At 68.2% G+C, this 108,519-nt stretch carries 118 protein-coding genes, 2 tRNA genes and 2 pseudogenes (1 of these 122 only partly in view); 52 read left to right on the plus strand and 70 right to left on the minus strand.

The genetic code is table 11. The features are described 5' to 3' along the window. Nucleotides 1-213 precede the first annotated feature (213 nt). The 10 genes from ACFOM8_RS02985 (at nt 214) to ACFOM8_RS03030 (ending at nt 8,464) form a co-directional block, all read left to right on the plus strand. Nucleotides 214-669 carry a universal stress protein gene (locus ACFOM8_RS02985; protein WP_377759191.1) on the plus strand — a complete coding sequence of 152 codons (456 nt, stop codon included), beginning with the start codon at nt 214-216 and terminating at the stop codon, nt 667-669. A gap of 65 nt (nt 670-734) precedes the next feature. Further along, the gene (locus ACFOM8_RS02990) at nt 735-1,292 is read left to right on the plus strand and encodes a NifU family protein (RefSeq protein ID WP_377759193.1); all 558 of its coding nucleotides are present in this window, start codon (nt 735-737) and stop codon (nt 1,290-1,292) included. Beyond that, on the plus strand, nt 1,285-1,875 hold the full coding sequence (gene tsaB / locus ACFOM8_RS02995) for a tRNA (adenosine(37)-N6)-threonylcarbamoyltransferase complex dimerization subunit type 1 TsaB (protein WP_377759195.1): 591 nt from the start codon (nt 1,285-1,287) through the stop codon (nt 1,873-1,875). Before ACFOM8_RS02990 ends, tsaB begins: the two co-directional genes overlap by 8 nt. After that, nucleotides 1,872-2,291, plus strand: coding sequence for a GNAT family N-acetyltransferase (locus ACFOM8_RS03000; protein WP_377759197.1), 420 nt, complete (start codon nt 1,872-1,874; stop codon nt 2,289-2,291). Before tsaB ends, ACFOM8_RS03000 begins: the two co-directional genes overlap by 4 nt. An 80-nt stretch (nt 2,292-2,371) precedes the next feature. Continuing rightward, entirely contained in the window at nt 2,372-3,355 is a 984-nt protein-coding gene (locus ACFOM8_RS03005; protein WP_377759199.1) for a BMP family lipoprotein, read from the plus strand. Next, nucleotides 3,356-4,966, plus strand: coding sequence for an ABC transporter ATP-binding protein (locus ACFOM8_RS03010; protein ID WP_377759201.1), 1,611 nt, complete (start codon nt 3,356-3,358; stop codon nt 4,964-4,966). Continuing rightward, nucleotides 4,967-5,530, plus strand: a complete 564-nt coding sequence (locus ACFOM8_RS03015; protein WP_377759203.1) for a hypothetical protein — start codon at nt 4,967-4,969, stop codon at nt 5,528-5,530. It begins immediately after the preceding gene. Nucleotides 5,531-5,533: 3 nt separating this feature from the next. Then, nucleotides 5,534-6,628, plus strand: a complete 1,095-nt coding sequence (locus tag ACFOM8_RS03020; protein ID WP_377759205.1) for an ABC transporter permease — start codon at nt 5,534-5,536, stop codon at nt 6,626-6,628. Then, a complete protein-coding gene (locus tag ACFOM8_RS03025) occupies nt 6,628-7,680 on the plus strand; it encodes an ABC transporter permease (RefSeq protein WP_377759207.1) in 1,053 nt (350 codons plus the stop codon). The genes ACFOM8_RS03020 and ACFOM8_RS03025 overlap by 1 nt, the downstream gene beginning before the upstream one ends. Further along, entirely contained in the window at nt 7,664-8,464 is an 801-nt protein-coding gene (locus tag ACFOM8_RS03030; protein ID WP_377759208.1) for a purine-nucleoside phosphorylase, read from the plus strand. The genes ACFOM8_RS03025 and ACFOM8_RS03030 overlap by 17 nt, the downstream gene beginning before the upstream one ends. Before the next feature lie 63 nt (nt 8,465-8,527). On the opposite strand, the gene mnmH is transcribed toward ACFOM8_RS03030, so the two are convergent. Together mnmH and ACFOM8_RS03040 are read right to left on the minus strand one after the other, a co-directional pair. Then, nucleotides 8,528-9,577, minus strand: coding sequence for a tRNA 2-selenouridine(34) synthase MnmH (mnmH, locus tag ACFOM8_RS03035; RefSeq protein ID WP_377759210.1), 1,050 nt, complete (start codon nt 9,575-9,577; stop codon nt 8,528-8,530). Between the two features lies 1 nt (nt 9,578). Next, the gene (locus tag ACFOM8_RS03040; protein ID WP_377759212.1) at nt 9,579-10,151 is read right to left on the minus strand and encodes a L,D-transpeptidase; all 573 of its coding nucleotides are present in this window, start codon (nt 10,149-10,151) and stop codon (nt 9,579-9,581) included. Nucleotides 10,152-10,355: 204 nt separating this feature from the next. Between ACFOM8_RS03040 and ACFOM8_RS03045 the strand changes: the two are divergent. The 3 genes and pseudogenes from ACFOM8_RS03045 to ACFOM8_RS03055 form a co-directional block, all read left to right on the plus strand. After that, a pseudogene (locus ACFOM8_RS03045) lies at nt 10,356-10,457 on the plus strand (heavy-metal-associated domain-containing protein); the annotation flags it as partial. A gap of 49 nt (nt 10,458-10,506) precedes the next feature. Beyond that, nucleotides 10,507-10,710 carry a hypothetical protein gene (locus ACFOM8_RS03050; RefSeq protein ID WP_377759213.1) on the plus strand — a complete coding sequence of 68 codons (204 nt, stop codon included), beginning with the start codon at nt 10,507-10,509 and terminating at the stop codon, nt 10,708-10,710. 155 nt (nt 10,711-10,865) lie between these two features. Beyond that, a pseudogene (locus ACFOM8_RS03055) lies at nt 10,866-11,369 on the plus strand (P-type ATPase). Between the two features lie 109 nt (nt 11,370-11,478). On the opposite strand, the gene ACFOM8_RS03060 reads toward ACFOM8_RS03055, so the two are convergent. The 4 genes from ACFOM8_RS03060 to meaB form a co-directional block, all read right to left on the minus strand. Continuing rightward, on the minus strand, nt 11,479-11,952 hold the full coding sequence (locus ACFOM8_RS03060; protein ID WP_377759215.1) for a copper chaperone PCu(A)C: 474 nt from the start codon (nt 11,950-11,952) through the stop codon (nt 11,479-11,481). 133 nt (nt 11,953-12,085) lie between these two features. Next, nucleotides 12,086-12,376 (minus strand): 50S ribosomal protein L28, encoded by a 291-nt coding sequence (gene rpmB, locus ACFOM8_RS03065; protein WP_377759217.1) that lies wholly within the window; start codon nt 12,374-12,376, stop codon nt 12,086-12,088. A 243-nt stretch (nt 12,377-12,619) separates the two neighbouring features. Then, entirely contained in the window at nt 12,620-13,684 is a 1,065-nt protein-coding gene (locus tag ACFOM8_RS03070) for a bifunctional transcriptional activator/DNA repair enzyme AdaA (RefSeq protein ID WP_377759218.1), read from the minus strand. Between the two features lie 50 nt (nt 13,685-13,734). Then, nucleotides 13,735-14,703: a methylmalonyl Co-A mutase-associated GTPase MeaB gene (gene meaB / locus ACFOM8_RS03075; RefSeq protein WP_377759220.1), complete on the minus strand. Its 969-nt coding sequence runs from the start codon at nt 14,701-14,703 to the stop codon at nt 13,735-13,737. Nucleotides 14,704-14,766: 63 nt separating this feature from the next. On the opposite strand from meaB, the gene ACFOM8_RS03080 reads away from it, so the two are divergent. From ACFOM8_RS03080 to ACFOM8_RS03090, 3 genes are all read left to right on the plus strand, one after another. Beyond that, on the plus strand, nt 14,767-15,117 hold the full coding sequence (locus ACFOM8_RS03080; RefSeq protein ID WP_377759222.1) for a SoxS protein: 351 nt from the start codon (nt 14,767-14,769) through the stop codon (nt 15,115-15,117). Between the two features lie 66 nt (nt 15,118-15,183). Beyond that, complete coding sequence (gene serS / locus ACFOM8_RS03085; protein ID WP_377759224.1) at nt 15,184-16,476, plus strand: serine--tRNA ligase; 1,293 nt, start codon at nt 15,184-15,186, stop codon at nt 16,474-16,476. A gap of 72 nt (nt 16,477-16,548) precedes the next feature. Beyond that, on the plus strand, nt 16,549-17,295 hold the full coding sequence (locus ACFOM8_RS03090) for a hypothetical protein (protein ID WP_377759226.1): 747 nt from the start codon (nt 16,549-16,551) through the stop codon (nt 17,293-17,295). Between the two features lie 152 nt (nt 17,296-17,447). Here the strand turns inward: ACFOM8_RS03090 and der are convergent, their stop codons facing one another. The 9 genes from der to ACFOM8_RS03135 all read right to left on the minus strand — a co-directional run bounded on the left by der (nt 17,448) and on the right by ACFOM8_RS03135 (nt 27,380). Further along, complete coding sequence (der, locus tag ACFOM8_RS03095; protein ID WP_377759227.1) at nt 17,448-18,932, minus strand: ribosome biogenesis GTPase Der; 1,485 nt, start codon at nt 18,930-18,932, stop codon at nt 17,448-17,450. Beyond that, the gene (locus ACFOM8_RS03100; protein WP_377759229.1) at nt 18,929-20,254 is read right to left on the minus strand and encodes a PQQ-like beta-propeller repeat protein; all 1,326 of its coding nucleotides are present in this window, start codon (nt 20,252-20,254) and stop codon (nt 18,929-18,931) included. Before ACFOM8_RS03100 ends, der begins: the two co-directional genes overlap by 4 nt. Before the next feature lie 41 nt (nt 20,255-20,295). Continuing rightward, on the minus strand, nt 20,296-20,964 hold the full coding sequence (locus ACFOM8_RS03105; RefSeq protein WP_377759230.1) for a hypothetical protein: 669 nt from the start codon (nt 20,962-20,964) through the stop codon (nt 20,296-20,298). A gap of 128 nt (nt 20,965-21,092) precedes the next feature. Next, complete coding sequence (locus ACFOM8_RS03110; RefSeq protein WP_377759232.1) at nt 21,093-21,692, minus strand: superoxide dismutase; 600 nt, start codon at nt 21,690-21,692, stop codon at nt 21,093-21,095. A 158-nt stretch (nt 21,693-21,850) separates the two neighbouring features. Then, nucleotides 21,851-22,369, minus strand: a complete 519-nt coding sequence (locus ACFOM8_RS03115) for a sarcosine oxidase subunit gamma (protein ID WP_377759233.1) — start codon at nt 22,367-22,369, stop codon at nt 21,851-21,853. After that, complete coding sequence (locus tag ACFOM8_RS03120; protein ID WP_377759235.1) at nt 22,362-25,292, minus strand: sarcosine oxidase subunit alpha family protein; 2,931 nt, start codon at nt 25,290-25,292, stop codon at nt 22,362-22,364. Before ACFOM8_RS03120 ends, ACFOM8_RS03115 begins: the two co-directional genes overlap by 8 nt. After that, a complete protein-coding gene (locus ACFOM8_RS03125) occupies nt 25,289-25,639 on the minus strand; it encodes a sarcosine oxidase subunit delta (RefSeq protein WP_377760048.1) in 351 nt (116 codons plus the stop codon). The genes ACFOM8_RS03120 and ACFOM8_RS03125 overlap by 4 nt, the downstream gene beginning before the upstream one ends. A gap of 156 nt (nt 25,640-25,795) precedes the next feature. Beyond that, nucleotides 25,796-26,026 (minus strand): hypothetical protein, encoded by a 231-nt coding sequence (locus tag ACFOM8_RS03130; RefSeq protein WP_377759236.1) that lies wholly within the window; start codon nt 26,024-26,026, stop codon nt 25,796-25,798. Nucleotides 26,027-26,117: 91 nt separating this feature from the next. Next, nucleotides 26,118-27,380 (minus strand): sarcosine oxidase subunit beta family protein, encoded by a 1,263-nt coding sequence (locus ACFOM8_RS03135; protein ID WP_377759237.1) that lies wholly within the window; start codon nt 27,378-27,380, stop codon nt 26,118-26,120. A gap of 149 nt (nt 27,381-27,529) precedes the next feature. Here ACFOM8_RS03135 and ccmI point away from each other — a divergent pair, with 149 nt between their 5' ends. The 6 genes from ccmI (at nt 27,530) to plsY (ending at nt 32,244) form a co-directional block, all read left to right on the plus strand. Then, nucleotides 27,530-28,741: a c-type cytochrome biogenesis protein CcmI gene (ccmI, locus tag ACFOM8_RS03140; RefSeq protein ID WP_377759239.1), complete on the plus strand. Its 1,212-nt coding sequence runs from the start codon at nt 27,530-27,532 to the stop codon at nt 28,739-28,741. Further along, nucleotides 28,738-29,208: a Holliday junction resolvase RuvX gene (gene ruvX, locus ACFOM8_RS03145; RefSeq protein WP_377759241.1), complete on the plus strand. Its 471-nt coding sequence runs from the start codon at nt 28,738-28,740 to the stop codon at nt 29,206-29,208. The genes ccmI and ruvX overlap by 4 nt, the downstream gene beginning before the upstream one ends. Beyond that, on the plus strand, nt 29,205-29,372 hold the full coding sequence (locus tag ACFOM8_RS03150) for a DUF1289 domain-containing protein (RefSeq protein WP_377759243.1): 168 nt from the start codon (nt 29,205-29,207) through the stop codon (nt 29,370-29,372). The genes ruvX and ACFOM8_RS03150 overlap by 4 nt, the downstream gene beginning before the upstream one ends. A 63-nt stretch (nt 29,373-29,435) precedes the next feature. Beyond that, entirely contained in the window at nt 29,436-30,398 is a 963-nt protein-coding gene (locus tag ACFOM8_RS03155; protein WP_377759245.1) for an aspartate carbamoyltransferase catalytic subunit, read from the plus strand. Continuing rightward, nucleotides 30,395-31,669 carry a dihydroorotase gene (gene pyrC / locus ACFOM8_RS03160; RefSeq protein WP_377759247.1) on the plus strand — a complete coding sequence of 425 codons (1,275 nt, stop codon included), beginning with the start codon at nt 30,395-30,397 and terminating at the stop codon, nt 31,667-31,669. The genes ACFOM8_RS03155 and pyrC overlap by 4 nt, the downstream gene beginning before the upstream one ends. Continuing rightward, the gene (gene plsY / locus ACFOM8_RS03165) at nt 31,666-32,244 is read left to right on the plus strand and encodes a glycerol-3-phosphate 1-O-acyltransferase PlsY (protein ID WP_377759248.1); all 579 of its coding nucleotides are present in this window, start codon (nt 31,666-31,668) and stop codon (nt 32,242-32,244) included. Before pyrC ends, plsY begins: the two co-directional genes overlap by 4 nt. Here plsY and ACFOM8_RS03170 read toward each other — a convergent pair. Then, entirely contained in the window at nt 32,241-32,630 is a 390-nt protein-coding gene (locus ACFOM8_RS03170; protein WP_377759250.1) for a hypothetical protein, read from the minus strand. The genes plsY and ACFOM8_RS03170 overlap by 4 nt on opposite strands. 196 nt (nt 32,631-32,826) lie before the next feature. Between ACFOM8_RS03170 and ACFOM8_RS03175 the strand changes: the two genes are divergently transcribed. Both ACFOM8_RS03175 and ACFOM8_RS03180 read left to right on the plus strand, forming a co-directional pair. Next, nucleotides 32,827-34,290 carry a metal-dependent hydrolase family protein gene (locus tag ACFOM8_RS03175; RefSeq protein WP_377759252.1) on the plus strand — a complete coding sequence of 488 codons (1,464 nt, stop codon included), beginning with the start codon at nt 32,827-32,829 and terminating at the stop codon, nt 34,288-34,290. Beyond that, nucleotides 34,287-35,000 (plus strand): hypothetical protein, encoded by a 714-nt coding sequence (locus ACFOM8_RS03180; RefSeq protein ID WP_377759254.1) that lies wholly within the window; start codon nt 34,287-34,289, stop codon nt 34,998-35,000. The genes ACFOM8_RS03175 and ACFOM8_RS03180 overlap by 4 nt, the downstream gene beginning before the upstream one ends. A gap of 16 nt (nt 35,001-35,016) precedes the next feature. On the opposite strand, the gene ACFOM8_RS03185 is transcribed toward ACFOM8_RS03180, so the two are convergent. The 10 genes from ACFOM8_RS03185 to ACFOM8_RS03230 all read right to left on the minus strand — a co-directional run bounded on the left by ACFOM8_RS03185 (nt 35,017) and on the right by ACFOM8_RS03230 (nt 43,185). After that, nucleotides 35,017-36,387: a glutamate--cysteine ligase gene (locus ACFOM8_RS03185; RefSeq protein ID WP_377759256.1), complete on the minus strand. Its 1,371-nt coding sequence runs from the start codon at nt 36,385-36,387 to the stop codon at nt 35,017-35,019. A 64-nt stretch (nt 36,388-36,451) separates the two neighbouring features. Next, nucleotides 36,452-36,958: a hypothetical protein gene (locus ACFOM8_RS03190; protein ID WP_377759258.1), complete on the minus strand. Its 507-nt coding sequence runs from the start codon at nt 36,956-36,958 to the stop codon at nt 36,452-36,454. After that, complete coding sequence (locus tag ACFOM8_RS03195; RefSeq protein WP_377759260.1) at nt 36,945-37,433, minus strand: molybdenum cofactor biosynthesis protein MoaE; 489 nt, start codon at nt 37,431-37,433, stop codon at nt 36,945-36,947. Before ACFOM8_RS03195 ends, ACFOM8_RS03190 begins: the two co-directional genes overlap by 14 nt. Nucleotides 37,434-37,436: 3 nt before the next feature. Beyond that, nucleotides 37,437-37,688 carry a molybdopterin converting factor subunit 1 gene (moaD, locus tag ACFOM8_RS03200; RefSeq protein WP_377759262.1) on the minus strand — a complete coding sequence of 84 codons (252 nt, stop codon included), beginning with the start codon at nt 37,686-37,688 and terminating at the stop codon, nt 37,437-37,439. Next, nucleotides 37,678-38,313: a CDP-diacylglycerol--glycerol-3-phosphate 3-phosphatidyltransferase gene (gene pgsA / locus ACFOM8_RS03205; RefSeq protein WP_377759264.1), complete on the minus strand. Its 636-nt coding sequence runs from the start codon at nt 38,311-38,313 to the stop codon at nt 37,678-37,680. The genes moaD and pgsA overlap by 11 nt, the downstream gene beginning before the upstream one ends. Nucleotides 38,314-38,394: 81 nt before the next feature. After that, nucleotides 38,395-38,769, minus strand: a complete 375-nt coding sequence (locus tag ACFOM8_RS03210) for a hypothetical protein (RefSeq protein WP_377759265.1) — start codon at nt 38,767-38,769, stop codon at nt 38,395-38,397. Nucleotides 38,770-39,021: 252 nt separating this feature from the next. Continuing rightward, nucleotides 39,022-40,884 carry an excinuclease ABC subunit UvrC gene (uvrC, locus tag ACFOM8_RS03215; protein ID WP_377759267.1) on the minus strand — a complete coding sequence of 621 codons (1,863 nt, stop codon included), beginning with the start codon at nt 40,882-40,884 and terminating at the stop codon, nt 39,022-39,024. Nucleotides 40,885-41,183: 299 nt separating this feature from the next. Next, nucleotides 41,184-41,321 carry a hypothetical protein gene (locus ACFOM8_RS03220; RefSeq protein ID WP_377759269.1) on the minus strand — a complete coding sequence of 46 codons (138 nt, stop codon included), beginning with the start codon at nt 41,319-41,321 and terminating at the stop codon, nt 41,184-41,186. After that, nucleotides 41,318-42,145, minus strand: coding sequence for a S49 family peptidase (locus tag ACFOM8_RS03225; RefSeq protein ID WP_377759270.1), 828 nt, complete (start codon nt 42,143-42,145; stop codon nt 41,318-41,320). The genes ACFOM8_RS03220 and ACFOM8_RS03225 overlap by 4 nt, the downstream gene beginning before the upstream one ends. 20 nt (nt 42,146-42,165) lie before the next feature. Then, nucleotides 42,166-43,185 (minus strand): LacI family DNA-binding transcriptional regulator, encoded by a 1,020-nt coding sequence (locus tag ACFOM8_RS03230; RefSeq protein ID WP_377759271.1) that lies wholly within the window; start codon nt 43,183-43,185, stop codon nt 42,166-42,168. Between the two features lie 98 nt (nt 43,186-43,283). On the opposite strand from ACFOM8_RS03230, the gene ACFOM8_RS03235 reads away from it, so the two are divergent. From ACFOM8_RS03235 to ACFOM8_RS03265, 7 genes are all read left to right on the plus strand, one after another. Then, nucleotides 43,284-43,360 (plus strand) — tRNA-Arg (locus tag ACFOM8_RS03235). Nucleotides 43,361-43,443: 83 nt separating this feature from the next. After that, entirely contained in the window at nt 43,444-44,439 is a 996-nt protein-coding gene (locus ACFOM8_RS03240; RefSeq protein WP_377759273.1) for a hypothetical protein, read from the plus strand. Beyond that, on the plus strand, nt 44,421-45,005 hold the full coding sequence (locus ACFOM8_RS03245) for a hypothetical protein (protein WP_377759275.1): 585 nt from the start codon (nt 44,421-44,423) through the stop codon (nt 45,003-45,005). Before ACFOM8_RS03240 ends, ACFOM8_RS03245 begins: the two co-directional genes overlap by 19 nt. Before the next feature lie 247 nt (nt 45,006-45,252). Next, a complete protein-coding gene (locus ACFOM8_RS03250; RefSeq protein WP_377759277.1) occupies nt 45,253-45,534 on the plus strand; it encodes a hypothetical protein in 282 nt (93 codons plus the stop codon). A gap of 301 nt (nt 45,535-45,835) precedes the next feature. Continuing rightward, nucleotides 45,836-46,402 (plus strand): recombinase family protein, encoded by a 567-nt coding sequence (locus tag ACFOM8_RS03255; RefSeq protein WP_377759279.1) that lies wholly within the window; start codon nt 45,836-45,838, stop codon nt 46,400-46,402. Between the two features lie 1,558 nt (nt 46,403-47,960). Further along, nucleotides 47,961-48,101, plus strand: a complete 141-nt coding sequence (locus tag ACFOM8_RS03260; protein ID WP_377759280.1) for a hypothetical protein — start codon at nt 47,961-47,963, stop codon at nt 48,099-48,101. Between the two features lie 131 nt (nt 48,102-48,232). Further along, nucleotides 48,233-48,652 (plus strand): hypothetical protein, encoded by a 420-nt coding sequence (locus ACFOM8_RS03265; protein ID WP_377759282.1) that lies wholly within the window; start codon nt 48,233-48,235, stop codon nt 48,650-48,652. 18 nt (nt 48,653-48,670) lie between these two features. Here ACFOM8_RS03265 and ACFOM8_RS03270 read toward each other — a convergent pair whose 3' ends face one another. Together ACFOM8_RS03270 and ACFOM8_RS03275 are read right to left on the minus strand one after the other, a co-directional pair. Beyond that, nucleotides 48,671-50,299 carry a tyrosine-type recombinase/integrase gene (locus tag ACFOM8_RS03270; RefSeq protein WP_377759284.1) on the minus strand — a complete coding sequence of 543 codons (1,629 nt, stop codon included), beginning with the start codon at nt 50,297-50,299 and terminating at the stop codon, nt 48,671-48,673. Between the two features lie 65 nt (nt 50,300-50,364). Continuing rightward, nucleotides 50,365-50,448 (minus strand) — tRNA-Tyr (locus ACFOM8_RS03275). A 124-nt stretch (nt 50,449-50,572) separates the two neighbouring features. Between ACFOM8_RS03275 and ACFOM8_RS03280 the strand changes: the two genes are divergently transcribed. From ACFOM8_RS03280 to ACFOM8_RS03290, 3 genes are all read left to right on the plus strand, one after another. Continuing rightward, complete coding sequence (locus tag ACFOM8_RS03280; RefSeq protein ID WP_377759285.1) at nt 50,573-51,376, plus strand: TrmH family RNA methyltransferase; 804 nt, start codon at nt 50,573-50,575, stop codon at nt 51,374-51,376. Between the two features lie 92 nt (nt 51,377-51,468). Then, nucleotides 51,469-51,873, plus strand: a complete 405-nt coding sequence (locus tag ACFOM8_RS03285; RefSeq protein WP_377759287.1) for a YHS domain-containing (seleno)protein — start codon at nt 51,469-51,471, stop codon at nt 51,871-51,873. A 213-nt stretch (nt 51,874-52,086) separates the two neighbouring features. Further along, nucleotides 52,087-52,518, plus strand: a complete 432-nt coding sequence (locus ACFOM8_RS03290; RefSeq protein ID WP_377759289.1) for a CoA-binding protein — start codon at nt 52,087-52,089, stop codon at nt 52,516-52,518. Between the two features lie 64 nt (nt 52,519-52,582). On the opposite strand, the gene ACFOM8_RS03295 is transcribed toward ACFOM8_RS03290, so the two are convergent. From ACFOM8_RS03295 to ACFOM8_RS03320, 6 genes are all read right to left on the minus strand, one after another. Next, complete coding sequence (locus ACFOM8_RS03295; protein ID WP_377759290.1) at nt 52,583-54,625, minus strand: OmpA family protein; 2,043 nt, start codon at nt 54,623-54,625, stop codon at nt 52,583-52,585. A 168-nt stretch (nt 54,626-54,793) separates the two neighbouring features. Further along, on the minus strand, nt 54,794-55,648 hold the full coding sequence (locus tag ACFOM8_RS03300; protein ID WP_377759292.1) for a ferredoxin--NADP reductase: 855 nt from the start codon (nt 55,646-55,648) through the stop codon (nt 54,794-54,796). A gap of 48 nt (nt 55,649-55,696) precedes the next feature. Next, complete coding sequence (locus ACFOM8_RS03305; protein ID WP_377759294.1) at nt 55,697-56,083, minus strand: DUF934 domain-containing protein; 387 nt, start codon at nt 56,081-56,083, stop codon at nt 55,697-55,699. Then, complete coding sequence (locus tag ACFOM8_RS03310; RefSeq protein ID WP_377759296.1) at nt 56,080-56,811, minus strand: phosphoadenylyl-sulfate reductase; 732 nt, start codon at nt 56,809-56,811, stop codon at nt 56,080-56,082. Before ACFOM8_RS03310 ends, ACFOM8_RS03305 begins: the two co-directional genes overlap by 4 nt. Continuing rightward, nucleotides 56,804-58,462 carry a nitrite/sulfite reductase gene (locus ACFOM8_RS03315; RefSeq protein ID WP_377759298.1) on the minus strand — a complete coding sequence of 553 codons (1,659 nt, stop codon included), beginning with the start codon at nt 58,460-58,462 and terminating at the stop codon, nt 56,804-56,806. Before ACFOM8_RS03315 ends, ACFOM8_RS03310 begins: the two co-directional genes overlap by 8 nt. Then, nucleotides 58,455-58,802 (minus strand): DUF2849 domain-containing protein, encoded by a 348-nt coding sequence (locus tag ACFOM8_RS03320; RefSeq protein WP_377759299.1) that lies wholly within the window; start codon nt 58,800-58,802, stop codon nt 58,455-58,457. Before ACFOM8_RS03320 ends, ACFOM8_RS03315 begins: the two co-directional genes overlap by 8 nt. 100 nt (nt 58,803-58,902) lie before the next feature. On the opposite strand from ACFOM8_RS03320, the gene ACFOM8_RS03325 reads away from it, so the two are divergent. From ACFOM8_RS03325 to ACFOM8_RS03335, 3 genes are read left to right on the plus strand one after another with little or no spacing between them, the layout of a single operon-like run. Next, a complete protein-coding gene (locus tag ACFOM8_RS03325) occupies nt 58,903-59,418 on the plus strand; it encodes an Lrp/AsnC family transcriptional regulator (protein WP_377759301.1) in 516 nt (171 codons plus the stop codon). Nucleotides 59,419-59,428: 10 nt separating this feature from the next. Beyond that, the gene (arsC, locus tag ACFOM8_RS03330) at nt 59,429-59,785 is read left to right on the plus strand and encodes an arsenate reductase (glutaredoxin) (RefSeq protein WP_377759303.1); all 357 of its coding nucleotides are present in this window, start codon (nt 59,429-59,431) and stop codon (nt 59,783-59,785) included. 5 nt (nt 59,786-59,790) lie between these two features. Then, nucleotides 59,791-60,774 (plus strand): hypothetical protein, encoded by a 984-nt coding sequence (locus ACFOM8_RS03335; RefSeq protein WP_377759305.1) that lies wholly within the window; start codon nt 59,791-59,793, stop codon nt 60,772-60,774. Here the strand turns inward: ACFOM8_RS03335 and ACFOM8_RS03340 are convergent. Both ACFOM8_RS03340 and ileS read right to left on the minus strand, forming a co-directional pair. Continuing rightward, nucleotides 60,771-61,184, minus strand: a complete 414-nt coding sequence (locus ACFOM8_RS03340) for an OsmC family protein (protein WP_377759307.1) — start codon at nt 61,182-61,184, stop codon at nt 60,771-60,773. The genes ACFOM8_RS03335 and ACFOM8_RS03340 overlap by 4 nt on opposite strands. 508 nt (nt 61,185-61,692) lie before the next feature. Further along, nucleotides 61,693-64,629, minus strand: coding sequence for an isoleucine--tRNA ligase (ileS, locus tag ACFOM8_RS03345; RefSeq protein ID WP_377759309.1), 2,937 nt, complete (start codon nt 64,627-64,629; stop codon nt 61,693-61,695). Between the two features lie 130 nt (nt 64,630-64,759). On the opposite strand from ileS, the gene ACFOM8_RS03350 reads away from it, so the two are divergent. Further along, a complete protein-coding gene (locus tag ACFOM8_RS03350; RefSeq protein WP_377759311.1) occupies nt 64,760-65,584 on the plus strand; it encodes a DUF6635 family protein in 825 nt (274 codons plus the stop codon). A gap of 7 nt (nt 65,585-65,591) precedes the next feature. On the opposite strand, the gene queF is transcribed toward ACFOM8_RS03350, so the two are convergent. Next, nucleotides 65,592-66,053, minus strand: a complete 462-nt coding sequence (queF, locus tag ACFOM8_RS03355; protein ID WP_377759313.1) for a preQ(1) synthase — start codon at nt 66,051-66,053, stop codon at nt 65,592-65,594. Between the two features lie 97 nt (nt 66,054-66,150). Here queF and ACFOM8_RS03360 point away from each other — a divergent pair, with 97 nt between their 5' ends. Further along, nucleotides 66,151-66,552 carry a group III truncated hemoglobin gene (locus ACFOM8_RS03360; RefSeq protein WP_377759315.1) on the plus strand — a complete coding sequence of 134 codons (402 nt, stop codon included), beginning with the start codon at nt 66,151-66,153 and terminating at the stop codon, nt 66,550-66,552. 9 nt (nt 66,553-66,561) lie between these two features. Here ACFOM8_RS03360 and ACFOM8_RS03365 read toward each other — a convergent pair whose 3' ends face one another. The 5 genes from ACFOM8_RS03365 to ACFOM8_RS03385 form a co-directional block, all read right to left on the minus strand. Then, nucleotides 66,562-67,188: a trimeric intracellular cation channel family protein gene (locus ACFOM8_RS03365; protein ID WP_377760050.1), complete on the minus strand. Its 627-nt coding sequence runs from the start codon at nt 67,186-67,188 to the stop codon at nt 66,562-66,564. A gap of 2 nt (nt 67,189-67,190) precedes the next feature. Then, nucleotides 67,191-67,658 (minus strand): ribonuclease HI, encoded by a 468-nt coding sequence (gene rnhA, locus ACFOM8_RS03370; RefSeq protein WP_377759317.1) that lies wholly within the window; start codon nt 67,656-67,658, stop codon nt 67,191-67,193. Then, nucleotides 67,651-68,250 (minus strand): glutathione S-transferase family protein, encoded by a 600-nt coding sequence (locus ACFOM8_RS03375; RefSeq protein WP_377759318.1) that lies wholly within the window; start codon nt 68,248-68,250, stop codon nt 67,651-67,653. The genes rnhA and ACFOM8_RS03375 overlap by 8 nt, the downstream gene beginning before the upstream one ends. Before the next feature lie 63 nt (nt 68,251-68,313). Next, nucleotides 68,314-69,270, minus strand: a complete 957-nt coding sequence (gene ispH / locus ACFOM8_RS03380; RefSeq protein WP_377759320.1) for a 4-hydroxy-3-methylbut-2-enyl diphosphate reductase — start codon at nt 69,268-69,270, stop codon at nt 68,314-68,316. A gap of 47 nt (nt 69,271-69,317) precedes the next feature. Next, nucleotides 69,318-70,751: a cobyric acid synthase gene (locus ACFOM8_RS03385; protein WP_377759322.1), complete on the minus strand. Its 1,434-nt coding sequence runs from the start codon at nt 70,749-70,751 to the stop codon at nt 69,318-69,320. A gap of 72 nt (nt 70,752-70,823) precedes the next feature. Between ACFOM8_RS03385 and secG the strand changes: the two genes are divergently transcribed. From secG to ACFOM8_RS03400, 3 genes are all read left to right on the plus strand, one after another. Then, nucleotides 70,824-71,327 (plus strand): preprotein translocase subunit SecG, encoded by a 504-nt coding sequence (secG, locus tag ACFOM8_RS03390; protein ID WP_377759324.1) that lies wholly within the window; start codon nt 70,824-70,826, stop codon nt 71,325-71,327. A gap of 152 nt (nt 71,328-71,479) precedes the next feature. Next, a complete protein-coding gene (locus ACFOM8_RS03395; RefSeq protein ID WP_377759326.1) occupies nt 71,480-73,123 on the plus strand; it encodes a CTP synthase in 1,644 nt (547 codons plus the stop codon). Between the two features lie 72 nt (nt 73,124-73,195). Then, on the plus strand, nt 73,196-74,293 hold the full coding sequence (locus tag ACFOM8_RS03400; protein ID WP_377759327.1) for a Hint domain-containing protein: 1,098 nt from the start codon (nt 73,196-73,198) through the stop codon (nt 74,291-74,293). Between the two features lie 21 nt (nt 74,294-74,314). Here ACFOM8_RS03400 and ACFOM8_RS03405 read toward each other — a convergent pair whose 3' ends face one another. Next, nucleotides 74,315-74,866 (minus strand): LabA-like NYN domain-containing protein, encoded by a 552-nt coding sequence (locus tag ACFOM8_RS03405; protein ID WP_377759329.1) that lies wholly within the window; start codon nt 74,864-74,866, stop codon nt 74,315-74,317. 103 nt (nt 74,867-74,969) lie between these two features. Between ACFOM8_RS03405 and folK the strand changes: the two genes are divergently transcribed. The 5 genes from folK to ACFOM8_RS03430 all read left to right on the plus strand — a co-directional run bounded on the left by folK (nt 74,970) and on the right by ACFOM8_RS03430 (nt 80,243). Beyond that, nucleotides 74,970-75,569, plus strand: coding sequence for a 2-amino-4-hydroxy-6-hydroxymethyldihydropteridine diphosphokinase (folK, locus tag ACFOM8_RS03410; RefSeq protein ID WP_377759331.1), 600 nt, complete (start codon nt 74,970-74,972; stop codon nt 75,567-75,569). Between the two features lie 72 nt (nt 75,570-75,641). Beyond that, a complete protein-coding gene (rpoZ, locus tag ACFOM8_RS03415) occupies nt 75,642-75,995 on the plus strand; it encodes a DNA-directed RNA polymerase subunit omega (RefSeq protein ID WP_377759332.1) in 354 nt (117 codons plus the stop codon). A 30-nt stretch (nt 75,996-76,025) separates the two neighbouring features. Beyond that, the gene (locus ACFOM8_RS03420; protein WP_377759333.1) at nt 76,026-78,140 is read left to right on the plus strand and encodes a RelA/SpoT family protein; all 2,115 of its coding nucleotides are present in this window, start codon (nt 76,026-76,028) and stop codon (nt 78,138-78,140) included. A 38-nt stretch (nt 78,141-78,178) separates the two neighbouring features. Further along, nucleotides 78,179-78,811 (plus strand): DUF2062 domain-containing protein, encoded by a 633-nt coding sequence (locus ACFOM8_RS03425; protein WP_377759335.1) that lies wholly within the window; start codon nt 78,179-78,181, stop codon nt 78,809-78,811. Nucleotides 78,812-78,902: 91 nt separating this feature from the next. Beyond that, nucleotides 78,903-80,243 (plus strand): esterase-like activity of phytase family protein, encoded by a 1,341-nt coding sequence (locus tag ACFOM8_RS03430; protein WP_377759337.1) that lies wholly within the window; start codon nt 78,903-78,905, stop codon nt 80,241-80,243. A gap of 128 nt (nt 80,244-80,371) precedes the next feature. Here the strand turns inward: ACFOM8_RS03430 and ACFOM8_RS03435 are convergent, their stop codons facing one another. Beyond that, the gene (locus tag ACFOM8_RS03435) at nt 80,372-81,727 is read right to left on the minus strand and encodes an alpha,alpha-trehalose-phosphate synthase (UDP-forming) (protein WP_377759339.1); all 1,356 of its coding nucleotides are present in this window, start codon (nt 81,725-81,727) and stop codon (nt 80,372-80,374) included. Continuing rightward, nucleotides 81,727-82,473, minus strand: coding sequence for a trehalose-phosphatase (otsB, locus tag ACFOM8_RS03440; protein ID WP_377759340.1), 747 nt, complete (start codon nt 82,471-82,473; stop codon nt 81,727-81,729). Before otsB ends, ACFOM8_RS03435 begins: the two co-directional genes overlap by 1 nt. A gap of 144 nt (nt 82,474-82,617) precedes the next feature. Between otsB and ACFOM8_RS03445 the strand changes: the two genes are divergently transcribed. The 3 genes from ACFOM8_RS03445 to msrA all read left to right on the plus strand — a co-directional run bounded on the left by ACFOM8_RS03445 (nt 82,618) and on the right by msrA (nt 84,596). Then, nucleotides 82,618-83,583, plus strand: a complete 966-nt coding sequence (locus ACFOM8_RS03445) for an NAD(P)H-dependent flavin oxidoreductase (RefSeq protein WP_377759341.1) — start codon at nt 82,618-82,620, stop codon at nt 83,581-83,583. A gap of 63 nt (nt 83,584-83,646) precedes the next feature. Continuing rightward, a complete protein-coding gene (msrB, locus tag ACFOM8_RS03450; protein ID WP_377759343.1) occupies nt 83,647-84,093 on the plus strand; it encodes a peptide-methionine (R)-S-oxide reductase MsrB in 447 nt (148 codons plus the stop codon). Next, nucleotides 84,090-84,596: a peptide-methionine (S)-S-oxide reductase MsrA gene (msrA, locus tag ACFOM8_RS03455; RefSeq protein ID WP_377759345.1), complete on the plus strand. Its 507-nt coding sequence runs from the start codon at nt 84,090-84,092 to the stop codon at nt 84,594-84,596. Before msrB ends, msrA begins: the two co-directional genes overlap by 4 nt. 4 nt (nt 84,597-84,600) lie before the next feature. Here the strand turns inward: msrA and ACFOM8_RS03460 are convergent, their stop codons facing one another. Further along, entirely contained in the window at nt 84,601-85,131 is a 531-nt protein-coding gene (locus ACFOM8_RS03460; protein ID WP_377760052.1) for a YqgE/AlgH family protein, read from the minus strand. 198 nt (nt 85,132-85,329) lie between these two features. Here ACFOM8_RS03460 and ACFOM8_RS03465 point away from each other — a divergent pair, with 198 nt between their 5' ends. Next, on the plus strand, nt 85,330-86,100 hold the full coding sequence (locus ACFOM8_RS03465) for a protein-disulfide reductase DsbD domain-containing protein (RefSeq protein ID WP_377759347.1): 771 nt from the start codon (nt 85,330-85,332) through the stop codon (nt 86,098-86,100). A gap of 38 nt (nt 86,101-86,138) precedes the next feature. On the opposite strand, the gene ACFOM8_RS03470 is transcribed toward ACFOM8_RS03465, so the two are convergent. The 3 genes from ACFOM8_RS03470 to ACFOM8_RS03480 all read right to left on the minus strand — a co-directional run bounded on the left by ACFOM8_RS03470 (nt 86,139) and on the right by ACFOM8_RS03480 (nt 88,199). Then, nucleotides 86,139-86,891: a uracil-DNA glycosylase gene (locus tag ACFOM8_RS03470; protein WP_377760054.1), complete on the minus strand. Its 753-nt coding sequence runs from the start codon at nt 86,889-86,891 to the stop codon at nt 86,139-86,141. 78 nt (nt 86,892-86,969) lie between these two features. Continuing rightward, nucleotides 86,970-87,677 carry a response regulator gene (locus ACFOM8_RS03475; RefSeq protein ID WP_377759349.1) on the minus strand — a complete coding sequence of 236 codons (708 nt, stop codon included), beginning with the start codon at nt 87,675-87,677 and terminating at the stop codon, nt 86,970-86,972. A gap of 9 nt (nt 87,678-87,686) precedes the next feature. Continuing rightward, entirely contained in the window at nt 87,687-88,199 is a 513-nt protein-coding gene (locus tag ACFOM8_RS03480; RefSeq protein WP_377760056.1) for a MarR family winged helix-turn-helix transcriptional regulator, read from the minus strand. Between the two features lie 157 nt (nt 88,200-88,356). Between ACFOM8_RS03480 and ACFOM8_RS03485 the strand changes: the two genes are divergently transcribed. Next, a complete protein-coding gene (locus tag ACFOM8_RS03485; RefSeq protein WP_377759351.1) occupies nt 88,357-89,226 on the plus strand; it encodes a branched-chain amino acid aminotransferase in 870 nt (289 codons plus the stop codon). A 598-nt stretch (nt 89,227-89,824) separates the two neighbouring features. Here the strand turns inward: ACFOM8_RS03485 and ACFOM8_RS03490 are convergent. From ACFOM8_RS03490 to araD1, 21 genes are all read right to left on the minus strand, one after another. Further along, entirely contained in the window at nt 89,825-90,013 is a 189-nt protein-coding gene (locus tag ACFOM8_RS03490; RefSeq protein ID WP_377759353.1) for a hypothetical protein, read from the minus strand. Between the two features lie 63 nt (nt 90,014-90,076). Continuing rightward, complete coding sequence (locus tag ACFOM8_RS03495) at nt 90,077-90,541, minus strand: PTS sugar transporter subunit IIA (protein ID WP_377759355.1); 465 nt, start codon at nt 90,539-90,541, stop codon at nt 90,077-90,079. A gap of 88 nt (nt 90,542-90,629) precedes the next feature. Further along, nucleotides 90,630-91,205, minus strand: a complete 576-nt coding sequence (gene hpf, locus ACFOM8_RS03500; protein ID WP_377759357.1) for a ribosome hibernation-promoting factor, HPF/YfiA family — start codon at nt 91,203-91,205, stop codon at nt 90,630-90,632. Nucleotides 91,206-91,385: 180 nt separating this feature from the next. Next, nucleotides 91,386-92,135, minus strand: coding sequence for an LPS export ABC transporter ATP-binding protein (gene lptB, locus ACFOM8_RS03505; protein ID WP_377759359.1), 750 nt, complete (start codon nt 92,133-92,135; stop codon nt 91,386-91,388). Continuing rightward, the gene (gene lptA / locus ACFOM8_RS03510; RefSeq protein WP_377759360.1) at nt 92,135-92,611 is read right to left on the minus strand and encodes a lipopolysaccharide transport periplasmic protein LptA; all 477 of its coding nucleotides are present in this window, start codon (nt 92,609-92,611) and stop codon (nt 92,135-92,137) included. The genes lptB and lptA overlap by 1 nt, the downstream gene beginning before the upstream one ends. Before the next feature lie 18 nt (nt 92,612-92,629). Continuing rightward, nucleotides 92,630-93,199, minus strand: coding sequence for a hypothetical protein (locus ACFOM8_RS03515; RefSeq protein WP_377759362.1), 570 nt, complete (start codon nt 93,197-93,199; stop codon nt 92,630-92,632). Nucleotides 93,200-93,202: 3 nt separating this feature from the next. Next, on the minus strand, nt 93,203-94,147 hold the full coding sequence (locus ACFOM8_RS03520; RefSeq protein WP_377759363.1) for a KpsF/GutQ family sugar-phosphate isomerase: 945 nt from the start codon (nt 94,145-94,147) through the stop codon (nt 93,203-93,205). Between the two features lie 70 nt (nt 94,148-94,217). Further along, nucleotides 94,218-94,832: a ribonuclease D gene (locus ACFOM8_RS03525; RefSeq protein ID WP_377759365.1), complete on the minus strand. Its 615-nt coding sequence runs from the start codon at nt 94,830-94,832 to the stop codon at nt 94,218-94,220. A gap of 135 nt (nt 94,833-94,967) precedes the next feature. Beyond that, nucleotides 94,968-95,666, minus strand: a complete 699-nt coding sequence (locus ACFOM8_RS03530) for a hypothetical protein (protein WP_377759367.1) — start codon at nt 95,664-95,666, stop codon at nt 94,968-94,970. Between the two features lie 97 nt (nt 95,667-95,763). Further along, nucleotides 95,764-96,396 carry a 2-dehydro-3-deoxy-6-phosphogalactonate aldolase gene (locus ACFOM8_RS03535; RefSeq protein WP_377759369.1) on the minus strand — a complete coding sequence of 211 codons (633 nt, stop codon included), beginning with the start codon at nt 96,394-96,396 and terminating at the stop codon, nt 95,764-95,766. Further along, nucleotides 96,393-97,271 carry a 2-dehydro-3-deoxygalactonokinase gene (locus tag ACFOM8_RS03540; protein ID WP_377759371.1) on the minus strand — a complete coding sequence of 293 codons (879 nt, stop codon included), beginning with the start codon at nt 97,269-97,271 and terminating at the stop codon, nt 96,393-96,395. The genes ACFOM8_RS03535 and ACFOM8_RS03540 overlap by 4 nt, the downstream gene beginning before the upstream one ends. Next, the gene (locus tag ACFOM8_RS03545) at nt 97,268-98,236 is read right to left on the minus strand and encodes an aldose epimerase family protein (protein WP_377759372.1); all 969 of its coding nucleotides are present in this window, start codon (nt 98,234-98,236) and stop codon (nt 97,268-97,270) included. The genes ACFOM8_RS03540 and ACFOM8_RS03545 overlap by 4 nt, the downstream gene beginning before the upstream one ends. Then, nucleotides 98,233-99,072, minus strand: a complete 840-nt coding sequence (locus ACFOM8_RS03550) for an SMP-30/gluconolactonase/LRE family protein (protein ID WP_377759374.1) — start codon at nt 99,070-99,072, stop codon at nt 98,233-98,235. The genes ACFOM8_RS03545 and ACFOM8_RS03550 overlap by 4 nt, the downstream gene beginning before the upstream one ends. Next, nucleotides 99,069-100,043: a galactofuranose ABC transporter, permease protein YjfF gene (gene yjfF / locus ACFOM8_RS03555; RefSeq protein ID WP_377759376.1), complete on the minus strand. Its 975-nt coding sequence runs from the start codon at nt 100,041-100,043 to the stop codon at nt 99,069-99,071. Before yjfF ends, ACFOM8_RS03550 begins: the two co-directional genes overlap by 4 nt. Further along, nucleotides 100,040-101,056: an ABC transporter permease gene (locus ACFOM8_RS03560; protein WP_377759378.1), complete on the minus strand. Its 1,017-nt coding sequence runs from the start codon at nt 101,054-101,056 to the stop codon at nt 100,040-100,042. The genes yjfF and ACFOM8_RS03560 overlap by 4 nt, the downstream gene beginning before the upstream one ends. Next, a complete protein-coding gene (locus ACFOM8_RS03565) occupies nt 101,053-102,543 on the minus strand; it encodes a sugar ABC transporter ATP-binding protein (protein WP_377759380.1) in 1,491 nt (496 codons plus the stop codon). Before ACFOM8_RS03565 ends, ACFOM8_RS03560 begins: the two co-directional genes overlap by 4 nt. A gap of 50 nt (nt 102,544-102,593) precedes the next feature. After that, on the minus strand, nt 102,594-103,553 hold the full coding sequence (gene ytfQ, locus ACFOM8_RS03570) for a galactofuranose ABC transporter, galactofuranose-binding protein YtfQ (protein WP_377759382.1): 960 nt from the start codon (nt 103,551-103,553) through the stop codon (nt 102,594-102,596). 61 nt (nt 103,554-103,614) lie between these two features. After that, a complete protein-coding gene (locus ACFOM8_RS03575; protein ID WP_377759384.1) occupies nt 103,615-105,129 on the minus strand; it encodes an aldehyde dehydrogenase (NADP(+)) in 1,515 nt (504 codons plus the stop codon). Nucleotides 105,130-105,139: 10 nt separating this feature from the next. Next, nucleotides 105,140-106,051, minus strand: coding sequence for a Gfo/Idh/MocA family protein (locus tag ACFOM8_RS03580; RefSeq protein ID WP_377759386.1), 912 nt, complete (start codon nt 106,049-106,051; stop codon nt 105,140-105,142). Further along, nucleotides 106,051-107,793 (minus strand): L-arabinonate dehydratase, encoded by a 1,743-nt coding sequence (araD, locus tag ACFOM8_RS03585; RefSeq protein ID WP_377759387.1) that lies wholly within the window; start codon nt 107,791-107,793, stop codon nt 106,051-106,053. Before araD ends, ACFOM8_RS03580 begins: the two co-directional genes overlap by 1 nt. Nucleotides 107,794-107,801: 8 nt before the next feature. Beyond that, on the minus strand, nt 107,802-108,519 hold the 3' portion of the coding sequence (araD1, locus tag ACFOM8_RS03590; protein WP_377759389.1) for an AraD1 family protein. The gene runs 269 nt beyond the window's last position; 718 of the gene's 987 nt are visible here — the last part of the coding sequence; its start codon lies off the right edge, out of view — the gene reads right to left on this strand; the stop codon is at nt 107,802-107,804.

Consider the following 108,519-nt stretch of genomic DNA (forward strand, 5'->3'; position numbering starts at 1 on the left):
CCATCTCCGGCGCGGCCAGGCGTGCCGAAGCGGTCTTGTCCCAGTCGTGGTGGATCGTCACAATGCCTGCCCTGCAAACAATTCGTTCTTGCTGCGCGGTAGCATATCGGCGGAACCATGGGAACCTGCGGCGCGCCGATCCGCCGAATGACTTGCGCCACCATGGCAAAGCGGCCACTGTCTGCCCGGGAAAAGGCAATGCAAAGGCGGGCGATGCGAAAGTTTCTTGTGATGCTGGACGACAGCCGGGAATGCCTGAACGCGATGCGCTTCGCCGCCATGCGGGCGTCGAACTCCGGCGGGGCGGTGACGGTGCTGGCGGTCATTCCCCCCAACGAGATCCAGCACGGCTTCGGCGTGGCCGAGGTGATGCGCGCCGAGGCCTATGAACGGATCGAGGCCCATTTCGAGGTTTTCGCCAAATGGATGCGGATGCGTCCGAAGGTCGAGCCGGAACTGATCGTGCGCGAGGGCGATCCGGCCGAACAGCTGCTGGCCTATCTGAACGAAGACCCCGAGGTCGGCATTGTCGCCATCGGCCTCAATCCCGACAAGTCGGCGCAGAACCCGCTGCTGGCGCGTCTTCTGCGCGAGGCCGCGACCCTGCCCTGCCCGATCACCATCGTGCCCGCCGACATTTCGAAGGAACGGCTGGAAGCCATCACCTGACGCCCCGCGCCGCTTGACCCGAGGGCCTGCCGTCGCCATATCCCGTCCAAAGGAGCCCGGCCAAAATGTTCATCCAGACCGAAACCACACCGAACCCCGCGACGTTGAAGTTCCTTCCCGGCGAGATCGTGCTGGAAAACGGCACCGCCGACTTCCCCGCCGCCGAGACCGCAGCCAAGTCGCCCCTGGCGCGCCGCATCTTCGCCGTGGGCGGCGTGACCGGCGTCTTTCTGGGCCGCGACTTCGTGACCGTCACAAAAGCGGAAGACCAGCCCTGGGACCACCTCAAGCCGTCGATCCTGGGCGCCATCATGGAGCATTTCCAGTCGGGCGCGCCCTCGGTCGAGGGCGAGGCCGAGAACGCGGGCCATGCCAGCCATGACGGCCCCGATTCGGACATCGTGGTCCAGATCAAGGAGTTGCTGGACACCCGCGTCCGTCCGGCGGTGGCGCAGGACGGCGGCGACATTACCTTCCACGGCTTCGACCGGGGCGTCGTGTATCTGCACATGCAAGGGGCCTGCGCGGGCTGCCCGTCGTCCACCCTGACGCTGAAGATGGGCATCGAGAACCTGCTGCGCCATTACATCCCCGAGGTGGTCGAGGTTCGCCCGGTTGCCTGATCCCGTTGTTCTGGGCTTCGACACGTCGGCCGCGCATTGCGCGGCCGCTTTGCTGCGCGGGGGCGCGGTTCTGGCGCATCGCCACGAGGACATGGGCAAGGGCCAGGCCGAGCGGCTGTTTCCTTTGTTCGGGGATCTGCTGGCCGAAGCGGACCTGACCTGGGGCGATCTGGACGTGATCGGCGTCGGGGTCGGACCGGGCAACTTCACCGGCATCCGCATCGCGGTGGCCGCCGCGCGCGGGCTGGCGCTGTCCCTGGGCATCCCCGCCGTCGGCGTGACCGCGCCCGAGGCCGCGGCGCTTGATCTGCCCCGGCCCTGCCGCGTGGTGCTGCCCTTGCGCGCCGGCCAGGTCGTCTGGCAGGATTTCGGGACCGGCGCGGGGGACCGTCCGCAGCAGGCTGCGGCCGGTTCGCTGCCGCCCGGCCCCGCGCCGGCTGCGCCGGCGGTTCCGCCCGCCATCGCCATCGCCCGCATCGCCCTGGCGCGCCGCGCCGCGCCCGGGCCGCGCCCCGCGCCGCTTTACCTGCGCCCCGCCGATGCGGCCCCCGCGCGCGACGCCGCGCCGCTGATCCTGCCGTGACGCCCGGCCTTCTGGCCGCGCTGCACGGGCGTTGCTTCACCCTTCCCCGCCCCTGGAGCGCCGCCGAGTTCGCCGCCCTGCTGGACAGCCCGCATGTGTTCCTTTTGGCCCGCCCCCACGGCTTCGTGCTGGGCCGCGCTGCCGCGGACGAGGCCGAGTTGCTGACCCTTGCCGTATCCCCGGACGCCCGCCGCCGGGGCATCGCCCGCGGTCTGGTCGCGGAATTTGCCGCCACGTCACAGGCGCGCGGCGCGACCCGCGCCTTTCTGGAGGTCGCGGCGGACAACGGCCCCGCGCGCGCCCTTTATGCCGCCGCGGGCTGGCGGCAGGCGGGCCTCAGGCGGCGCTATTACGGGCCGGATCTGGACGCCATCGTTATGGAACTGCCGCTGGACGGCCGCCAAGAAGGCGGTTGACCGCCTGCGGCCGATGCGCCCTAATCGCCCCATCGCGCGGGCGGCTTGAATCGCCCGGCACAACAGGATGAGGTTTCCGTATGTCCCTGACGAAAACGCTTCTGGCGGGGGTGGCACTGACGGCCCTGACGGGCGCTGCCGCCCTGGCGGAACCGGCGCTGATCTTCGATCTTGGCGGCAAGTTCGACAAGTCCTTCAACGAGGCCGCCTTTATGGGCGCGCAACGCTGGGTCGAGGAAACCGGGGGCACCTACAAGGAACTGGAAATGCAGTCCGAGGCGCAGCGCGAACAGGCGCTCCGCCGCCTGGCCGAGACCGGCGCCAACCCCATCGTGATGACCGGCTTCGCCTTTGGCGACGTGCTGAACCAGGTGGCGCCCGATTACCCGGACACCCAGTTCGCCATCATCGACATGGTGGTGGAACAGCCCAACGTCCAGTCCGTCGTGTTCACCGAGGAACAGGGCAGCTATCTGGCCGGGATCATGGCAGCCATGGCATCCCAATCCGGCACGGTGGGCTTCATCGGCGGCATGGACATCCCGCTGATCCACAAGTTCGAATGCGGCTTTGCCCAAGGCTTCAAGGCGGCGAAACCCGACGGCACCCTTCTGATCAACTATACCGGCACCACCCCCGCCGCCTGGAACGACCCTGTAAAGGGGGGCGAGCTGGCCAAGGCCCAGATCAGCCAGGGCGCCGACGTGATCTATGCCGCGGCGGGCGGCACCGGCATCGGCGTGCTGCAAGCGGCGGCGGACGGCGGCATCCTGTCGATCGGCGTGGACAGCAACCAGAACCATCTCCATCCCGGCAAGGTGCTGACCTCGATGGTCAAGCGCGTGGACAACGCGGTTTACGACGCCTTCACGAACGGCGTGGAACCCGGCGTCAAGGTCATGGACCTGAAGGCCGGGGGCGTGGACGTGGCCATCGACGACAACAACAAGCCGCTGGTCACGCCCGAGATGCAGGCCGCCGTCGATGACGCCAAGGCCAAGATCGCCAGCGGAGAGATCGCGGTCCACGACTACATGACCGACAACGCCTGCCCGGTCCGGTAAATGGCGGCGATGACGCAAAGCGGGGGGCGGCCGGAGACGGCCGCCCCTGCGGCCATCGAGCTGCGGGGCATTTCCAAGGCCTTCGGTTCCGTGCAGGCCAACCGCGACATCGACCTGCGGGTCGAACGCGGCACGATCCACGGCATCATCGGAGAGAACGGCGCGGGCAAATCGACGCTGATGTCGATCCTCTACGGCTTCTACAAGCCCGACGCGGGCGAGATCCTGGTGGGCGGGCGCCCGCTGACCATCACCGACAGCCAGACCGCGATCCGCGCGGGCATCGGCATGGTGTTCCAGCATTTCAAGCTGGTGCAGAACTTCACCGTTCTGGAAAACATCGTCCTTGGGGCCGAGGACGGACGCCTGCTGCGGCCCTCGCTGTCCAAGGCGCGCGGCGTGCTGCGGCGGCTGGCACAGGACTATGAACTCAACGTCGATCCCGACGAGGTGGTCGAGAACCTGTCGGTCGGCCACCAGCAGCGGGTCGAGATCCTCAAGGCCCTTTATCGCCAGGCCGACATCCTGATCCTGGACGAACCGACCGGCGTGCTGACCCCGGCCGAGGCCGACCACCTGTTCCGCATCCTGGAAGGCCTGCGGGCCGAGGGCAAGACGATCATCCTGATCACCCACAAGCTGCGCGAGATCATGGAGATCACCGACACGGTGTCGGTGATGCGCCGGGGCGAGATGGTGGCGTCCGTCAGGACGGCCGACACCAGCCCCGAGCAACTGGCCGAGCTGATGGTTGGCCGCAAGGTGCTGCTGAACGTGCAAAAGGCGCCCGCCACGCCTGGCAAGCCGGTGCTTGAAATCCGCAACCTGCGCATGGTCGATGCCGCGGGCGTCGAACGGCTGCGCGGCATCGACCTGGACATCCGCGCGGGCGAGATCCTCGGGATCGCGGGGGTCAGCGGCAACGGCCAGACCCAACTTCTGGAAATCCTGGGCGGCTATCCTGAAAAGGGCAGCACCCTTTCCGGCGAGGTCCGCATGAACGGCGTGCCCCTGCCGCTGGCGGGCGCCGGCTGCAACGCCGCCGAACGGCGCCGCGAGGGCATCGGCCATATCCCCGAGGACCGGCAGGCCGAAGGCCTGATCATGGACTTCTCGGCCTGGGAAAACGTCGCCTTCGGCTATCACGACCGGCCGGAATACGGACGCGGCCCGCTGCTGGACCAGGCCGCGATCCGCGCCGACGCGGAAGGCAAGATCCGGCGCTTCGACGTGCGCCCGCCGAACCCCGGCCTTGCCGCGCGCAACTTTTCCGGCGGCAACCAGCAGAAGATCGTCGTCGCCCGCGAGATCGAGCGCAACCCCGACCTGCTGCTGATCGGCCAGCCCACGCGCGGGGTGGACATCGGCGCCATCGAGTTCATCCACAAGCGCATCGTGGAACTGCGCGACGCGGGCAAGGCGATCCTGCTGGTGTCCGTTGAACTTGATGAGATAATGTCGCTGGCCGACCGCATCGCCGTGATGTTCGACGGCCGCATCATGGGCGAACGCCTGCCCGGCGACACCACCACCGGCGAGCTGGGCCTGCTGATGGCGGGCGTGGACGCCAATGCCGCCCTTCAGACCCAAGACCTTCCCCGAGTATCCTGAATGACGCCTGCCCGCATTGCCTGCCTCGTTTCCCTTGTCCTCGCCGCCGGGTGCAGCACCGGCGCCATGCCCCGGATGCCCAAGATGGACATCTGGCCCGACGGAGAGGCCCCCGACCGCCTGGTCATGGCCGCCGAGGCCCGCGCCCAGACCCGCGCCCGCAACCCCGACGGCAGCTGGGCCGTGGCCGATCCGGTCCGGGACTCGGACTTCAAGAACGACTTCCCCGCGAACTGCGTGACCGACGCGCGCGGCACTGCCTGCGCCGACCATGCCCCGGTGGAAATGCCCGCCGGGGCCGCGGCCGCCCCCCAGGTCGCGGGCCGCGTCGCCATCGCCTTCGCGACCCTGTCCGACGGCAGCCGCTGCACGGGCGAGGCGCGCCAGGGCCAGACCCGGGCCGAGGAAAACCTGCTGGCCGTGCGCGGCTATCCCGGCGCGAACGGCGCGGTTCCCCGCGCCCGCAACCTGGCCCGCATGGCGGGCAACGGCGACGCGATCACCTGGAACGGGATCGCCGATGCGCGAAGCTTCCTGGCGCTGTGTCACGGCATGAAAGGCTGACGCATGAACAAGATGCCGAAATGGGCCGATGTGATCCTGACGCCGCTCATATCGCTGGTGCTGGCGATGGCGATTTCGGCGCTTGTGATCCTGGCCATCGGCGAAAGCCCGGTCGAGGCGCTGACCACGATGATCGACGGGGCGCTTGGCTCCAGCTATGGCTGGGGATTCACGCTTTACTATGCCACGAACTTCATCTTCACCGGGCTTGCGGTAATGGTCGCCTATCACGCCAGCCTGTTCAACATCGGCGGCGAGGGCCAGGCGGCCATGGGCGGCCTGGGCGTGGCCCTGGTGCTGCTCAGCCTGCCCTTGCCCCATTGGGCGCTGGCCTTGCCCGCCGCCATGATCGGCGCGGCGCTGTTCGGCGCGGCCTGGGCGCTGATCCCCGCGCTGCTTCAGGCGAAACGCGGCAGCCACATCGTGATCACCACGATCATGTTCAACTTCATCGCCGCCGCCGCCCTGAACTACATCCTGGTGAACCTGATGCGCCCGGTGGGCAGCATGGACCCGGCATCCGCCCGTTTCCCCAACGAGACCCACCTGCCCAAGCTGTCGGACATGGCGCTGTCGCTGGGCTTCGAATGGGGCAAGAACACGCCCGTCAACATCAGCTTCTTTGTGGCGGTTCTGGCCTGCGCGCTGGTTTGGCTGCTGATCTGGCGCGGCCGCCTGGGGTTCGAGATCCGCGCCTTCGGCAAGTCCGAACCCGCCGCGCTTTACGCGGGGATAAACCCGGTCCGCATCACCGTGACCGCCATGCTGATCTCGGGCGGGCTGGCCGGGCTGATGGCCATCAACAACGTGATGGGAGAGGCCGAGCGCCTGGTTCTGAACGCGGTCGAGGGCGCGGGCTTTATCGGCATTGCGGTGGCCCTGATGGGCCGCAACCATCCGCTGGGCGTGTTCCTGGCCGCCCTGCTGTTCGGCTTCCTGTATCAGGGGGGCGGTGAACTGGCGCTATGGACCTCGATCCCGCGAGAGCTGATCATCGTGATCCAGGCGCTTGTGATCCTGTTCACGGGGGCGCTGGACAACATGGTGCGGATGCCGCTGGAGCGGATGTTCCTGGCGATGCGGAAAAGGGGCGCGTGATGGATCTGAACACCGTCCTGCAAATTCTCGACAGCGCGGTGCGACTGATGACGCCTCTGCTGCTGGCCTGCCTGGCCGGGCTTTATTCCGAACGCGCGGGCGTCTTCGACATCGGGCTGGAAGGCAAGATGCTGATGGCGGCCTTCAGCGCCGCCACCGTCGCCGCGCTGACCGGCAACGTCTGGCTGGGCGCGGCGGCGGGCCTGCTGGGGGCGCTGATGCTTTCGGCGGTCCACGGCATCGCCTCGATCACCTTTCGGGGCAACCAGCTGATCTCGGGCGTGGCGATCAACTTCCTGGCCTCGGGGCTGACGGTGCTGCTGGGGCAGAAGATCTTCGGCCTGGGCGGGCGCACCCCCAGCCTGACCCCGGGGGCCGAGCTCGAAACGCAGCTCGCGCCCTTCCGCGCCTGGTTGACGGGCATCACCGGCCCGGACGGCGCGGCCGCCCTGACGGCCACTCCGCGCTTTGGCGAAATCACCCTGCCCTTGGCGGAAGCCGCGCGGGGGGTTCCGGTGATCGGTTCCCTTTATGCCGAGGTCGTGTCGGGCCATTCGATCCTGGTCTATGTGGCTTTCGCCATGGTGCCGCTGACCTGGTGGGTGCTGTATCGCACGCGCTTCGGACTGCGGCTGCGGGCGGTGGGCGAAAACCCGGCCTCGGTCGATACGGCGGGCGTGTCGGTCACGCGGCTGCGCTTTGCCGCCGTGGCGATCGCCGGGCTGCTTTGCGGGCTGGCGGGGGCTTATCTGGCGACCGGCCTGTCGGCGGGCTTTGTCAAGGAAATGACCGCCGGGCGCGGCTTCATCGCCCTGGCCGCGCTGATCTTCGCCAAGTGGCGGCCCTGGGGGGCGCTTGGCGCGACCTTTCTGTTCGGGCTGCTGGAAGCCGTCGCCAACCGCTATCCGAACCTGGATCTGGGCATCGTCACCGTGCCCTCGATGTTCATGAACGCCCTGCCCTATATCCTGACCGTGATCATTCTGGCGGGCTTCGTGGGCCGCGCCATTCCCCCCCGCGCCGGAGGAGAGCCCTATGTCAAGGAACGCTGAGCTCGCCCGCCTGATCCGCGCCCGCGCGGGCGCGGCGGCCCCCGAATACGGCCTGATCCTGGGATCCGGCCTCGGCCACCTGTCGGGCGCCGTGGACGGCGTGGCGATCCCCTATGACGATCTGCCGGGCTTTCCCCATGCGGGCGTGTCGGGCCATGTCCCGCAACTGGTGATCGGAAACCTGGAGGGCCGCCGCGTCGCGGTTTTCGGGGGCCGGTCGCATTACTACGAATCGGGCCGCGCCGACGCGATGCGGCTGCCCCTGGAAACGCTGGCGGCGCTTGGCTGCGGCCGGCTGATCCTGACCAATGCCGCCGGATCGCTGCGCCCCGACATCCCGCCCGGCGATCTGATGCTGCTGAACGACCACATCGCCTTTGCCGGCACCAACCCCCTGATCGGCGAGCGGACCGACGCCCGCTTCGTTCCCATGACCGACGCCCACGATGCGGACATGCGCGCGGCCCTTGCCGCCGCCGCCCAAGCGGAAGGCATCGACCTGCCCCAGGGCGTCTATTGCTGGTTTTCCGGCCCCAGTTTCGAAACCCCCGCCGAAATCCGCGCGGCCCGGATCCTCGGCGCCGATGCCGTCGGCATGTCCACCGTGCCCGAGATCATCCTGGCCCGCTTCCTGGGGCTGCGCTGCGCCGCCATATCGGTCGTCACCAACATGGGCGCGGGGCTGTCAGACGAATCCATCAGCCATGAACATACCAAGGCCATGGCCCCGCTGGGCGCCGCCAAGCTCGAACGCATCCTGCGCCGATTCCTGCGCCACGCCTGAGCTTCTTCTTTGCCCGAAAAACCCCCGCCGGAGGCACCTGCCCTCGCGGCCCGCGCCGGGGCTTCAGGTCAGGCGCGCCATGGCCGTCTCGACCCGGTCCGCCGCCGCGTCCAGGTTGCGCAGCTCGTCCAGGGCAATCACCGCCTTTTCGCGCCCGGCATAGCGCAGCCGGTGCTTCAGATAGCGCGGGTCGTAATGGTCGCGCAGCAACCCCTCGGCAAGGCCGCGCCAGTCGCCCGCCGCGACGGCCGCGCGCCAGGCGTCGATCCGCGCGGCGGGATGCAGCGGCGACAGCGCCGCCACGATCGCCTCGACCCGCGCCGGATCCGCCACCATGTCGTCATAGGTCGCGGCGGTATAGGCAGCGCGCTCGGCGACCGGCGCCTCCAGCCGCAGCCGGGGGGCGGCGCAGATCGCCCGCCACATCGCCTTCGGCACCGTCACCGCGCCGATGCGGCTGCTCTCGGCCTCGACCAGCACGGGACGCCCGGGATCAAGCGCCTCCAGCGCAAGCGCCAGACGCCCCTCGAACAGCTTCTGGCCGGGCTGGCCCTCGGGGCGCCCCCCGAACAGGCTGCCGCGGTGGTTGGCAAGCCCTTCCAGGTCGATGACCTGCCAGCCGCGCGCTGCCAGACGCCCCAGGATGGCCGTCTTGGCGCTGCCGGTGTTGCCGTCCAGCACGATCACGGGCGCGGACACGGGCCGGTTCTGCACCCGGTCCACGACAAGCGCGCGCCAGGCCTTGTAGCCGCCGCTGATGCGGTCCACCCGCCAGCCGATCTGCGACAGGATCGTGGCAAAGCTGCCCGACCGCTGCCCGCCGCGCCAGCAGTAAACCAGCCCGCGCCAGCTTCCATCGCGATCCGCCAGCGGCCCGGCGACATGGCGCGCGGCATTGGCGGCCACCAGGGCGCCGCCGATCCTGCGGGCGTCGAACGGGGACACCTGCTTGTAGATGGTGCCGACCCGCGCCCGTTCGGCATCGTCCAGCACGGGCAGGTTGATCGCGCCGGGCAGATGATCCTCGGCGTATTCGGACGGGGATCGCACGTCGATGATGTCGTCGAACCCCGCCAGCGCGGGATCCGACACGCGCGTCAGCGTCAGGGACACATCAGTAGACGTAGACAGGCGCGCCGATCGGCACCTGATCGTACAGCGCCATCACCGCCTCGTTGCGCATCCGCAGGCAGCCGTTCGACACGGCGCGCCCGATCGAGTTCGGTTCGGTGGTGCCATGGATGCGGATCGCGGTGTCCTGGCCCTTGTCGTTGTAAAGATACAGCGCCCGCGCCCCGAGGGGGTTCTGCGGGCCGCCGGGCATCCCGTTGGCCCATTTGGCGTATTGTTCGGGCTTGCGCTTGATCATGTCCTGGGTGGGCGTCCAGGACGGCCATTCGACCTTGCGGCCCACGGTCGCGCGGCCCTTCCAGACCAGTTCGGCGGTGCCCACCGCCACCCCGTAACGGACCGCCCGGCCCGGCGCGATCACGTGATACAGAAAGAAGTCCTTGCTGACCACGACGATGCTGCCGACCTCGAAATCCTCGCGGATCGCGACCTCGGTGGGCGCATAAGGGTCGCGCGCCGCGGTTTGCGCGGCTTCCTGCGAGAAGGCCAGCGAGGGGGCGAAATAGGCGGCGGCCATCAGCGGCACGGCCAGCGACATCAGCTCACGGCGGTTCATGGGTGATCCTGTCAATCTCGTGTTCTTCTGCTCTGACCCTGCCCATAACAAGGGACGGACCCTTCTTGCAACTCACGACGGCGTTTCGCGTTCGATTTGCCCTGACCTGGGGCGGTCCGACGCACATCTGCCGTTATAACCGTTCGATCCGCTGACCTGCCCGTCCCGGGCGATTCCCAGGATCTGATCGCCACACGCCTGTCCATCGAAGGGATGAGCTGCGCCGCCTGCTCGGGCCGCGTGACCCCGACCCTGTCCTCGCGCCTCGGGGTGACGGACGCGCAGGTGAACCTGCTGGCCGGATCGGCCAGCATCCGGCACCATCGGGCCTGTCCCCGCCGACCTGGCCGAGGCCGTGACAAGGCTGGGCTATCCCGCCACCCTCCAGCAGGACGCCGCGCGTCCACCCAAGGACAACGAGGCCGCCGCCCTCAAGCGCGCCTTTCTGACGGCCCTCGCCCTGACCCTGCCGGTCCTCGCGGTGGAAATGGGCGGCCACCTGGTTCCGGCCTTTCACCACTGGCTGCCCGGCCTGGTCGGCACGGGGCCGCTGAACTGAATGCAGATGATCCTGACCGCCGCCGTTCTGGCCAGGCCAGGGCGGCGCTTCTTCGCGGCCGGCATCCCGGCCCTGCTGCGCGGCGGTCCCGAGATGAACAGCCTCGTGGCCCTGGGTTCGGTTCGGGGGCGGCGTTCCTGTTTTCGGCGGTTGTGGTGCTGCTGCCCGGCAAGCCCGCGCCCGTTCCCATGGCCGACCTGCATCCGGGCGACTTGGTGCTGCCGGCGCCGGCCAAGCGGGAAGCCGCTGACGGCACCGTCACCAAGGGCCGGGGCCATGCCAACGAATCCATGCTGACGGGTGAGCCGGTTCCCGCCCCAAAGGAACCCGGCATCAACGACGCCCCGGCGCTGGCCGCTGCGGAAACCGGCATCGCCATCGGCACCGGCACCAGCATCGCCGTCGAATCGGCGGATCTGGTGCTGCTGTCGGGCGATCTGGGGCGTGGCGCGCGCCATTCGCCTGTCGCGCGCGGCGATGCGCAATATCCGGCAGAACCAGTTCTGGGTCTTCACCTACAACTCCGCGCTGAGCCCGGTCGCCATGGGCGTGCTGGTGCCCCCTGGCGGGCCGCAGTTGTCGCCCATGCTGGGGGGGCAATGGCGCTGTCCTCGGTCTGCGTGGTGGGCAACGCGTTGCAGCTGCGGGCGGTGCGATGATCGGGCGGCGCGGCCTTCCGGCAGGGACGATGGCGTCGGCCGGAGCCTCGCCGGACCGGCCCGGGTGCCGGCTTGCGCGCCCGGCCCGAAGCTTACGGCAGATGCCGGGCTAGTGACCCTGGTGGCCGCCGGACCCCGCCTGGGCGCCATGCGTTTCCTCGGTCCGGCCGTTGTCCAGCGCGGCCTCGACCTGGCGGGTGCCGCAATCACCGAAATCCAGCGTCAGGGCGACGGCATCGCCATCGGCCAGCGGCCTGGTCAGCCCCATCAGCATCACATGATCGCCGCCCCGTGCCAGGACATGTTCGCCGCCTGCGGGAATGGCGATGCCGCCCTCGATCTTCTGCATCTTCATCACGCCGTCCTGTTCGGCGTTGGTGTGCAGCTCGACCATTGCGGCGGCATCCGAGGACACGCCGGTCAGGCGGCATTCGCCCGTGCCGCGATTCTCGACCACCATGAAGGCCGCCGCCGACTTGGGATTGGCGCTGCGGACATAGGCGTCGCGGATCGCCAGCCCGTCCTGCGCCAGGGCCGTGGCGGGCGTCACGACCGCCATCGCGGCCAAGGTCATGCGGATCATCGTTCTTGTCCTCTTGATGCGGAAGCCGTCGCGTCGTGGCGCGACCATCACCGAAGGACGCGCGGAAGGCAACGGACATGCAAAAGCCCCGCCGCTTGAAGGACGGGGCATATTGCCGCAGTCACGGGCCGGATCAGGCCTGAGGGGCGTCGGCCTTGGCGATCTCGCGCTTGATCTTCAGCGCGCGGTCCGACAGCTCGCTGTCCTTGGCCTTCGCCAGAAAGGCGTCCAGGCCGCCGCGGTGATCGACCGAACGCAGCGCCGCGGCCGAGATGCGCAGCGAATAGCCGCGGTTCAGTTTTTCCGACAGCAGCGTGACCTCGTTCAGGTTCGGCAGGAACCGGCGGCGGGTCTTGTTGTTGGCATGGCTGACATTGTTACCGGTCATCGGGCCTTTGCCGGTCAGTTCGCAGACGCGCGACATGGTAGTGATCCTTCGTCTTTGCTATGCGGGCGGTCCCGGCAGAGGGTTCCGTCCCAAAGTGAAAAGGCGCCGCGAGGCAGCGCCCGGAATTCCGTTTGCGCGTCCCTAATGGAAGCTGGCCCTCCCGTCAAGCCGAGTCGGAGACAATCCGATCCGGCGAAGAACAGAATCTCATCCTGGCACAAACTCCTCCGGGGGGTTGGGGGGAGGGGGGCGAAGCGCCCCGGCTGCCGCGGGACGCGATCAGGCGTAACGCCGCTCGATTGCGATCAGCTTTTCCTTGCGCCACAGTCCGCCCGCATAGCCGGTCAAGGTGCCATCCGCGCCGATCACCCGGTGGCAGGGCACCACCAGGGCGATGCGGTTGGTGGCGTTGGCGCGGGCCACGGCGCGCGTGGCCGTGGGACGGCCGACGGCGGCGGCAAGCTGGACATAGCTGCGCGTCTGCCCTGCCGGAATCTCCTGCAAGGCGCGCCAGACCTGCTGCTGGAAAGGCGTGCCGTGCAGGACCACGGGAACATCCAGACGCGGCGCCCGGCCCGCGAAATAGGCGGCAAGCCGCGCCTCGGCCAGATCGTGGACGGGCGTGCGGCCCAGGCCGACGCGGCCCCCCACATGGGCGGACAGGCGGCGCAGCCCTTCGGGCAGGGCCTTGCGGTCGATGAATTCCAGCAGGTGCAGCGCCCGGTCGTCGGCGATGGCGATCATGCCCCCCAACGGCGTGTCGATCCAGTCGGCCAGCAGGTCCGACCCCTGCCGCATGCGATGCGGCGGATGCCCGAACAGCCGGGCAAAGGCCGCCCGGAAGCCCGAGGCCGAATCGAACCCGGCCTCCAGTTGCGCGTCGATCATCGGCGATCCTTTCGTCAGGCTGGCCATGCCGCCCCGCAGGCGGGCGGCGCGGGCCATCTCGAGGAAACTTTGCCCGAAATGGCGCTTGAAGGCGCGGCGCACGGTCGAGGGGTCGTGCCCGAGCGCCAGCAGATCCGCCTCGGACCAGCGGTGATCGGGGCGTTCCTCCAGCCGGGCCATCAGGCCGCGCACCACCGGATCGCCATCCGCCGTGGCGCCCAGCGGGTGGCAGCGGCGGCAAGGGCGAAAGCCCGCGGCCCGGGCGGCGCCGGCCGAGGCGAACCAGCGGCAGTTCCGCGCCAGGGGCTTGCGCGCCGGGCAGGTCAGGCGGCAGAAGATGCCGGTGGTCGTGACTCCCACCAGCGCGCGGCCTTCCCAGGCCGGGTCGCGCGCCAGCAGCGCGGCATAAAGCGTATCGGCGTCGGGCAGGTCCAGCATGTCGTTCACCATCTCCATGCCCCGACACTAACCGATTCGCGCAGGCTGCGGGCCGCGAAAACGGGCGTTTATTTCTGCCGCGCCAGCCAGTCGAGCATGTCGCGCGCGGCCTCGGCCGGGGCGGCTTCGCCGCGGGCCACCGCATCGCCCAGATGCGCCAGCCGGTCTCGCGCGGCGGGCGTGTCGAGCCGCGCCAGCAGGCCCGCGCGCACGTCGGCCAGGAACCAATGGCGCGCCTGTTCCGCCCGGTTGGCCGCGAAATGCCCGTGTTCCCGGCGCCAGGCGGTCAGCGCCTGCATTTCCTCCCACGCCTTTGCCAGACCCTCTCCGGTCGCGGCGGATACCGGCAGCGCCTTGGGAAAGCCCTGGGGATCCTGCGGTCGCTTTCTCAGCAGGCGCAGCGCGCCCGCGTAATCGGCCACCGTGCGGCGCGCCGGGCCCAGCAGCTCGCCATCGGCCTTGTTGACCAGGATCAGGTCGGCCATCTCCATGATGCCGCGCTTGACGCCCTGCAACTCGTCGCCGCCCGCCGGGGCCAGCAGCAGAACGAACAGGTCGCACATCTCGGCCACAAGGGTTTCGGACTGGCCCACGCCCACGGTCTCGATCAGCACCACGTCAAAGCCCGCGGCCTCGCACAGCCGGATCGCCTCGCGCGTGCGGCGCGCCACGCCGCCCAGTTGCGCGTTGGACGGCGTGGGACGGATAAAGGCCATGGGATTGCGCGACAGCGTTTCCATCCGTGTCTTGTCGCCCAGGATCGACCCGCCCGACCGCGCCGAGGAAGGATCGACAGCCAGCACCGCCACGCGCAGGCCCTGCCCGGTCAGCATGGTTCCGAAGGCCTCGATGAAGGTGGACTTGCCCACCCCCGGCGTGCCCGACAGCCCGATGCGCAGGGCCTGCCGGTCGGGCAGATCCGCCAACAGCGCGACGGCCCGGGCACGGTGGTCGGGACGCGTGGATTCGATCAGCGTGATCGCCCGCGACAAGGCGCGGCGGTTCTTGGCGATCAGGGGTTTCAGAAGCTCGTCCATGGGCAAAGGGATAGGGGCGCGCGCAACGATTGCCAAGCCGTCGCCTTGGGCCGATAAGGGGGCATGATCCGCATCCTTGCCGTTCTTGCCGTTCTTGCCCTGACCGCCCTGCCCGCCGCAGCCGATCCCTTGCGGCTGCTGATGGTGGAAAAGGAGGGCTGCGTTTATTGCGCCGCCTGGGATCGCAACATCGGGCCGGGCTATGCGGCCTCCGATGCGGGCCGCGCCGCGCCCTTGATGCGCGTGGACATTTACGGCCCCTACCCGGACGGCCTGGCGCTGGCGCGACGGCCCTTCGTCACGCCGACCTTTATCCTGCTGGACGGCGGGTCCGAGGTGGGGCGGCTGGAAGGCCACATGACGGCCCAGCAGTTCTATCCCGCGCTGTCCGCGCTGCTGGAGGGCGCGCGTTAAGCGGGCTTTCGCAGGCGCGCCGCATCGGCTAGTCACCGGCCAGAAAACCAAGCGACGGTGACGACCATGCATGACATCCGTGCCATCCGGGACAACCCCGCAGGCTTTGACGCGGCCCTGGCCCGCCGCGGACTTCAGCCGATGTCCGACCGCATCCTGTCGCTGGACGCCGACCGCCGCGCCCGGATCGCCGCGGCCGAGACCGCCCAGGCCGACCAGAACCGCGCCAGCAAGGAGGTCGGCGCCGCCAAGGCGCGCGGTGACGAGGCCGAGTTCGACCGCCTGCGCACGCTTGTGGCCGAAAAGAAGGCCGACGTGACCCGGATGCAGGCCGAGGCCTCGCTGCTGGACGGCCGGTTGCGCGACCTGCTGATGGAGATCCCGAACCTGCCCCTGGACAGCGTTCCCGAGGGCAAGGACGAAAACGACAACGTGGAACTGCGCCGCTGGGGCAACCCGCGCAATTTCGATTTCGATCCCGTCGAGCATTTCGACATTCCCGCCGTCAGGCCCGGCATGGATTTCGAGACCGCCGCAAAGCTTTCGGGCAGCCGCTTCGTGGTGCTGAAGGGCGGCGTGGCGCGCATCCATCGCGCGCTGGCGCAGTTCATGCTGGACCTCCATGTCGCCAGGCACGACCTGCAGGAAACCTGGACCCCGGTCCTGGTGCTGGAAAGCATGATGGTCGGCACCGGACAATTGCCGAAATTCGGCGAGGACAGCTATCTGACGCGCGAAGGCTATTGGCTGATCCCGACCTCGGAAGTGACGCTGACCAACACCGTCCACGGCGATCTGGTCGATCACGCCACCCTGCCCCGCCGCATGGTCGCCCATTCCCAGTGCTTCCGCTCGGAAGCCGGCAGCGCAGGCCGCGACACCACCGGAATGCTGCGCCAGCACCAGTTCGAGAAGGTCGAGATGGTCTCGATCACCGACGCCGACAGCGGCCTTGCCGAGCACGACCGCATGACCCGCTGCGCCGAGGCCGTGCTGGAGGCGCTGGACCTGCCCTATCGCACGATCGTTCTTTGCACCGGCGACATGGGTTTCGGCGCCCGCATCACCCATGACCTCGAAGTGTGGCTGCCCGGCCAGGACAAGTACCGCGAGATCAGCAGCGTCAGCTATTGCGGCGACTTCCAGGCGCGGCGGATGAACGCGCGCTATCGGTCCGACAGGACCGGCAAGCCGGAATTCGTGCATACGCTGAACGGATCGGGTCTGGCCGTGGGCCGCACGCTGATCGCGGTGCTGGAAAACGGCCAGCAGGCGGACGGATCGGTGCTGCTGCCCGCCGCCCTGCATCCCTATCTAGGCGGGGCGACCCGGCTGGGCGCGGACGGCAGGCTGGCCTGACCACAAGCGCGTGAAGCCGCGATTGCGGCAGGGCGGGCCGAAACTGGGCGCGCGATCCGGGCGTTTGCCCGCATGGCGCGCGCGGCAGAGATCCTTTATCTGGCTTCGGTGACGATCTTCGTCGCCAGCAGCGCCGTGCTGGCGACGCTGGGGCGTCCCGCGGTCCAGATCGCGGCGCCGATCCTGCCCCTGGCCCATTCCCATGACCCGCTGGAGCTTGCCGCGGTTCTGCCCGTGGCGACCCTGCCGCAGCTCTACCTCCAGCCGCAGAACCCGCTGATGTGGGCGCTGCTGATCGTGTTGTGGCTGACGCTGCTGGCGGACGGGATCGGGCAATATCTGGACCCGTCGGACCACGGCCCCCATCCGGCCTGGCTGCCGCTGAGCTTTGCCCTGGCCGTGGGGGCGCTGTGGCCATGGCTGGTGGGCCTTCACAAGCCGCTCGCCACGCTCGGGGCGTTGCTGATGCTGACCGCCACCCTATCGGGCGCCATGCGCGCCCGCGGCCAGCGGCGTCCCGCGCCCGGCTTCCTGGCGGGGTGGAGCCTGGCGCTTGGCACCGCGACGCTGGCGAGCCTGATCGGCGCGCCGCTGGATCTGACCACGCCGCAAACGGCGATCGTGGCGATCCTGCCGGGCGCGGTGATCGGGATGGCCGCGCAGGAACGGCTGGACGGAAGCCTGGGCTTTTCGGTGGCGATGATCTGGGCCTTCTGCGCGGTGGCCGTGACGACCATGGCCAGCAGCCCCGGCGTGGCCCTTGCCGCGATCATCGGCATCTCGGGCATGGGCGTCGTGTTCGTGCGCGCGGCGACCTGACGGCGGTTCGGGCAAACAACGACACGCGGCAGCGTTTTCCCACCCGCGCGATCCGGTTCCGCCAAGGATCCGGCCACCCCGGATCCATGCCCGGGCCCGGCAGGGTTCGTGGAAACGGCGCCGCGCGGCGAAGGCGACGGCCTTGGCCGCCCTTAGCCGTCCTTCGGCTTCTGCCGGTTCTTGTGCTTGGACAAGGCGCCCGACTGGTTGATCTTCTTTGCCTTGTCCTTGAAGGGATTGTCGCCGCCCTGGTCGCGGAAGAACAGCCGGATCGGCGTGCCGGGCATGTCGAAATCCTGCCGCAGCCCGTTGACCAGATACCGCTGATAGCTGTCGGGCAGCTTGTCGGTATGCGTGGCCTTGACGATGAACGCGGGCGGGCGGGTCTTCACCTGCGTCATGTAGCGCAGCCGGATCCGGCGGCCGCCCGGCGCGGGGGGCGGGTGGCTTTCGGTCATCGCGCCCAGCCACTGGTTCAGCCGCGCGGTCGAGATGCGGCGGTTCCAGACCTCGTGCGCCTTCAGGATCGCGGCGTGCAGCCGGTCCAGTCCCTTGCCGGTGCGCGCGGAAACCGTGACCAGGGGCGCGCCCTTCAATTGCGGCAGCAGCTTTTCGAAATTCGCGCGCAACTCGTTCAGCTTCTGGGGCTTGTCGTCCTCAAGATCCCACTTGTTCGCGGCGACAACGACCGCACGGCCCTCGGTTTCCGCGAAGTCGGCGATGCGCAGATCCTGCTGCTCGAAGGGAATGGCCACGTCCAGAAGGACCACCACCACCTCGGCAAAGCGGACCGCGCGCAACCCGTCGGCCACGGAAAGCTTTTCCACCTTGTCCGTGACCTTGGCGCGCTTGCGCATCCCCGCCGTGTCGAAGATGCGCATGGGCGTGCCCATGAAGGTGGTCGAAACGCTGATCGAATCGCGGGTGATCCCGGCCTCGGGTCCGGTCAGCAGGCGGTCCTCGCCGATGATCTTGTTGATCAGCGTGGACTTGCCCGCATTGGGCCGCCCGATCACCGCCAGTTGCAGGGGACGCGCGGCGGATGGACGCCAATCCTCGGCTCCTTCGCCGGTTTCGGCGTCCTCCTCGGACAGGTCGATGTCGGTTTCGGCGGCAACGGGCGTGGGGCGCTCGGCCTCGATCCGGTCGGCCAAGGGGGCAAGGGCGCGATAAAGGTCGTCCATCCCCTCGCCATGCTCGGCGCTGATGCGCAGCGGCTCGCCAAGGCCCAGGCCCCAGGCCTCCATCGCGCCGGATTCGCCGGCCCGGCCCTCGGCCTTGTTGGCGGCGACGATGACATGCTTGGCGCGGCGGCGCAGGATCTCGGCGAAGTACTCGTCGGCGGCCGTCACGCCCGCGCGGGCGTCGATCACGAACAGGCAGATGTCGGCCTCGTCGACCGCGCGTTCGGTCAGGCGGCGCATCCGGCCTTGCAGGCTGTCGTCCTCGGCCATTTCCAGGCCCGCGCTGTCGATCACGACAAAGCGCAGGTCGCCCAGGCGGGCCGCGCCTTCGCGCAGGTCGCGGGTGACGCCGGGCCGGTCGTCGACCAGGGCCAGCTTTTTCCCCACAAGGCGGTTGAACAGGGTCGATTTGCCGACATTCGGCCGACCCACGATGGCAAGGGTAAAGGTCATCGGAACGCGTGAAGTTGGCCTGCGCGCGAGACGACATAGATCGTCTGGCCCGCGACGGCGGGGGCGGCGGCGGCACCGCCGGGGATCTGCGCCTGGCCGACCAGGGCGCCAGAGTTCGGATCGAACACCCGCATCACCCCGTCGCTCGACACGACGAACAGCCGTCCCCCGGCCAGCACCGGGCCGAAATGGGCATGGATCCGGTCCTGCCTGCGGACGCGTTCGGTGGTGTAATAGGGCAAGGGCACGCGCCAGATCACCCCGCCGCTTGCCGCGTCCAGCCGGATCAGCTCGGCCTGGTCGTTGACCGCGAAGACCGATCCGCCGGCCACGACCACCGGGCTGTTGGCGCCGTCCCTGGCGGACCAGGCCTCGATCCCGCTGTCCAGTTCCACGGCGTTGATGCGGCCCGAGGAGGTGCCGCCATAGACCACGTTGCCCGAGATCACCGGATCGCCGGTCACGTCGCGGATGTTGGCGACGGCGCGCCCGATGCGCATTCCGCCGATCTGCGCGGTCCACAGCGTCGCGCCGGTGTCCCGGTCGGCGGCCAGAAGCTGCCCCGACGCGAAGGGAAAGATCACTGTGCCGCCCCCCACCGCCGGAACAGAAACACCCATCACCCCCGCCGTCGAAGGCGTGCCCGAGGTCTGCCACAGCACCTTGCCGTCGGCGGCGCGCACCGCCCAGCCGATATCGTTGCGGCCCAGGACGTAAACCACGCCGTTCTGCACCGCGGGTCCGCCGCCGATCGGCGCATCCACCCGCTGGCGCCACAAGACGCGGCCCGACGCGGCATCAAGCGCGACCAGCTCGCCAAAGCCGCTGGTGGCGTAAACGCGCCCGGCCTCGTAGGCGAGGCCGCCGCCCGACACGCTGTCGCGGGTTTCCAGCGCCGGGGCGATGTCGCTGGTCCAGGCGGTCGCGCCGCCGGTCGTGGTGGCCGTCACCCGCGTGCGGCTGTCCAGGGTGAAGACCAGCCCGCCGCCCACCACCGGATCGGCGCTGATGCGGTGGCGCTTGTCGCCGCCCTGCCCGATGTTCGCGGTCCAGATGCGCGCGGTGCCCGCGCCCAGGGCCGGATGCCCCGGCTGGTGCGCGGCATTGCCCGCGCGGTGCGTCCATTCGCCGTTGACCGCGGGCGCGGCCAGCCGCAGCGCGGTCGAGGTGACGGGCGCCGGACCCTCGATGGCCGGGCCGTCGGGCGAGGTCACGGCCAGCGGGTCCAGACGCTGCCCGGGCAGGATCGTGTCCCTTTCGCCGCAGGCCGTCATGCCAAGCATGGCCGCCAGGGCCAGGGTCAGTCGCAGCGTGGCGGTCATTCCTCGCCTCTCCCTCGTGTTCTTCATTGGCCCGCGGGCGATCAGCCGGCGGGCATGCTGTCGGTCGCCTCGGGTTCGACGCCAAGGGCGATCATCATCTCGGACAGGCGCAGGCGCAAGGCTTCCGTCAGGCCGTCCTTTTGCTGGATCTGGCGGATCAGGTTCACGGCGTCGTCCGTCCGGCCCGCACCGACCAGGGCGACGGCCTTCTGTTCCAGGGCCAGCAGCTCGAACGGCGCGCCGGCGCGCGACAAGCGCGACAGGATCTCGTCGCGCCGCGCGGGATCCATGGTCTCGCCTTGCAGCATGACCAGCTTCAGTTCCGCCAGGTCGTGCAGCACCGTGCCCGCCGCCTGATCGCCCGCGACATCGCGCAGCGCCTCGGCCGCGGCCTCGTTTCCGGCCTGCTCGGACCAGGCGCCCGCCGCCAAGAGCGCGGCCAGCACGCGGCGGCCATCGGCGCCCTGCGGATCGACCTGCATGATCGCCGCCGGATCGCCCGAGGCCTCGGCGGCCAGGATCGCGTCGCCCCAGGCCTGCGCCCTCGCCTGATCGCGGGACTGGCTGTATTCGCGCCAGATCACGCCCGCGACGATGGCCAGGATCACAAGGCCCGCCACCCATCCCCACCGGCGGAACAGCCGGAACAGGCGTTCGCGGCGCAGGTCGTCGAAAACCTCGTCGATGAAATTGTCGTTCCCGTTGGCCATGCCCGTCTTCCGCAGCGTTTCTCGCGCCTTGTCTTATACCGGGGCGGCAGGGAAAGCCAATGCCGCCTTGCGCAAGGCAAAAGGCCCGGCGGTTCTGCGCGCCGGGCCTGTCGGGAATGTGAAGGGGATCACAGGCGCGAGGCGACGTTTTCCCAGTTCACCAGGTTGTTGAGGAAGTTTTCCAGGTATTTCGGACGCGCGTTGCGGAAGTCGATGTAATAGCTGTGTTCCCACACGTCGCAGCCCAGCAGCGCGGTCTGGCCGTGGCAAAGCGGGTTCACGCCGTTTTCGGTCTTGGTGACCTCCAGGCCGCCGTCGGCGTTCTTGACCAGCCACACCCAGCCGGAGCCGAACTGGCCCACGCCGTTTTCGGTGAACTTCTTCTTGAAGTCATCGACCGAGCCGAAGGATTCGGTGATCGCCTTTTCCAGTTCGGACGGCATCGCGCCGGGCTTCGGCGCCATCATTTCCCAGAACTGGGCATGGTTCCAGTGCTGGCTGGCGTTGTTGAAGATGCCGTTTTGCGCGACCGCGCCCTTCTGGTAGGTTCCCTTGACGATGTCCTCCAGCGGCTTGCCGTCCCATTCGGTGCCCGCGACCAGTTCGTTCAGCTTGTCCACATAGGCCTTGTGGTGCTTGTCGTGGTGGTATTCCAGCGTTTCCCTGGACATGCCGCCTTCGGCCAGCGCGTCATGCGCATAGGGAAGATCGGGAAGCGTGAAAGCCATTTTCTGTCCTTTCGTAAAGGGGTTAACCTTGGGCCCGACGCACGGTCCCGCATTTGCGGGGTAAACGCAAGGGGTCGGAGGCGGGTTCCTGCCGGGGGCGGTGGCCGGGGGCGCTTCGCCCCCCGGACCCCCCGAGGATACTTGCGCAAAGGTGAAGATCAGCGCGGCGCGAGACGGGTGCCGGGGAGGGCCGCGTTTTCCAGGATCAGGCGCAGGTAATCCGCCGTGGAGCGGAAGCCGATCAGGCGGAAGCCGCCGGGGACGCGCCACACCGCCGCCGCCGTCTGGGCGGCGCGGCTGCGGCGCAGGCCGTCGGGCGCAAGGTCGTCCAGATCGACGGGCATCAGCTTGGCGATCACGTCGCCCGCATCGCGGCCGGTCACGTCGAAGACCGCGCGCGCATCCGACACGTCCGCGACCAGCGCATGTTCGCCGGACAGGGCGCCGGTCAGCGTCGTCAGGGCATCGGCCGATTCCGCGCCCGGCAGAACCAGCAGCAGTTCGTCCGGCGACATCCAGCCCAGGGCGCGGCTGCCGTCCGTCACGATCCGGGTCATGGCGGGAACGGCGAGGCCCGCCGCCTCGGCAATGGCGTCGCCGGCGCGCGACAGGTCGGCCCGGATCGCGATCATGCCCAGGCCCTGGACGCGGGTGATGGTTGCAAGCGCCTCAGCCATTCAGACGGGTTCCTTCCTTGTCGTAAAAGACCGGATCCACGATCCGCGCCGTCATCATCCCGCCCCCCGGCATGGGGAAGTCCAGCAGTTGCCCCATGCGCGCCGGGCCGTGGCGCACCAGTCCCATGGCGATCGGGCGGTTCAGCGTCGGAGAATGATACGAGGAGGTGACCCGCCCCTGGGTCCTGCGCTGGCCATTGGCGTTCACCCCGGCTTCCACCGCATAGGCGCCGTCGGGCAGCACCCGCCCGTCGAGGCTTTCCAGCCCCACCAGCTGCCAGCGGCCCCCGTCCCTCATGTGACTGCGGGCCTGCGCGCGCTTGCCGATGTAGTCGGGCTTTTTCTTCGAGATCACCCAGTGCAGCCCCAGATCCTGCGGGATCACCGTGCCGTCGGTTTCGTCGCCGATCATGATGAAGCCCTTTTCGGCGCGCATGACATGCATCGCCTCGGTCCCGTAGGGGGTGATGTCCAGGTCGCGGCCCGCTTCGTGCAGCGTTTTCCACAGCTCCAGCCCGCGGTTCGCGGGCACGGCGATCTCATAGCTGAGCTCGCCCGAGAAGCTGATGCGGTAGACGCGGGCGGGGATGCCCGCCAGCTCGCCCTCGGCCCATTGCATGAAGGGCAACGCTTCCTGGCTCAGGTCGATGGTGCCGGGCAGGCGTTGCAGCAACTCGCGCGCCTTGGGTCCGGCGACGGCGATCTGGGCGTATTGCTCGGTCAGATTGGCGGTGTAGACCTGCCAGTCCCACCATTCGCATTGCAGCCAGTCCTCCATGTGGCCGTGGATGCGGTCGGCTCCGCCGGTGGTGGTGTGGCAAAGCCAGGTGTCGGCGGACAGACGCGCCACGACCCCGTCGTCTATCAGAAAGCCGTTCTCGTTGCACATCAGGCCGTAGCGGCATTTGCCGACCGGCAGCGTGGACATCATGTTGGTGTACATCATGTCCAGGAACCGCCCGGCATCCGGCCCCTTCACGACGATCTTGCCCAGGGTCGAGGCGTCGAGCGTGCCCACCGACTTGCGCACCGCGAGGATCTCGCGATTGACCGCCCCGTGCCGGTCCTCGCCCGCGCGGGGATAGCTGTAGGGGCGCCGCCAATGGCCCACGGGTTCGAAGGACGCCCCGTGGCGGGCGTGCCAGTCGTGGATGGGCGTCTTGCGCAGGGGCTGGAAGGCATCGCCCCTGGCCTCGGCCGCGATGGTGCCAAGGGTCAGGGGGGCGTAGGGCGGGCGGAAGGTGGTGGTGCCAGTCGCTTCCAGCGGCTGGTTCAGGGCCTTCGACAGCACCGCCAGTCCGTTGATGTTGCTGTTCTTGCCCTGGTCGGTCGCCATGCCCAGGGTGGTGTATCGCTTGGCGTGCTCGACCGAGGCATAGCCTTCGCGCGCGGCCAGTTCCACGTCCGTGACCTTCACGTCGTTCTGGAAATCCAGCCACATCTTGGCGCGCAGCCTGTAGGGCGCGCCTTGCGGCATGACCCAGACCGGCATCGTCGCGCTCTCGGCCCGTTCCAGGCCGCCCGCGCAGCGCAGATCGCCATTGGCGGCGCCCAGAACGGTCGCCATGGGTTTGCCGTCCGCGCCCAGGGGCGGGCGCGACGGGTCGGGGCGGAACATCGCCTCGGGCTCGTCCCAGGTCAGCTTGCCGCCGCAATGGCTGTACAGGTGGACGACCGGGGACCAGCCGCCCGACATCGCCACCACGTCGCAGTCGAGCGTTCCCGTCACGCGGCCGTCGCCCGCCTGGTCGCAGAGCGCAACGCCCTCGACATGGGCGCCGCCCTTGACCTTGGACACGGCCTTGCCGACCATCACCGGGATGCCCGCCGCGCGCGCCGCCTGGGGCAGGTCGCCCGCGGCCCGCGGCCGGGCGTCGATCACGGCCACGACCTCCAGCCCCGCCCCGTGCGCGGTCAGCGCCGTGCGATAAGCGTCGTCGTTGTTGGTGACCACCACGATCCTCTGGCCCGGCGCCACGCCGTAATCGGCGATGAAGTCGCGCGCGGCGGACGCCAGCATCACCCCCGGCACGTCGTTGCAGGCGAAGGACAGCGGACGTTCAAGCGCGCCGGTCGCCGTGATCACATGGCCCGCGCGGATGCGCCACAGCCTCTGGCGGGGAATGCCCTGGTTGGGGTCGTGATCGGCCAGGGCCTCGCGCGCCAGCAGATAGCCGTGGTCGTAAAGCCCCACAGCCATCGTGTTGCGGCGCAAGGTCACGTTGTCGCGCCCGCGCAGGTCGGCCAGCAGCGCGTCGATGGTGGCCTGGCCGCCGTCGTGGTCGGCGGGCGTGCGCCCGCCCCAATGGGGGTTCTGTTCCAGCACGATCACCCGGCCGCCCTTGTCGGCGGCGTCGCGCGCCGCCGTCAGCCCGGCGATGCCGCCGCCGACGACCACCACTTCGGCGAAACCGTAGGCTTGTTCATAGCGGTCCGGATCGGGATCGACGGGCGCGCGGCCAAGCCCCGCGCTGCGGCGGATGACCGGCTCGAACACGTGCTTCCAGAAGGGGCGCGGATGGATAAAGGTCTTGTAATAGAAGCCCGCCGACAGCAGCGGAGACAGCCAGTTGTTGATCGCGCCGACATCGGCGTCCAGCGAAGGCCAGCAGTTCTGGCTGCGCAACACCATGCCCGCGACAAGAACCGTGGTGCTGGCGCGCTGGTTCGGCTCGAACCGGCCGCCCTGGCCCAGGCCCAGCAGCGCGTTCGGCTCTTCGGCGCCGGACGCAATGGGGCCGCGCGGGCGGTGATACTTGAAGGACCGGCCCATCAGCATCTGGCCGTTGGCAAGCAGCGCGGATGCCAGCGTGTCGCCCTGCACGCCGCGCAGGTGGCGACCGTCGAAGCGGAAGGGAAGCTGAAAGGCGCGGTCGACCAGGCGGCCGCCCTTGGGCAAACGGAAGGGGGGCGTATGGCTCATCCGACCACCGCCTCGGATGCCTGGGGCCAGTCGGGCACCCATTCGGGCCGGGCCTGCCGGGCGTTCGCCACGATCTCGTCCGTGGCATGGGCGGTCTGGGCCTTGTAGGTGCCGTAAACCTGCATTGTGTGGGTGTCGCGGGCGGCCAGGAACCACTTGCCGCAGCCATAGGCATGGCGCCAGCGTTCGAAATGCACGCCCTTGAGGTTCTTGCGGGCGAACAGATAGGCCTCGAAGTCCTCGGCCGTGCCGTCCGGGCCGACGCGCTTCAGATGCGCCTCGCCTCCGGGGGACAGTTCGGTTTCCTCGGCTTTGACGCCGCAATAAGGGCAGAACAGGATCAGCATCGCGCTCTCGGACGGGTGGGAGTGGTGAACGGCGAAAACCACCCGGGCGGAAGCGCCGCGGGTGGCTGACGGGCGAAGGCCGGAGGCTGGATGCCCCCGGACCCCCGCGGATAATTCGGCGAAGACGCCCGCCGGCCAGCGCCGGCGCGGCGCGGATCAGTTGGCCGGAGCCGGGGTGCCGGTCGTGGTTCCGGGCGCGGCAGGCTCGACATCGACGGCGTCGTCGACGGCCGGGTCAGCGGCCGGGGCGGTCGTGGCCGCGTCGCCGGTCGTGGTCGCGTCGGCCGCGGGATCGTCGCCGCCCGACATGAAGAAGAACAGCAGCGCCACCACGACGACGATGGCTCCGATGATGATATACATGCGATTGCTGTTGGGTTCGGCCATTCTCGTCCCTTTCGATCCAACTTCAGGTAACCGGACAATGAGACCGGCGCCCCTTGGGTTCCGCGTAAATCCTGAACGCATTCAACCATGACTAATGCGCCACGCCCGCCGCGACCGATTCGTCGATAAAGCGCCCCTCGCGGAAGCGGTTCAGCCCGAAGGCGGCGGCCAGCGGGCCGGGCCTGCCCTGCGCCACAAGGTCCGCCATGGCCCAGCCCGATCCCGGAATGGCCTTGAAGCCGCCCGTGCCCCAGCCGCAGTTGACGAAGATGCCGCCCACCGGCGTCGTGGACAGGATGGGCGAGCGGTCGCCCGTCATGTCCACGATCCCGCCCCATTGGCGCAGCATCTTCAGGCGGGAAATCATCGGAAAGGTCTCGATCAGGGCGCGCACGGTTTCCTCGATATGGTGCCAGGAGCCGCGCTGCGTGAAGGCGTTGTAGCTGTCGGTGCCGCCGCCGATCACCATCTCGCCCTTGTCGGACTGGCTCATGTAGCCGTGGACGGTGTTGGCCATCACCACCACGTCCATGCAGGGCTTGACGGGTTCGCTGACCATCGCTTGCAGGGGAACGCTTTCGATGGGCAGGCGGAAACCCGCCATGGCGGCCAGTTGCGACGAATGACCCGCGACGACCAGCGCCAGCTTGTCGCAGCCGATGCGGCCCTTGGCGGTGCTGACGGCGCGGACCTGCCCGTTCTCGGTCTCGATCCCCGTGACCTCGCAGTTCTGGATGATGTGCATGCCCATGTCGGAACAGGCCCGCGCATAGCCCCAGGCCACCGCGTCGTGCCGCGCCGTGCCGCCGCGCGCCTGGTAAAGCCCGCCCAGCACCGGATAGCGCGGCCCGTCGATGTTGATGATCGGCACCAGTTCCTTGAGCCGCTTCGGCTCGATCCATTCGGTCGAAACGCCCTGGAGGTTGTTGGCATAGACCGTGCGCTTGTAGCCCCGGACCTCGTGTTCGGTCTGAGCCAGCATGATCAGCCCGCGCGGGCTGAACATCACGTTGTAGTTCAGATCCTGCGACAGGGTTTCGTAAAGCTTCAGCGCCTTGTCATAGATCGCCGCCGACGGATCCTGGAGGTAGTTCGACCGGATGATGGTGGTGTTGCGGCCGGTGTTGCCGCCGCCCAGCCAGCCCTTCTCGATCACCGCGACATCGGTGATGCCGTGGTTCTTGCCCAGGTAATAGGCCGTCGCAAGCCCGTGCCCGCCCGCGCCGACGATCACGACCTTGTAGCGGTCGCGCGGTTCCGGGCTGGTCCAGGCGCGGGTCCAGCCCTGGTGCTGGCGCAGCGCCTCGCGCGCGATGGCAAAGACGGAATAGCGGCTGGCACGCGCTGACGGCATCAGGAACCCCCGTTGGACTTGGCCGCAGAATGGCGGGATGATGCCGCAGGCTCAAGACGGCTTGCGGCGCGATCACGGCAAAATGCGACAGCCTGCCGCTTTCCGCCGAAGGGAAAGCGCCCTAAAGGTGGCCCAACCGGAGGGCTGGAATGTTCTGGATCATCTGCGCCGCCACCACGATCGTTGTCGGCCTTGCCATCATGGCGCCCCTGCTGCGGGGCGGGCGCGCGGCCGCCGAGCCTGCGGCGGCCTTCGACCTGCGGGTTTACCGCGACCAGCTGAAGGAAGTCGAGCGCGACCTGGAACGCGGCGTGATCGCCCCCGCCGAGGCCGAGCGCCTGCGCACCGAGATCGGGCGCAAGGTTCTGGACGCCGACCGCCGCCTGGCGCAGGCGGAACGTGGCGGCGCGGGCGGGCGCGGCCTGCTGGCGCTTGGGCTGCTGGCGGCGCTGTTCGCGGGGGCGGCTGCGCTTTACCTGCGCGAAGGCCAGCCGGGGCGCGACGATCTGCCCATCGCCAGGCGGATCGCCGATGCCCGGCAGGTTTATGAAAACCGCCCCAGCCAGGCCGAGGCCGAGGCCAAGGCCCCCGCCCCCGCGGTTCCCGAAGTCCCCGCCGATTTCGCCGCCCTGATCGGCCAATTGCGCGAGGCGGTGGCCCGGAACCCCGACGACCCGCAGGGGCTGGCCCTGCTGGCCACGAACGAGATGCGGCTTGGCAACATGGCGGCCGCGCGCGAAGCGCAGCAACGGCTGGTCGATCTGCGCGGCGAGGATGCCTCGGCCGCCGAACTGGTGCGCCTGTCGGCCCTGATGATCGAGGCCGCGGGCGGCCTTGTCACCCCCGAGGCCGAGGCGGTGCTGGTCCGCGCCCTGCGCAAGGATCCCGCGCATCCGCAGGCCCGCTATCTTCTGGGCATCCTCCAGCTTCAGAACGACCGTCCCGACCGCGCCTTTCCGATCTGGCGCCGCCTGCTTGAGGAAGGCCCCGCCGACGCCCCCTGGATCGCGCCCATCCGCGCGGCCATCGCCGATCTGGCCTGGCTGGCGGGCCAGCCCGACTATGTGCCCCCCGCGCCCCTGCCCGGCCCCGATGCCGAGGCCATGGCCGCAGCCGGGGACATGTCGCCCGAAGAGCGTCGGCAGATGGTCGCGGGCATGGTCGCGCAGCTCGAAGCGCGGCTGGCAAGCCAGGGCGGCACCCCCGCCGAATGGGCGCGGCTGATCTCGTCCCTTGTGGTGATCGGCAACACGGACCAGGCCCGCGCAATCTGGACCGAGGCGCAGACCCGCTTTGCCGGTCGGCCCGAGGCGCTGGAAACCGTGCGGCAGGCCGCCGTCGAGGCGGGGCTGGTCCCATGATCCATCCCGAGATCGCGGATTTCGCGGCAAGCCTGCCCCCGGTCGGCGCCGTCGCCGGGCTGGATCTGGGCACCAAGACCATCGGCGTCGCGGTCAGCGACGGGCTGCGGCAGGTGGCCTCGCCCCTGACGGTGATCCGGCGGCAGAAGTTCACGCTGGACGCCGCCGAACTGCTGGCGATCGCGAAGGACCGCGCGCTGGTCGGGCTGGTGCTGGGCCTGCCGCGCAACATGGACGGCAGCGAAGGCCCCCGCGCGCAATCGACCCGCGCCTTCGCCCGCAATCTGGAGCGGCTGACGGATCTCTCCATCGGCTTCTGGGACGAACGCCTGTCCACGTTGGCCGCCGAGCGCGCGCTGCTGGAGGCCGACACGTCCCGCAAGCGGCGGGCCGAGGTCATCGACCAGGTGGCGGCGGGCTATATCCTGCAAGGCGCGCTGGACCGGTTGCGGTATCTGGACCGATGATCGAATCCCCCTGCATCCAGGTCTGCGTGATCGACCCCGCGTCCAGGCTTTGCACCGGCTGCCTGCGGACCCTGGACGAGATCGCCGCCTGGTCCGCCATGCCGCCGGAAACCCGCCGCCGGATCATGGCCGAGCTGCCCGCCCGCAAGCCGCGTCCCGGCTGACCCGCTTGCCGGGTGGCGGGCCATCTGCGATAGAGCGACCGACCCCGACCACGAGGCCGTTTCATGACCTTTCGCGCCCGCCACCTTCTGGGCATCGACCACCTGTCCCCGCCCGAGATCGTCGCCCTTCTGGATCTGGCCGAGGATTACGTGGCGCTCAACCGCCGCACGGTGAAGCACGCCGACGCGCTGGAGGGCATGACCCTCATCAACATGTTCTTCGAGAACTCGACCCGCACCCAGGCCAGTTTCGAACTGGCGGGCAAGCGGCTGGGCGCGGACGTGATGAACATGGCCGTGGCCCATTCGTCGGTGAAAAAAGGGGAAACCCTGATCGACACCGCGCTGACGCTGAACGCGATGCGGCCCGACCTGCTGGTGGTGCGCCACCCGAATTCGGGCGCGGTGAACCTGCTGGCCGAAAAGGTCAACTGCGCGGTCGTCAACGCGGGCGACGGGCGGCACGAGCATCCGACGCAGGCGCTGCTGGACGCGCTGACCATCCGCCGCGCCAAGGGCCGCCTGCACCGGCTGACGGTCGCCATCTGCGGCGACATCGCCAACAGCCGCGTGGCCCGCTCGAACCTGCTGCTTCTGGGCAAGATGGAAAACCGACTGCGCCTGATCGGCCCCGCCACGCTGATGCCCGCCGGGGCGGGTGAAATGGGCGTCGAACTCTACGAGGACATGCGCGAGGGTCTGAAAGGCGCCGACGTGGTGATGATGCTGCGGCTTCAGAAGGAACGCATGGACGGCGGCTTTATCCCGTCCGAGCGCGAATACTTCCACCGCTTCGGCCTGGACGCCGAAAAGCTGGCCGCTGCCGCCCCCGACGCCATCGTCATGCATCCGGGGCCGATGAACCGGGGCGTGGAAATCGACGGCACCATCGCCGACGACATCAACCGCAGCGTGATCCAGGACCAGGTGGAGATGGGCGTGGCGGTGCGCATGGCCGCGCTGGACCTGCTGGCGCGCAACCTGCGCGCCGAACGGGGCCGAGCGGCGGCGGGAGTTATGGTATGACCGCGACGCTGTTCGCCAACGCCCGCCTGATCGACCCCGAGGCGCAGACCGACGCGCCGGGCAGCCTGCTGGTCCGCGACGGCGTGATCGAGGGCATCGACGCGGATCCCCCCGAAAGCGCCGCCGTCATCGACTGCGGCGGCCGCGCCCTGGCGCCGGGGATCATCGACTGGGGCGTCAAGATCGGCGAGCCGGGCGAGCGGCACAAGGAATCCTTCCGCAGCGCGGGACTTGCGGCGGCGGCGGGGGGCGTGACCACCATTGTCGCCCGGCCCGACACCCTGCCGCCCATCGACACGCCCGAGTCGCTGGAATTCGTCACCCGCCGCGCCACGGACGCCGCCGTCAACATCCGCCACATGGCCGCCCTGACCAAGGCCCGCGAAGGGCGCGAGATGGTCGAGATCGGCTTTCTGACCGACGCGGGCGCTGTGGCCTTCACCGACGGCGTGCGGCAGGTGGCGGACACGCGGCTTTTGTCGCGTTGCATGACCTATGCGCGGGGCGTGGGCGCGCTGATCGTGGGGCATCCGCAGGATGCGGGCCTGTCGCGGGGGGCTGCGGCGACGGGCGGCAAGTTCGCCTCGATCTACGGCATTCCCGCCGTCTCGCCGGTGGCCGAGGTGATCGGGCTGGACCGCGACCTGGCCCTGGCCGCGATGACCGGCTGCCGCTGGCACGCGGACCAGATCACCACCGCCCGCGCCCTGCCCGCCCTGAAGCGGGCGCGCGACGCGGGCCTGGACGTGTCGGCGGGGATCTCGATCCACCACCTGACGCTGAACGAATACGACGTGGGCGATTACCGCACCTTTTTCCGCTTCACGCCGCCGCTGCGGTCCGAAGACGACCGGCTGGCGATGGTGCAGGCCGTGGCGGACGGGCTGATCGACGTGATCGCCAGCTTCCACACGCCCCAGGACGAGGAATCCAAGCGCCTGCCCTTTGAGGCCGCCGCCCCCGGCGCCGTCGGGCTGCAAACGCTGCTGCCCGCGGCGATGCGGCTGTATCACGGCGGCGGGCTGACGCTGCCGCAATTGTGGCGGGCGATGTCGCTGAACCCGGCCAAGCGCCTCGGCCTGCCCGGCGGGCGGCTGGCGGCCGGCGCGCCCGCCGACCTGGTGCTGTTCGACCCGGACGCCCCCTTTGTGCTGGACCGCTTCACGCTGCTGTCGAAATCGAAGAACACCCCCTTCGACGGCGCGCGGATGGAGGGCCGGGTCATCGGCACCTGGGTCGCAGGCCGCCGCGTGTTCGGGGGTGCGGCATGATCCTGTGGACGATCTTCGGCTATCTGCTGGGGTCCGTCCCCTTCGGGCTGGTCATTGCCCGCGCCCTGGGCCTGGGCGACCTGCGCAGCATCGGGTCGGGCAATATCGGCGCGACCAACGTCCTGCGGACCGGCAACAAGCCCGCCGCCCTGGCGACCCTGCTGCTGGACAGCGGCAAGGGCGCCATCGCCGTGCTGGTCGCGCGCCAGTTCGGCGGCGAGGGGGCGGCGGTGCTGGCGGGGGGCGCGGCCTTTCTGGGCCATTGCTTTCCGGTCTGGCTGGGGTTCAAGGGCGGCAAGGGGGTCGCGACCTTTCTGGGCACGCTGATCGCGCTGCACTGGCCGCTGGGGCTGATCGCCTGCGCGATCTGGCTGCTGACCGCCCTGATCAGCCGCATCAGCAGCCTGTCGGCGCTGCTGGCGGCGGCGCTGTCGCCCGTCTTCGCCTGGGGCCTGGGCCGGCCGGACCTGATCGCCGTCAGCCTGTTCATGGCGGTGCTGATCCTTGTCCGCCACCGCGCCAACATCGCCCGCCTGCTGGACGGGTCCGAGCCCCGGATCGGGAAAAAGGGTTAACGCTCGGCCACCAGGATCCGGCCGACGGGACGCGCCGGGCGGGTCGGAGCGGGTTCGGGCTGCGGCTCGGCCACGACCTCGCGCAGGGGCGGCTGGCTGAAGACGCGCGCCGGGGCCGCGACGGGCGCGGCCATGCCCTGCCCCGCAAGGCGGCGCAGCGCATCCGCCCCCCGCCGCGCCGAGATCGCCAGCGAGATCAGCGCCAGGCAGGCGCCCGACAGCAGGATCAGCGTCACAATCCCCAGCAGGCCCACGAAGATCGGCAAGGGCGGCAATCCCTCGGCCTGGCCGACCTGGCCGACGATCGCGCCGATCAAGGCCACGACGCCCACCGCGAAGACCGCGCCCACGGTCCGCTGCACCCACACCATCGCATCCGTCTTCATCGACTGCCCCTTTCCGCTTTTCCCTTGCCCTGCCACCGGCAGGAAATCCGCGCAAGGGGACGGGCGGTCATATTGTCGTGCGCCTATCGGCCCGATCAAGCGGCGCGGCCATTCGCCGCGCTTGCCAAACGCTCCGTTTCGACCATCATGCGATAAACAAATGTCTGTCGTTTTCCCTGTCCGCCGGTGAATCGCCATGTGCCAAGCCTGTTTCCAGCCAGACCCCGTTTCCGGCAGCCTGCGTTTCTGCCACTGCGGCAGCCCGGAAACCCTGGCGATCATGCGCCGGATCGAGGCAGACATTTCCCGCCGCCAGATGCTGGGCGGGATGGCGGCGGTGGTGGGCATGTTCGCGGGCTTCGGCCTTGCCCCGCGCGGGGCAAAGGCCCAGACCCCAGCAAGGCCCATCCTGCTGACCAACCTTCGCCTGTTCGACGGCGAAAACCTGTCCCTGCGCGACGGCGTGGGCATCCTGATCGACAATGGCCGGATCGCCGCCCTGCCCGCCCCCGGCCAAGGCCCCGGGGACGCGCAGGTGATCGACTGCGGCGGACGCGCCGTCGTTCCCGGCCTGATCGACACGCATTGGCACGCGACGCTGGCATCCGTCAGCCAGGTCGTGGCGATGACCCAGGACATCGGCTTCCTGCACCTGATGGCGGGGCAAGAGGCCGGGGCCACGCTGATGCGCGGCTTCACCACCGTGCGCGACGTGGGCGGCCCGGCCTTCGGGCTGAAGGCGGCGGTGGATCGCGGCGTGGTCACGGGGCCGCGCATCTTTCCGGCGGGGGCGATCATCTCGCAAACCTCGGGGCACGGGGATTTCCGGTTCGGGAACAGCCTGCCGATGATGCCCGGCGATCCGGCGGATTATGCCAGCCGGCAAGGCATGTCCGCGCTGGCCGATGGCGTTCCCGAGGTGCTGCGCCGCACCCGCGAGCAGCTGATGAAGGGCGCCAGCCAGATCAAGATCACGGCAGGGGGCGGCGTGGCGTCCCAATACGACCCGCTGGAATCGCTGCAATTCACGGAAGCCGAGATCCGCGCGGCGGTTGATGCGGCCTCCGACTGGGGCACCTATGTCTGCGCCCATGTCTATACCTCGCCCGGCATCCGGCGCTGCATCGCGGCCGGGGTGAAGTCCATCGAGCACGGGCAACTGGCCGACGAGGACACCGTGCGGCTGATGGCCGACAGCGACACCTGGTGGTCGATCCAGCCCTTTCTGGCGGACGAGGACGCGAACCAGTATGCCGACCCCAAGGCCGTGGCCGCGCAGCGCGCCGTGGCCGAGGGCACGGCGCGCGCCTTTGAATGGGCCGACAAGCACCGCGTCAACTGGGCCTTCGGCAGCGACATCCTGTATGGCGGCGGCGAAAGCCAGGGGCGGCAACTGGCCAAGCTTTCGCGCTTCATGTCGCCTTTGGCCGCGCTGCACCGCGCCACGGGGGCGGCGGGACGGCTGCTGGCGCTGTCGGGCGCGCGGGCACCTTACGACGGCAGGCTGGGGGTGATCGCGCAAGGCGCGCTTGCCGACCTGCTGGTGATCGACGGCGATCCCGAACAGGGGCTGGACTGGCTGGGGGACAAGGCCAACCTGCGGCTGATCATGAAGAACGGCCGCGTGTTCAAGGACGAACTTTCGGGGGATACGATATGATCAGGCTTGCCGCCCTCGCCATCCTGGGCGCGACCCCTGCCCTGGCGCAGGACTGGAACGCGCAGGTCACGCCCTATGTCTGGGCCTCGGGCCTGGGCGGGGATGTGACCCCCTTCACCGGCGCGCCCACGCTGTCCTTCGACAAGAGCTTTTCCGAGGTGCTGGAGGATCTGGACGCGGCCTTTTTCCTGTCCGGCTATGCCCGCAGGGATCGCTTCGTCGTTCTGGGCGATCTCAGCTATTCGGCCAGTTCCAAGTCGGGGCTGATCCCGCCCGGTCTTCCGGCTGAAGGCGAGGTGTCGCAGCGGTCCCTGACCCTGGCTGCGGGCTGGCGGGCCATCGACAACGGCGGGCTGGCTTTGGACGTGCTGGGAGGCGTGCGCGCCTGGAAGATCGAGGCCGAGATCCTGGTCGCGGGCGGGGCGATCAGCCGGTCGGGGGACAAGGATTTCGTGGATCCGATCATCGCCTTGCGGGCGAATTACACGCTGGCGCCCCGGTGGTCCGCCATCGCCTATATCGACCACGGCGTCACCGGGATGGGGTCTGAAAAGACCACGCAGGTGGTCGCCACGGTCAATTACCGGATGACCGAGCGGGCCTATGTCTCGGTGGGCTATCGGCGGCTGGACGTGGATTACCGCAGCGGCGGCACGCGGGTGGACGCCACCATGGCGGGTCCGCTGCTGGGCCTGACCTGGCGGTTCTGACCGGGGCCGCCCCCGGTCAATAGGAATATTCGCGATAGATCCGCGTCAGGTCGCCGTTCCATTCGCCGTGGTACTTGTCCAGCAGTTCGTCGGCGGGCACCTTGCCGCTGTCCAGGCTTTCCTTGATGGCGTTCAGGAAATGCGTCTCGTCGGGGACCATCCCGCCCGCCCCCGCACGGGCGCGGCTTTTCAGCCCCTGCTCGGCGATCCCGACCACCTGGCGCGCCAGGTCGCGCATCCGAACCCCGTTCACCTGCGCGTCGAGCGCGTGGATCCCCGCCTCGCGCCGCCAGGCTTCGCGCGTCTCGTGGTTCCAGCCCTTGACCAGATCCCAGGCGGCGTCCAGCGCGGTCTGGTCATAGATCAGCCCGACCCACAGCGCGGGCAGCGCGCAAAGGCGGCGCCAGGGGCCGCCGTCGGCGCCGCGCATCTCGATGTATTTCTTGACGCGGGCCTCGGGAAAGACCGTGGTCATGTGGTCGGCCCAATCGGACAGGGTGGGCACCTCGCCCGGAAGGGCGGGCAGGCGTCCGTCCAGGAAATCGCGGAACGACTGGCCCAGGGCGTCGATGTATCTGCCGTCGCGATACACGAAATACATCGGCACGTCCAGGACATAGTCCACCCAGGCGTCGTATCCGAAGCCGTCCTCGAACACGAAGGGCAGCATCCCCGTGCGCGCGGCGTCCAGGTTCTGCCAGATATGCGCGCGCCAGCTTTTCCAGCCGTTGGGCTTGCCGTCCAGAAAGGGCGAATTGGCGAACAGCGCGTTGGCGACGGGTTGCAGCGACAGGGCCACGCGCATCTTCTGGACCATGTCGGCTTCGCTGCCGAAGTCCAGGTTCACCTGCACGGTGCAGGTGCGGTACATCATCTGCTTGCCCAGGGTGCCGACCCGGTCCATGTAGTCGGTCATCAGCCGATACCGGCCCTTGGGCATCATCGGCATCTGGTCCTGGGACCAGATCGGCGCCGCGCCCAACCCGATGAAGCCCGCGCCGATGCGGTCGGCGACCTCCTTCACCTCGGCCAGGTGCTGGTTCACCTCGTCGCAGGTCTGGTGGATGGTTTCCAGCGGCGCACCCGACAGCTCCAGCTGCCCGCCGGGTTCCAGGCTGACGTTGGCGCCGTCGCGTTCCAGCCCGATCAGCTTGTCCCCTTCCGTCACCGGCGACCAGCCGAAGCGTTCCCGGAGGCCCGTCAGCATTGCATGGATGGAACAGGCGCCCTCATAGGGCAAGGGCATCAGGCTGGCCTTGTCATAGCCGAACTTCTCGTGCTCGGTCCCGATGCGCCAAGCCTCGCGCGGCTTTTCGCCCGACGCGATATAGGCGGCCAGCTGGTCGCGGCTTTCGATCGGGCCTCCGCCCTGTTGTGGTATCGACATGAGCAGGGCCTTTCTGGATTCGCGCGTCACAGGTGACGCGCGGCGGGGGCCAAGTCAACCCGCCTCAGCCCGGCCTCCGCCAAACGGTGCGCACCGCGTCCGGCTGGTCGGCGACATGGGCCAGGGCGGCGGACACGGTTCCCATGTCCAGCCCCGGCAGCGCCGTAAAGGCATGGGCCAGAGCCTCGGCCCCGGCGGCATCGACGGGAACCAGCAGGGCTTCGCCGCTGGCGCTGCGCAGCCGCCAATTGCCCCGGCCCTTGAGCCGCAGCAGACGGATTTCCACCAGATCGCGCAGGGCGATCTCGCCGCCCAGGACCGCCGCGCCGTAATAGCGGATGGCGCCTTCGTCCACCTCGACCACGCCGGGGGCGTCGATCCGGCGGCGGAACGGCAGGCGGCGGATCGCGCCCAGCAGCAGCGACAGGCCGACCAGCAGGACAAGGCCGCCAAGGGCGGCGAAGAACCAGCCGCCGCGCAGGGCCAGCCACAGGCCGGCCAGAAGGATCGCGGTGGCGGCCAGGGCCTCGGACCGTCTGGCGGCCCAGGCCCGCAGTTCAGGCCGGATCATCGGTGGCGGCCGGAGATGGGTATTTGGGCAAAGAAGAAGCCTGCCAGCGCGACAGGGCGTCTTCGTCGCTGGATTTCGCATCGACCCAGCGGGCGGCGCCGTTTCGGGCAATCTCGCGTTTCCAGAAGGGCGCGCGGGATTTCAGCCAGTCCATCAGGTAGTCCGCCGCCTGGAACGCCGCCTGGCGATGGCGGGCGGCGGTGGCGACCATCATGATGGGTTCCCCCACCGTCAGGCGCCCGTGGCGATGGACGATGCGCCAGTCGGTCAGGCCGAAGCGGGCGGCGGCGTTTGTCCCCAAGTCGGACAGCGCGCGTTCGGTCATGCCGGGGTAATGCTCGATCTCGAGCGCGGCCATCCGGCCGGTGTCGTCGCGCACCACGCCGGTGAAGGTGACAACGGCCCCCGCCCCCGCGCCGAAGCCCGCCAGTTCGCGGGCCAGATCGAAGGGGGCGGTCTGAACGCGGGCCGACATGGATCAGCCGCCGGTCATGGGGGGAAAGAAGGCGACCTCGCGCGCGCCCGCCAGGGGCGCGTCCAGGTCGGCAAGCTGCTGGTCCACCGCGCAGCGCACGGCGGCAAGGTCGGCAAAGGCCGCCGCGTGCCAGTCGTCGCGCGCGGCAAGGTCGGCGATCAGCTCGCGGACGGTGGCGGCGTTTGTGTCGATTCGCTCGCGCGGCTGGCCGATGCGTTCGCGCAGCCAGGCGAAATACAGCACGTCAAGCGTCATGGCCGGGTTCGCGCAGGTAGGGGCGCGCCTTGACGAAGTAGTCCCAGCCGGTCCAGGCCGTCAGGAGCGCCGCGATCCAGATCAGCAGCAGGCCGACCTGCGTCGCCAGATCCGCCCAGGAAGACGAGAACCACGGCAGATGCCCCTCGCCCACGCGCGGGGGGCGGCCGTATTCGACATAGGCCAGCCCGGTGCCCAGGAACAGGACCGAAATGGCGACCATCTGCGTGGTGGTCTTCCATTTGGCCAGCTTCGTGACCTTCAGGAGCCGCGCGTTCGATCCCAGAAACTCGCGCAGGCCGGACACGAAGACCTCGCGGAACAGGATCAGGGTGGCGGGCAGGATCAGCCAGGGGTTCATCCCGGAATAGCCGGTGATGACCACGATGGCGATCACCACCATGGCCTTGTCGGCGATGGGATCCATGGCCGCGCCGAAGCGGCTTTCCTGCTGCCAGCTGCGCGCCAGATAGCCGTCGATCCAGTCGGTGGCGGCGGCGACCAGAAACAGCGCCAGCGCCGCCCAATCCGCGAAGGGACGACTGAAATACAGAAACATCAGCGGCACGGCGGGAGCCGCGATCAGCCGAAGAAGGGTCAGGATATTGGGGACGGTCCAGCGCATGAGGGCAAGCTAGTCCGTGGCGCCAGACTTGGAAAGGGGCGGCGCACCGAAATGCGCCGCGCCCCCCGATCGGGCCACCGGTCAGCCGAGGGCGCCGGGATAAAGCTCGAACGGGCGTCCGGCGATGGTCAGGTGGACGGCCTTGATCCGCTGTTCGCCGAAATGACGCGTGCGCCGGCCGATGACGCGCACGGGATCGCCCGGCAGGGCGGCGGCCTGGGACAGGCCGATTTCGGCGTTGCGGGCGTGGCTGGCCAGTTCGATCGTCCAGTTGCGGCCGTCCCGGTCGCGGACGCAGAGAACCGGGTCGCTGCCGGCCGCATAGTTGTCGGTCAGTTCGGCGTCCAGTTGGGTCAGGTGGGGTTTGAATTCGTCCCAGCTGCCGTCCCGGACATCCGGCAGAGTGAAGGCGGGGGTCCGTCGGTCAGCGATGCCGGTCTGAGGCAAACGGGGCATGAGGGCCTCCTCGGGTTGAGCAAGTCACAACCATAACGCGACATACCCCAGGGGCAGAGGTATCTTGCCACCCCATACCCTGTGCGGCGCCGCGGCAGAAACGCGCGGAACCGGAGCGCCGATCACCAAGCCGCTGTTTTCCAAAGGTTTCTGAATTCCCCTGCGTCACGATGGCGCATTCTTGTTTTCCCTGTGCCGCGAAGTTCGGGAAAACATTCCCTGGCAGGCCGGTCGCCTGTCGGCGCTGCAGCGTCAGCCGCGGGCGTTGAAATGGTCATAAACCTTTTGCGCCATGGCTGCCGAGATCCCCTCGACGGCCTGCAAGTCGGCCAGGCCCGCGCGGCTGACGGCCTTGGCGCTGCCGAAATGGGCCAGCAGGGCGCGCTTGCGGGCGGCGCCGATGCCCGCGATCTCGTCCAAGGGGTTGGCCATGACGGCCTTGGCGCGCTTGGCGCGGTGGGTGCCGATGGCCCAGCGATGCGCCTCGTCGCGCAGGCGCTGGACGAAATACAGGACCGGGTCGTTCATGCGCAGCGCGAAGGGGGCGCGGCCGGGGCGGTGGAATTCCTCTTTCCCTTGGTCGCGGTCGATGCCCTTGGCGACGCCGACGACCGGGATGTCCTCGACGCCCAGTTCGGCCAGGATGCCGTCCACGGCCGACACCTGCCCCGCACCGCCGTCGATCAGCAGCAGGTCGGGCCAGGCTTCCGTGGTGCGGTCGGGGTCTTCCTTCAGCAGGCGCACGAAACGGCGGGACAAAACCTCCTTCATCATGCCGAAGTCGTCGCCCGGCGTGATCTCGGTCCCCTTGATGTTGAACTTGCGGTACTGGCTTTTGATGAAGCCTTCCGGTCCGGCCACGATCATGCCGCCCACGGCGTTGGTGCCCATGATGTGGCTGTTGTCGTAAACCTCGATCCGGCGCGGCGAGGCGGGGAGGTCGAAGGCCTCGCCCAGGCCTTCCAGCAGGCGCAGCTGGGTGGCGCTTTCGGACATGCGGCGGGCCAGGCTTTCACGGGCGTTGCGTCCGGCGTTTTCCACAAGCTCGAACTTCTCGCCCCGCTGCGGGACGCCGATGACGATGCGGCGGGCGGCGCGTTCGGACAGCACCTGCCGGGTCAGGTCGGGTTCGTCCGGGGCATGGGACAGCAGGATCATCCGGGGCGGCGGCTTGTCGTCGTAGAATTGCAGAAGAAAGGCCTGCATCACCTCGCCCGGAGACTCCGCGCCGCCAAGCCTGGGATAGAAGTCGCGGTTGCCCCAGCTCTGGTTGCCGCGGATGAAGAAGACCTGCACGCAGGCCTGGCCGCTTTCCATGTGCAGGGCCACGATGTCGGCTTCGGCCACGCGCTTGGGGTTGATGGCCTGGACCGACTGCACGGCGGTCAGCGCCTTGATGCGGTCGCGCAGCGCGGCGGCGCGTTCGTATTCCATGTTTTCCGCCGCTTGCGCCATGTCGCGGGCCAGGTTCGCCTGGATCACCGTGGTCTTGCCTTGCAGGAAGCGTTCGGCGTCCGACACAAGCGCGCCGTAATCATCGGCGCTGATCCGGCCCACGCAGGGCGCGCTGCACCGCTTGATCTGGAACAGCAGGCAGGGACGCGTGCGGGATTCAAAGGTCGCATCCGTGCAGTTGCGCAGCAGGAACACCCGCTGCAACTGCGTCAGCGTGCGGTTCACCGCCCCGGCGCTGGCGAAGGGGCCGTAATAGTCGCCCTTTTCCGACTTGGCCCCGCGATGCTTCTTGATCTGGGGATAGGCGTGGGACTTGGCGACCAGGATGTTCGGAAAGGACTTGTCGTCGCGCAGAAGCACGTTGTAGCGCGGCTTCAGCTGCTTGATAAGGTTCTGCTCCAGCAGCAGCGCCTCGGTTTCGGTGCGCGTGGTCAGAAACATCATCGAGCAGGTTTCGCGGATCATCCGCGCGATCCGCGCCGAATGGCCCGAAGGCCGGGCATAGTTCGACACCCGCGCCTTGAGGTCGCGGGCCTTGCCGACATACAGCACCCCGCCCTGCGCATCCAGCATCCGGTAGACGCCGGGGCTGCGGTCAAGCTGGCGCAGATAATCCTGGATCAGCGCATGGCCGGTCTTGGGTGCGGTCGTTTGGGTCATGTCAGACAAGAAAGTGATTCCCGTGGCGGGCTGCAAGTTCCCGAGGCCGATTGCAAGGCAGAAGCTGTCCACCGGCACTGTGGATAAAACTGTGGGTGTCCTGTGAGCCTGAGGGCTCCTGTCCAGCAATCGTTACATTGCCGTAACTTTGCCGCATTTTTAGGCATAGTATTAGAGCATTGATTTCCAAAGAAAATTTTTAGCTGCACCTGGCGATTGACGAAACTTGCGCAGTTTCAGTCCCTTGCTTCACGGATCTTACCCGAACCGGGGACAACTGCCGCAGGCTCGGACCCGTTTCAGTCGCGGCGCCGGGACCGGCGGTTGGCCGGTCGAATCCCCAGAATCCGCGCCAACCCGCGGCGAAAGGCCGGACCGCGCAGCAGCGCCACCGCCACCATCACCAGCAGGAACAGGACAACGACGCGGACGCTCATCCCCCGGCACCGAAGCGGGCAAAGGCCGCGCGTTCCTGGGCGGCGTCCAGAACGGTGCCCGCCGACAGGCCCAGTCTGCGGAACAGCGACTGGCGGGGCGCATGAACGACAAAGCGCGCCTTGTCGCCGTAAAGCGCCTTCATCTGCGGCACCAGATGGCCGATGCCGTCGGCCAGCCCCAGGGCGACCGATTGCCGTCCGGCCCAGAATTCGCCGGTGAACAGGTCGCGGTCGCTGGTCAGCCGATCCCCCCGCCGCGCCGCCACGTGGTCCTTGAAGGCCTGGTGGATCGGCTCCAGCACGTTGTGCAGACGCTCCACGTCCTCGGGGCGTTCGGGGCGGAACGGGTCCAACGTCGATTTCGACCGCCCAGCCGTATGCACCCGCCGCTCGATCCCCCAGCGGGCGATCAGATCCTGGAAGCCGAAGCCCGCCGAGATCACGCCGATCGACCCCAGGATCGAGCTTTCGTCCGCCCAGATCCGGTCCCCGGCGCAGGCCAGCCAATATCCGCCCGAGGCCGCGACATCCTCGACAAAGGCATGAACGGGGGTCTTCGTCTCGTCCGCCAGCCGCCGGATGCGCGCGGCGATCAGCGACGATTGCACCGGCGATCCGCCGGGCGAGTTGATGGACAACGCCACGGCCACCGGCCTGCCCTTGCGGAAGGCGCGCTCGATCACCGGGGCAAGCGCGGCGTCGGACAGCGCGCCGCCGCGCCCGGCCATGCCGATGGCGCCGTGCAGGCGGATCACCGAGACGCGGGGGCCCTTGTTCGTCAGACGGTCAAGAAAGGGAATACGCATGGCGGCAGACTTAATCATGCGCCCGGTCCCTCACAAGATTACCCATGACGGATCGTGTCGCCCGGCAGGAAGGTCGGGGTCAGCGCGACGATGCGATCCTCGGGCAGGCTGTCCTTGCCCGCAACCAGCCGCGCCGCGCGCCGCCCGATGTCGACGCGCCGCGCATCGGTCGTAGCCAGCCGCACCGGCAGCCCGTCCAGCAGATCGACGCCGTTGAAGCCCGCAAGCCCGATCCGGCCCGGAATGTCATAGCCCTTGTCCAGGCAATGAAGCAGCCCCCCGGCCCCGATCATGTCGTTCGAGAAATACAGGAAATCCAGTTCCGGCGCCCGGGTCAGAATCCGTTCGGTCAGTTCCCGCCCCTTCAGCAGCGAGGATCCGCCCTGGTAGTATTCGCGCGCTTCCAGCGAAACGTCCGCCTCGGCCAGGCCTTCCTCGAACCCGGCCAGGCGCTTTCGGGCGCGGTGATCCTCGGGCATGTGGGTGCCGACGAATCCGATGCGGCGGTATCCGGCCGCAAGGATCCGCGCGGCCATTTCGCGCCCCGCGCGGCGGTGGGAAATGCCCACAATCGTGTCGATCCCTTCGCCGTCCACGTCCATGATCTCGACCACGGGGATGCCGGAACTGGCCAGCATGGCGCGGGAGGCCTTGCTGTGTTCCAGCCCCGCCAGGATCACCCCGGACGGACGCCAGGACAGCATGTCGTAAAGCACCATCTCCTCGCGCGCGGGGGAATAGTTCGTGACGCCGATCACGGGTTGCAGGCCGGTGTCGTCCAGTTCCGCCGAGATTCCCCCCAGCACGTCGGGAAACACCAGGTTCGACAAGGACGGGATCACCACGGCGACCAGGTTCACCCGCTGGCTGGCCAGCCCGCCCGCGATCTTGTTGGGGACATAGCCCAGCATCTTCGCCGCCGTCAGCACCTTTTCGCGCGTGGCCGCCGACACGTCGCCCCGGTTGCGCAAAACGCGGCTGACGGTCATCTCCGAGACGCCGGATGCTTCGGAAACATCCCGCAAGGTCAGGGGGCGGCGGGGGCGGGAAGCGTTCATCAGGCACCGATCGGTCAGGTCTTTGCCCGATGTTAGCGCCCGCCAGCCCGCGCGACAACCTTGCCAAACCGCGTCGTAGCGGTCAAAAGGGCTATGGCGGCCCCGTGGCTCAACTGGATAGAGCAGCCCCCTCCTAAGGGGCAGGTTACAGGTTCAAGTCCTGTCGGGGTCACCATGTTTTTTCCCGGTCACAATGTTCTTGTTTTGTTCTATATTGCGGCGTGCGATACTTGCTTCGAATCAACCAGGAGCAGTGCCTTGCCGAAGAAGGCCACCATTCAGTACCGCGAGTTCAAGGCGAGCGGCGCCCTGCGGGGGATGGACCTCAAGGCGGTGCTGGTCGATGTGCTGCGCCGCCGGACCGACGCCCATCTGATCGGCGGGAACGCCCGCCTGCGCGCCATCGACCTGGACGGGGACGGCAGCCATGTCGTGCTGAACAAGGTCTCGTCGCCGGAAACCTGGGACGGGCCGGTCTTTTGCGGGCAGATCATCCACGTCAAGGCCGGGGCGGACATCCAGGCCGTGCTGCAATCCTTGGACCACGACACGGACGAGTTCCTTGTCCAGAACATCGACGTGGGCCGGGGCGCGCGGATCGTGAAGGGGGTGCTGTATTTCGCGGTCAACCGGAACCATGTCGGCCTGATCGAAAGCACGGCGGTCAGGGGGGCCGTGCTTGAACGCTATATCACCGCGCTGTTCCGGCAGGCGGGCGAGCTGGAGCCAGACGACCGCATCGTCCTGGCGGGCAAGTTCCTGGCGACCGGCGAAAAGGGCTTGACCGAATTCAGCGACCTGACGCTGAACGCGCGGCCCAGTTTTCGCGCCAGGGCCCTGGCGGGCGACCACCCGATCGACCGGCAGGCGGCCGAGGTCCGCGACAAGGGGGCCACGATCCTCGACGTGCTGCGCCTGATGGGCTGGCGCGACGACGCCCTGGCGCGCCTGGAAGCCGAGGTGCCGGAAGGCGGCCGGGTGGAAGGGCTGCTGAAGGTCTTCATCAAGGACCGGAGGCACAAGCTGCGCATCCCCAGGGCCGCCATCGACGAAGCCCTGCGCAATGTCGATCCCGCCGATCTCGGTCTGCAAGGCGACGGCCGGGAACAGGGGGGCATGGTGAAGCTGTCGGTCGTGAAGGACATCGCAACCGAAGGCTCCCTTCTTGATCCGGCCGATGCTATGGTGAAGATCATCGAGGCCCTGAAGGAATGGGCCGCCGCCGGGAAAATAGATTGTCGCTTCGATGGCTGAGACTTGCCGCCCTGACCGCGGGTTCCGCGGCCGGCGCGCTGTTGCCGCCAGCCCTGCTGACCGGCGATCCGTCGCGGCTGCTTGTGACCTTTCTGGGGCTGGTTTCGGCCAGCATCCTGCCCACCGTGTCGCTGGTCATCGGCAGCCTGTCCTCGACCGGACGTTCGGTCATGAAGATCGAGGAACTGGCGCGGGAACTGGCGCAGGCCATGCGCACCCTGTTTTCGATCCTTGGGCTGGTGGCAGGGGCCGTGGCGCTGCTGATGGCGATCGCCATCATGCCGGAGATCGGCTTTCGGATCCCCTCCTCGCCGTTCGAGGTTCCCGACGCGGCGCGGCGCGGCCTGCAATCGCTGGCATTCCTGCTGACCGTCGCCGCCACCGCCAAGGCCGCGGCCATTCCGCGGATCCTGGCCCGCGTCCTGGCGATCAAGAAGGACATCGCGATTCACGAGGCGCGCAGGGCCCTGGCCGACAAATCGCCGTCGGACGCGGACATCCGGCAGATGTTCGCGAAAAAGGACGGTTTCGGAAAGACCGTTCCCCTTGACGGCATCCGGCCCTGACGGAAACGGGCATCTGTCGGGAAAATGGTGGGCGACCCTGGAACGGCCACCAATCCCGTAAGAACCTAAATTAGCTGACAATCTGATGTGCGCGGGTTGTGTTGTGTCGCACCTGTGTGTCGCACCTGTGGCATTGCTGTGCAAGTTCCTCCAATTCTAATCACCTGCGCAATGGTGGCTTCTAGACGGACGAACTCCATTAAAGCTAGGCTGGCATTATTAATGTCAGAGACTTATGAGGCGCACCATGCTTGAACTTATCGTCCTAGCTGTGCTGGGCTATGCCGCATTTACTTGGCACACTACGTCACGCGGCAAGCGGTTCGTCCGTGCCTACGCATACTTGAAGCTGCTGGACAATGGGATGTCCTCTGCCGAGGCAAACGGCTTAGCGATGCGGTTTCTCTCTCGCTACTCTGATCCTGACATCGACCTTGATCTAATAAAAGATGCCACCGGCTACACCAAAGCGGGCGGGCAACAGTTGCCTGTCATCGCTGCCGCGCGCAAGCACGGCTTCATTGGATAGCTTATCGTAAAAAACTGACAAATTTTTGCGCAGGGGCATCTATCCCTTCTACGGCACAGTACTTCCCCCATAGCCCCCTTCCCACAGATCGGCCATGCCCTAGGCTAGGGGCAGTGGCATGTGCATCTGATCGCAGCCAGCGGGACAGGACGACAGGACGACCGCCAAGGCAGCCCCGTCCCACAGGGCAAGGTCATGTGAGACAGGCGGGGGCATGGCTGGTTGTGTCTCACATCAATCCTCTTGACGTTTTGAGACAATCGTATCATGATATTTAAGACTTCATTGAGAGGGCTTAGGTATGATCGTCGGGTATGCACGGACTTCCACCACGGACCAGAAGGCAGGACTTGCTGCACAGCTTCGCGACTTGGAACGGGCAGGCTGTGAGAAAGTCTTTCAAGAGGAAGTGTCATCAGTGGATACGGCAGGCCGGGAACAGCTTGCCCTAGCTCTAGAGTTCATCATGGACGGGGATGCCCTGGTCGTCACCAAGCTGGACCGGCTGGCCCGATCGGTCGCGCATCTCTTGGGGATCGTGGAACAGGTCAGCGCCAAGGGGGCAAGCCTGCGCATTCTCGACGCGGCGATTGACACCGGCACCCCGAACGGTCGGCTCATGCTGAACCTGCTAGGCAGCATCGCGCAGTTCGAGCGGGAGATCATGCTGGAGCGACAGCGCGAAGGCATCGCCAAGGCCAAGGCAGAGGGAAAGTACAAGGGCAGGAAGCCGACAGCCAAGGCCAAGGCGGACGATGTGCTGCGCCTGGTTAGACAGGAAGGCGTGTCGGCAGCAGAGGCCGCGAAGCAACTTGGGATCGGTCGGGCGAGCGTATATCGCATCCTTGATGCCCGGCCTGCCGGATGATGCATGCGCAGAGCCGCAGAGCGGGCCGTGGGGCGGCGGAAGGGCGGTTTCCGGTAACGCCCTAGCCAAATTGGTTAGAGCCTCTGCAATGCCCTCCTGCGCAGCCAGAGAGGTATAAGGATTTTTACGCTGATCTGTCTTCTTTCCCGGAAGCCTCCCGGCTGACCCTAGGCAGACGAGGCCGGGGAAGGGAATGCTAAATCCCTGCCCGGTATCTGTCGTCTTTGGAGCCAGTCAACAAATGCAGCCGCAAGATAAGGTAACATACTGATCTAACTGTATTAACCTAGGCAACCCGGCCTTAACCCCTCATCTCATAGACAGATAAACCCTTCATCTGTCGTACCGTGGAACGGATGGATTAGGCCGGGGATGAAAGCCGGAGGATGAACCGGGCCGATGATCTAGCCGGGGATGGAACCAATCAGATACACCGGAAATAGACACCGGCATAGCTTCCCAACGGCGGGACCAAGGTCAGCCATGCAGGATATTCAATCCGGTACAATCCCTAATACTATACCCTGATAGATACTAATGGTAATCTACTCAATAATCAATCAGTAGCACATCTAGATTATACTTGGATTATAACCAGATCATAGTATGGGGTAGGAAGCAATACCAGTATATCCTATGACTTGTGTGCCTGTGAGTGATGCAGGGCAGCATGGACCACTCTGCACCTAAGTGTAGTACTCCGGTCTAACTAGATAAAACATCTGGATTGGTTAGCCAGCATTTCATAAACAATTTATGCAGACAGAACAGCTACCTCTACTTTTTCTGGAGTGGCATCCTTTCTTGCCAAGCAGTGCCCCGGTATTCATCCAGCATCAGAAGCAAGGCGAAGATGATGCAAAGCCAGACAGCCCCTTAGATGCACCAGCGGGTTCTCACTGACGGCACTGTCAAATGGGATTTCCGGTTTAAGACTTCGCGAATGAAGCAGCCCCTGCGAGTTGCCTTCCCTGATAATGAAATTGAACCATGGTATTCCTCGGCGTATGCACTCGCGCTGACACGTACTAAACTACGACCGGGGAAAATCCGGGAAGTGCTGCAAAGCCTTCCTTTCAGCCTTGCCCGCTGCATTGGGCTATACAAGACCAGTGGCGAACTCGCCCGGCGTACTCCTACGTACCAGATGGTATTCGACAATGCGGCAGAGATGCTGTGCATGCGGTTCGGGTGGGTTGATGTGCGGCAGATGACACCGGGCGCGGCAGCCTTCCTGACATCCAGAAGCGACAGGCCGCAAGATGTTGGGGCAGTCTTGAGCGTAGTGCTGGCCCATGCAGCGCGGCAAGGCATTGGAGCATGGACCGGACAGCGGCGCATCTTGTCTGTCCCAGCCCGCACCACAGCCGGTCCTGCCTTGGATCACAGCCCCATTCCCGACAGTCAGAAGGTAATCAGCATGTCTGCCAGATCGCAGGGGCGCAGAAAGCCCCGTCCCATGAGCCGGGTTCACGTCCCAGAGCGGGCTGTCCAGTTCGCAGAGGTTGTAGGCCAAGGCGCGAATGCCGGGTGGCCGGAACTCACCGTGCCGCAGATCATGACCGCAGCTTGGCGCATGGGCATCGCCCTGCCTTCCGAACGGGTGACGCGGGACAGCTTGAACACCGCCGTAGAAATGGGGCTGATCGCCAGGACCGCCCGGGGTACCTACGCCGCGATCCAGCAGCAGGCGGCGTGAGGCCGCGCACCTTGCCGCAGGGCCGCCCTGCTGCGCGTCTGGCAGGCGCAAGGCACCTTTCCGCCATCCTACCTCTCCGAAGCCGTTAAGGCCGCTGTACGGCCCGCACAGGATCTACCAAAGGCATCCCGATGAAGCAGCGCCAGAGCAGCAAGCCCGGCAGCCCAGAAGCCGCCCTAGATGATCTGGCCGCAATGGGCCTGCCCCGAACGGCAGAGGATGCCGTTGCCACGCCCCAGGACATCAGTGCGGCACTGTCTGCGCTTCCTGATCCTACTGCCCAAGTACCCGACCCAGAGGGCGGCGCAGATGCACTTAGGGTGCTTATTCAGCATTTGCGCGCTGTTCCCGTGGCCTCGCCTGCCCCGGCCCGCCGCCGCATCCTTGCCAGCCCGAAGCGGATCACAGAAACCCTGCGGATCGTCCAAGCCTGCGGACTCACACCATCCGGGGTCGTGCATCGGCCCGATGGATCAACCGTGATCGAGATTGGCGCGGCGGCACAGCCGGAACCCCGCAAGCCACGTGGCTGGAAGATCATGGGTCGCTAACCCAAGCGGCAGGCAGCATCAGAAGTCGAACTTGTCGATTGCCGCCTTGAGTTGCGCAGGCCGGAAGCCGTGGAAGTACGAGCTGAACGTAACGCCCTGCTGTTCATGCCCTAAGATCGCCTTGACTTGTGTGTCGGGAACATCAGCCCGCGCCAGCTTCGTTGCCATGGTATGCCGCAGACTGTGGAACACCAACCCCGCATCCTGCATCCCAAGCGCAGGCAATAGGCTGTCGTTGAACCATCGCCCGGGGTTGCGGCCATAACCGTTCTGTGTGCTGTAAGACAACGCGGGGAACAGGCGCGCGCTGCCTCTCTTGCGGCGATCCTCCACAAACGCGGGCAGTCCAGCGGCAACCAAGCGGTCATGCAGCGGGACAAGGCGGCGGGAGGCGCTGTTCTTGAGGCGCTTGTTCGGGCTTCCCTCATCGGTCACGCGGATGAACCACAACCCGTCATCACCCTGCTGCGTGTCAACAAGGTCAAGCTGGGCTATCTCGTTCAACCGCATCCCGGTGAACATACCGATGAGACTGATCCACTTGTGATCCTGATTGCGCAGCAGTCTATCGGGGTTCTCGGTTAGATGCTTGAATAGCAGCTTCAATTGATCGTCGGTGAACGCCTGCCTGTTCTGTTCCTTGGCCTGCCTCGATAACTTCACTCTGGTGCCATCGAAGATGTTTTCGGCAGCGTGACCATGCGATACGGCCCAGCCAAAGAAAGTCTGCAAGGCGCTGATATACGCGTTAACGGTACGTGTGGCGATGGTTTCCACGCCAGGCAGGTCCAGCACGTCAGACAGCGGCTTGCCTTTGGTAGCGGCCATCTTGTTCCGGTTCTTGGGATAGCGCAGCAGTACGTCCTTCACCCGTCTGGCGTCGGCCTTGGTCATGGCGGCAACGGGCTTGCTGTCCGTAATCTCTCCCAACAAAGCTAGCGCCTCGCGCTTGCTGTCTGCTGTCTTTCCCCTGACTTGCCCTGTTCGCTGCAACTCCGTCAGATACTCCGCTAGCACATCCTGATAGCTGACATGGGCGCTGGGGTGGGCATCGCCAGGAGCAGCCGCAACGGCAGCACCAGCCGGGAGTGCGGCGTTCAAGTCGAACCGTTCCAAGCTGTCCAGAAACCCGGCAGCCTCCTGCCAGAACGCACCGACGCCATGCACCAGCGCCTCATTCAGCCCTTGCCGCACATTGGGAGCGAGGCTGTCGGGATCAATCCCGCGATGCTCACAGAACGCCCGCACCTGCTGCGCAGCCTGATCCGCCCCTATCTGATCTGCATGATCGGACCAGTTCTTGCCCAGCATGGCGCAGATGTTCCGCATCAGCACTTGGCGATCTGCGTCAGGCGGGCCGCTTTCCATCACGCCAGCCTTGAACCGGGCTAGCTGCTCTTGGAGGTGCTGGGCCACCTGCCCCCTAATTTCATCATACCGCATGCCCGAAGCAGATGCAGATGCAAGCTGCGATTGTCCAGACAGCACCAGCACACGGGATAATCGCTGCGCCATGGCGGGGCATCTTGTCCGCAGCGACAGGCGCACATGGCCGCGCTTCCGGTCGGGATGAAGCCGGGCCGGGATCGGCCAGCGGAAGTAAAAGACCCCGTGCCGGGAACGGCTCAAATAGGCTGCAAGGCGCATCCTGTGGCTCACTTATGGGGCGCACCAGAGGAAGCCAGCCGTCAAGCACTTGAGATCGGAGAAAATGGTGGGCGACCCTGGAATCGAACCAGGCATGGGTCTCCCCGGCGGAGTTACAGTCCGCTGCCGCACCTTGCAGCACGTCGCCCGCCGAACGCTTTCGGCGTGGGGGCGTCATTAGCGGGCGCGGCAGGGGGCGTCAAGCGGATTTCCGGGCCTTGCGCCGGATGCGCCCCGCGCGCATTGAAGGGGCCAGCGACAAGGATCATGCGCATGGCCGAACGACCGGGAAAGCCCAGGAAACCCGACTGGGTGATCGACAAGGAACGGGCGCGCCGCGCGGCGGCGGCGGAAACGGTGTGGCTGTTCGGCCTGCATGCCGTGCGTGACGCGCTGGCCAATCCCCGGCGCGAAAAGCTGCGGCTGGTGGCGACGCCCAACGCGCTGGACCGGCTGGGCGACCTGCACGGGATGGAGCCCGAGATCACCGACCCCCGCATTTTCGGCAAGGCCGTGCCGCTGGCGCCCGACAGCGTCCACCAGGGCGCCGCGCTGGAGGTGAAGCCCCTGAAATGGGGCGGGCTCAGCGATGTCGTCCTGCGCGAAGCCCCCGGCGAACGTCGCCCGCTGCTGGTGGCGCTGGACCGCGTGACCGATCCCCACAACATCGGCGCCATCCTGCGCTCGGCCGAGGTGTTCGGCGCCCGCGCGGTGATCGCCCCCGCCCGCCATTCCGCGCCCGAAACCGGCGCCCTGGCCAAGACCGCCTCGGGCGCGCTGGAACGCCAGCCCTATCTGCGCGTGCCGAACCTTGCCGAGGCGCTGGCGCAACTGAAGAACATGGGCTTTGTCCTGATCGGGCTGGACGGAACGGGCGAGGCCCCCTTGCCCGACCTGCTTGCCACCCTGCCCGGCCGGGCGGTCTGCCTGGTTCTGGGGGCCGAGGGGCCGGGGATGCGGGAACTGACCCTGAAAAGCTGCAACCATGTCGCGCGGATCCCCTTTGCGGCGGATTTCGGGTCGCTGAACGTGTCCAACGCGGCGGCGGTGGCGCTTTATGCCGCCAGCATGGCATAAGGGTCACATCAGCGCGACAATGCGCGCCGCGCGGTTGAGAATCGGGGCGGCGGCTGCCAATTAGGCGTCCTGCCGCCGCCATTGCCCGTTCCATGAAACCGCTGCTTCTTTCGCTGATCCTGTTGTCGGTCCCCGCCCTGCCCGTTCTTGCCGAGAACTGGGCCATGGACGGATTCGACGCGGTGGGCCTTTTGCAAAGCGGACGGCCCGTTCCGGGGCGCGGCGACATCGCGACCACCTGGAAAGGCAAGGTCTGGCACTTTGCCAGCGAGGAGAACCGCAGCCGCTTCGAATCCGATCCGCGCAGCTTCGCGCCCGCATTTGGCGGTCTGTGCCCCGTCGCCCTGGCCGAGGGGCGGCGCGTGCCGGGCGACCCGCGGCATTTCGTGATCATCGGAGACCGGCTTTATCTGCTGCGATCGGACCGGTCTGCGCAGAAGCTGCGCCGCATGCCGCAGGAAATCCTGTCGCGCGCCCGCCGCATCTGGGAACAGTGAAGCCCGGCGGACCGCCACACAATCACGACTTCGCGATTGCCCTGGAACTTTTCGCGCCTGTTGCACATTTACCGTTTGGAACATGACCTCGGAACCGTCATGTTCAGATCACTGTCCCTCGTTCCGCGACTTGCGCCCGGCCAGCAAACTGGACCGGGCGCCTTTTCTATGTAATTGTACGTACAACTTTTGGATGAGGAGGGGAGGCCCGTCATGGAAGTCGATTTCGAGGACGACGAGGACATCGCCCGCATCGCGCGCACCATGAAGGTGATCGCGGTCGTGGGATTGTCGCCGAACGAAGCCCGCCCCAGCTGGGGTGTGGCGCGCTATCTCCAGGCCAACGGTTTCCGAGTCATTCCCGTCAATCCCGGTCATGCCGGCAGCCGCATCCTGGGCGAGACGGTGTATGCCAGCCTGTCGGACATTCCCCGATCGGCCGGGGTGCAGATGGTGGACATCTTCCGCCGGGCCGAGGCCGTGGACTCCATCGTGGACGAGGCCCTTCGCCATCTTCCCGACCTCAGGTCGATCTGGCTGCAACTGGGGATCCGCAACGACGGGGCGGCGGCGCGGGCGCGGGCGCGGGGCATCACCGTGATCCAGGACCGCTGCCCGAAAATAGAGTTTCCCCGGCATTTGTGATTGACACCATCCGAGATCGACACCGCCGCGAAAAGGCCCCGGCGCTGCCGGGGCCTTTCCCGTGTCATTGCGCTTCCGCGGTTTGCAGCAGGTCGGTGATCCGCCTGACCGCGGCCCGGCGGTTTTCGCGCACGTCGCCGTCCTGGCGCACCTGTGGGAACTGCTCGCCATAGCCTTGCACCACCAGGTTTTCCGGCGGCACCTGGAAATATTCGGTCAGCGCCAGCGCGACCGATTCGGCACGGCGGTCGGACAGCGCCAGGTTGGCCGCGTCCGATCCGACAAGATCGGTATGACCTTCGATCAGGAACACCTCGCGCGGGTTTTCGGCGATGGCGTCCTGGATGACGCCGCCCAGCGTGGACAGCTGCCGCGCCTGGTCGGGCGAGATTGCGGCCGAACCGGAATCGAAGGTGATCGCGTCGATATTGACGGGCGCGACCAGAGAGCGGACCTCGGGGATGCTGCGGATCTGGCCCAGGGTGAAGCGGCGGTCGATGTCGACCTCGCGCCGCAGCGCCTCCCGCAGGGCGGCCTCGTCGTCGGCGACGCCCGAATCGTAGACCGGGGCCGGGGCGGGCAGCGTGGCGATGTCCACGGGTTCGACCTCGGCGGTGTCGTCGATCAGGCGCGTCTGCGTGCCGTCGGGCGAGATCAGCGTGCGGCGCAGGACGCGCAGGTCGGCGTCGCGGATGGTCACCACGCGGCTGCCATCGGCGCGCGTCACCACCGTCCGGGACGATCCGTCGTCGAAATTCTCGGTCGCAACGGTTGATCCCGGCTGGCGCAGCAGCGCCGTGTCGTCCTTGATCAGCTCCTGGCTGCCATCGGCGCGGGTCACGACCACCCGGTCGGGCGCGGACAGCGCGACTTGGCGGTTGTTGTTCAGATAGGTGCCGACCGCGACCGCCCCCAGGCCCAGCAGCAGCGCCTTGGCCAGGTCGTTGTCGCTGTCGTCGTCACCGTCCTGCGCCTGCTGCCGGTCCTGCTGCGGGCTGTCCGGTTGCAGGGCTTCGCGCAGGCTGGTCGCGAAGTCCTCGTCCGAGGAACGGCTGTTTTCCTCGGTGATCCGCTGTTCGACCACTTCGCCCTGGCTGTCCTCGTTCAGCGCGGCGGCGCGGGCGGCACGTCTTTCCCTGGCGGCCTGGCGCGCGGCCTCGCTCCGGGGGGCGTCCGCCTCGGGTGCGCGGGTCTGTTCCGAGGCGGGCCGGCCGGCGCGTTGCGGCCTGCCTTCGCCTTCGGCCGCCGTGTCGCGCTGCTGCTGGTCGCGCCGGAGTCTTTCCCGCACGGCCTGTTCGTCCGGCGCGTCGTCTGCCCGCGCGGGCGGCTGGTCCGCCTGCCGGCGCGGGGCATTGTCCCCGTCCCTGGGGGCCCCGGGCCGCTCTGCCTGCTGTTCCCGTTCCAGCGCCCGCTCCAGCGGATCGTCGCCCTCCGCGCGCTGCGGGCGCCTGTCTTCGTTGCGGTCCGGGTCAGGCTCGGCTTGCTGCCGACGCGGCGCGGGGCGGTCGGCCTGCTGTTCGCGCGCGGCCTCGGCTGGACGGTCCTGGTTTTGCTGACGCGCCGCCTGCTCGGGACGGTCGCGGTTCTGCCGGCGGGCGGGCTCCTCGGGGCGCTCGGCCTGGCCGCGTTGCGTGGCTTCCTCCTCGGCGGACTGGCGGGCCGCCCGTTCCCGGGCGCGCTGCGGCTTTTCCTCCTGCTGGGCGGCGCGGCCTTCGGCGCCGTCGGCGGGACGCTCGCGCTGCTGTTCCCTGGCCGCCTGTGCCGGGCGTTCCGCCTGGGGCGCGCGCTCGGTCCCCTGGCGTTCCGGCTGCCGCTGGCGTTCGGCCCGCTGCGGGGCGTCAGGTTCGTCAGGCTGGGCCGGTTCGGCGCGCTGGCGCCGCGGCTTCGGCTCGTCGGGCTGTTCTTCCGCGGCGTCGCGCTGCGCCTGGCCCGCACGGACCGGCTTCTGCTCCCGCTCGGCCTGCGCCAGAACCAGCGGCGCGGCGCCCGGAACGCCGTCGGCCGCGCGATCGCCGGGGGCGGCGGCGATCTGCGCCTGCGCAAGCTGGGGCACCAGCAGCGACAGGCAGGCCGCGATGGCGGTGGTGTTGTGGATGATCCGGCGCATGGAAACTCCTTTCGCTCGGACGGTTTTTGCGTTGTCACCTTAACAGGCGGACAAACAGCCTAGTTCCAAACACCTGCGTGACCCTGCCGTGATCGGCGGAAAGGCCCGGAACGGCAAAGAGCGCGGTTCCTGCCGCGCCCTTGCCAAGTGGCCCGTCGCCGCGAAGAATCAGACCCCGTCGCCGACGAAGGCCTTTTCCACCACGAATTCGCGCGGTTCGGAATTGGCCCCTTCGCGCAGGCCAAAGCCTTCCAGGACCGCCTTCACGTCCACGTTGAAGGCCAGGCTGCCGCAAACCATCGCGCGGTCGGCTGTCGGGCTGATCGGCGGCAGGCCGAGATCGGCAAACACCTTGCCCGAGGTCAGGTTGTCGGTGATCCGGCCCATCCGCGGCGAGTCCTCGCGCGTGGTGGTGGGGTAATAAACCAGGCGGTTGGCGAAATCCTCGCCGTAAATCTCGCCCAGCAGGGGATCGTGCTTCAGGTTCTCGACCAGGTCGCGGCCATAGGTCAGCTCGTCCGCCGTGCGGCAGGTGTGCATCATGATCACCTGCTCGTAACGCTCGTAGGTCTCGGGGTCGCGCATCAGGCTGGCGAAGGGCGCGATGCCGGTGCCGGTCGCCAGGAACCACAGCCGCTTGCCCGGCAGCAGCGCGTCCAGAACCAGCGTGCCCACCGGCTTGGGGCGCAGGATGATCTGGTCGCCCGGCTGGATGTGCTGCAATTTCGACGTCAAGGGCCCGTCCGGCACCTTGATGGAATAGAATTCCAGTTCCTCGTCCCAATTGGGCGAGGCGATGGAATAAGCCCGCAGCAACGGCTTGCCGTTGTCGCCCGGAAGGCCGATCATCACGAATTCGCCCGACCGGAAGCGCAGGGAGGCGGGGCGCGTCACGCGAAAGGAAAACAGGCTGTCGGTCCAGTGATTGACCGCCGTCACGGTTTGCGCGTCGGGAAGCGTCTTGGAAGCGGTCTGCGGGTCGGTCTGGGGGGCGGCGTCGGCCACGGGAATGTCCAGGGTCATGGGAAGTCCTGCGTGTTCTAGTCCATCGGGCGGCGGGGGGAAACCCCTTCAGCCGGCCAGCTTGGCGCGGTGGTCGAAGGCCTGCCAGTCGGCCCGCGCGATCCATTGTTCGGCGGGCTGGCGCGCGGCGATGTCGGGGGCGACCTCGACTTCGTCGAAGCCGACGCGGCGGGCCATGGCGTATTGGTCGGCGATCAGCCGCCCCGAGGCGCGAAGGCGGCCCTTGAAGCCCATCTCGCGCAGCCGCCGGGCCAGCGAAAAACCGCGGCCGTCGGTAAAGGACGGAAAGTCGATGGCGATCAGCGCGCGGTCCAGATGCTGCGCCAGATCGGCCAAAGGCGTGTCGGGGGCCAGCGTTTCCTCGGCTTCCTGGGTCAGAGGGTGGAATCCGTCGTCGCGCGCCAGAACGCGTTCGCTGTTCAGTCGTTCGGTCATGCCGGAACCTTTCCGCGGACGATCTTGCCGCCAATGAAGTGGATGCCGCATTCGGTCTTGTCGCTGCCCCGCCAGCGGCCCGCGCGCGGATCCTCGCCAGGGCGGACGGGGGACGTGCAGGGCGCGCAGCCGATGGAGGGATAGCCGCGCGCGACCAGCGGGTGTCGCGGCAGATTGTTCTCGACCATGTAGTCCTGCACGTCCTCGGCCCGCCAATGGGCCAGCGGGTTGATGCGCAGGCGCGACGGCGGCTCGGGCTCGAAGAACTCCAGCGCGGCGCGGTCGCTGTTCTGGAACCGCTTGCGGCCGGTGATCCAGGCGTCATAACCCGACAACGCCTGTTCCAGCGGCACGGTCTTGCGCAGGTCGCAGCAGGCATTGGCGTCGGACCGGTGCAGCGCCCCGTCGGGATCGTGGCGGGCGACCTGGGCCGGATCGGCGCGGATCACCTGGACGTTGGTCAGGCCCAGCTTTGCCGAAACCTCCTGCTGATAGGCCAGCGTTTCGGCAAACAGCATCTGCGTATCGATGAACAGAACCGGCAGGCCCGGCGCGGCGCGGCTGACCATGTGCAGCAGCACCACGGATTCCGCGCCGAAGGACGACACCAGCGCCACCCGCCCCAGGTCGGGATCGCCGACGGCGCGGCGCAGAACCTCGGTCGCGGCATGGTGGCGATAGCGGTCGTTCAGCCGCGCGGCGCGGCCGTCCAATGTGTCGTCAAGCATGGGCGGGCTCGGGGTAGAGCGCGGCCTTGAACGGCGCCGGACCAAGCCTGCGATAGGCGTCGATGAAGCGTTCCGAGGCGTCCGCCCGGACCTCCAGATAGGCGCGCAGCAGGCGGTCGATGGCGGGCACGACTTCCTCGGCCGGGAAACCCGCGCCGGCGCGCTCGCCGATGGCCGGAATGTCGTAGCCGTCGCCGCCCAGCGTGATCTGATAGTTCTCCACCCCCGCGCGGTCCAGGCCCAGGATGCCGATATGGCCCAGGTGGTGATGCCCGCAGGCGTTGATGCAGCCCGAGATGCGGATGTTCAGCTTGCCGATCTCGGCTTCCAGACCGTTGTTCTTGACATGCGTGGCGATGTCCTGCGCGATGGGGATCGACCGGGCGGTCGCCAGGGTGCAGTAATCCATTCCCGGGCAGGCGATGATGTCGCTGGTCAGCCCGGCATTGGCGGTTGCCAGCCCCGCCCCATGCAGGGCGGCGTAAACGGCGGGCAGATCCGACTTGTGGACATGGGGCAGCACGACGTTCTGGTCGTGGCTGATGCGCAGGTCGGCGTGTCCGTACCGGTCCGCCAAATCCGCCAACAGGCGCATCTGATCGGCGCTGGCATCGCCCGGCGTCGCGCCATGCGTCTTGAAGGTGACGATGACGCTGGCATAGCCGTCGATCTTGTGGGGATGCAGGATGGTGTCGGTCCAGCTGCGGAAGGCGCCGTTCTTGGCACGCTCTGCCTCATAGCCGTCGGTCGGGCCATTGCGGAAGGCCGGGGCAGCGAAGCGGTCGCGGAAGATCGCCAGCGCCTCGCGGTCGGCACCGTGGAAGTCGCGGCGACGGTTCAGGAACTCCTCCTCGACCTCGGCCTTGAAGACATCCAGGCCGCGCTCGGACACGGTGATCTTGATGCGCGCCTTGTACTTGTTGTCGCGGCGGCCCGACAGGTTGTAGGTCGAGATGATCGCCTCGATATAGGCCAGCAGATCGGCTTCCGGCAGGAAGTCGCGGATCACCTTGCCCAGCATGGGGGTGCGGCCCAGGCCGCCGCCGACCCAGACCTCGAAGCCGGTCTGGCCGTCCCTCTGGATCAGGCGCAGCCCGATGTCATGGGCGGCGACCAGCGCGCGGTCGTTTGCTGCGCCGGTGATGGCGATCTTGAACTTGCGCGGCAGGAACTGGAATTCCGCGTGGTCGGTGGACCAGCTGCGCAGCAGTTCCGCATAGGGACGCGGATCCATGTATTCGTCGGCCGCCGCGCCTGCGAAGGCGTCGGTCGTCACGTTGCGGATCGTGTTGCCCGAGGTCTGGATGGCGTGCATCCCGACCGAGGCCAGGTTGTCCAGCATGTCGGGGATGTCCACCAGCCTGGGCCAGTTGAACTGGATGTTCTGGCGGGTGGTCCAGTGGCCGTAGCCCTTGTCATAGGTCTCGGCCAGATGGGCCAGCATGCGCATCTGGTCGGGACTGATGGTGCCATAGGGAATGGCGATCCGCAGCATATAGGCGTGCAGCTGCAGGTAGACGCCGTTCATCAGGCGCAGGGGCCGGAATTCGTCTTCCGTCAGGCTGCCATCCAGACGGCGCTCCACCTGGGCGCGGAACTGGGCCGCACGGTGGCGCACATAGTCGGTATCGACGGGACGGACATCAAACATTGCTGGCCTCGGTCTGCTTTGCGGTGGCTTGCTTTGCGGCTTGGATGCCGTGGAAATAGTTGGACGGGCCGCGCTGGCGGAAAGCCTCGCGGAAATGGGTGGGCTCGGGGCCGTCGGGGCCGCGACGGGCTTCCACCAGATAGGGGCCGACAACGATGTTCGACTGGCCGACGGCCTTCAGCAGCGCCAGATCGGCGATGGCCTCGTCCTCGAAAATGGTCGCGCGCGCGGGATCGGCGGTCCAGCCGTCCTCGCACATCCAGACGTTATGGCCTTCGCGCAGGTCGTTTGCGGTGATGACGCCGGGTTTTGCGGCCGTCGGGACGAAGGCTTTGCTCATGGTCGGACCCTCTCGGATTGATACTGACAATATAGAATTTTGTTCTGGAATTTTGCGATAGGCTAAGGAAAATAAGGACATTCAGCCACAACGGACGATCATGTCGGAACAGCTTCCACAGAATGCAGGTGCAGCGAAAACAAATTTCCGGCTGGACGAGGTGGATCGCAAAATCCTGTCCTTGTTGCAAGAGGATGCGAGCCTGTCCCTGGACCAGATCGCCGACCGCGTGGGGGCATCGAAGACCCCCGTCTGGAACCGGATCCGCAAGTTGCGCGAGGCCGGCGTGATCCGCCGGCAGGTGGCGATTCTGGACCCCGAGGCGCTTGGGCTGGAGGCCTGCTTCTTCGTGCTGATCCGCACCAGCGAGCATGACAAGGACTGGGCCGCGCGCTTCCTCAAGGCGCTGCGCGACCGCCCCGAGGTGATCGAGGCGCACCGGCTGGCCGGCGACATCGACTATATCCTCAAGGTGCAGGTCCGCAACGCCCGGGCCTATGACCGCTTCTACCAGTCGCTGATCGGCGAGGTGAAGATCCACAACGTCACCGCCCTGCTGTCGATGGAGGAAATCAAGGCGACCAGCGCGCTTCCCATTCCCGACATCGCGCGCTAGGGCTGCGCCCATGGCTGTCTTTACCATCTGGCACAATCCCAAATGCGCGACCTCGCGATTTGTGCTGCACGCCTTGCGGGACGCGGGGGCGGACGTGACGGTGCGCGACTATCAGGCGCAGCCGCCGACGGCGGACGAGCTGCGGGCGGCCCTGGGCCGGCTGGGCATGACCCCGCGCGGCCTGCTGCGGCGCAGGAACACCCCCCACGACGCGCTTGGCCTGGGCGATCCGTCCCTGACCGACGACGCGCTGATCGCGGCCATGGCGGAACATCCCGCCCTGATCGAACGCCCGGTTGTCTTCGGCCCCTCGGGCGCGCGGCTGTGCCGCCCGAAGGAAACCGTTTTCGACATGCTGGCGGGCTGACCGGAATGGCCGCGCCAAGCCTGCTGATCCTGGCCCAGCAGGGACGGCTTGAATTCGAGGCGATCATCTTCGCCGCCAGCCTGCGCCATTGCGCGCCGGATTTCACGGGCCGCCTGATCATAGCCGAACCGCAGCCCGAGGGCGCCTGGTCGGGCCACGGCACGCGGATCGGCGACGACACCCGCGCCCTGCTGGACAGCCTGGGGGCGGCCATCGCGCCCTTCACCGCCCGCCATTTCGGCGCGGCCTATCCCTACGGCAACAAGATCGAGGCGCTGTCGGTCCTGCCCCCGGGACAGCCCTTCGTCTTTTTCGACACCGACACGCTGATCACCGGCCCGCTGGATCTTGTGCCCTTTGACAAGGCCCGCCCGGCGGCCTCGATGCGGCGCAAGGGGACATGGCCCGTTCCGCCGCTTTACGGCCCCGGCTACGCGGGGATCTGGAAGTCGCTTTACGACCGCTTCGGGCTGGATTTCCCGTCCTCCCTGGATCTGTCCCAGCCGGACGAGCATTGGGAGCGGTATCTGTATTTCAACGCGGGCTGGTTCCTCGGTCCCGACCCGGCGGTGTTCGGGCAGCGGTTCCTCGACTGGGCGCTGTCCGTGCGCCACGACCCGCCCGAGGAACTGGCCTGCCAAACCCTCGACCCCTGGCTGGACCAGGTGATCCTGCCCCTGGTCATCCACAGCCTGGGCGGCGGCCGTCCCGGTTCCGGCCTGGCGGGACTGGATGGCGACGTGACCTGCCATTACCGCAACCTGCCGCTGCTTTACGCCCGCGAATCCGACCGGGTGCTGGAGGTTCTGGAGGCCGCCGTCGCCCCCAACCGCATCAAAAGGCGCCTGCGCGAATGGGAACCGGCGAAAAGGCTGATCTACCAGGGCAAGGGCCGCAGCAAGGTCCGCCCGCTGTTCGCGGACGGGCTGCCGTCCAGGGAAAAGCCGATCCGCCAGGCGCTGAAGAAGAACGGCTGGTGGTGGGACTAGCCGCCCTGCCCCGCCGACACCCGCACCGGAATCCCGCGCGGCAGGGAACAGCCCACCATGGAGCTTTCCCTGGCCTCGTCGATCAGGGGCTGCGGGTCCGATCCGTCCTCCAGGTTGCATTGCACCGCCATCTCGGCCCCTGTGGCGATCAGCGGCTCGCCTTCCATCGTCAGATGCACCTTGACCGCGATCGAGGCGACCGCGACCCCGCGCCTGTGCGCGATATAGCGCAGGTCGTTGCAAAAGCAGCCGCCGATGGCCAGCGCCAGCAGCTGCGCCCCGTTGAAGCCCAGGCCCATGCCGCCGGCCTTGCCCTCGGGCCGGTCGGCGATCAGGCAATGGGCGCCCGCCCAGCCAAGCGCGGCCTCGGTTTCCGGCAGGTTCATCAGGCTGACGCTGACAACAGGCATGGCGGCCTCCGCTGACTGAGATCAGCCTAGCACGATCAAGGGGCGCTGTCTGTCACCCCTCGTCCGCGCCGTCGGGCCGTGCAGGATGCCCATCTCGCCGCCCGCCGCCAGCCCACCGATCGCGAGGGCCTGAAATCCGGCCCGTCCGGCGCGCGCAGTCCAACGCCCGACAAGGGCGCAGGGCGCCGGAGCATGTCGTCGGTCGGCCAATCCCGCGCCGGCGCCGTGAGGACGATACTTCCCCGCTTCCTCTGACGCGTCCGGAAGCCTGCCGCGTTCGATGCCGCGGCCGGCAAGTTGCACAAGGGCCGGCGGATCGGCAAGGCGCGCCGGGCGCCATGCCCTTATCGAAGGCCGTGCGGCAGATCTCCGCCTGGCGTCATGCGGCGCGGCATGGCCGTGACCGTAACCGTGCGCAGCCCGGGCTGCCCGCAGCGGCGGCAACCCCCTGCGGCCGCAACGCTGAGGGGGGGGGGGCGGGGCTGCGCGTCACGATCCTGCCGGTCGTTCAGGACAGAACGTCGTCGCAGCGACCGCAGACGCCGGGATGCTTGTGCGTGCCCACATCGGGCAGGATTTTCCAGCACCGCTGGCATTTCTCGCCCTCGGCCGCCTCGAAGACCACGCCGATGCCGGGGGTTTCTGCCATCCGGAAAGCCTCGGCCGGCGCGGGATCCAGGGTCAGCGACAGATCCGAGGTGATGCACACATCCGCGAAATCCACCGACTTCAGCGCGGCCAGCATGTCCCGGTCCTCGACATGGACGACCGGCGCGGCCTCCAGGCTGGCGCCGATGGTCTTGTCGCTGCGCTTGACCTCCAGGGCCGCCGTCACCACGCGGCGGGCGCGGCGGATATGGTCCCATTTCACGGCCAAGGGCTCGTTCAGCCAGTCGGCCGGGGTCGCGGGGAAGTCATGCAGATGCACGCTGTCGTCGTATGACGGAAAGCGCGACAGCCACACGTCCTCGGTCGTGAAGGGCAGGATCGGGGCCAGCCAGGTGACAAGCCGGTGGAACAGGATGTCCAGCACCGTCCGCGCGGCGCGCCTGCGCGGGCTGTCCGGGGCGTCGCAATAAAGCGCATCCTTGCGGATGTCGAAATAGAAGGCCGACAAATCCACCGTGCAGAACTGGAACAGCGTCTGGAACACGCCCTGGAAGTCGAACTGGTCGTAGCCCTTGCGCACCGCGTGATCCAGTTGCGCCAGACGGTGCAGCACCCACTGCTCCAGTTCCGGCATCCGGGCCGGATCCAGCTTCTCGGCATCCGTGAAACCGTCCAGCGCGCCCAGCAGGAAGCGCAGCGTGTTGCGCAACCGGCGATAGCTGTCGGCGGTGCCCTTCAGGATCTCGGGCCCGATCCGCTGGTCGGCGGTGTAATCCGCCTGCGCCACCCACAGCCGCAGGATGTCGGCACCGTATTGCTCGATCACCTTTGCCGGGACAACGGTGTTGCCCAGCGACTTGGACATCTTCATGCCCTTCTCGTCCAGGGTAAAGCCATGCGTGACCACGTTGCGGTAAGGCGCCCGCCCCTTGGTCGCGCAGCCTTGCAGCAAGGACGACTGGAACCAGCCGCGATGCTGGTCGGTGCCTTCCAGATAAACGTCGGCGATCCCGTCCGGCGCCCCGTCCGCCCGGTCGCGCAGCACGAAGGCATGGGTCGAGCCGCTGTCGAACCACACGTCCAGCACGTCCATCACCTGGTCGTAGTCTTCGGGGTTCACGATGCCGTCCAGCACCCGCGCCTTGAAGCCGTCGCGGTACCAGACATCGGCGCCCTCGGCTTCAAAGGCGGCGATGATTCGGTCGTTCACCCGCTGGTCGCGCAGCAGGAAGTCGCCGTCGGTCGGTTTCGCGCCGCGCCGCACGAAGCAGGTCAGCGGCACGCCCCAGGCCCGTTGGCGCGACAGCACCCAGTCGGGGCGGTTTTCCACCATCGCGTGGATGCGGTTGCGTCCGGTCTGCGGCCACCATTTCACCAGCTTGTCGATGCTGTTCAGCGCCCGCGTGCGGATCGTGTCGCCATGCGCGCCCATGCCGTCGGCCAAGGGCTTGTCGATGGCCGCGAACCATTGCGGCGTGTTGCGATAGATCAGCGGCGCCTTGGACCGCCAGCTGTGCGGGTAGGAGTGCTTGATCTTCCCCTTGGCCAGCAGCGCGCCCGCATAGGCCAGCTGCCTGATGACGCTGACATTGGCCGGGCCGTCCTTGCCGTCCGTCTGGATGATCGCCTCGCCGCCGAAGATCGGCAGATCCTTGCGGTAGCTGCCGTCGGGTTCGACATTGTAGGTCATCGGCAGCCTGTATTTCAGGCCAAGCTGATAGTCGTCGTCGCCGTGGCTGGGGGCGGTATGGACAAAGCCGGTGCCCGCGTCGTCCGTGACGTGATCGCCGGGCAGCAAAGGCACGTCATAGTCCCATTCGCCATTGCCGCCCTCGATGCCGCGAAGGGGGTGGCACAGCACGGCCCCCTCAAGCTCGGATGCGGGAACATCGGCCACGCGCTGCCAATCCTCGATCCTGGCGGCCTTCATCACGCCGTCCGACAGGGCATCGGCCAGCACCAGCAACTCGCCCCGCTGCGCGGTCGCGCCCTCGGCCACCGCGCCCACCTGATACAGGCCATAGGCGATGCCCGGATTGAACGCGACGGCCCGGTTCTGCGGAATGGTCCAGGGCGTCGTGGTCCAGATGACCACGCTTGCGGGCTTCTTCTTTGCCCAAATACCCTGCGACGATCCCACCCGGAACCGCACCCAGATGGTATGGCTGGTGTGGTCCTTGTATTCCACCTCGGCCTCGGCCAGGGCCGTCTTTTCCACCGGCGACCACATCACGGGCTTGCTGCCCTGATACAGCGATCCGTTCATCACCAGCTTCATGAACTCGGCCGCGATCACCGCCTCGGCGTGGAAATCCATCGTCAGGTAGGGATCGTCCCATTTCCCGGTGATGCCCAGACGCTTGAACTCGTCGCGCTGGATGCCGATCCAGTCGGCGGCGAAGCGGCGGCATTCCTGGCGGAATTCGACCACGTCCACGGCGTCCTTGTCGCGGCCCTCGGCGCGGTATTTCTCCTCGATCTTCCATTCGATCGGCAGGCCGTGGCAGTCCCAGCCGGGGACATAGCGCGCGTCGCGGCCCATCATCTGGTGGCTGCGCACCACGATGTCCTTGATCGTCTTGTTCAGCGCGTGGCCGATATGCAGGTGCCCGTTCGCATAAGGAGGGCCGTCGTGCAGGATAAAGGGCGCGCGGCCTTCCGCACGTTCGCGCAGGCGGTCGTAGATGCCGATGCGGTCCCAGCGGGCCAGCCATTCGGGCTCGCGCTGCGGAAGGCCCGCGCGCATCGGGAACTCGGTCTGCGGCAGGAAAACGGTGTCGCGGTAGTCGGGGGCGTCGGTCGCGAGGGTGGTATCGGCGGGCGTATCGGCGGCCATGGGGGCATCCTTCGGGGGACAGGTTCGGACATGCGGCGACCCGGCGGCGCGAAACCTCACGCCGCCGGGTTGCTAATTCGGGGTCCGAACGCCAGAAATTCCATGCCGCCCTCTATAGAAAGCCGCCCGCGTGCCCGCAACCCTGACCGACGATGCCCTGAGCCGCCGCCGCAGCGCCGTGTCGCGCTTCGTCCGCGACCGATACGGCCCGCGCGGCACCCTGCGCCTGCACCGCGCGGCGCTTGGGCTGGACCTGCTGCGCGCGCCGGTCAACGTGATGCTGTCGCCGGTCTTCCTGCTGACCCGGCTGGGGGCCTGGCTGCTGTCGCGGCTTGGGGCGAAACGCGCGGGCGGCTGGCTGGCAAGGCGACGGGTGTTCCTTCCCTCGGACATGGGCCGGGTGATCGAGGCCGATCTGCTGGTTCTGATCGCCGACCTGGACGCCCGGGGCATCGGCCCCGGCGCCCCGCCTGATGCCGTCCGCCGCGAAGCCGCGGCCCTGGCCGAAACCCGCAACGCCGTGTCCGAGATCACCACCTCGCTGATCGTGCTGGCCGGGGGCTGGCTGCTGTTCAACCGCGCCACGCCGGGCATCATCTCGCTGGCCGGGCCGCTGGCCGAGATCCGCGCCCATTCCACCGCGGTCGGCGACTTCCTGCTGGGCGACCGCCTGGGCCGGGCCTGGTACTGGGCCTTCCCCGTCGAGTTGTCCCCCTGGGAGGTGATCGGCACCGGCATCGCCCTGGCCGTGGCCGGGTCGCTGGTCACGACCTTCGCCGGGCTGATCGCCGACCCCCTCCAGCTTTGGGCCGGCACCCATCGCCGCCGCATCCTGCGCCTGCTGGACCGCCTGGACCGGGCCGCGCCCGCCGGGGGGATCGAGCGCGAGCACCTGCTGGCCCGCGCGGGCGACCTGTCGGACGCCGTGCTGATGCTGTGGCGGAACTTGCGCTAGCCCCTGTTCAGCCGCGCCCGCGATACCCCGCCACGCCTTGGTCCGGCAGCCACAATCCCGCAGGCGCCGCGCCCGTCTGCCAGAACACGTCGATGGGCATCCCGCCGCGCGGATACCAGTATCCCCCGATCCGCAGCCATTGCGGCGCGATCGCCTGAACCAGCCGTTTGCCGATGCCCACCGTGCAGTCCTCGTGAAAGGCGCCGTGGTTGCGGAAGCTGCCCAGGAACAGCTTCAGCGATTTCGACTCCACCAGCCAGTCGCCCGGAACATAGTCGATCACCAGATGCGCGAAATCCGGCTGGCCGGTGATCGGGCACAGGCTGGTGAACTCGGGCTGCGTGAAGCGGACGGCATAGGTTTCGCCCGCCTGGGGGTTCGGAACGCGCTCCAGCACGGCCCGGTCGGGGCTGGCGGGCAGATCGGTCTTGGCGCCAAGCTGGGTCAGCGCATCGGTGTAGTGGGACATGGGGCATCCTTTCAAGCGGCGCGTGGCGATAGCAGCCGCCGCCCCCTGCGTCAAACCGCGCCTTGCGCCCTGCCCGCCCCCGCGCCACATAGGCGCCATGATCCCGCCCCGCTTCGATGTCAGCGCAGACCAGATCGGCCAGGTCGTCGCCGTCTTCTACGGCGCCGTTCGCCGGCACGAGGTGCTGGGCCCGGTCTTCGCCAACCACGTTTCCGACTGGCCCGCGCACGAGGCCAGGATCGCCGCCTTCTGGCGCAACGCGATCCTTTACGAACGCAGCTACGACGGCAGTCCGATGCGCGCGCACATGCGGGCGGGCGACGTGCGCGCCGATCACTTTCCCGTCTGGCTGGCGCTGTTCGACGAAACCCTGCGCCGCACCCTGCCCCCGGACGCGGCCCGCGCCTGGTCCGCCCTGGCCCACCGGATCGGCCAGGGCCTGCGCATGGGGGTCGAGGACATCCGCCCCACCCCCGGCGGCCCGCCTGTCCTGCGATGATGGCCTGCGCTAGCGCCGCGGCGGGCGCGCCTTGTAGGTCGGCAGGCTCCAGCCCAGCAGCAGGCTGCCCGCGCGCAGGGCGATAACCACCAGCCCGCAGAAGATCAGCGCAACCGGCCGGGGCATCCCGACCCCGATCAGCGCCACGGCCACAACCGCGCCCCCGAAGGTCGCGGTGACGTAAAGCTCCTTCTGCTTCAGGACCAGGGGCAACTCGTTGCCCACCACGTCGCGGATCAGCCCGCCGAAGGTGCCGGTGACAACGCCCATGGCGACAACCACCACCGGGCTTGCCCCGGTTTCCAGCGCCAGGCCGACACCCGCAGGCACGGCCACCGCCAGGGCGAAGGCGTCCAGCCAGACGATCAGGCGATAGCGGCTTTCGAACAGATGGGCGGTGAAGAACACCAGCACCGCGGCCCCCGCCGTCAGCAGGACCAGTTCGGGCCGCTGCACCCAGAACACCGGATCGCGGCCCAGAACAAGGTCGCGCACGGTGCCGCCGCCGATGCCGGTCAGCGTGGCGAAGAAGATGAAGCCCACCAGATCAAGCTGCGCCCGGCTGGCCACCAGCGCCCCGGTCAGCGCGAAAACCAGCACGCTGGCGTGATCCAGCCACGGGACAAGCCCCGCCAGCGTCACCCCGCGGCCTTCGCGGGCTTGAAGGGCGCCATGCCGCCGCGCGCCAGTTCGTCGGCGCGTTCGTTCTCGGGGTGCCCGGCATGGCCCTTGATCCAGGCCCATGTGACCTTGTGTCGCCGCTGCGCCTCGTCCAGGCGCTGCCACAGTTCGGCGTTCTTGACGGGCTTCCTGTCGGCGGTCTTCCAGCCGTTCCGCTTCCAGCCGTGGATCCACTGGGTCACGCCGTTCTTCACATAGGCGCTGTCGGTGGTGATGGTGATCGCGCTTGGCCGCGCCAGCACCTCCAGCGCCGAGATCGCCGCCATCAGCTCCATCCGGTTGTTGGTGGTCAGCGCCTCGCCGCCCGCCAGCTCGCGCTCCTTGACAACGGTGTCGCCGTCCATCGCGCGCATCAGCACGCCCCACCCGCCGGGGCCGGGATTGCCGCTGCACGCGCCGTCGGTCCAGGCGAAAAGCTCAGCCATCCAGCCCCACATATCCCGGCAGCGCCGCGATCCGGTCCAGCCAGCGGCCAACCGCCGGAAACCGCGCCATGTCGAAGCCGCCCCGCGCTCCCGCCGTGTGGGTATAGGCGTAAAGGCAGATGTCGGCCAGGCTGACCGCGTCGCCCGCCAGCCAGTCGCGATCCGCCAGCCGGTTCTCCATCACCCGCAGAACGGCATGTCCCCGCTCCAACAGGTCGGCAAGGCGTTCCGGCGTCGCCTGCGCGGCGCGGTCGGGATACCACAGCAGCGCGGCGCGGACGGCGACAACGGGTTCGTGGCTGTATTGTTCCCAGAACATCCAGCCCAGCATCTGCGCGCGGGCCACGGGGTCGGCGGGGATGAAATCCGTCCCCTCGCCCAGATACCACAGGATCGCGTCGGATTCGGCCAACATCGTCCCGTCGTCCAGGCGCAAGGCGGGCAGCTTGCCATAAGGCAGCAGGGGCTTCACCTGGGCCAGGGCGGCCGATCCGTGCTCGCAATCGACCAGATCGACCGCGCGCCCCAGCAGCGCCAGCAGCAGCCGCAGCTTGTAGCTGTTGCCCGACGAGGGCATGGAATAAAGCCGCATCAAGCCTCTTTCACCTTTGTCCAAATATCCCGGGGGTCCGGGGGCTGGCCCCCGGTCTGCCTGTCAGGCGGTTTCCCGCAGCACTTTCGGCACCTTGAACTCGACATTCTCCTGCGCCGTCTCGACGATTTCCACCGTCACGTCGTAGCGGCCGCGAAAGGCGTCGATCACCTCGTTGACCAGCACCTCGGGGGCGGACGCGCCTGCGGTGACGCCCACCGCGCGGGCGCCCTCGATGGCCCGCCAGTCGATCTGGTCCGCGCGCATCACCAGCTGCGAATAAGCGCAGCCCGCCGCCCGCCCCACCTCGACCAGGCGCCTGGAGTTCGAGGAATTCGGCGCCCCGATCACCAGCAGCGCGTCGATCTTGGGCGCCACCGCCTTGACCGCCGCCTGGCGGTTGGTGGTGGCATAGCAGATGTCCTCGCGCGCGGGACCGGCGATGGCGGGAAAACGCGCCCTCAGGGCCTCGACGATCTCGGCGGTGTCGTCGACCGACAGGGTGGTCTGGGTGATAAAGGCCAGCCGGTCGGGATCGCGCGGGCTGATGCGGGCCACATCGGCGGCCGTCTCGACCAGGATCACCTCGCCCGGGGGCAGCTGGCCCATGGTGCCCAGAACCTCGGGATGGCCTTCGTGGCCGATCATCACCATCTGCAACCCTTCGCCATGATGGCGCGCGGCCTCGTTGTGGACCTTGGTCACAAGGGGGCAGGTCGCGTCCACATGGATCATGTTGCGCCGCCGCGCCTCGGCGGGCACCGCCTTGGGTACGCCGTGGGCGGAAAAGATCACCGGACGGTCGTCGGGCACCTGGTCCAGTTCCTCGACAAAGACCGCGCCCTGGTCGCGCAGACTGTCCACCACGAACTTGTTGTGGACGATCTCGTGGCGGACATAAACGGGGGCGCCCCATTTCTGCAACGCCATCTCGACGATCTTGATCGCACGGTCCACGCCCGCGCAGAACCCGCGCGGCGCGGCCAGATAAAGCATCAGGGGTGGTTTCGCGTGTTCCATGCCACCGAGGTAGCGCGCCGGGACCGTTTCGTCCAGCCGCCAGGCCGTCACGAACCGGCAACCGCCAGCAGCCCCTCGACATCCAGATGCGCTTCCAGGTGATCCGCCAGACCGTCCAGCGCCTGATCCACGCCCGCCGCGTATCCCGGTTGCGAGCGCGCGCCCAACCGGGCAAGGAAAGCCGCGCGGAACCCGTCGTCCGAGAACAGGCCGTGCAGATACGTCCCCGCGATCCGGCCATCGGCGCTGATCGCGCCGTCGGGTCCGGGGACATGGGCGAAGGGCCGCGCGCAGTCGGGGCCGAAGCTGCGGCCCATGTGGATCTCGTATCCCGTGACCGGCTGGCCCAGGGCGGTGCCGGTGACGCGTTCCAGCCGCTTGTCGCGGGCCATCGCGGTGTCCACGTCCAGAAGGCCCAGGCCCGCGACCTCGCCCGGCGCGCCGTCGCAACCCAGAGGATCGCGGATCGCCCGGCCCAGCATCTGGAACCCGCCGCAAAGGCCCAGAACGTGCCCGCCGCGCCGGACATGGGCGGCCAGATCGACATCCCATCCCTGCGCCCGCAGAAAGGCCAGATCCCCCAGGGTCGATTTGGTGCCGGGCAGAACCACCAGATCGGCATCGCCGGGAACGGCCCTGCCCGGCTCCAGCATGGTCAGCCGCACGCCCGGTTCGGCGGCCAGCGGATCCAGATCGTCGAAATTCGCGATCCGCGACAGGCACAGGCAGACCACATGCAGCCCCTCGCCCCGCGAGGCGCGCAGGTCCACCGCGTCTTCGGCGGGCAGGCGGTGCGCGCCGGAAAACCACGGCACCACGCCGAAGCCGCGCCAGCCGGTGCGCCGTTCGATCATCTCGTATCCGTCGTCGAACAGGCGCGGATCGCCCCGGAACTTGTTGACCAGAAAGCCCCGGATCATGGCCGCGTCGCCCGGGTCCAGAACCGCCCGGGTGCCGACGATCTGCGCGATCACCCCGCCCCGGTCGATGTCGCCCGCCAGCACCACCGGCACCCCAGCCGCGCGGGCAAAGCCCATGTTGGCGATGTCGCGGGGGCGCAGGTTGACCTCGGCCGGGCTGCCCGCGCCCTCCACGATCACCAGGTCATGGGCGGCGGACAGCCGTCCGAAGCTCTCCAGAACCCCCGCCAGCAGCCGCGGGCGCAAGGCGGCGTAATCGCGCGCCTCGGCCCGGGCCACCGCGCGCCCGTGCAGGATCACCTGCGCGCCGGTGTCGGTTTCGGGCTTCAGCAGCACGGGGTTCATGTCGACCAGCGGCTCCAGCCCGCAGGCCTGCGCCTGCAACGCCTGCGCCCGGCCGATTTCCCCGCCGTCCGCCGTCACCGCGGCGTTGTTCGACATGTTCTGCGGCTTGAAGGGCGCGACCGACAGGCCGCGCCGCCGCGCGGCCCGGCACAATCCCGCCACCAGCAGCGACTTTCCGACATTCGATCCGGTGCCCTGGACCATCAGCGCGGGCATGGGTTTCTCTTGCTTGCCATCATCAACCCGGATGACTAGATAGGCGCGTCCGAAAGCGAAAGGCCCCAAGCCGTGGAAAACGTCGTCCTGACCATCCATCTGATCCTCGCGGTGCTGCTCACCGGGGTGGTGCTGCTGCAACGATCCGAGGGCGGCGGGCTTGGCATGGGCGGCGGCGGCGTGATGACCGGCCGTCAGGCGGCCAACGCCCTGACGCGGCTGACCTGGATCTTCGGTATCGCGCTGTTTGTGACCTCGATCGCGCTGACCATCATCGCCGCGCGGCAGGTGTCGAACAGTTCCATCATGGACCAGTTGGGCGTGCCCGAAAGCCGTCAGGATTCGACCCTGCCGCAGGTGCCGGCCTATGTGCCGCCGCCCTCGACCGGGACGGCTGGCGATCCGCTGACCCCGCCCGCGCCGGAAGCCGCCGACACGCCCGCGCCCCAAGCGGCCCCGGCCCCGGCCCCGGTTCCTGCCGCGGAACCCGCGATCCCGCCCGCGGCCGAGACCCCGGCGGCAACCGCCGCGCCCGAGACCCCGGCGGCACCCGCAGCGCCCGCGCCGGCGAACTGACCCGCACTACAAATTGGGGCGGCTGAACCCGCCCCCACATCAACTTGCGGTTCCTTGCGGCCACGGGGCGAATCGGCTATAGCTTGACTCCCGTGATGCTGGCCGCCGGACGGTCCGCAATCAGACAGACTTTGCGAAATCACGGGGGCCTCATGGCGCGTTACATCTTCATCACCGGCGGCGTCGTGTCCTCGCTCGGCAAGGGCCTGGCCTCGGCGGCACTGGGCGCGCTGTTGCAGGCACGGGGCTTCACCGTGCGGCTGCGCAAGCTGGACCCGTACCTGAACGTCGATCCCGGCACCATGTCGCCCTTCGAGCATGGCGAGGTCTTCGTGACCGACGACGGCGCGGAAACCGACCTGGACCTGGGCCATTACGAACGCTTCACCGGGGTCGCGGCGCGGCGCACGGACAGCGTGTCCTCGGGGCGCATCTATTCCAACGTGCTGGAAAAGGAACGCCGGGGCGAATACCTGGGCAAGACCATCCAGGTCATTCCGCACGTCACCAACGAGATCAAGGACTTCATCTCGATCGGCGACGACGAGGTCGATTTCATGCTGTGCGAGATCGGCGGCACGGTGGGCGACATCGAGGGCCTGCCCTTCTTCGAGGCGATCCGCCAGTTCATCCACGAACGCCCGCGCGGCCAGTGCATCCTGATGCATCTGACGTTGCTGCCCTATCTGTCGGCCAGCGGAGAACTGAAGACCAAGCCCACCCAGCACAGCGTCAAGGAACTGCAATCCATCGGCCTGGCCCCCGACGTGCTGGTTTGCCGCAGCGAACACCCGATCCCGGAAAAGGAACGCGCCAAGATCGCGCTGTTCTGCAACGTCCGCCCCGATGCCGTGATCCCCGCCTATGACCTGAAGACGATCTACGAGGCGCCCTTGGCCTATCACCGCGCGGGCCTGGACCGCGCGGTGCTGGACGCCTTCCAGATCAGCCCCGCCCCGCGTCCCGACCTGTCGAAATGGGAAGACGTGATGGATCGGCTGGAAAACGCCGAGGGCCAGGTGAACATCGCCGTGGTGGGCAAGTACACCCAGCTCGAGGATGCCTACAAATCCATCGCCGAGGCGCTGACCCATGGCGGCATGGCCAACCGCGTCCGCGTGCGCGCAGACTGGGTGGACAGCGAGAAGCTGGAAGGCGAGGGCGCGCATCTGCTGGACGGCTACCACGGCATCATCGTGCCCGGCGGTTTCGGCGAAAGGGGCACCGAGGGGATGCTGGCCGCCGCGAAATACGCGCGCGAGAAGAAGGTGCCCTACCTGGGCATCTGCCTGGGGATGCAGATGGCCGTGATCGAGGCCGCGCGCAACCTGGCCGGAATGCCCGACGCGGGGTCCGAGGAGTTCGACCACGAGGCGGGCAAGACGCGCTTCACGCCCGTGGTTTATCACCTCAAGGAATGGGTGCAGGGCAACTATACCGTCCAGCGCAAGGTGACGGACGACAAGGGCGGCACCATGCGGCTTGGCGCCTATACCGCCGTGCTGGCGCCGAATTCGAGGATCAGCGAGGTTTATGGCGGCGCGACCGAGATCGAGGACCGCCACCGCCACCGCTACGAGGTCGATGCGACCTACCGCGAGGCCCTGGAACGGGCCGGCCTGTGCTTTTCCGGCATGTCGCCCGACGGCAAGCTGCCCGAGGTGATCGAATATGCCGACCACCCCTGGTTCATCGGCGTGCAGTCCCACCCCGAACTGAAGTCGAAGCCCTTCGACCCCGCGCCGCTGTTCGCGGGTTTCGTGCGCGCCGCGATGCAGGAAGGGCGGCTGGTGTGAACGCGTGAAAACCCCTTGATTTCGGCGAACGGCTGGCGACTGTTGTTTGCAGTGTCATCAAGGGGATCGCAGGTGGCGGTCAATACGAGTACCTGGGTCTGGTATGACCCCAAGGACCGCTATGTCCTGGCAAGCGGGTCGCCCACGAATTTCAGCCGCAGCGTTCAGAACGGCCCCGGCGTCCATCTGGACCGCCTGACGGAAAACGCCTTCTGGACCGAGGTGAACGGCGACAACCGGATCGAGGACCGCGACGGGCAGGATGGCGGCGGCGGCGCCTTCAACGCCCCCATCGGCGAGGGGCTGACCATCGACGGCAGGTTCAGCCAGCTGTCGACCTATGCGGTGTTTCCGGCCACGGTGACGGCGGCGGACGGCCGAACCATCGCCAACCTGGCGCTTGCGGCCTATCAGTTCCCCGACACGACCATCGCCTTTCGCCTGGAGGACACCGCGATCCAGGCCCTGAGCCTGGCGGGGATCGGCCGCGGCGCGATCCAGGCCGTGACGATCACCGGGGGTCCGGTTCATTCCCGCGGCGTCACGCCCTCGGGCCATGACGACGCCTTTCCCTGCTACACCCCCGGCACGCTGATCGAGACCGATGCCGGTCCGCGCCCGGTTGAATCGCTTCGCGCGGGCGACAGGGTGTGGACGCGAGACCACGGATTCCAGCCGGTCCTGTGGGCGGGCATCCGGCGCATCGCCCTGCCCGCCGATGGCAGCCGCGACCACCTGCGCCCGGTGCGCATCGCCCCGGGGATCCTGGACCGCGCCGGGGGCGGGCTGCTGGTCTCGCCCCAGCACCGGATCCTGCTGCATTCGCGGATCGCGCAGCGGATGTTCGGAACGATGCAGGTGCTGGTGCCTGCCAAGGCCCTGCTGGATCTGCCCGGGGTCACGCTGGCGACCGGCATCGCCTGCGTCACCTATGTCCACTTCGCCTGCGCCAGCCACCAGATCGTGCGCGCCAACGGCGTTCTGAGCGAAAGCCTGTATCTGGGCAGCCAAGCCCTGCTCACGCTGGGCGCGGCGGCCCGGGCCGAGATCGCGGCGATCTTTCCCGGCCTGGACAGCCCCGTTCCCGCCGCGCGGCTGGTGGGCGTCGCGCAGGCCCGCAGCCTGATCGCCCGTCACCGGCGCAACGGGCGGCCGGTCCTGGCCGCCTGACCGGGGCGGGACCGGCGGCTTCTAGGCCTCGGCCGACTGCTGTTCCCGCGGCGGGCGGCCCACGATGTCGCGCAGGGCGTCCAGTTCGATGAAGTTGTCGGCCTGGCGGCGCAGGTCGTCGGCGATCATCGGCGGCTGGCTGCGGATGGTCGAGACAACCGAGACGCGCACCCCCTGGCGCTGCAAGGCCTCGATCAGGGGGCGGAAATCGCCGTCGCCGGAAAACAGCACCACATGGTCCAGCCGGGGGGCAAGCTGCATGGCGTCGATGGTCAGTTCGATGTCCATGTTGCCCTTGACCTTCCGGCGGCCCATCGTGTCGGTGTATTCCTTGGCGGGCTTCGTCACCACGCAATAGCCGTTGTAGTGCAGCCAATCGACCAGCGGGCGGATCGGGGAATAATCCTCGCCCTCCATCAGGGCGGTATAGTAGTAGGCGCGCATCAGCTTGCCGCGTCGGTCGAACTCCTGGCGCAGCAGCTTGTAGTCGATGTCAAAGCCCAGCGCCTTTGCCGAGGCGTAAAGATTGGCTCCGTCGATGAAGATCGCCAGGCGATCATCCTTGTAAAACATTATGGTTGCCTTCAATGGGACTGCTCGTCGGACAAGCACCCGCCGAGAACGAGGTCAGGGGTATCGGTCCATCCGCCCCCATTCATAGAACGAACCCGTACCCATGCAAAACTTGTCTTTCGGTATCATTGCCTTAGGCGCCAATCTGCCGTCGGGTGCGGGCGATCCCGTGCAGGCGCTGCGCAGGGCCATGGAAATCCTGCACGATCAGCCCGGCATTTCAATGGCCTCGGCCAGCCGCATCTGGCGCACGCCGGCCTTCCCGCCGGGGTCGGGGCCGGACTATGCCAACGCCGCGGCGGTGATTCGCACCACCCTGGCGGGGCCCGGCCTGCTGGCCCGCCTGCACGGGATCGAGGCGGATTTCGGCCGCGACCGCCGCGCCGGGCGCTGGTCCGCGCGGGTGCTGGATCTGGACCTGATCGCGCTGGACGGCCTGATTCTGCCCGACCCGGACACGCTGCGCCGCTGGATCGCCCTGCCGCCCGACCGCCAGCGTGTCGAAACGCCCGGCGCGCTGATCCTGCCCCATCCCCGCTTGCAGGACCGCGGCTTCGTGCTGGCCCCCTTGGCGGAAATCGCGCCCGGCTGGCGTCACCCCTTGACCGGCAAGCCCGTGTCGCGGATGCTGGCGGAGCTTGGTCCCGACGGGTTGTCGGGGATGACGCCGCTTGCGCCCGGCAGCGGTGTGCGCCATGCTTGACAATTCCGCATCTGGCGTCCAGAACCTCGGTTTCGCCCCGGATATCCGATTCGCAACTGCACAGGTGAGTATATGGCCCGCGTAACGGTTGAAGACTGCGTTGACAAAGTCCCGAACCGCTTTGATCTGGTGATGCTGGCCTCGCATCGCGCACGGGAAATCGCCGCCGGCAGCCCGCCCACCGTGGACCGCGACAACGACAAGAACCCGGTCGTCGCCCTGCGCGAGATCGCCGAGGAAACGCAGCCCGTGGACGAGCTGCGCGAACGCATGATCGAATCGACCCAGACCCAGATCGAGGTCGACGAGCCCGAGGAAGACGCGATGGCCCTGCTGCTGGGCGCCGAGGTGGACCGTCCCAAGCCCGCCGACGAGGAATCCGAGGAGCGGATGCTGCGCATGATGCTGGAAGCCAACCAGCGTTGACGCCCTGAGGAACGAGGTCTTCGGCAGGACATGATCGACGTCGAAGACCTTCTTGCGCTGGTCCGCAACTACAACCCGCGCAGCAACGCCACCCTGATCCGCGACGCCTACGAATACGGGATGCGGATGCACGAGGGGCAGTTCCGCCATTCCGGCGAGCCTTATTTCACCCATCCGATCGCCGTTGCCGCCATTCTGACGGAAATGCGGCTGGACGACGCGACCATCGTGACCGCGCTTCTGCACGACACGGTCGAGGATACCCGCTCCACCAAGGATGACCTGGCCAAGACCTTCGGCCCCGAGATCGCCGAACTGGTCGATGGCGTGACCAAGCTGACCAACCTGGAACTGTCCTCGGCGCAGTCCAAGCAGGCCGAGAATTTCCGCAAGCTGTTCATGGCCATGTCGCGCGACCTGCGCGTGATCCTGGTCAAGCTGGCCGACCGGCTGCACAACATGCGCACCATCCGGTCGATGCGCCCCGAAAAGCAGGTCAAGAAGGCGCGCGAGACGATGGACATCTATGCGCCCCTAGCCGGCCGCATGGGCATGCAGTGGATGCGCGAGGAGCTGGAGGATCTGGCCTTCAAGGTCATCAATCCCGAAGCGCGCAATTCCATCATCCGCCGCTTTGTCAGCCTTCAGCGCGACGGGGGCGACATCATCGGCCAGATCACCGCCGACATCCGCGTCGAGATGGAAAAGGCGGGGGTCGAGGCCGATGTCTTCGGCCGCGCCAAGAAGCCCTTTTCGGTCTGGCGCAAGATGCAGGAAAAGCAGCTCGCGTTTTCGCGGCTGTCCGACATCTATGGCTTCCGCATCATCACCCGGTCGGAAATGGACTGCTATCGCGCGCTTGGCGTGATCCATCACCGCTGGCGGGCCGTGCCGGGGCGCTTCAAGGATTACATCAGCCAGCCCAAGTCGAACGGCTACCGGTCCATCCACACCACCGTGTCGGGCCGCGACGGCAAGCGGGTCGAGGTGCAGATCCGCACCCGGCAGATGCACGAGGTGGCCGAATCCGGGGTTGCGGCCCATTGGGCCTATCGCGACGGCACCCGCACCAAGAACCCCTTCGCGGTCGATCCCGCCGAATGGATCGACAGCCTGACCGACCGCTTCGAGGGCGAGGACCACAACGAGTTCCTGGAAGCCGTCAAGCTGGAAATGTATCAGGATCAGGTCTTCTGCTTCACGCCCAAGGGCGACGTGATCCAGTTGCCCAAGGGCGCCACGCCCATCGACTTCGCCTATGCGATCCACACCCGGCTGGGCAATTCCTGCGTCGGCGCCAAGGTGGACGGGATCCGCGTGCCCTTGTGGACGCGGCTGAAGAACGGCCAGTCGGTAGACATCATCGCCGCCTCGGGTCAGCGCCCGCAATCGACCTGGCTGGACATCGTGGTCACCGGCCGCGCCAAGGCCGCGATCCGGCGATCCCTGCGCGAGGAAGACCGCGACCGCTTCATCCGCCTGGGCCGCGAACTGGTCCGCGTCAGCTTCGAACATGTGGGCCGCAAGGTCACCGACAAGGCGCTGCGCACCGCCGCCAGGCAGATGGGCCTGGCCGATGGCGACGAGCTGCTGGCCCGGATCGGCAGCGCGGAAAACTCCGCCAAGGAGGTGCTGCAAGTCCTTTGGCCCGACCTGGCGGCCCACCAGGACGAGATCGACGGCGCCCGCCCCTTCGCGGGGGTCGAGGCCGATGCCGATTTCAAGCGCGCGCCGTGCTGCAACCCGCTGCCGGGCGAACGCATCGTCGGCATCACCTATCGCGGCAAGGGCGTGGTGATCCATGCCATCGACTGCCCGGTGCTTGCCGAATTCGAGGACAGCCCCGACCGCTGGGTCGATGTCCAGTGGCGCGCGGGCCGCCATCCGGCAGCCTATTCCACGCTGCTGAGCCTGACGATCCGCCACGACGCGGGCGTCTTGGGCCGCATTTGCAGCCTGATCGGCGCGCAAGGCGCCAATATCTCGAACCTTGAATTCATCGACCGCAAGCCCGATTTCTACCGCATCGAGATCGAGGTCGAGTTGCGCGATCAGGAACATCTGCACAATCTTTTGACCGCGCTGGAGGCGGAAAGCGACGTGGCCCAAGTTGCGCGCATCCGCGACATCGGCATGAAACCCTGATACGGGCCTGGGCATTCGGTCAGCGGGGGATTGCAACGGTGTTCAAGCGCAGCAAGCCGCGCACATACGGCCAGATGATCACCGAACTGGTTTATCCCCGAGGCGGCATCCGCCGGGGGACCACCTATCTGTGGCACCGCCTGCGCCGCCTGCCCGACCAGCCGCACCGGATCGCCCGCGGCATCGCGGCGGGGGTGTTTCTGTCATTTTCGCCGCTGCACGGCTTTCACTTCATTGTCGCCGCGCTTCTTTGCCTGGCGATCCGGGGCAACGTGCTGGCGGCGTTCGTGGGCACCTTCGCGGGCAATCCGCTGACGACGCCCTTTATCGCCCTTGGCGCGGTCGGACTGGGGCGGACGCTTCTGGGCCTGCCGGGCGACATGTCGCCTCAGCGGATCTTTCGTGAATTCGCCCATGCCACGTCCGAGACATGGCACAACATCATGTCCGCCATCGGACCCGGCCCGACCAGTTGGAGCGGCTTGTCCGAGTTCTGGCACGAGATCTTCCTGCCCTATGCCGTCGGCGGAGCGGTGCTGGGCGGGGTGGCCGCGGCCTTGTCCTATTACCTGACGATTCCCCTGGTGCGCCGCTATCACCGGCGCAAGTCGCAGGCGATGGCCAAGCGCATCGCGCGCGTGCAGGGCGCGGACCGGGACCGGCGTCCCTAGCGGCGTCTTGCGCCTGCCACATCCCCGCTGCACGGCTGTCACCTTGGCCGGTTAAGGGGTCGGTTCGTGTCGAAACGAGGGACCACCACCCATGCGCCTTGTTCTTGCCCTGCTGGCCTGCTCGGCCGCCGCCCCCGCCCTGTCCGAGGAGACGTTTCCCGCCACCCTGGCGGGCCACGCCATCCTGCCCGCCTTCACCATGGTGACGCCGCCCTCCGACGCGCCGCGCGACCTGTGGGTGTCGGGCAAGTTCACCGGCGCGCGGCGCAACGAAGATCCGATGACGGTCGAGGGCGACGTGGGCAAGGCTTACGGCGGCCACAAGACGGGCATCTCGCTGCCCTTCATCGGCCAGCCGGTGCAGGGCATGTCGGGTCTGGCGATGAACCGGGACAACGACGGCAGCTGGTTCGCCCTGACCGACAACGGCTTCGGCAGCAAGGCCAACAGTCCCGACGCGATGCTGTTCTTTCACCGCATCCAGCCCGATTTCGCCGGCGGCCGCGTGACGCGGCGGGAAACCGTGTTCCTGCGCGATCCCGACCGCAAGGTGCCCTTCCGCATCGCCAACGAGGGCACCGACGGCCGTTATCTGACCGGCGCCGACTTCGATCCCGAAAGCATCCAGTTCCTGAACGGCGAACTGTGGATCGGGGACGAGTTCGGCCCCTTCGTTCTGCGCGTCGCGCGAGACGGGCGGGTGTTGTCCGTCCACCGGACCATGCTGGACGGCAAGGCGCTGTCCGGGCCGGACACGCCCGGCGTCGTGGTTCCCGCGCAGCCCGGCGCGGATTTCCAGGTCCAGCGGTCCGGCGGCTATGAAGGCATGGCCCTTCAACCGGGAACGAACCTGCTTTGGGCCATGCTGGAAAAGCCCCTGCTGGGCGAGGGCGGCCGGCCCGAGGGCGATTTCCTGCGCGTGATGACCTTTGACACGAGGGCAGGCGGCTGGACCGGCGACAGCTTCCGCTTGCGCCTGTCCGAAGGCGCGACGGCCATCGGCGACTTCAACTTCATCGACGAGACCCGCGCCCTGGTGATCGAGCGCGACAACGGCGAAGGCGACGCCGCCCGCGCCTGCGCCGAGGGCGCGGCGGACCAGTCCGCCTGCTATCCGCAGCCCGCGCGGGTCAAGAACGTGGTGCTGGTCGATACCGCAGGCCTCGACGCCGAAGGCTTCATCCGCCGCATCGGCCATGTGGACCTGCTGGACATCGCCGATCCCGACGGCAAGGCGGCCCGGGGTCTTGCCACGAACGGCCGCTTCGCCTTTCCCTTTTTCACCATCGAGGACGTGGCCCGCGTGGACGGCACGCATATCCTGGTCGCCAACGACAACAACCTGCCCTTTTCCGGCGGGCGAGAGATCGGCCGGGCGGCGGACAACGAATTCATCCTGCTGTCGGTGCCCGAACTGCTGGCGGCGCGCTGACATGGCCCGCGGGGGACTTCACGTTCCCTGCGGGCCGCATGGCGGCAGGCGTTCGTCGCTGAACAGGCGCCACCGGACGTTTTTCCCGGCGCGCGCCGCCCTGCGGGAATGTTCGGGCGGATGAAAGGTCAGGTCCGGGCCTGCGCCAAGGCCTCCAGATAGGCCGCCGACCACCAGCCCACGTCGCGCTCCACCACGCAGCGCAGCAGGGCGGCGTGGCGGGCCTGGCGTTCCTCCAGCGGCATGTCGATGGCCTGCTGCATGGCCTGGGCCATTTCGCTGGGGTCATGGGGATTGATGATCAGCGCCTCGGGCATCTGTTCGGCGGCACCGGCGAAGCGGGACAAGATCAGCACGCCCGGATCGGACGGATCCTGGGCGGCGACGTATTCCTTGGCCACCAGGTTCATGCCATCGGCAAGCGGCGTGACCAGCCCGATCCGCGCCTGGCGGAACAGGCCCGCCAGCTCGTTGCGCGGGATCGGGCGGTGGATAAAGCGGATCGGGGTCCAGTTGACGGTCGCGAACTGGCCGTTGATGCGGCCCGCCAGATGTTCGGTTTCCTCGCGGATCTGCTGATAGGCATCGACCGATTCCCGCGTCGGCGGCGCGATCTGCAACAGCATCACCTGTTCGGTCAGGGAAGGATTGCCGTCCAGCAGCGCCTGAAAGGCCCGGAACCGCTGCGGAATGCCCTTGGAGTAATCCAGCCGGTCCACCCCGATCATGATCTGCGCGCCGGTCAGGCTGCGCATCCGGTCTTCCTCGCGGGCGCGCTCGGCCTCGGCGATGAAGGCCCGGGCGTCGATGCCGATGGGAAAGACGCCCGCCCGCATGTCGCGCCCGGCGATGCGGAAGCGGTCGTCGGACAGTTGCGCGAAATCCGACAGGCTGCGGGCGCTGGCGGCGAAGTTGTCCAGGTCGCGCTGCGCCTGGAAGCCCGCCAGGTCGTAATGGGACAGCCATTCGAACAGCTCGTCCGGGTTGGGCAGGGTCGCGCAATCGGTCGGCCCGGGAAAGGGAATATGCAGGAAATGCCCGATCGGGGCGGTCACGCCCAGCTTGCGCAGTTCCTGCGCCAGGGGGAACAGCTGATAATCCTGCACCCAGATCCGGTCGTCGGGCCTCAGATGCGGGACCAGCAGCCGGGCGATGCGTTCGTTCACCCGGCGATAACCTTCCAGGTATTCCGGCAGGATCCGCATCAGATCCGCGCGGCCATGGCAGACCGGCCACAGGACCGAATTGGAATAGCCCAGGTAGTATTCTTCGTGATCCTGCGGCGTCAGGTCGAAGGACGCCCGCCCAAAGGCCGCGCCTTCGTGAAACGCCAGGTCGTCGGCGGGATTCTCGACCGTTTCGCCGGAAAAGCCGACCCACAGCCCGCCCGAGCTTCGCAGCGCGTCCTCCAGCGCGACGACCAGCCCGCCCGAGGGATTGTCGCCCAGCGGAATGCGGTTCGACACGGCAACCAGGCGCGCCATCAGCGGGCCTCCGCCAGGGCATCGTCCAGCCAGCGCGCCAGCGCGGCGGGATCGTTCAGGCGATAACGGGCCACCGTCTCGCCCGCGCCGATCTTGATGCCGAAGCCGCCGCGGGACTGGGCATGCGCCATCGCGGCTTCGTCCGTCAGGTCGTCGCCCGCGTAAACGGGCACCCGCCCGGCAAACGGGGCCACGGCCATCAGCCGGTCCAGCGCGCCGTCCTTGCCGGTGCCCGACGGGCGCAGCTCGACCGCCATCTTGGCGGGTTGCAGGACCATGCCGGGATGGGCATCGGCCAGTTGCCGCATCACCTCCTCGACCACCGGGCGCAGCGACGGGTCGGCGCGGTAATGCAGCGCGACCCCGTGGGGCTTGGGTTCGACCAGGATCGCCGGGCTGCCCGACACGGCCTTGGCGGCGGCGCGGTGCAGGGCCTCCAGGTCCAGATCGACCGCATGCGTCGTTTCGATCAACTGCCCGTCCAGCGACAGTTCCGCCCCGTGGCTGCCCGCGATGGCGCCGGGGAAATCAGGCAGGAAGCCCCGCAGATCGGCGATGTCGCGGCCCGATACCAGCGCCACCGCGCCGCCCAGCCGGTCATGCAGCCGCGCCAGGCGCCGGGCCAGGCCGGGCGGGATCGCCACCGCGTCGGGACGCGGCGCGATATCGACCAAGCAGCCGTCGAAGTCCAGAAACAGGGCTGCGTCGGCAGGCAGATCGGGAAGGGACGGGTCGGGCGGCTGCATCGGCGCGCATTCTCCTTTGCAACGGATTCGCAACCCAACCCCCCAACCCCCCGATGGGTTCGCCACGGCGCGCGTTTTTCCGCCGCGTCAGGGTTGCTCCGCTTTGGCGCCCGCGCCATCGTCGCGCCAAAGCCGGAGGAATTCATGCTGCCGCCCATCCTGTCCGCCCTGCGCATTCCCGTTGTCGCCTCGCCCATGTTCATCGTTTCGGGGCCGGAACTGGTCATCGCGCAGTGCAAGGCGGGCATCGTCGGCAGCTTTCCGGCGCTGAACGCACGCGAGAAGGACGGCGAGCCCCCCCTGCTGGACGCCTGGCTGACCCGCATCGCCGAGGAGCTGGACCGCCACAACCAGGCCAATCCCGACCGTCCCGCCGCGCCCTTCGCCGTGAACCAGATCGTCCATCGCTCCAACGCCCGGCTGGAGCGCGACATCGAGATCTGCCACCGCCACCGCGTGCCGATCTGGATCACCAGCCTGGGCGCGCGGGCCGAGGTGAACCATGCCGCCCATGACTGCGGCGGCATCGCGCTCCATGACGTGATCAACGACGTGTTTGCCCGGAAGGCCATCGACAAGGGCGCGGACGGGCTGATCGCGGTGGCGGCGGGCGCGGGCGGCCATGCCGGGCCGCTGTCGCCCTTTGCGCTGGTTCAGGAAATCCGCGACTGGTTCGACGGGCCCCTGCTGCTGTCGGGCGCCATCGCCACGGGGCGCGCGGTGCTGGCGGCGCAGGCCATGGGCGCGGATCTGGCCTATGTCGGCAGCCCCTTCATCGCTACGGCCGAGGCCAACGCGCCGGAAGACTACAAGCGGATGATCGTGGACAGCGGGGCGATGGACATCGTCACCTCGTCGCTGTTCACGGGGGTGTCGGGAAATTATCTCGCGCCTTCGATCCGGGCGGCGGGGATGGACCCGGACAAGCTGGACAGCGCCGATCCCTCGTCCATGAATTTCGGCGGCAATGCGGCCAAGGCCAAGGCCTGGAGCCAGATCTGGGGGTCGGGCCAGGGCATCGGGGCGGTGCGCGACATCGTGCCTGCGGCCACCCGGATCGACCGGCTGGCCGCCGAATACGCGGCAGCCAGGGCGGCAATCTGCGGCTGACCTTTGCGAAACCGCCGCGGCCTTCCCATATGGGGTCGGACAAAGGACCAGCGGAGGACAAGCATGGCCTATGAAAAGACCGCCGACGCCCTGGCGCGGCTGACGCCCGAGCAGTATCGCGTCACCCAGGAAAACGGCACCGAACGCGCCTTCACCGGCGAATACGACCACCATTTCGAACCGGGCATCTACGTGGACGTGGTGTCGGGCGAGCCGCTGTTCGCCTCGTCGGCCAAATACAACTCGGGCTGCGGCTGGCCCGCCTTTACCAAGCCCATCGACGGCAACGTGACCGAACACCGCGACGTGTCCTACGGCATGGTCCGCACCGAGGTGCGGTCGAAGCACGGCGACAGCCATCTGGGCCATGTCTTTCCCGACGGCCCGCGCGAGGCGGGCGGGCTGCGCTACTGCATCAACTCGGCCGCGCTGCGCTTCGTGCCCCGCGACCAAATGGAGGCCGAGGGTTACGGTCAATACCTGAACCAGGTCGAGGAGACGGCACGATGAGCGAACGCGCGGTTCTTGCGGGCGGCTGCTTCTGGGGCATGCAGGATCTGATCCGCCGCCTGCCCGGCGTGATTTCCACGCGGGTGGGCTATACCGGGGGCGAGGTCGCGAATGCCACCTACCGCAACCACGGCAACCACGCCGAGGCGATCGAGGTGATCTTCGACCCCTCCATCCTCAGCTATCGCAAGCTGTTGGAGGTGTTCTTCCAGATCCACGATCCCACCACGCCGAACCGGCAAGGCAACGACATCGGGCCCAGCTACCGGTCGGCCATCTATCACGTCAACGACGAGCAAAAGCGCGTGGCCACCCAGACCATCGCCGACGTGGACGCATCCGGCCTGTGGCCGGGGCGCGTGGTGACCGAAGTCGAACCGGTCGGCGATTTCTGGGAAGCCGAGCCGGAGCACCAGGACTATCTGGAACGCTTCCCCAACGGCTATACGTGCCATTTCCCGCGCCCGAACTGGGTGCTGCCCAAAAAGCGCGCGACGGTGTAAGGCCTCAGGCCCGGCCCGACGCGGCGGACAGCAGCGACGGGTCGATGCCCTGAGCGCGCAGGGCGCTTTGCCATTTGTCGTGATGGGCCGCACCGAAGATCAGATCCTCGGCGCCGTCGCCCGTCAGCCAGCCGTTCTGCATCATCTCGGCCTCGAGCTGGCCCGGCCCCCAGCCGGCATAGCCGAGCGCCAGAACGGCGGATGCCGGACCGTGGCCATGGGCCAGGTCCTCCAGGATGTCGCGGGTCGTGGTCATGGCCAGCGTCCGGCCGATGCGCAGCCGGCCTTCCGGGTCGTCGCCATGTTCGGGAACGTTGTGCAGAACAAAGCCGCGCCCGGGTTCCACGGGGCCGCCAAAGCGCACCTCGATCCGCCGGGCCGAGCCATCGGTGGGGATGCCAAGCTGTTCCAGCAGGTCGCCGAAGTCGATTTCCGGCAGGGGGCGGTTCAGCACCAGACCCATGGCGCCCTCGTCCGTATGGGCGCAGATCAGGACCACCGAGCGTTCAAAGCGCGGATCGGCCATGCCCGGCATGGCGATCAGAACCTTGCCGGTCAGGTTGGTCTGCCCGCCCTCGTCGGAAAGACGGCGTTCGGGACTGCGGCCGCGCGGTTCGGGGATGCTGTTCATCGGGTCTCCTTTCCGTGTTAGATCGGACCTTGGGCGCGTTGTTGCAAGTGCCGCGCGGCATTGTGACTTCATCCCGCCGCCGACAGCCGCTAGCCATGACCCATGATCCGCATCGTTCTTTCCCTTGCCTGTCTTGGCCTGTCGGCCCTGCCCCTGGCCGCCGAAGGCCCGCCGGGCCTCGTGGCCGCCCGCATCCTGCCCGGCTGGACCCAGCCAGACGGAAGCCGCGTGGCCGCCATCGAGTTCCAGTTGCAGCCCGGATGGAAAACCTATTGGCGCAGCCCGGGCGACAGCGGCTTGCCGCCGGTCTTCGACTGGTCGGGGTCGGCCAATCTGGGCGATGTGGCGCTGCACTGGCCCGCGCCGCAGGCCGTCTCGTCGGGCGACGGCCTGGCGCTTGGCTATCACGACCGGCTGGTGCTGCCCTTCACGGCCAGCCCCGCCGATCCCGGCCGGCCGGTCGATCTGGCCGTGGCGGTGGATTTCGGCCTGTGCAAGAACATCTGCGTTCCCGCCCATGTCGCGCTGCGGGCGGATGCGGCGGGCGCCGCGCCCGACCCCGCGATCCTGTCCGCCCTGGACCGGGTGCCCGATCCCGCCCCCGACCGCCCCGATTGCGATCTCCGGCCGATCGCGGACGGAATGCGCGTCACCGCCACCCTGCCCCGTTCCGTCACCCTGGCCGCCATTGAGCTGGCGGACGGCGATGCCTGGGTGTCGAGCACCCGCCTGGACGCAAAGCCCGGCGGGTCGGTCCTGACCGCCGATATCGTCCCCCCCGAGGCCGCGCCCTTCGATCTGCGCCCCGACCGGCTGGTCTTCACCGTGATCGGCGAGGGCGGCGCGGTCGAGATGCGGGGCTGCGCCGGATAGGCGCGTGTTCGCACGCACCTTGCCGTTCTTGCGGTCCGTCAGCGCCCGCCCTGTCCTTCCAGCCGCGCCGACAGCGACAGCAGATCGGCCCAGGCTTCGCGCTTGGCCGGAGGGTTGCGCAGCAGATAGGCGGGGTGCGTCATCGGCAGGGCGGGACGATCAAAGGCGGTGGTCCAGTTCCCCCGCAGCCTCAGGATGCCGCGCCGGCCCAGTCCCGCGTCGCAGGCGATGTTGCCCATCAGCACCACCAGGTCGGGCGCGGCCAGTTCGATGTGGCGGCGCACGAAGGGCAGGCTCATCGCGATCTCGTCGGGCTGCGGGTCGCGGTTTCCGGGCGGCCGCCAGGTCAGGACGTTGGTGATATACAGCGCCTTTTCCGCATCGACCGCCCGGCGCGACAGGCCGATGGCGTCGAACATTCGGTCCAGCAGCAGCCCCGCGCGGCCCACGAAGGGGCGGCCCTGGCGGTCTTCCTCGTCCCCCGGGGCCTCGCCCAGGATCAGCAGGCGGGCCGCCGGGTTGCCGTCGGCGAAGCAGAAATTCCGCGCGCCCTTTTTCAGCTCGATCCCGTCAAAGGACTCCTGCGCGGCGGCCAGCGCGTCCAGCGTGTCGGCCCCGGCCGCAAGGGCTTCGGCCTGGGCCACGCGGGCGGGCAGGTCGTCGCCTTCCGGCTCCAGGCGCAGGACGGCGGCAGCGGCGGTGGCGGCGGCGGGCGGCGGGGAAACATCCGGCCGCGCCGCCAGGTCGAAGCGGTCCACGGGGGCGTCCCCCACGGGTTCGTCCACGCCCATCTCGGCCTGCCATTCCAGCAGGGCCAGGGCGGTTTCCGCGTCAAGCGCGATGCCGTGCCAGTTCAGGGGATCCACGCGCTAATCCACCACCAGCATGTAGCCCGTGCCGCGCACGGTTTGCAGGAACCGCGGCTCCCTCGGGTCGGGTTCGATCTTGCGGCGCAGCCGGGTGATCTGCACGTCGATGGCCCGTTCGCTGTTCTCGGGCTCGTCTCCCGCGCCGCCCCGGCCCAGATCCTCGATCAGGTCGGCGCGGCTGACCGGCTCGCCCCGGCTGGCGGCCAGACGGCGCAGCAGCGCCTGTTCGGTGCCGGTCAGGCGCAGGTGATTCTCTCCCTGCCACAATTCGCCCTTGTCGATGTCGTAGCGCAGCGGGCCAAGCGTCAGGAACTTGGGCTGATGCATCTCGGGCGCGGGGATGCGGCGCAGGATCGCATTGATGCGCAGCAGCAGTTCGCGCGGCTCGAAGGGCTTGGGCAGGTAATCGTCGGCCCCGACCTCCAGCCCGGTGATGCGGTCTTCGGTGTCGCCGCGCGCCGTCAGCAGCAGGATCGGCGTCGCCAGGGTTTCGCGCAAGGACCGGGTCAGCGCGAAGCCATCCTCGCCCGGCATCATCACGTCCAGCACGATCAGGTCGAATTCCAGCCCCGCCAGCAGGCGGCGGGCCTGCGCGGCGTCGCGGGCCTGCGTCACCAGAAAGCCGTTCTTGCGCAAAAACCGGCCCAAAAGCGCGCGGATGCGTTCGTCGTCGTCGACGATCAGCAGATGGGCGTCAGTCTGGCTCATGGCGGGCCTTTATTCGGGCAGATCCTTCATGGACTGATACTGCGCCCGCGTCTCGGGGTCCATCATCGCCTCCAGCACCTGACGAAAGCCCGCCACCGCCTGCGGCCCCGCCGCGCGGTAAGCCTGGCGCATCCGCGCCCGCTGCGCCTCGGACAGGCGGCGTTCCAGGGCGGCGCCCTTGTCGGTCAGGAACAGCAGCCGTTCGCGCCGGTCGCGGCGGCCCACGCGGCTTTCAACCAGCCCGTCCTCGATCAGCGTGCGCAGCACCCGGTTCAGCGACTGCTTGGTCACGCCCAGCACCGCCAGCAAGGACGTGACCGTCAGCCCCGGATCGCGGTGGATGAAATGCAGCGCCCGGTGATGGGCGCGGCCGTAATCCAAGTCGGCCAGGATCAGGTCGGGATCGGCGGTGAAGGCGCGATAGGCAAAGAACATCGCCTCGATCCCGCGACGCAGCTTCTCGTCGGTCAGGAACAGCAGATCCTCGCCCATCATGCTGTGAACGCGCAGCGTCTCGGCCATCATGTCACCCTTTGTCCAATCGCCTCCCTGATAGGGCAGCGATGTTGACTTTCCAAGATTCGATTGCTAGCCGTCAAGGGCTTCGCGCAACAAACGGGCCGGCACCGGGCAGGCCCGCGCAAGAAACGAAAAGCCCGGTCCTGAATTGGAGAGAACGATGACGGGCGCATATGACGATCGCGACGGCAAGATCTGGATGGATGGCGAACTGGTCGACTGGCGCGACGCGAACGTGCATATCCTGACCCATGCCCTGCATTACGCCAGTTCGGTCTTCGAAGGCGAGCGGTGCTATGACGGCAAGATCTTCAAGGGTCACGAGCATTCGCTGCGGCTGATCGAATCGGCCCGGCTGCTGGACATGGACTCGCCCTATGCCGCCGCCGAGATCGACGCCGCGAAGGACGCCGTGCTGAAGGCCAACGGCTTCACCAACGCCTATGTCCGGGCGGTGATGTGGCGCGGGTCGGGCCCCGACATGGGCGTGTCGGCGGCGCGCAACCCGGTGCGCATGGCGGTGGCCTGCTGGGAATGGGGCAGCTATTACGGCGACGCCAAATGGCAGGGCGCGAAACTGGACGTGGCCAAGTGGAAGCGTCCCTCGCCCGAAACGATCCCGACCGCCGCGAAGGCCGCAGGTCTTTACATGATCTGCACCATGTCCAAGCACGCGGCCGAGGCCAAGGGCTGCTCGGACGCGCTGTTCATGGACTGGGAAGGCTTTGTGGCCGAGGCGACCGGCGCCAACATCTTCTTCATCAAGGACGGCGAGGTCCACACCCCGCTGGCCGACCGCTTCCTGAACGGCATCACGCGCCAAACGATCATCCAGATGCTGAAGGACAACGGCACCGCCGTCCACGAACGCCGCATCAAGCCCGAGGAGCTGGCGGATTTCCAGGAATGCTTCCTGACCGGAACGGCCGCCGAGGTGACGCCGGTCGGCCAGATCGGCGACTGGCATTTCCAGGTGGGTCCGACGACCCGCAAGGTGGCCGAGGATTACGAGCGGCTGGTGCGGGCCTGAGGAAACGGGAGGCTGCCCCGACGGGGCGCCCCTTGCCTCACGCGGTTCCAGGGTGCGTGCAGGCACGCATCCTGCTGGCCGGGGGCGGGGGCGTTCACGGCGAACCTGTCCCAGGCGGCAGAGGCGGCCGGAAGCACGCCCGGCAACAAAAAAAACCGCCGCCCTTGTCGGACCCGAGGCCAGGACCGACGCGCGCGGCATGGGTTTTGGATCAGTGCCGCCGGTTCTGGCCGCGGGGGCCGACGCTTAAGCCTGCCCGGGCGGAACGGACTATCCGCCCGATGTCCAAGCCGCTGGTCCGAACGGGCCGAACACGCCGGTCGCGGCGCCCTTGCAGCACTTGCCGCAGGAACTCGCGCCGGCCCGGCGGCAAAGCTTCGTTTTCGGCATCGGGACGCCAGCGCATGTGGTGGTCGCGCGATTCATGGCAGCGGTTGCCGCCTGGAAGGGGGCACGGCACGGCCAGGACCGCGCCGGAATGGCCCGGGCCGCGTTCCGGTCCTGGAAGCGGCGCTTGTTCCGGCGGATGGTCGTCCCGCCCCTGTCGAAAGGCCGCCCTTTCCCGGACGGCCCCAGGTTCTGCCTAACCTTGGAACTCTCAACTCATCTGCCCGCGCTCGATGCGCGCATACTCCATGACCCTGCGGTTCTCCTCGCTCCGCATCTGCGGGCGCGACCGCAAGGCCTCGATGGCGGGATGCGTGCCCGATTCCCGCTCGTGGCGGGTGAACTCGCGCAGGCGGGTGGTTCCCTTGTCTTGGGGCTTGTCGCTGATCTTCTTGGTCATCTTGGGCCTCCTTCAACAGGTGGAGGCCCTATATAGGGCCGAATCGGCCCAAACCCAAAGCCTTTAAGCGGCCTTGATGCCCTGGGCGGCGGCCAGAACGGCGTGCAGCGCCACCGGGTCGTCGTTGGCGCGCAATTTCGCGCGCAGGTCCGTGTCGCGCAGGGTGCGGGACACCAGCGCCAGGGCCTTGAGGTGATCGACGCCGCTGGATTCGGGCGCCAGAAGGCCAAAGATCAGATCGACCGGCTGACGGTCCACCGCGTCGAAATCCAGCGGCTTTTCCAGCCGCACGAACAGCCCCACCACGCGGTCCAGCCCGTGCAGGCGCGCATGGGGCAGCGCCACGCCCTGGCCGACGCCGGTGGGACCCAGGCTTTCGCGTTCTTGCAGGGCGTCCAGAACCTCGGTGGCGTTCAGGCCGTATTCTGCATGGGCCAGTTCCGCCAGTTCCTGAAACAGCCGCTTCTTCGAGGTCACCTGACCCAGGGAACGAACCGCGCCGGGTTTGAGGATTTCGGTCAGCAGCATGGCTTTCGTCTTTCCAATGTTCAAGCGCCCCCGCGCAGGATGCCGGGGGCGGTCTGGGTTTTCCGGTCAGGCGTCCTGTCGGGCGGCGTCAGCCGTTCCCGCGCGGGTCGATCCATCCCACATTGCCGTCTTCGCGGCGATGGACGACATTGACGCCCCCGTGCTTTTCGTTCCGGAACACAAGCAGCGGCGTTCCGGCAAGTTCCATCTGCATCACCGCGTCGCCGACCGACAGGGTCGGCACGCGGGTTTCCATTTCCGCGATGATGATCGGTTGCAGGCCGCTGTCCTGCGCTTCCCATTCATCCTCGTCAGCGGCCAGCACATACATGCCCGCCTGGGCGAATTCAACCGGCCCGGTTCGGTCCTTGTGGTGATCCTTCAGGCGGCGCTTGTAGCGGCGAAGCTGCTTGTCCATCTTTTCGCGGCAGGCCTCGAAGGCGGCATAGATCTCGGTGGCGGAACCGCGCGCGGTCACGTTCAGGCCGGTGGACAGATGCACCACGGCGTCGCACAGGAACTGGTGGGCGTCCTTCGAGAAGGTGACCGTGGCATCGGTCGGGCGCTGCGAATACTTGTCGACCGTTTCGCCCAGTTCCGTCTTCACATGCGTCGAAAGCGCATCGCCGATGTCGATCTGTTTTCCGCTGATGGTGTAGCGCATCGTCTTTCCTCTCGATTGCCCGTTCTCGCATGCGCCGGCCCGTTCATAGCAGCCGGCATGCGGCGGAAACGGGGTTGGCGGAATGCGGTTCCTGCCGCACCCGCATGAGTCAATTTGGTGACAGCCGATCGGTTCTGTCAACGGGGCGCACATCCGCGTGAGACGATTTCGCCCAACCCGTCAGTTCAGGCGGAAACCCTCGCCCAGGTACACCTCGCGCACGCGGGCGTCGGCGACGATCTGGTCGGTGCTGCCCGACATCAGGACATGGCCGTCGTGCAGGATATAGGCGCGGTCGACGATGCCCAGGGTTTCGCGCACGTTGTGGTCGGTGATCAGCACGCCGATGCCGCGCGATTTCAGGTCATGGACCAGGCCGCGGATCTCGCCCACGGCGATGGGATCCACGCCTGCGAAGGGTTCGTCCAGCAGCAGAAAGCTGGGATCAGAGGCGAGACAGCGCGCGATCTCGACCCGGCGGCGCTCGCCCCCCGACAGCGCCAGGGCGGGGGCCGCGCGCAGGTGTTCGATGGAAAAGTCGCCCAGCAGCTCCTCAAGCCGGTCGCGGCGGTGGCGGGGATCCTCGTGGACGACCTCAAGGACGGCCATGATGTTCTGCTCCACCGTGAGGCCGCGAAAGATCGACATTTCCTGCGGCAGATAGCCGATGCCCATCCGCGCGCGGCGGAACATCGGCAGGCGGGTGGCGTCCTGGCCGTCGATCAGCACCTGCCCAGCATCGGGCGGCACCAGCCCCGCGATGCAGTAGAAGCAGGTGGTCTTGCCCGACCCGTTCGGACCCAGCAGGGCCACGACCTCGCCCCGCGCCAGATCAACCGAAACATCGCGGATCACCGGCCGGTTGCGGTAAGCCTTGCGCAAGCCCCGGACCTTCAAACCGTCGCCCGTGCGCCCCGCGGCCCCTCGCATCAATTGCCGCCCGGTTGCAGCACCGACCGCACCCGGCCCTGGACCCGCGCGGTGCCCGATCCCAGGTTCACCTCCATGCGGTCGCCGGTCAGCACGTTCTGCCCCTGGGTCAGCACCACGTCGCCCGTCAGCGTGACATTGCCCGATTCCACGTCATAGGTCGCCGCCTGCGCCTCGGCCGCGTCGGCGCCGGACACCAGCGTCACGTTGCCCGTGGCGTCCAGGGACCGGATGCGGTTCCGCCCGCCTTCGGCATAGATCACCCTCACGCGGTCGGCGGACAGCCGCATCTCGCCCTGGCCGATCACGACATTGCCGGTGAAAACCGCGCTGCCGTCGGCCTGGTTCACGGACAGGTCGTCCGCCGCGACCTCGACCGGGGCTTTGATGTCGGCGCGGATTCCCCCAAAGGTCACGTTCTGCGCGACAGCCGGCGGGGCGGCCAGGATCAGGGCTGTCAGCAGAGGGCGCAGCATCGGCATGTCCTTTGGTGGTCAGGGCTGGTATATCAGACGGACATCGCCCGAGAAATTCAAGATCAAAGCATCCTCGCCCTTGCCCGGCGCAAGCTCCATCCGCTGCGCCGAAAGGGTTCCGAAGGGCCCCTCGGCCTTTACCCCGTTCCCGGCGGCGATGCGGGACCGGTCCGTTTCCGCCTCGACGCTGCGGGCGTCCAGAACCCAGCCGGACGAGGTCGTCATGCGCACCCCCCCGTCCAGCCGGATCGCGCCGTCCGCAAGCCCCGCCCGGGGCGCGGTCAGGTCGGCGCGCAAGCCGTCTGGACGCTGCCAGTCCAGCCGCAGGTCCTGCGCTTGGCCGCCGCCCGGGCCAGGGGCGGCCTCGGTGGCGCGCAGGATCAGCCGGGCGCCGTCATCCGTCACGCCCGCGTATTCGGGCGCCACCAGGCGCGGATCGCGGGCCATCGCCTCGGCATCCACATCGGCATAGGGGATCTGCGATTCGCTGTCGCCCCCGCGAGAGAACAGGAACAGCGTGGACAGCATCGCCAAGGCGGCCAGCGGCAGCAGGACGCGCAGCCAGCGAACGATGCGGGTCCGGTTCATCGCCTAGACGATCCCGGCGCGAAGGCAGTCGTGGATATGCAGGATCCCCTGCGGCATCCCCTCCGCCACCGCGAACAGGCAGGTGATCTTGCGGTCCTGCATCTGCGCCAGGGCGGATTCGGCCAGGGCGTCCGGCGCGATCACGCGAGGGTCCGGGGTCATCACCTCGGCCGCGCGGTGATCCAGCAGCCCCTGCATGTGGCGGCGCAGGTCGCCGTCGGTGATGATGCCCGCCAGACGCCCCGCCGCATCGGTCACGCCGGTCACGCCGTAACCCTTCTGGCTGATGACCAGCAGCGCCTCGGTCATGGGCGCATCCTCGGCCACCAGGGGCATGTCGCGGTGCATCAGGTCGGCCACCTTTGTCAACCGCGCGCCCAGCTTGCCGCCAGGATGAAAGGTGCGGAAATGCTCGGGCGTGAACTGCCGGTGCTCCATCAGCGCGACCGCCAGGGCATCGCCCAGGGCCAGCGTCATGGTGGTCGAGGTCGTGGGCACGATGCCGTTGCCGCAGGCCTCGGGCGCGGCGGGCAGCACCAGCGCCACGTCCGCCTGCCGCAGCAGGGTCGATCCGGGCCGCGATGCGACCCCGATCAGCGGAATCTCGAAACGTCGGGTATGGGCGATCAGGTCCGCCAGTTCCGGGGTTTCGCCGCTGTTCGACAGCACCAAGGCCACATCGGCCTGCGTCACCATGCCCAGGTCGCCATGGCTCGCCTCGGCCGGATGAACGAACTGCGCGGGCGTCCCCGTCGAGGCCAGCGTGGCCGCGATCTTGCGCCCGACATGGCCCGACTTGCCCATCCCGGACACGATCACCCGCCCCCGCGCCTGCACGATCAGATCGACCGCACGGGAGAAATCCCCGTTCAAGCCCTCGGCCAGGACCGCAAGCCCTTGCGCCTCGGTCAGAATCACCTTTCGCGCCGTCTCCAGATAGTCGCTCACGCTGCTGCCTTCACCTTTGTCCAAATATCCTCGGGGGGTCCGGGGGGCGAAGCGCCCCCGGCTTGCCCGCCTAATGCTGGAAGATGTCGTTTTCATTTCCCCAGCCCAGCAGGTCCAGATGCGCGCGGGCGGGCAGAAAGTCGAAACAGGCCTGCGCCAGGCCCATGCGGTTTTCCCGCCGCAGCCGTTCCTCCAGCGCATCCTTCAGCCTGTGCAGGTGCAGCACGTCGGATGCCGCGTATTCCAGCTGCGCATCCGTCAGATCCGCGGCCCCCCAGTCGCTGGTCTGCTGCTGCTTGCTGACATCGACGCCCACCAGTTCGTTCAGCAGGTATTTCAGCCCGTGCCGGTCGGTATAGGTGCGCACCAGCTTCGAGGCGATCTTGGTGCACCAGACGGGCGCGGTCACGACGCCAAAGGCGTTTTCCAGCGCGGCGATGTCGAAGCGGCCGAAATGGAACAGCTTCAGCACCTTGGGGTCGGTCAGCATCCGGCACAGATTCGGCGCCTCGGTCTGGCCGCGCTCGATCTGGACCAGATGGGCGTCCCCGTCGCCCAAGGACAGCTGCACCAGGCACAGCCGGTCGCGGCGCGGATCAAGGCCCATCGTTTCGGTGTCGATGGCCACCACCGGGCCAAGAACCAGACCTTCGGGAAGGTCGTTGGGATAAAGATGTATGCTCATCGCGATTGTACGTCCGGGCCAAGCTGCGCTGGCGCCTCTCTCACCAGAAAGCGGCGCGGCATTCCAGTCTTATTCGCTTGAACCGGGCCAAAGCGGCAGAATGGCCGGGGGGATCCCCCCGGCCCGATCGGGGCGTCAGGACGATTGCGCGGCCTCGACGGCCATCATGCAGGCATCCTCGTCCCCTGCGGCAAGCGCGTCGCGCGCGGCCTGGATATGGGCCTCGCGGGCCGAGGGATCGGCGCCGGCGGACCCGGCCGCCTGTTCGGCCGCGGTCGGCTGGCCTTCCTGTTGGGCCTGGGCATCGGCCCCCGACATCGCCACGCCCGGCTGCTGGCCACCCGCGGCTTCCAGGGGCGTGTGGGAACCGTCCTTGGCGATCCCCTCATTCCCCTCGGCCGCGGCGGTGTCCGTGGCCGCAGCGCCCGATGCCGCCCCGCTCGACGAGGCGGTGTCCGTAGCCGCAGCGCCTGATGCCGCCCCGCCCGACGAGGCGGTGTCCGTGACCGCCGCGCCCGATGCCGCGCTGTCGGTCGATGCCGCGCTGTCGGTCGGGGCCGCGCTGTCGGTCGGGGCCGCGCTGTCGGTCGGGGCCGCGCTGGTCATGCCTGCCGCCTCCGCCGTGTCCGCGGCCTGCGAAGCCGCCGCATCCGCGCCCGCCGCGGCATCCGGGGCGCTTTCCAGCGGCGCCAGCGATCCGTCCTTGGAAATGCCCTCGGCCGCGGCGCCGCCTTCGGTCAGCCGCGCCAGTTCGGCGGCGCAGTCGGCCTGGGCGGAAACGGTTGTCAGCGCCAGAAAGGCCGCGCCGACAAGCCCTGTGGATATGGGTTTCATCTGATCCTCCCGGATGATGTGAGCGCCTTCCCCTTGCGGCGCATGGCCCGAAACGCATCGCCGTCGGCAATGTTCCCTATCCGGCAGGCCCCATGACTTAAGTCATGGGGCGCAAGGCCCGCCAGGCCGCCATGAAGTCCCGCGCCCGCTGCCCGGTCGTTGCCGCATCCTGCCCGGGCCTGTAGAGCGCCGATCCCAGTCCGAACCCGTCCGCCCCGGCCTGGACATAGTCCGCCATGGCGGCCGGGCCGATGCCCCCCACCGGCAGCAGACGCGCCCCGCGCGGCAGAACCGCGCGCATGGCCTTGACGGCGGCGGGGGGAATCATCTCGGCCGGAAACAGCTTCAGCGCGGCGGCCCCGGCCTCCAGTGCCGCAAAGGCCTCGCTGACGGTGCCCACGCCGGGGCAATAGGCCAGGGACAGCCGCCGGGCCTCGGCGGCGACGCGGGGGTCGAAGTTCGGGGCGATAACGATGCGGCCCCCGGCATCGGCCACGGCGCGCACCTGATCGGGGGTCAGGACGGTGCCCGCTCCGACGATCGCATCAGGGGCTGCGGCAACCATGCGCCCGATGCTGTCCAGCGGATCGGGCGAGTTCAGCGGCACCTCCAGGACCGTGAAGCCCGCGCCGGTCAGGGCGGCGGCGGTATCGGCGGCCTCGTCGGGGCGCAGGCCCCGCAGGATGGCGATCAGCGGATTGGCGGCGAAGGCCGTGTCGAAGTCGATCATAACAGTTTCCCCATTCGGGCGATTTCCCAAAGCCCTCGCCGCGCCATGCCCGGAGGCGCGATCCGCGCGTCGATGCCCAGCACCGCGAAGGCCGTCCGATAGCGCAGCGCCAGATCGCCCCGCCCGATGATCGTGACCGGCCCGGCGGCGGCGCGCGCGCCCTGGGCGACCTCGTCCCCGATCAGCAGGCCTGACAGGTAATCCGCGATGTCCCCGGGGGCCAGCCGGTTCATCAGGGCCAGCGTTCGGGCGCTGAAGATGCGTCCCAGCAGCGCCCCGTCCTGCCGACCGGCCTCGACCCCGCGGCGGAAGGCATCGGCGCTGCCCGCGCCCGGCCGGATCAACCGGCCCAGGATGGTGTGGTCGCGCAAGGCCGCGAAGACCTCGCCGGTCATCACGGTGCGAAAGGCGGTCAGCTGGCCGCCCCCCGCCTGCGCCCATTTGCTGTGGGTGCCGGGCAGAACGAACAGGCCGTCCGTGCCGCCACCCGCCAGATGGCCGATGATCTCGGTTTCTTCGCCGCGCATCACGTCGGGGGCGGGGCCGTCGGGGCCGCTGACGGCTCCGGTGACGAAGTGGATGCCCTGGTGCAGGGTCAGGCTGGCGGCCAGGGCGCGCGCATCCAGCGGCAGGGGCAGATAGGGCGTCTCGACCCAGCCGTTGCGGCTGGTGATCATGCCGGACGCGATGATCGGCGCGGCTCCCAGCCAAGGGCCGATGCTGTCGTCGATCGCCTGCCGGAAGCCGCCCGGCAAGGCGGCCGCCGCCAGGATGCCGGGGCCGTCCTCGACGGTTTCCAGAACCTCGCCCCCCGCGCCCATGCGCCAGGCCCGAAAGGACGTGGTGCCCCAGTCGATGCCGATCAGCGCGGTCATCGGGAAAACCTGTAGGCCGTGCGGTGGCGGTAAACCTGCCCGGGGCGCAGGATCGCATCCGGGAAATCCGGCCGGTTCGGCGCGTCGGGCCAGCCCTGGGTTTCCAGCGCCACGCCCGCAAAGCGGCCGTAGCGGCGTCCATCCAGCCCCGCCACCCCGTCGAAATGCGCGCCGTCATAAACCTGCAAGCCCGGCTGGTCGGTCTCGATCCCCATGCGGATGCCCGATCGCCCGGTCAGCTCGGCCACCACGCGAGGCGCGGCGGGACCGTCCGACAGGCAGAAGTTGTGGTCGTATTCCCCCGGCATGATCGCGCGCGCCTGCCGGAAATCGAAGCGCGTGCCCGCCACCGGCGCGGTTCCCGGCAGCGGGATCAGGTCGTCGTCCACGGGCAGATAGCGGTCCGCCGCGACGCGCAGCCGGTGCCCGCGCACATCGCCCCCGCCGTCGAGGTCGAAATACCCGTGATGCGCCAGGTTGCAGGGCGTCGCGGCGTCGCTCCGGGCCGACAGATCGAAGATCAGCGCGCCGTCCCGCAGGGCGATGCCGGCGCGGACGGTCAGGGTGCCCGGAAAGCCCATGTCCCCATCGGGCAGCACCAGCAAGAAGGCCGCGCGGTCGTCCCGCGCCTCCTCCACGGTCCACAGATGCCAGAACGTTCCCCGCGATCCGCCGTGCAGGGTGTGGCGGTCCCGGAAATTCGCATCGGTGCGGTATTCCCGCCCGTCCAGCGCGAACCGCGCCCCCCCGATGCGATTGGCGAAGCGGCCCACCACGGCACCCATGTAAAGCCCGTCGCCCAGATAGTCCGCCGGGTCGGGGCAGCCCAGGACCAGGGGATGATCCACCCCCTCCATCCGCAGGTCCTGCACGGTCGCGCCCAGGGTCAAGACCTGCGCCGTCAACCCGCCGCCGCGCAGCGTCAGGCGATCCATGCGGCGACCATCGGGAAGCGTCCAGATCACAGGATCACCCGGGGCTCGGGCAATCCGGCCAGGCCGGTGTCCAGCAGATAGGTCATGCCCTGCGCCTCGTCGGGATCCTCGATCCCGTCCAGGGCGGTTGTCACCAGAAGCTGCGACAGGCCCGGGCCGCCGAAGGCCGGGCAGGACGAATGCTGCCCGCCGACCTTCCATTCATGGGTCCGCTTGCCGTCGGGATCGAACCGCATCACCGCCCCCTGCCCCCAGATAGCGCAGCAGAACCCGCCGTCCGCGTCGATCACCGCGCCGTCGGGCGACCAGCCTTGGGCGGAAAGATCCAGAAACACCCGCGGTTCGCCCGCCGGCCAGCCATCCGCGTCCAGCCCCTGCCGCCAGACGATGCCGCGGTCGGTGTCGGAATAATGGACCGTCCGCCCGTCCGGCGAAAAGCAGATCGAGTTCGGGATGGTGATGGGATCCACCAGCTTGCGGACCTCGCCGCGGCAGAACCGATAAACCGCCCCCGACCCGGCTTCGCCGTTCCGCCCCATGGTGCCGAACCAGAACCCCCCCTGCCGGTCGGCGCGCCCGTCGTTGGACCGGGTGGCGGGGTTCTCGGCCTCGACCGCCGCCACTTCGGTCAGCGACCCGTCCGCCAGCGACAAAACCGCCAGCCCCGTCTCGGTCGCGACCAGCAGCCGGTCCCGGTCGATCCAGCCCGCGGCCGAGGCCATGCGGTCGAGGCGCCATTCGACGGGCCTGCCATCGTCCTGCGACAGCAGACGCCTGCCCAGGATGTCGAACCAGAAGAACTGCCGGCGCTCGGGATGCCAGAAGGCGCCCTCGCCCAGCCGGCATTGACGGGTGTCGTGGATCATCGTGCCCCCTTGGCAAGCCGCATCTGCGACAGTTTCAGCAGTCCCTTTTGCAGAAGGATGAAGGCCAGCAAAAGGATCCCGATGACGATCTTGGTCCACCAGGACGACAGGCTGCCGTCGAAAACGATATAGGTCTGGATCAATCCCATGGTCAGCACCCCCACAAGCGTGCCGAACATGTAGCCCGCGCCTCCGGTCAGCAGCGTGCCGCCGATCACCACGGCGGCGATGGCGGTCAGTTCCGTCCCCACCGCCGCCAGCGAATAGCCCGATCCGGTGTAGATCGAAAACACGATCCCCGCCAATCCGGCCATGGCGCCGGAAAAGGCGTAAACCAGCACCGTGGTGCGGCCCTGGCGCACGCCCATCAGCCGCGCTGCGGCCTCGCCCCCGCCCAGGGCATAGACCGACGCGCCGAAGCGCGTCTTGTGCGCGACGATCATGCCAAGGGCGAAGGTCAGCACCATCACGACGCCGATCAGCGTCAGCCGCCCCTTGCCGGGCATCAGCCAATAGGCCCCTTGCAGCGCCTGGTAGAACGGATGCTGGATGGGAACCGAGTCGATCGACAGGATATAGGCCGCCCCCCGCGCCAGGAACATGCCCGCCAGCGTGACGATAAAGGCGGGCATGGCCAGCCGGTCGATCAGAAAGCCCATGCCCGCGCCGAAGGCGGTGGTCAGCGCCAGCAGCAGAACGAAGACCGCCAGCGGATGCAGCCCGGTGTCGCGCAGCAGGACCGCGATGAAGACGCCGGAAAAGGCGATCACCGATCCCACCGACAGGTCGATGCCCCCCGACAGGATCACCAGGGTCATGCCGACCGCGACGATGCCCAGATAGGCGTTGTCCGTCAGCAGGTTGCCCGCGACCCGCGTGGACAGGATGTTCGGGAATTGCAGCCAGAAGACCGCATAGGCCAGCAGGAAGATCCCGATCGTGACATACAGCGGCAGCGCGCGGGTGTTCATGCCTGCCCCTGCTGCGTGGCCTCGCGCTGCGCGCGGTGGCTGTCGCGCCACAGCCGCCATTCGGCGCCGATGCGCGGCGATTGCAGGACCAGGATCGTCAGGACCAGCCCGGCCTTGATGATCAGGTTGTATTCGGACGGAAAGCCGATCAGGCGGATGCCGATGCTGATGGTGGTGATGATCAGCGCGCCGATCACCGATGCGGCGATGGAAAACCGCCCGCCCAGCAGCGAATTGCCGCCGATCACCACGGCCAGGATCGCGTCCAGCTCCAGCCACAGCCCGGCATTGTTGGCGTCCGCCCCGCGGATGTCGGCGGTGACGATCAGCCCGGCAAGGGCGGCGCAAAGACCCGAGGCCGCATAAACCGCCATCAGCAGCACGGCGGCATCGACCCCGGCCAGGGTGCTGGCGCGGCGGTTGACGCCGACGGCCTCGACCAGCAGGCCAAGCGCGGTGCGGCGCATCAGGACCGCAACGGCGACGGCGGTGGCGATCCAGATCGCCGTCGGGACCGGCAGACCCGCGACCGTGCCCGACCCGATCCAGCCGAAACCGGGATCGGTAAAGGTGAGGATCCGGCCTTCGGTGATCAGCTGCGCCACGCCGCGGCCCATGGTCATCAGGATCAGCGTGGCGACAAAGGGCTGGATGCCGACAATGGCGACAAGCGCGCCGTTCCACAGGCCCGCAAGCACGCCCGCCCCAAGCGCCAGGATCAGCGCGGCGGGCAAGCCCCACCCGGCGGCCACGGCCGCTGCCGCGACCGCGCCGCAGATCGCCATGATCGTGCCGACCGACAGGTCGATGCCGCGCGTGGCGATGACCAGAGTCATGCCGACGGCCAGAAGGGCCACGGGGGCGGACCGCTTCAGCACGTCGATGACCGGCCCGACCAGGCGGCCATCGTTCATCTGGATGTTCAGAAAGCCCGGATAAAGGACCGTGACCACCGCGACCAGGGCGGCAAGGGCGATCAGTTGCGGGGCAAGGCGCTTCAGCATCCCGATCATGCGGCCTCCGTCGCGGCGATGGCCTGCATGATGCGGCGGGGCGCGATCTCCTCTCCCGCCAGTTCGGCCACATGGCGGCGGTCGCGCAGCACGATCACGCGGTCGGACACGGCGATCAGCTCGTCGATCTCGCTGCTGATGACCAGCAGCGACATGCCCTGTTCCGTCAGCTGGCGGATCAGCCGGACGATTTCCGCATGGGCCCCCACGTCGATGCCGCGCGTGGGTTCGTCCAGGATCAGGAAGCGGGGGTTCATCGCCAGCCAGCGGGCCAGAACCACCTTTTGCTGATTGCCGCCCGACAACTCGCCGACGCGCTTGTCCCGGCCCGCCGTGCGGATGTCCAGCCGCTTGACATAGTCGTCGGCCAGCCGGTTCTGCTCGGCTCGCGCAATGGGCCGCGCCCAGCCTCGCCGGGCCTGAAGGCCCAGGATGATGTTTTCGCGCACCGAAAGGTCGGCCACGATGCCGTCGGTCTTGCGCTCTTCGGGAACAAGGCCGAAGCCCGCCGCGATGGCCGCGCGCGGGCTGCGCAGGTCCAGCGGACCGTTCCGGTCGCGCGCCGCGCCCGAATGGGCGCCCAGCAGGCCGAACAGCAGTTCGGCGGTCTCGGTCCGGCCCGATCCCAGCAGGCCGGCCAGGCCCACGGTCTCGCCCTGCCCCACGGCCAGGTCGAAAGGCTCGATCACGCCGCGACGGCCCAGGCCGCGGAAATCGAGCATCGGCGGGCGGGAACCGCGCGCCGGAACCCGATGGCCGGCCGAGGCCTCCAACTCGCGGCCCAGCATGTGTTCGATCAGCCGCACGCGGTCCAGGCTGGCGGTTCCGGCGGTGACGATCCTGCGGCCGTTGCGCAGAACCGTCACCCGGTCGGTCAGATCGAACACCTGGTCCAGGAAATGCGACACGAAGACGATGCCCAGACCGCGTTCCCGCAGCCTTCGCACCACGTCGAAGACCATCCGCACCTCGGCCGCGTCGAGGCTGGCGGTCGGCTCGTCCAGGATCAGCACCTTGCCCGACAGGGCGACCGCGCGCGCGATGGCGATGATCTGCTGGATGGCGACGGAACAGGTGCCAAGATCGCGGTCCACGTCCAGCGACAGCCCGTATTCGGACAGCATTGCACGGGCCTGGCGGCGCATCGCGCGGCCGTCGATCAGGCCCCAGCGGCGCGGTTCGCGCCCGAACAGCAGATTCTGCGCGACGGTCAGGTTCGGCAGCAGGTTCACTTCCTGGTACACGGTGCCGATGCCCAGTTCCTGCGCATGGGCGGTGGAACGGGGGTCGATGGGGGCGCCGTCCAGCGTCACCGTGCCGCCGTTGCGGCGATAGGCGCCCGTCAGGCACTTGATCAGCGTGGACTTGCCCGCGCCGTTCTCGCCCAGCAGGGCATGGACCTCGCCCGCGCGCAGGTCGAAGTCCACCGCGTCCAGCGCGCGGGTGCCCGGAAATGTCTTGGTCAGCGACCGGATGGACAGCAGCATGACGCCCCCTTCGTCACGGAAGCCGGGCCGCGAAACGGCCCGGCACCGGATCAGTAGCCCAGGCCCTTGCGGCGCTCGTATTCGCCCGCCGGATCGTCGGCCTGCGTGAACAGCCTCGATTCGGTCTGGATGAACTTTTCGGGCATGGTGCCGTCGGCCCAGTAGGCCGCCAGCGCGTCAAAGGCGGGACCGGCCATGTTCGGCGTCAGTTCCACCGTGGCGTTCGCCTCGCCGTTGGCCATGGCCTGGAACAGGTCCGGCACGCCGTCGATGGACACGACCAGGATGTCGCTGCCCGGCTTCAGCCCGGCCTCCTTGATGGCCTGGATCGCGCCCACGGCCATGTCGTCGTTGTGGGCATAAAGCGCGCAGATGTCCTTGCCGCCGTTTTCGGCCTGAAGAAAGCTTTCCATCACCTCCTTGCCCAGGGCGCGGGTGAAATCGCCGGTCTGGCTGCGCACGATGGACAGGTTCGGGTGGTCCTTGATGGCGTTTTCGAAGCCGGTCTTGCGGTCGATGGCGGGGCTTGATCCGGTGGTGCCCTGCAATTCCACGATGCGGCATTCGCGGTCGCCGACCTCTTGGGCCAGCCATTCGCCCGCGACCTCGCCCTCGTGGACCAGGTTCGATCCCACGGCGGTCAGATACAGGTCGTCGGAACTGTCCACCTGCCGGTCCAGCAGGACAACGGGGATCTCGGCCTCCTTGGCTTCTTGGAGGACGGAATCCCAGCCGGTGGCGACAACCGGGGCCAGCAGGATCGCGTCAACGCCCTGCGCGATGAAGGACCGGATCGCGGCGATCTGGTTTTCCTGCTTCTGCTGCGCGTCCGAGAACTGCAACTGAATGCCGCGCTCCTCGGCCTGCTGCCGGGTCAGCGTGGTTTCCGCCGCGCGCCAGCCGGATTCAGATCCGATCTGCGCGAATCCGACGGTTTCGCCTTCGGCCTGGGCGCCGGTGGCGGCCAGCGCCAGAAACGCCGCCGTGCCCAGCAGGGTCTTGATGGTCATGGTTCTTCCTCCCTTTCGAATGAACGGGGCCGATCCTCCACCGGCCGATCGGTGCGGGGCGCTAGAAGCCCCGCAAATCCTCGGGCAACAGCGCCTCGGGGATGTTCTGGTAGCAGACCGGGCGCAGGAAGCGGCGGATCGCCATGGTTCCCACGCTGGTCGCGCCGAAATTGGTGGATGCGGGATAAGGGCCGCCATGAACCATGGCATCGGCCACTTCGACCCCGGTGGGCCAGCCGTTCGCCAGGATGCGGCCCGCCTTGCGTTCCAGGACCGGCATCAGGCGGCGGGCCAGTTCCATGTCGCCGTCGTCCAGGTGCAGGGTGGCGGTCAGCTGGCCTTCCATCGCGCAGGCCACGTCCAGCATCTGGTCCTCGCCCGTGACGGTGACGATCACGCCAAGCGGGCCGAACACCTCCTCGGCCAGGGTGTGGTCGCGCAGGAACTCCTCGGCCGTGGTCTTGTAGACGGCGGGCAGGGCATTGCGGCCCTGGCTTTCGCCTTCGAAGACCGGCGTCGCCACCCCCGCCGCGCGGTTGGCGCCGGCGCGATAGGCCTCGGCGATGCCGTCGGACAACATCGTCTGCGGCCCGATCTTCGCCAGGGCATCGCCCGCCGCCTTGGCGAAGGCCTCGGCCAGCACGCCCTTGGGCATCACGATCAGGCCCGGATTGGTGCAGAACTGGCCCGCGCCCATGGTCAGGCTGCCCGCCCAGCCTTCGGCCAGCCTGGCCCCGCGCGCGGCCAGGGCCTGCGGCAGGACGAAGCCGGGATTGATGCTGCCGAGTTCGCCGAAGAAGGGGATCGGCTCGGGGCGGGCGGCGCACAGGTCGAACAGCGCGCGTCCCCCCCGCAGGCTGCCGGTGAAGCCCACGGCCTTGATCAGAGGATGCTGCACCAGCGCCGCGCCGACATGGTGCGTGTGGCCGTGGATGAAGTTGAAGACGCCGGCGGGCATTCCGGTGGCCTGAACGGCGGCATGGACGGCCTCGGCCACGATCTCGCCCGTGGCGGGATGGGCGGGGTGGCCCTTGACGACGACCGGACAGCCCGCCGCCAGGGCGGAGGCGGTGTCCCCGCCCGCCGTGGAAAAGGCCAGCGGAAAGTTCGACGCGCCGAACACCCCCACCGGGCCGACGGGCCGCTGGATCAGCCGCAGGTCGGGGCGCGGCACGGGCTGGCGGTCGGGCAGCGCGGGATCGTGGCGGCGGTCCAGGTAATCGCCCTTGCGGATGTGATCCGCGAACAGCCGCAACTGGCCGGTGGTGCGGCCCCGTTCGCCGTCGAGCCGCGCTTCGGGCAGGCCGGTTTCGGCCGTCCCGGTGGCGGTGATCGCCTCGGCCCGCGCCTCGATTTCATCGGCGATGGTGTCCAGAAAGCGCGCCCGGTCTTCGCGGCTGGTGACGCCAAAGGCGGCAAAGGCATCCTCGGCGGCTTGCGCCGCGCGGTTGACCAGATCGACCGTGCCCGCGCTGAACTCGTGCGCCGTGCCTTGGGCGGGGGCGGACCGGAAGGTCCCCTCGCCCGTCAGCCATTCGCCTGCGATCAGATGTTTGCCGTGCGGGGTGAAGGTCATCGTCATGTCCTCAGAAATGAAAGTCCGCGACGGTGTTCCGCCGCCCGAGGGTGAAGGCATCGGCCACAAGCACCATGGGCGCAAGGTCCGCGTCCGACTGTCCGCCGCGCACCAGGTCCGCCATGCGGGCGTAAAGCGCGGGGTATTCGCCCATGATGTCGTCGGCGCCCCGCACATGCCGGCCGCCGATTTCCAGCCGGTTGCCGCCCATGCGCAGCGCCATCGGCCCGGCCCCGGTCTGGAACTCCATGTCCCAGGTCTGCGTGCCTTGCTGGCGGAAGTCGAAATCCGCGCTGATCGCCTGGCTGAACTGAAGGCGCGCGGCGATCGGGGCCTGCCGGTTCGCCGGAACATCCAGGTCGGCGGACAGCAGCCGCACCGGGTCGGGCAGGATGGCGGTGAGGATCGACAGGGCGTTGATGCCGGGGTCGAAGACGCCCATGCCACCCGCCTCGAAAATCCAGTCCTGCCCGGGATGCCATTTGCGCACGTCCTCGCGCCAGGTGATCCGGCCTTCGTGGACGGTCTTGCCCGCCAGCCAGTCGCGCGCGGCGGCCACGGCCAGCGCCATGCGCGAATGCCAGGTGGCATAGATCGTGACGCCTTGTCGTTCGGCCAGATCGCACAGCGCATGAACCTCGGCCAGGGTCGCGCCGGGGGGCTTTTCCAGCATCAGGTGGCGGCCCGCGCGCAGCACGGCTTCGGCCACGGCATAGCGCGGAACGGGCGGCAGGCACAGGCTGACCGCGCCGATGTCGGGCCGCGCGTCCAGCATGGCGGCGATGCCGGTGAAGGCCTCGACGCCTTCCACGGTGCCGTGGCGGCTGACGGTCGCGGCCAGTTCCCAGTCGGGGCTGGCCTCCAGCGCGGGAACGTGCTGGTCCAGCGCAATCTTCCCGATGCCGACAAGCGCGATCTTCATCAGTGGCTGTCCCTTCCGACCGGATTGCCCCGGCAGCCTTTCAGGAAGTCCAGATCCGCGCCGGTGTCCGCGCCTTCCACATGGGCCTGGTGCAGCCAGGCATAGCCGCCGGTCGGAACCTCGTGCGTGGGGCGCCACGCGGCCAGGCGCGCGGCCAGTTCCGCTTCGGGGATGTCCAGGTGCAGCCGCCGGTTCGGCACGTCCAGTTCGATGAAATCGCCGTCGCGGACCACGGCCAGGGGGCCGCCCGCCGCCGCCTCGGGACTGGTGTGCAGGACCACCGTGCCATAGGCCGTGCCCGACATGCGGGCGTCGGAGATCCGCACCATGTCGGTGATGCCCCGGCGCAGCACCTTGGGCGGCAGGCCCATGTTGCCCACCTCGGCCATGCCGGGATAGCCCTTGGGGCCGCAGTTCTTCATCACCATCACGCAGGTCTCGTCGATGTCGAGATCCTCGTCGTTGATGCGGGCCTTGTAGTCGTCGATGTCCTCGAACACGACCGCGCGGCCGCGATGGACCAGCAGATGCGGGCTGGCGGCCGACGGCTTCAGCACCGCCCCCCTGGGCGCAAGGTTGCCGCGCAGCACCGCGATGCCGCCCTGGGCCATCAGCGGGCGGTCGGCGGGCAGGATCACGTCCTCGTTCCAGTTCACGGCGTCCTTGACCTCGGACCAGATCGTGCCGCCGCTGACGGTCAGCGCGTCCTTGTGCAGCAGCCCGGCGTCGCCCAGCCGTTTCAGCACGACCGGCAACCCGCCCGCGTAAAAGAACTCCTCCATCAGGTATTGCCCCGACGGCATCAGGTTCACGATGGTGGACACGTCGCGGCCGCAGCGGTCCCAGTCGTCCAGGGTGATGTCTACGCCCACCCGGCCCGCGATGGCCAGCAGGTGGATCACGGCGTTGGTTGACCCGCCGATGGCGCCGTTTGTGCGGATGGCGTTCTCGAACGCCTCGCGGGTCAGGATGTCGGACGGTTTCAGGTCGTCCTTGACCATCTGCACGATCCTGCGGCCCGACAGTTGCGCCATGACGCGGCGGCGGCTGTCAACGGCAGGGATCGCGGCATTGCCCGACAGCGCCATGCCAAGCGCCTCGGCCATCGACGCCATGGTCGAGGCCGTGCCCATGGTGTTGCAGGTGCCGGTGGAGCGGGACATCGAGGCCTCGGCCTCCAGGAATTCCTCCTGCGTCATCTCTCCGGCCTTCACGGCTTCGGAGAATTTCCACAGATGCGTGCCCGACCCGACCCGCTCGCCCCGGAAGTATCCGTTCAGCATCGGCCCGCCGGTGACGACGATGGACGGAATGTCGGTCGAGGCCGCGCCCATCAAGAGCGACGGCGTGGTCTTGTCGCAGCCGACCAGCAGCACCGCGCCGTCGATGGGCTGGCCGCGCATGGTTTCCTCGACCGCCAAGGCAGCAAGGTTGCGGAACATCATCGCGGTCGGGCGGAAGGTGTTTTCGGACGCCGAGAACACCGGAACCTCGACCGGAAAGCCGCCCGCCTCCCACACGCCCGCCTTCACCTTTTCGGCCAGTTCGCGCAGGTGGCCGTTGCAGGGCGTCAGATCCGCCCAGGTGTTCAGGATGCCGATCACCGGGCGGCCGTCGAACAGGTCGTGGGGCCAGCCCTGGTTCTTCATCCAGCCGCGATGATAGATCGTGTCGCGCGAGGTGCCCCCATACCAATGCTGGGAACGGAGCTGGCGGGGCCAGGGGGCGGGTTTGAAGGTCATGGCAGCCTCTAGAGAGTGGCGACGGCGACAGGGGTTTCGCCGTTCCGCTGGTCGAGCGGGTTCGAAAGCGGCAGTCCGAAAGCCGGGGATTCGATCTGGAACACGTCGCCCGCCTGCACCTTGATGCCGTCGGCGAATGACAGGGTGGCGGTGCCGAAGAAATGCACGTGCACATCGCCCGGCTGGCGGAACAGGGCGTATTTGAAATGGTGATGTTCCAGGTTCGCCAGGGAATGCGACATGTTGGATTCGCCCGACAGGAAGGGCTTTTCCCAGATCGCGCGGCCGCCCCGCAGGATGCGGCTGGTGCCCTCGACATGCGGGGGCAGATCGCCCACCAGCATCTCGGGGCCGTAGCTGGCGGGCCGCAGCTTGGAATGGGCCAGCCACAGGTAGTTACCACGTTCGGTCACGTGGTCCGAGAATTCGTTGGCCAGCGCGAAGCCCAGGCGGAAGGGCGTGCCGTCCGGGCCGATCAGGTAAAGGCCCGCGATCTCGGGCTCCTCGCCCGCGTCCAGCGCGAAGCCAGGGGACACCAGCGCCCCGCCGGGGGCGACCGCGTTGACGCCGTTGCCCTTGTAGAACCATTCGGGCTGCACGCCGACCGACCCGCCCTGGGGCTTGCCGCCTTCCAGGCCCATGCGGAACATCTTCATGCTGTCGGTCAGCGATTCCGCGTCCGATTTGGCGTGCATCGAATTGCGCGTGGCGGCGCTGCCCAGATGC

Source organism: Paracoccus angustae, from assembly GCF_042648745.1.
Taxonomy (GTDB): domain Bacteria; phylum Pseudomonadota; class Alphaproteobacteria; order Rhodobacterales; family Rhodobacteraceae; genus Paracoccus; species Paracoccus angustae.

Bases quoted from the DNA above. Each gene is read 5' to 3' on its own strand.
- ACFOM8_RS02985 (WP_377759191.1), top strand. From the start codon at position 214: ATGCGAAAGTTTCTTGTGATGCTGGACGACAGCCGGGAATGCCTGAAC.
- ACFOM8_RS02990 (WP_377759193.1), top strand. From the start codon at position 735: ATGTTCATCCAGACCGAAACCACACCGAACCCCGCGACGTTGAAGTTC.
- ACFOM8_RS03005 (WP_377759199.1), top strand. From the start codon at position 2,372: ATGTCCCTGACGAAAACGCTTCTGGCGGGGGTGGCACTGACGGCCCTG.
- ACFOM8_RS03010 (WP_377759201.1), top strand. From the start codon at position 3,356: ATGGCGGCGATGACGCAAAGCGGGGGGCGGCCGGAGACGGCCGCCCCT.
- ACFOM8_RS03015 (WP_377759203.1), top strand. From the start codon at position 4,967: ATGACGCCTGCCCGCATTGCCTGCCTCGTTTCCCTTGTCCTCGCCGCC.
- ACFOM8_RS03020 (WP_377759205.1), top strand. From the start codon at position 5,534: ATGAACAAGATGCCGAAATGGGCCGATGTGATCCTGACGCCGCTCATA.
- ACFOM8_RS03025 (WP_377759207.1), top strand. From the start codon at position 6,628: ATGGATCTGAACACCGTCCTGCAAATTCTCGACAGCGCGGTGCGACTG.
- ACFOM8_RS03030 (WP_377759208.1), top strand. From the start codon at position 7,664: ATGTCAAGGAACGCTGAGCTCGCCCGCCTGATCCGCGCCCGCGCGGGC.
- ACFOM8_RS03040 (WP_377759212.1), bottom strand. From the start codon at position 10,151: ATGAACCGCCGTGAGCTGATGTCGCTGGCCGTGCCGCTGATGGCCGCC.
- ACFOM8_RS03060 (WP_377759215.1), bottom strand. From the start codon at position 11,952: ATGATCCGCATGACCTTGGCCGCGATGGCGGTCGTGACGCCCGCCACG.
- rpmB (WP_377759217.1), bottom strand. From the start codon at position 12,376: ATGTCGCGCGTCTGCGAACTGACCGGCAAAGGCCCGATGACCGGTAAC.
- ACFOM8_RS03070 (WP_377759218.1), bottom strand. From the start codon at position 13,684: ATGGAGATGGTGAACGACATGCTGGACCTGCCCGACGCCGATACGCTT.
- meaB (WP_377759220.1), bottom strand. From the start codon at position 14,703: ATGGACGAGCTTCTGAAACCCCTGATCGCCAAGAACCGCCGCGCCTTG.
- ACFOM8_RS03080 (WP_377759222.1), top strand. From the start codon at position 14,767: ATGATCCGCATCCTTGCCGTTCTTGCCGTTCTTGCCCTGACCGCCCTG.
- serS (WP_377759224.1), top strand. From the start codon at position 15,184: ATGCATGACATCCGTGCCATCCGGGACAACCCCGCAGGCTTTGACGCG.
- ACFOM8_RS03090 (WP_377759226.1), top strand. From the start codon at position 16,549: ATGGCGCGCGCGGCAGAGATCCTTTATCTGGCTTCGGTGACGATCTTC.
- der (WP_377759227.1), bottom strand. From the start codon at position 18,932: ATGACCTTTACCCTTGCCATCGTGGGTCGGCCGAATGTCGGCAAATCG.
- ACFOM8_RS03100 (WP_377759229.1), bottom strand. From the start codon at position 20,254: ATGACCGCCACGCTGCGACTGACCCTGGCCCTGGCGGCCATGCTTGGC.
- ACFOM8_RS03105 (WP_377759230.1), bottom strand. From the start codon at position 20,964: ATGGCCAACGGGAACGACAATTTCATCGACGAGGTTTTCGACGACCTG.
- ACFOM8_RS03110 (WP_377759232.1), bottom strand. From the start codon at position 21,692: ATGGCTTTCACGCTTCCCGATCTTCCCTATGCGCATGACGCGCTGGCC.
- ACFOM8_RS03115 (WP_377759233.1), bottom strand. From the start codon at position 22,369: ATGGCTGAGGCGCTTGCAACCATCACCCGCGTCCAGGGCCTGGGCATG.
- ACFOM8_RS03120 (WP_377759235.1), bottom strand. From the start codon at position 25,292: ATGAGCCATACGCCCCCCTTCCGTTTGCCCAAGGGCGGCCGCCTGGTC.
- ACFOM8_RS03125 (WP_377760048.1), bottom strand. From the start codon at position 25,639: ATGCTGATCCTGTTCTGCCCTTATTGCGGCGTCAAAGCCGAGGAAACC.
- ACFOM8_RS03130 (WP_377759236.1), bottom strand. From the start codon at position 26,026: ATGGCCGAACCCAACAGCAATCGCATGTATATCATCATCGGAGCCATC.
- ACFOM8_RS03135 (WP_377759237.1), bottom strand. From the start codon at position 27,380: ATGCCGTCAGCGCGTGCCAGCCGCTATTCCGTCTTTGCCATCGCGCGC.
- ccmI (WP_377759239.1), top strand. From the start codon at position 27,530: ATGTTCTGGATCATCTGCGCCGCCACCACGATCGTTGTCGGCCTTGCC.
- ruvX (WP_377759241.1), top strand. From the start codon at position 28,738: ATGATCCATCCCGAGATCGCGGATTTCGCGGCAAGCCTGCCCCCGGTC.
- ACFOM8_RS03150 (WP_377759243.1), top strand. From the start codon at position 29,205: ATGATCGAATCCCCCTGCATCCAGGTCTGCGTGATCGACCCCGCGTCC.
- ACFOM8_RS03155 (WP_377759245.1), top strand. From the start codon at position 29,436: ATGACCTTTCGCGCCCGCCACCTTCTGGGCATCGACCACCTGTCCCCG.
- pyrC (WP_377759247.1), top strand. From the start codon at position 30,395: ATGACCGCGACGCTGTTCGCCAACGCCCGCCTGATCGACCCCGAGGCG.
- plsY (WP_377759248.1), top strand. From the start codon at position 31,666: ATGATCCTGTGGACGATCTTCGGCTATCTGCTGGGGTCCGTCCCCTTC.
- ACFOM8_RS03170 (WP_377759250.1), bottom strand. From the start codon at position 32,630: ATGAAGACGGATGCGATGGTGTGGGTGCAGCGGACCGTGGGCGCGGTC.
- ACFOM8_RS03175 (WP_377759252.1), top strand. From the start codon at position 32,827: ATGTGCCAAGCCTGTTTCCAGCCAGACCCCGTTTCCGGCAGCCTGCGT.
- ACFOM8_RS03180 (WP_377759254.1), top strand. From the start codon at position 34,287: ATGATCAGGCTTGCCGCCCTCGCCATCCTGGGCGCGACCCCTGCCCTG.
- ACFOM8_RS03185 (WP_377759256.1), bottom strand. From the start codon at position 36,387: ATGTCGATACCACAACAGGGCGGAGGCCCGATCGAAAGCCGCGACCAG.
- ACFOM8_RS03190 (WP_377759258.1), bottom strand. From the start codon at position 36,958: ATGATCCGGCCTGAACTGCGGGCCTGGGCCGCCAGACGGTCCGAGGCC.
- ACFOM8_RS03195 (WP_377759260.1), bottom strand. From the start codon at position 37,433: ATGTCGGCCCGCGTTCAGACCGCCCCCTTCGATCTGGCCCGCGAACTG.
- moaD (WP_377759262.1), bottom strand. From the start codon at position 37,688: ATGACGCTTGACGTGCTGTATTTCGCCTGGCTGCGCGAACGCATCGGC.
- pgsA (WP_377759264.1), bottom strand. From the start codon at position 38,313: ATGCGCTGGACCGTCCCCAATATCCTGACCCTTCTTCGGCTGATCGCG.
- ACFOM8_RS03210 (WP_377759265.1), bottom strand. From the start codon at position 38,769: ATGCCCCGTTTGCCTCAGACCGGCATCGCTGACCGACGGACCCCCGCC.
- uvrC (WP_377759267.1), bottom strand. From the start codon at position 40,884: ATGACCCAAACGACCGCACCCAAGACCGGCCATGCGCTGATCCAGGAT.
- ACFOM8_RS03220 (WP_377759269.1), bottom strand. From the start codon at position 41,321: ATGAGCGTCCGCGTCGTTGTCCTGTTCCTGCTGGTGATGGTGGCGGTG.
- ACFOM8_RS03225 (WP_377759270.1), bottom strand. From the start codon at position 42,145: ATGATTAAGTCTGCCGCCATGCGTATTCCCTTTCTTGACCGTCTGACG.
- ACFOM8_RS03230 (WP_377759271.1), bottom strand. From the start codon at position 43,185: ATGAACGCTTCCCGCCCCCGCCGCCCCCTGACCTTGCGGGATGTTTCC.
- ACFOM8_RS03250 (WP_377759277.1), top strand. From the start codon at position 45,253: ATGCTTGAACTTATCGTCCTAGCTGTGCTGGGCTATGCCGCATTTACT.
- ACFOM8_RS03255 (WP_377759279.1), top strand. From the start codon at position 45,836: ATGATCGTCGGGTATGCACGGACTTCCACCACGGACCAGAAGGCAGGA.
- ACFOM8_RS03260 (WP_377759280.1), top strand. From the start codon at position 47,961: ATGACCGCAGCTTGGCGCATGGGCATCGCCCTGCCTTCCGAACGGGTG.
- ACFOM8_RS03265 (WP_377759282.1), top strand. From the start codon at position 48,233: ATGAAGCAGCGCCAGAGCAGCAAGCCCGGCAGCCCAGAAGCCGCCCTA.
- ACFOM8_RS03270 (WP_377759284.1), bottom strand. From the start codon at position 50,299: ATGCGCCTTGCAGCCTATTTGAGCCGTTCCCGGCACGGGGTCTTTTAC.
- ACFOM8_RS03280 (WP_377759285.1), top strand. From the start codon at position 50,573: ATGGCCGAACGACCGGGAAAGCCCAGGAAACCCGACTGGGTGATCGAC.
- ACFOM8_RS03285 (WP_377759287.1), top strand. From the start codon at position 51,469: ATGAAACCGCTGCTTCTTTCGCTGATCCTGTTGTCGGTCCCCGCCCTG.
- ACFOM8_RS03290 (WP_377759289.1), top strand. From the start codon at position 52,087: ATGGAAGTCGATTTCGAGGACGACGAGGACATCGCCCGCATCGCGCGC.
- ACFOM8_RS03295 (WP_377759290.1), bottom strand. From the start codon at position 54,625: ATGCGCCGGATCATCCACAACACCACCGCCATCGCGGCCTGCCTGTCG.
- ACFOM8_RS03300 (WP_377759292.1), bottom strand. From the start codon at position 55,648: ATGACCCTGGACATTCCCGTGGCCGACGCCGCCCCCCAGACCGACCCG.
- ACFOM8_RS03305 (WP_377759294.1), bottom strand. From the start codon at position 56,083: ATGACCGAACGACTGAACAGCGAACGCGTTCTGGCGCGCGACGACGGA.
- ACFOM8_RS03310 (WP_377759296.1), bottom strand. From the start codon at position 56,811: ATGCTTGACGACACATTGGACGGCCGCGCCGCGCGGCTGAACGACCGC.
- ACFOM8_RS03315 (WP_377759298.1), bottom strand. From the start codon at position 58,462: ATGTTTGATGTCCGTCCCGTCGATACCGACTATGTGCGCCACCGTGCG.
- ACFOM8_RS03320 (WP_377759299.1), bottom strand. From the start codon at position 58,802: ATGAGCAAAGCCTTCGTCCCGACGGCCGCAAAACCCGGCGTCATCACC.
- ACFOM8_RS03325 (WP_377759301.1), top strand. From the start codon at position 58,903: ATGTCGGAACAGCTTCCACAGAATGCAGGTGCAGCGAAAACAAATTTC.
- arsC (WP_377759303.1), top strand. From the start codon at position 59,429: ATGGCTGTCTTTACCATCTGGCACAATCCCAAATGCGCGACCTCGCGA.
- ACFOM8_RS03335 (WP_377759305.1), top strand. From the start codon at position 59,791: ATGGCCGCGCCAAGCCTGCTGATCCTGGCCCAGCAGGGACGGCTTGAA.
- ACFOM8_RS03340 (WP_377759307.1), bottom strand. From the start codon at position 61,184: ATGCCTGTTGTCAGCGTCAGCCTGATGAACCTGCCGGAAACCGAGGCC.
- ileS (WP_377759309.1), bottom strand. From the start codon at position 64,629: ATGGCCGCCGATACGCCCGCCGATACCACCCTCGCGACCGACGCCCCC.
- queF (WP_377759313.1), bottom strand. From the start codon at position 66,053: ATGTCCCACTACACCGATGCGCTGACCCAGCTTGGCGCCAAGACCGAT.
- ACFOM8_RS03360 (WP_377759315.1), top strand. From the start codon at position 66,151: ATGATCCCGCCCCGCTTCGATGTCAGCGCAGACCAGATCGGCCAGGTC.
- rnhA (WP_377759317.1), bottom strand. From the start codon at position 67,658: ATGGCTGAGCTTTTCGCCTGGACCGACGGCGCGTGCAGCGGCAATCCC.
- ACFOM8_RS03375 (WP_377759318.1), bottom strand. From the start codon at position 68,250: ATGCGGCTTTATTCCATGCCCTCGTCGGGCAACAGCTACAAGCTGCGG.
- ispH (WP_377759320.1), bottom strand. From the start codon at position 69,270: ATGGAACACGCGAAACCACCCCTGATGCTTTATCTGGCCGCGCCGCGC.
- ACFOM8_RS03385 (WP_377759322.1), bottom strand. From the start codon at position 70,751: ATGCCCGCGCTGATGGTCCAGGGCACCGGATCGAATGTCGGAAAGTCG.
- ACFOM8_RS03395 (WP_377759326.1), top strand. From the start codon at position 71,480: ATGGCGCGTTACATCTTCATCACCGGCGGCGTCGTGTCCTCGCTCGGC.
- ACFOM8_RS03405 (WP_377759329.1), bottom strand. From the start codon at position 74,866: ATGTTTTACAAGGATGATCGCCTGGCGATCTTCATCGACGGAGCCAAT.
- folK (WP_377759331.1), top strand. From the start codon at position 74,970: ATGCAAAACTTGTCTTTCGGTATCATTGCCTTAGGCGCCAATCTGCCG.
- rpoZ (WP_377759332.1), top strand. From the start codon at position 75,642: ATGGCCCGCGTAACGGTTGAAGACTGCGTTGACAAAGTCCCGAACCGC.
- ACFOM8_RS03420 (WP_377759333.1), top strand. From the start codon at position 76,026: ATGATCGACGTCGAAGACCTTCTTGCGCTGGTCCGCAACTACAACCCG.
- ACFOM8_RS03430 (WP_377759337.1), top strand. From the start codon at position 78,903: ATGCGCCTTGTTCTTGCCCTGCTGGCCTGCTCGGCCGCCGCCCCCGCC.
- ACFOM8_RS03435 (WP_377759339.1), bottom strand. From the start codon at position 81,727: ATGGCGCGCCTGGTTGCCGTGTCGAACCGCATTCCGCTGGGCGACAAT.
- otsB (WP_377759340.1), bottom strand. From the start codon at position 82,473: ATGCAGCCGCCCGACCCGTCCCTTCCCGATCTGCCTGCCGACGCAGCC.
- ACFOM8_RS03445 (WP_377759341.1), top strand. From the start codon at position 82,618: ATGCTGCCGCCCATCCTGTCCGCCCTGCGCATTCCCGTTGTCGCCTCG.
- msrB (WP_377759343.1), top strand. From the start codon at position 83,647: ATGGCCTATGAAAAGACCGCCGACGCCCTGGCGCGGCTGACGCCCGAG.
- msrA (WP_377759345.1), top strand. From the start codon at position 84,090: ATGAGCGAACGCGCGGTTCTTGCGGGCGGCTGCTTCTGGGGCATGCAG.
- ACFOM8_RS03460 (WP_377760052.1), bottom strand. From the start codon at position 85,131: ATGCCGGGCATGGCCGATCCGCGCTTTGAACGCTCGGTGGTCCTGATC.
- ACFOM8_RS03465 (WP_377759347.1), top strand. From the start codon at position 85,330: ATGATCCGCATCGTTCTTTCCCTTGCCTGTCTTGGCCTGTCGGCCCTG.
- ACFOM8_RS03470 (WP_377760054.1), bottom strand. From the start codon at position 86,891: ATGGGCGTGGACGAACCCGTGGGGGACGCCCCCGTGGACCGCTTCGAC.
- ACFOM8_RS03475 (WP_377759349.1), bottom strand. From the start codon at position 87,677: ATGAGCCAGACTGACGCCCATCTGCTGATCGTCGACGACGACGAACGC.
- ACFOM8_RS03480 (WP_377760056.1), bottom strand. From the start codon at position 88,199: ATGGCCGAGACGCTGCGCGTTCACAGCATGATGGGCGAGGATCTGCTG.
- ACFOM8_RS03485 (WP_377759351.1), top strand. From the start codon at position 88,357: ATGACGGGCGCATATGACGATCGCGACGGCAAGATCTGGATGGATGGC.
- ACFOM8_RS03490 (WP_377759353.1), bottom strand. From the start codon at position 90,013: ATGACCAAGAAGATCAGCGACAAGCCCCAAGACAAGGGAACCACCCGC.
- ACFOM8_RS03495 (WP_377759355.1), bottom strand. From the start codon at position 90,541: ATGCTGCTGACCGAAATCCTCAAACCCGGCGCGGTTCGTTCCCTGGGT.
- hpf (WP_377759357.1), bottom strand. From the start codon at position 91,205: ATGCGCTACACCATCAGCGGAAAACAGATCGACATCGGCGATGCGCTT.
- lptB (WP_377759359.1), bottom strand. From the start codon at position 92,135: ATGCGAGGGGCCGCGGGGCGCACGGGCGACGGTTTGAAGGTCCGGGGC.
- lptA (WP_377759360.1), bottom strand. From the start codon at position 92,611: ATGCTGCGCCCTCTGCTGACAGCCCTGATCCTGGCCGCCCCGCCGGCT.
- ACFOM8_RS03515 (WP_377759362.1), bottom strand. From the start codon at position 93,199: ATGAACCGGACCCGCATCGTTCGCTGGCTGCGCGTCCTGCTGCCGCTG.
- ACFOM8_RS03525 (WP_377759365.1), bottom strand. From the start codon at position 94,832: ATGAGCATACATCTTTATCCCAACGACCTTCCCGAAGGTCTGGTTCTT.
- ACFOM8_RS03530 (WP_377759367.1), bottom strand. From the start codon at position 95,666: ATGAAACCCATATCCACAGGGCTTGTCGGCGCGGCCTTTCTGGCGCTG.
- ACFOM8_RS03535 (WP_377759369.1), bottom strand. From the start codon at position 96,396: ATGATCGACTTCGACACGGCCTTCGCCGCCAATCCGCTGATCGCCATC.
- ACFOM8_RS03540 (WP_377759371.1), bottom strand. From the start codon at position 97,271: ATGACCGCGCTGATCGGCATCGACTGGGGCACCACGTCCTTTCGGGCC.
- ACFOM8_RS03550 (WP_377759374.1), bottom strand. From the start codon at position 99,072: ATGATCCACGACACCCGTCAATGCCGGCTGGGCGAGGGCGCCTTCTGG.
- yjfF (WP_377759376.1), bottom strand. From the start codon at position 100,043: ATGAACACCCGCGCGCTGCCGCTGTATGTCACGATCGGGATCTTCCTG.
- ACFOM8_RS03560 (WP_377759378.1), bottom strand. From the start codon at position 101,056: ATGATCGGGATGCTGAAGCGCCTTGCCCCGCAACTGATCGCCCTTGCC.
- ACFOM8_RS03565 (WP_377759380.1), bottom strand. From the start codon at position 102,543: ATGCTGCTGTCCATCCGGTCGCTGACCAAGACATTTCCGGGCACCCGC.
- ytfQ (WP_377759382.1), bottom strand. From the start codon at position 103,553: ATGACCATCAAGACCCTGCTGGGCACGGCGGCGTTTCTGGCGCTGGCC.
- ACFOM8_RS03575 (WP_377759384.1), bottom strand. From the start codon at position 105,129: ATGACCTTCACCCCGCACGGCAAACATCTGATCGCAGGCGAATGGCTG.
- ACFOM8_RS03580 (WP_377759386.1), bottom strand. From the start codon at position 106,051: ATGAAGATCGCGCTTGTCGGCATCGGGAAGATTGCGCTGGACCAGCAC.
- araD (WP_377759387.1), bottom strand. From the start codon at position 107,793: ATGACCTTCAAACCCGCCCCCTGGCCCCGCCAGCTCCGTTCCCAGCAT.